We start from the raw sequence: 115,343 nt of genomic DNA on the forward strand, positions 1-115,343 counted from the left end.
GCAACAAACTCTCCTGATTCTAGGTTCACCATTTTCGGCGTCACACGCTCAGTAAATAATTCTCGGAAGTCACCAGCGCTAATATCAACATTAGCGGCGCGAAGTACAAACTGCTGTACCTCATCACGCTTTTTAACCAGTTTACGTTCTTTAAGAATTTCAACGGTACCGGTGATCATAAACGAACAAACTAAACTCAGGCTGATGATAAATATCATCGTGCCTGCGACAGTATCTTTCTTAAAGGCCATGACGTTTTAGTCTCCGTTTAATGTTGGCGCGAGCCACCAGATAATCGAATAGCGGAGCCCATAAATTGGCAAATAAAATCGCCAACATTATGCCCTCAGGTAATTTCACGTTCAGCACTCGAATTAACACCGTCATAAACCCAATCAATGCACCATAGGCATATTTCGCATTTCGAGTATAAGAAGCGGTAACAGGATCTGTCGCCATGAACATCATACCCAAGGCAAAACCACCAGTAACAAGGTGCCAAGTCCAAGGCATTGCAGCAATTGAGTTCTTGGCAGGGCCAAATAAGTTAAACAAGATAGCCGTAGCAATCATGCCCAACAAAACGCCAGCAACCACTCGCCAATCAGCAACTCGAGTTAATAACAATACGCCACCACCAATTAGGATAGCCAAGGTACTGGTTTCACCAATTGAACCTGGAGTGAAGCCTAAAAAGGCATCCATCCATTTAGGGTCAGATAATGCGCCAAGCCAACTCACATCTGCATAGAGATTTGCGCGACTGGCAGCTGCTTCAGTCAAGGTGGTCGCACCCGCAAAACCATCCACTGCAACAAACTGACTAATTGCCGCCACTTCAGTTGGATAAGCAAAATAAATAAAGGCGTAACCTGCAAGCGCAGGGTTTAAGAAGTTATAACCCATGCCGCCAAACATCTCTTTGGCGACTATGACACCAAAGCTCACGCCAACAGCAATAATCCATAACGGGGTTGAAACTGGCACTATGATTGAGAACAGTAATGCGGTGATAAAAAAGCCTTCATGCAACTCTTGCTTTCTCATCTTGGCAAAAATCACTTCCCAAAATAAACACACAATCAATGTGGCGAGATAAATCGGCACATAATAACTTGCGCCATAGGCAAATAAGCTGACTAAACCTGATTGGTCAGTTAACTGACCGAATAAGGCGCTAAAAATGGCTAACTGCCAACTTTCAGGCTGAGTTGCGCCAGCAGCTATAGCAACTTGCGCTTGTAAACCTAGGTTATACATCCCGAAAAACAATACTGGCAATAAACACATGCCAACAATGTGCATGGTACGCTTAACATCAATGGCATCACGAACATGCACTTTACCTTTAGTACTGCGACCACGTGCGATCCATAAAGAGCGCAAGTAGCTTTTCATCGAGTGACCGTGAGCGTAATAACGCTCTTGCTTACCCGGTTTGTTCTGTTGCTGACTCATTAACCTTCCCTCTCGATGATATCTAGGCAAGCACGTAATTCTTTACCAAAATCATATTTACCTGGGCAAACAAAGGTACATAAAGCTAAATCTTCTTCATCTAGCTCTAGTGCGCCCAGTAACTGCGCTTCATCGGTATCTCGAACCACTAAGTCTCTTACCAATAAGGTCGGTAAAATGTCTAATGGCATTACACGGGCTAATTGACCAAACGCCATCATTGCCCGCGGTGAACCACCTGCATGAGTAGTAAAATCGAATAACTTTTTAGTACGGCTAAAACCAGACATCATAATGCCGGTTAGCGAAAACTTTTCTTTGTTGCGTCGTACCCAAGGCAGAAGTTCATGACGTGCATTTTCAGTAAGCACACAAACTTGAGAATGGTAACGACCAAGGTAGTTATATACACCTATCGCTGTATGACCAGACAACACTGAACCAGAAACAACCCGTGATTGAATGTCTTTGAGTTCACTTTCAACCAATTCACTTAAGTCGCTCCCCATTTGCGTGCGAACCAAGCGTGGTTTAAGCACATTAGGGCCAGCTAAAGAAATCACTCTTTGATTAAATAATTCACCAGTTTGAAATAGCTTTCCAAACGCAATCACATCTTGATAGCCAATATGCCAAACCACTTTTTCGATATTAACTGGATGTAATAAATGAATATGCGTACCAACAAGACCCGCTGGGTGTACGCCGCCAAATTGATGCGATTCAACTTGTGGTAAATCATGACCGGGTAAACTGTCACCCTCATCATGGCACAACATCACTTTACCATCGGTTAAACGGGTTAACGCCTGCATGCCGACATTAAAGGCCTGTTGCTGCTCAGCAATGATAATTCGAGGATCGGCAGCAAGTGGATTGGTATCCATTGCCGTAACGAAAATCGCCGTAGGCACAGTTTCAATCGCAGGGATGCGAGAAAACGGTCGGGTACGAAGCGCAGTCCATAAACCACTTTTTACAAGATTAGCTTTCACCGCATCTCGCGATAATGACATCACATCTTCTGACGATTCAAAAGAGAGGGATTCATCACCTTCACAACGAATAACAACTGACAATAACACGCGTTTCTCACCACGGTTTATTGCTATTACCTCACCGCTTGCTGGTGCTGTAAATAGCACGCCAGGTGTTTTCTTGTCTTCAAAAAGAGCTTGACCCTTTTTGACCATCTCACCTTCTTCAACAAGCATTGTCGGTTTAAGCCCAACATATTCTTCGCCAAGAATAGCAACACGAGAGGTTTGTTTAGCAGATTCAATGCTTTGTTGCGGTTGCCCCGCAATAGGCACATCGAGGCCTCGTTTAATAGTTATAACCTGATTTGAGGATCCAGCCATTACTTGTAACCTTTAAAATTCAGATAGCACATAATAAATAATTCTGTGAGCTAAATCCGCTATTTAAGTCACACCTTTAAAACAAATGTGAAATAAATGTACGGCAAAAATTGCTTCACGCTTGTAATTTTGAACTACATCCGATATTAAATTTCATTTTAGAAAGTTTAACACGTCGTAAAAAGAGGGATAATTAAGCAAATAACGCTTACCTAGCACAAGATACTATCAAATAACATAGACTGAGATCACAGTAAACTCAACAGAATCTGAATGACAATTACATGAAAAAACAAATGAGGATGTTATTTACGGGTTAAGTTTACCAGTTGTTGTTAAAAATAATCCCTATTCGCAAAAAATAAGTAAAAAAAAGACTGAAATAGTCATTCAGCCTTTTAACCGCAATTGTAATCATCAATATGGATTTAGTCCCAGATAGATTACTTATCGCTAGAATCAATAGATCGATAAATGTTTTGATTATTCTCAATTCACTGATGATGACTCAACAGTTAAATTTTATTAAAAATATATAAATTACAGCCCTAAAGCGGTAATTTCAGAATGTATTTGCGATGGCGCTTTTTCAATTGGGTTAAACCAGTTTAATGAATCTGCAAGTTGAACCACTTCGCCAATGATCATCAAAGCTGGCATTTTTAACGCTGGATCTGCAGCGAGTTGAGACAACTCACTTAACTTGCCAATAAAACGCTGCTGTGATGATGTCGTTGCCTTTGACACTATCGCCACTGGCGTATCAGGGCAGCGCCCATGACTGATTAAACCTTCACTAATGATATTGGCATTTAAAATTCCCATATAAACCACTAACGTGTTATTCGAGTTAGCGTAACCTTGCCAGTCCATTGGGCGACTTTCAATTTGGCAATGCCCTGTAATAAAAGAAACCCCTTGAGCGTAATCTCGATGGGTTAATGGGATCCCTGCATAAGCTGAAGTGCCACTTGCTGCTGTGATACCGGGTACAACCTCGAATTTAACATCGCTTTCAACCAATGTTTGTAACTCTTCACCGCCACGGCCAAAAATAAATGGATCGCCACCTTTTAAGCGCACTACATTTTTACGGGTATAGGCTTTAGTCACGAGTAGTTGATTGATTTCATCTTGTGCTGCACTGTGCTTACCTGCACGCTTGCCAACAGCAATCTTCTCTGCATGTTGTGGAATGAGATCAAGAATGTCTTGGCTGACCAGTGCGTCATACAAGACTGCATCAGCGTTCTTAAGCACTCGATAGGCTTTTAAAGTCAGTAATTCAACATCGCCAGGGCCTGCGCCAACTAACCATACTTTTCCTTTAGCCTGCTGACCTGGTATTGAAACTAACGCCATTACCTTTAACCCCACTTTATTCAATTAAGGCTAAATATAACGGTTTACATATTCCATATATAATAGATAAAACTTAGCTTTTATTCTTTTTGGTTATATAGAGTCGCGTTATCACTTGCTTTATGTTTATCTCAACAACATAAACTCACCTTCATATAGACCTAGTATTACATCTGCATCTAAATACATTTTAATCGCAGATTTTGTTTCACCTTTGTTATCGCAATGATAACCTGTCAAAAAATATAGAGATTAAAGAGGGTTAAATGTCCAAGTCACTCTGTCTGCCATTCATCTTTTACTTATTTGCTTTCGCAAGTTTCAATGCAAGCGGTGAGGATTCTTTAGTTGATGAAAGAATCCAAAGTGAAGTAGAAACTTCAGATAAAAGTTTCGTCATTACGCCCCATAAGGTGAACTATATTCTGCCTTATACCTACAATGATAATCCGAATTCAGAGCCATACATCGATTTTAAAACGGGAAATGAAGGGAGTGATGAACAGGTAGATAATGCTGAAGCAAAATTTCAAATTAGCTTCAAGTTCCCCCTTTGGTACAATGTGTTTGGTGATAATGGCCACCTTTTCTTTGCCTATACCAATCAATCCTATTGGCAGGTATACAATAAAGACATCTCTTCTCCTTTCAGAGAAACTAACCACGAACCCGAAATATTTATGCTGTTTAATAATGATTGGGAAATAGCAGGGCTTCGAAACTCGTTCTGGGGCTTTGGTGCTGTTCATCAATCTAATGGTAAGTCTGGCAGTTTATCCCGCAGCTGGAATCGAATTTATGGTGAGATGGTATTCGATCGAGGACCGTTCGCTTTAGCTTTTAAAGCTTGGTATCGGATACCTGAAGATGAAAAAGAAACACCGACATCTCCTGATGGTGATGATAATCCAGACATTGAAGACTATATGGGCAACTTTGAACTGAAGGCTGTATACGGTTTAGGCGAGCACCGCTTTACAATGATGGGACGCAATAATCTCGAAAGTCCAAATAAAGGCTCAATAGAATTTACTTGGAGTTATCCAATATTAGGTAACTTGCGCTTATATACGCAATACTTTAATGGCTATGGCGAAAGCATGATTGATTATAACCATCACAACCAACGTATCGGTATTGGGGTTTCAATAAACGACATTTTATGATGTTTAGCTAGCGCTAGAAATTTTGGTAGGATTTGGATAGGTTGATCACGACAATTCTGTGATGAAAGCTCTGCAATGATTGCTCTGTGATAAATGATAGCTCTGTGATAACAGTTCAGCACTAGCATTAGTCTACAATAACTTAAGCAACTGCAATAACTTAAGCAACTGCAATAAAAAAGGTGAACCACTAGGCTCACCTTTTTTGATCTTCGAGATTAATAACCTATTTAGCTTTGCTGTTGGCTTTGGTCGAGATAGAAATACCTTTAGCTGTGACATCAAGACCAAATTGCATACGCATATCGTAATCTTTAAGCATTGCTAGCTCTTCAGGTATCGGCTCACCACTTTCTTCTATCAAAGAAAACACTGGCGTAAGTAGCTTTTGGTAGTCTAAAGCGACACTATTTAAGCCATTCGCCTCTAACTTCTCTGTAGCTAGTTTATCTGCTAATGCTTCACCTTTGTCACCACTAAAGATAACCAAGTGATTATCTTTCATCGCCATTTGAGCAGTCACGCCCATTTCTGGTGGTAACATTAAATAAGGGCTCACATCAATTGCATCGCCATTTTTCTCCAACTGAATATTAGCCAATTGCGGTACAAAAGGACGTACCATATTTAGCAGCATTTCAGGGTCGTCTGCAGATAAGCTAATAAGCGCATCTAAATGCTTAAAGCCTGGCTCACCGTTTTCGTCAGTTAATGAGAAATCAACAATCGTTGCGCTGATCCCTTTTACGCCGTTAGCCATGCCTGTCATCATTCCCAGCATAGCAGGGTTTTGTTCACTTACCCCGTATTGCATTTGGGCTAATGCTTCACATTGATAACTCGGTGTTTGTAAGTCTTTCCAAATTTCAGATAAAGCCGGTGCCAGTTGCATCACATCCATACCAAAGGCTAAAGAAGCAACATTGTCATTGATGTTTTGGCTAAAACTTGGAATAAAACCGCGCATTTTAGTCAATGCACCTAAAATAACTTGGTTATTTGATTCAATCACGATTTCAGCATCAAAATTAGTTTCTTTTCTGTCAACTGAAAACGATTTAAGCCCCATCACAGAACGTGGCCAATTAGCCGCGATAGAATTGAATTCAGCCTTACATTCTGACGTTTTGAATTCAGCGAAAGGATCCTCACCAGAGCCTTCCATTTGAACCAGTTTAGTCAGTTGTTTAGCGAGCATATTACCATCACTAGACGTTAGGCCATTGACCAATTCAACGTGATTGATAAAACTAATACTGTCTTTCAAGAAGCCATGAGTTAATGCTATCTCTTCAAGCATGCCTGAATCGCTAATTGAGTTTTCAACCTTGGTTAAGCCCAGTGCTGTTTCAAGCAGTTCAGGCTTATTAAATGAAGTATTTAAGGTGACGGTTAACCAGCCCTCTTTTTGCGAAAATACCATATCGATAGATTCATCTTCATCAATCAATGAATAAGCTCGGTAATCTTGGCCTTTTATCGACTCAGCTTTGTGTACTAAGCCACTTTCATCAGATGCTTTATCCAATAAGGACCAAATTGCATTTTCATCTTCAATTTGAACCTTGAACACAGGTAAAGCACCTAGAGTATAAGTGTATGATTCAATGTGTGATGGTAAGCCAAATGTCTTTAAAAATACGCCAGGGTTTTCAAAGCTCATTAAATAGCTTTTATATAAGCTAACAAAAAAGCGCTCTTGTTCTGAACCGAATGGGCCCGCTTGCTCAATTTGTTCTAAAGATAGTTTACTGTTCACGCCCATTGGCATGGAGTACAAGTAATCTTCTAGCGGAAATGGGGTTAATTGCCCTGAAAACAATAATGTATCAGCAGGTATATACTCAAGAAGTTCGTTGTTAGATGATGTACCGCCATCTTTACCAGACAGCACATACGCGCCAGCACCAACAGCGATAACCGCTGCTGCAATTGCGAGTTTTTTCATTATTTTTTGCTCCATAAATCACATGTAAATTAAAACAAGTCACTCTTCCTTGAGAGTTATTGGATTAAGTATTGATATTGTCATCGAACAGCCTACCGAGCAGGGTTCAATTTTTAATAAGTTTCGCAATAACTTAGCATTTTTTTATTTTTGGATCATATAAAAACGGCAAATAGGCTTGGTTTTTTACAGAGATGGTCAGCGGAAGTTAAGGTTAAGGGCAAGAAATGAATTAAGGGAGCGATTTCTCGGTTAGTCACCATAAAGTAACTAACCGAGAAACCTAAATAGATTGTACTTACGCTAGCAAGCCAATCTTAGGAAGCTCGTGTTAACGAGCAAGGCTTTTGGAGGTACAGGGTTTGCAATCACAAACCTAAAGTGTCGACAAAAACCATCTACGGGAACTTCTCAATTTAGACTATAAAATTAACTTGTGCATATTTTTGTGGATAAATTGTTGGTAAAAAATGTCTCAACATCAAAAATCAGTCATAGGTTGTAAAAGTACAGAGTAAACATTTGTTCGATTATGCACATCAACAAACCACTAAGCCGACTCACTATATCCAGTAGCACTATGATAACGTTAAAAAGTGACACAAATACGATAGCTCAATGACAGTTAAATAATAGTGAGTACAATATAAAAATATCAGCCTTAGCTGATATTTTAACTATTGATAAACCTAGATTTCGTAGTGCAGTCCACACTCACGCTTCATGCCATTAAAGCGAGTATCTTCTTCGCTCATTCCAAGCTCTAGGGGTTTACTAGAATGAGTATCACCGACAGAGACATACCCTTGTTCCCATAAAGGATGGTAAGGCAAATCATGCAGAGTGAGGTACTCATGCACATCTTTATTAGTCCACTCAATAATTGGCAATAACTTAAACCGATCACCGTGAATCGCTAAAATTGGCAAAGCTTCACGAGTACTTGCCTGACTCCGGCGAAGACCAGCAAACCAAGTCCCAACATTTAACTCATTCAAGGCTCGTTGCATCGGTTCAACTTTATTGATGCGGTTATATTGCTCTAAGCCCTCAAGATCTTTTTCCCATAACTTACCAAAACGTGCTTCTTGCCAAGCTGAAGATTGCTCCGCTTTGTACACTTTAAGGTTTAGATTTAATCGCTCAGTTAATTGATCGATAAACTGATATGTCTCAGGAAATAAATACCCTGTATCTGTCAAAACAACCGGAATATCTGCTTGTGCCTGACTCACTAAATGCAGCATAACAGCAGCTTGAATACCGAAACTCGATGATAGTGCATGCTCGCCGGGTAAATAAGCTAATCCCCATGTCACCCTTTCTTGTGCAGTTAAACCTGACAAGAATTGATTAACTTTCTCGAGCACAATCGCTTGCTCAGATTTAGGCGCTGTTAACAGCGCTAATAACTCATTTTGCTCAATCATATTCTTACCCTCACTGGTAAAGCGCAGGAAAATAACGCCTTAACCATGAAAATCTTTCGCAGCATCATTCACTGCTTTGACAATACCATGTCGCACTGTGAAGTTACCAAAGGTCTCACCAGCATCACGCTCTTGTACATACAAACCAAACAGGTTATCAAGCTCAGCGAGTATTTCCGCCTCTTGAATGTTTTCTTTGTACATTTTATTTAAACGCGTACCTTCAAAGCTTGCGCCTAAATACAAGTTATAACGCCCTGGCGCTTTACCCACTAAGCCAATTTCCGCGGCAAATGGTCTAGCACAACCATTTGGACAGCCAGTCATACGCACAACGATGGCTTGTTCGCTAATACCGTGCTTAGTTTGCAGCGCATCAATATGATCAATAAACTCAGGGAAATAACGCTCCGCTTCAGCCATCGCAAGTGGACATGTCGGCAAAGCAACACAAGCAATCGAATGGCCACGAGTCTGGCTAATTAACTTGCCAAAAAATCCATGTTGGCGAGCAAGATCTTCAATAGCAGCTTTATCTTCTTCAGCAACACCAGCAATAATCATGTTCTGATTTGATGTCATTCTGAAATCGCCTTTATGGATTTTGGCGATTTCACGAAGACCAGTTTGCAGTGTTTGACCTTGCTCATCTTTAATACGGCCACTTTCGATAAATAACGTCAGATGCCATTTATTATCGACACCTTTTACCCAACCATATCTATCACCGCGATCGCCAATAACCGCATCACGCTTCGGCTCAAAATTCACTCCTGCACGTTTTTCAACTTCCGCTTTAAATTCTGCGACGCCATGATCAACAATCGTGTACTTTAAACGTGAACGCTTACGGTTAACACGGTTGCCCCAATCACGCTGAACAGTCATTACAGCTTCTGCAAACTTAATCACATCTGCGGTTTTAATAAAGCCAAAGTCATCAGCTAAACGCGGGAAAGTCTCAACTTCACCGTGAGTTGACCCCATACCACCACCAGCAACCAAGTTAAAGCCGACTAATTCTCCAGCTTCTTCAATGGCGACAAAACCAAGGTCATTGGTATAGACATCAACATCATTATCTGGCGGTACTGCAACTGCCATTTTAAACTTACGAGGCAAGTAGGTTTTGCCATAAACAGGCTCATTGGTTTCGGTGTCTAATAGCTTTTCTTCATCCAACCAAATTTCAGCATAGGCGCGGGTATGTGGCAGTAAATGATCTGACAACTCTTTTGCTACTGCATAAGCCTGTTGGTGCAATGTAGACTCAATTGGGTTTGGGTTACACATCACGTTTCGGTTTACATCACCACAAGCAGCAATAGAATCTAGTGCCGCTCTATCTAACCCTTGGATCAAGGTTTTCAGGTTACGTTTTGGAATACCGTGATATTGAAACGTTTGACGAGTCGTTAAACGAATACTGTTAGAAGTCGTTAATGTTGATGAAATCTTATCGACATCAAGCCATTGCTCAGGCGAACAAATCCCACCAGGAACACGAGCACGAAGCATGAAGCTATACAATGGCTCTAGCTTTTGCTCTTTACGCTCGTTACGTAAATCACGATCGTCTTGCTGATAAAAACCATGAAACTTGATCAATTGCTGATCGCCATCACTAAACGATCCAGTGACTTGAGTGTCTAAGCCTTCTTTGATCGAACCGCGCAGATAATCACTGTCGGTTTTTAGATATTCATTTACTGCTAACTTTTGCTCACTCATCATGTGGCCTCTTTAATACTTGCTGCGCTGGCGACTCTATTCACCAACGCTGCTTTATTCTTATTGTCTTGTTGAAGACTGCGATAATCTGTATTTAGTAAACGTCTTTTTGGTAACGTTTAGCACTGCGTAAGTCTTCTAAATAGCTTTCAGCACCAGCTTCATCTAATCCGCCAAACTCAACAGCAACATTAATCAGTGCTTGATGGACATCTTTCGCCATCCGCTCTGCATCACCACAAATGTAAAAATGCGCGCCATTTTGTAGCCACTGCCAAATAGACTCGCCTTGCTCGGCGATACGATGCTGCACATAAACTTTATGTTCTTGATCCCGTGAGAAAGCGACATCTAAACGAGATAAATCGCCAGATTTTAGGTATTGCTGCCATTCGACTTGATATAGGAAGTCTTGTTCAAAATGAGGGTTACCGAAGAATAACCAGCTGTCACTATTAACCCCATCTACTGCACGTTGCTGCATGAATGCTCTAAATGGCGCAACGCCTGTACCAGGACCAACCATAATAACTGGCGTGTCATTATTTTCAGGTAAACGGAAATGCTTATTAGGCTCAACATACACCTTTACTAATTGACCTTCTTCTGCAGATGCTAAGAAATGTGAAGCACCGCCAAATCTTGCTTGGCCAGCTCGCTCATCTTCAACTAATGCAACGGTTAAGTGCACTTCATTCTCAACTTCAGCTTGGCTTGAAGCGATAGAATATAAACGTGGAGTCAGCGGTCTTAACAGCTCAACTAATTTAGCGGCATCAATAGTGACCGGATATAAACTAATTAAGTCAGCTAATTGATGACCCAGTACAAACTGACGAGTTTGCTCTTTATCTGCAGCGATTGCAGTTAACTCATCGTTAGCAGCAAGTTCAGCCCAAGCTGTGACTAAGCCCGGATAAAGCTGTGTCAGTTCTTTCTTTTCAAGCAAGGCCTGCTCAAGAGAGAATGTATGCTTGCCAACCTTAACCTCTGTGTTCGCATCCAAAGATAAAGCAGCAATCACCTCATTGACTAAGCCTGAGCTATTCGTAAACCAAATACCTAATGCATCACCTACTTCATAGCTAATGCCTGATTCGCCTAAATCAATCTCTACATGACGAACATCACGATCAGAATCACGACCAGTTAATTTTTGGCTAAGTAATATTTCAGCTTCGTAAGGTTGCTGTTTAGTGAACTCGCTTTCTGAAGTTGCTTTAGCAGTGTCGATTGACACTACGCTCGCGCCACTTGCTTGCACTAAAGGCTCAACAGCTTCTAGTACTTGCTCTTGCCAGCTTTCAGCCGCCTCTTCGTAGTCAACGTCACACTCAACGATAGGTAGTAATTGTTTTGCACCTAACGCCGTTAAACGTTCACTGAAATCTTTTCCGGTTTGACAGAAGAACTCATAGCTCGTATCGCCAAGCGCTAATACAGAGAAGTTAAGTGCGTCGAGCTTAGGCGCTCTTTTTGATGCTAGAAACTTATGCAACTCAATGGCATCATCAGGCGCTTCACCTTCACCATGGGTACTGACGACAGCGATTAGGATTGTTTCTTGCTTCAATTGGCGAACATTATAATCGGCCATTGAGGCTAAATTGACAGCGAATCCTTTTGCCGTTGCTTGCGCCGCAAGTGATTTAGCAATCGCTTTACCGTTACCTGTTTGGCTACCAAATAAAATCGTCACTGTTTGCGCTGCTGCAGTTTCTGGCGCTGAGGCAATTTGACCTTGATTTGAGGTTGCCGCCAAATAGCCACTAACCCAAGCTAATTGTGTTGCAGATAACTCTGAAGTGAGCTGTTTTAGCTTGTCGACTTGTCCTTGAGACAATGGCGAAGCGAATGAAGAAAGTTCTTTTAACAACATTAGATGGCCTTATAACAGTTTAATGTCAACAGACTACTCCTAATGCTTACAACCAAAAAATAATAAAAATTACTTTTTTATTCCATTAAGGAATATGCAAAGGCGGTTTTTTAAGCTACAAAAGTGTGGTGTAGCGCAAACTTTTAGGTCAGACCTCGGTAAAAATGAGATTTAGCTCATTCTTTACTTGTATCAAACTTAAGAGTTGCCAGAATGATGCACTTTATAAAAATGGTACTAAAGTTGTGTGAATAATCAAAAGTCGTAATGGCTGCTGTTCAGGCAACTCGAAATACTAAAACGACCCGACCCTTCCCTACATATAACTAAGAGGTTGTCCTTTTGAAATTAGGTCTACCGAAAGAGAGTCACCCAGGTGAGCAACGCGTTGCGCTAATCCCTGCTAATGTGACCATTTTAATGAAAAAACAGCTACAAGTGATCGTAGAATCAGGCGCTGGACTACAAGCAGGTTTCACCGATGACGATTACGTCAAAGTTGGGGCCACAATAGCTTCTTCACGAGAAGCTCTACTCACTGAAGCCGATATCATTACAGTGGTAAACTGTAAGGGTGATCAATTTGATGAAATTCAAGCTGTTTTGAAACCACATCAATTGGTTATAGGGATGATGGATCCGTTAGTTAATCCTCAAAATGCCCAGGCAATCGCCAACACTGGCGGCAGTGCAATTGCGCTTGAATTGATCCCGCGTATCACTCGTGCTCAAAGCATGGATGTCTTATCGTCAATGGCAACCATTTCTGGCTATAAAGCCGTATTACTTGCCGCGCACAAAGCCCCGCGCTTGTTCCCAATGATGATGACTGCTGCCGGTACATTAAAACCGACTCGTGCCTTTATCATGGGTGTCGGTGTTGCAGGCCTTCAAGCTTGTGCAACAGCAAAGCGGTTAGGCGCTGTTGTTGAAGCTTATGACATCCGCCCTGCTGCTCGCGAACAAATTATTTCAGTCGGCGCCAAACCTGTTGAGCTGGATATTGAAGCTGAAAATACTGAAACCAAAGGTGGCTACGCTGCTGAGCAAAGTGATGACTTTTTGAAACGTCAGCAACAAGCTATGGCGAATGTGTTAGCGCAACAAGACATTGTCATTACCACTGCGGCTATCCCTGGTCGTAAAGCACCAGTGCTTATCACTAAAGAAATGGTTGATGGCATGAAAAGCGGCACAATCATTGTTGATTTAGCCGCTGAAAGTGGCGGTAACTGTGAGTTAACTCAAGTAGATGAAGTCATTATGCATAATGGAGTGATGATTTTAGGCCCTTCAAATGTACCCAGCACTGCAGCGAATCATGCCAGCCAAATGTACGGTAAAAATGTTGAAAACCTACTTAACCTACTTATCACTAAAGAAGGTGAGCTAGTACTTGATTTTGAAGATGAAATCGTCAGCGATACTGTTGTAGCTCATGGTAATGATGTTAGTAGTGCCCGTCTTCGTGACTTACTGGGTTTAGCACCTTTGGCGACACCTGAAACCCCATCAGAGGAGACAGCCTAATGGATATGACCTTATTACTATTACTGACACTTTTTGTTGTTGCAGTATTTTTAGGCGTTGAACTGATTACTAAAGTTCCTCCTACGCTTCACACACCGCTAATGTCGGGTTCAAATGCGATTTCAGGTATTTCGCTAGTTGGCGCATTATTATCAGCTGGCTCTGGCGCAGGTATTATGGTTAACGTACTTGGCTTTATTGCTGTAGTGCTTGCCACCATCAACGTGGTGGGCGGTTACATGGTAACTAACCGCATGCTAGCCATGTTTAAAAGGAAATAGACTCAATGACAACATTTATTTATTTAGCTTACCTTGTTGCCGCAGTCTTATTTATTCTAGGTATTAAAGGGCTTACAAAACCGCGTACTGCGGTTCGTGGCAACCAACTATCTGCGATGGGCATGTTCATTGCTGTTGTCGTGACCTTGTTTGATCAAAGCATTCTTAGCTACGAGTGGATCATCGCAGGTGTGTTACTGGGTGGTACTATCGGTGCCGTGATGGCGACAAAAATCAAAGTCACCGACATGCCGCAAATGGTGGCATTACTGAATGGTTTTGGTGGCGGTGCTTCACTGGCAATTGCCGCTGCAAGCTTCCTTGATCCTGCAGCAGCAACCAATGCAGTAGCACTTATCTCTATCGGTGCCACTATCATTATCGGTTCTGTCACGTTATCAGGCTCATTTGTTGCTTTCGCTAAACTGCAGGAGCTTATCTCGGGTAACCCGATTAAAGTACCCGGCAACAAACCGTTAAATGCGATTCTATTAATCAGTGCAATTGCGCTTGCGATTGCGATGGTCATGGATCCAACCAACACCAACTTAATGTATGCCTTAGTGGCTGTAGCGGTGGTGTTAGGTGTACTACTTGTAGTGCCCATTGGCGGCGCAGACATGCCAGTTGTGATTGCATTACTTAACTCATATTCAGGTATCGCAGCCGCAACGACGGGTTTCATCACAGGCAATACTGTGCTGATTGTTTCAGGTTCTTTGGTAGGCGCTTCAGGTATTATCTTGACGCAAATCATGTGTAAAGCAATGAACCGCTCACTGTTTAATGTGTTATTCGGTGTGATGGCCGAAGGCGGCGAGAAGATTGATGCTGATGAAGTATATGCTGGTAAAGTGAAATCAACATCACCAGATGAAATCGCCATGATGCTCGAAACGGCTGAGCGCGTTGTGATTGTACCTGGTTATGGTTTAGCAATGGCTCAGGCTCAACATGCCGTACGTGAACTTGCCAACGTATTACAGAGCCGCGGTACTGACGTTAAGTATGCAATTCACCCTGTAGCAGGCCGTATGCCTGGCCACATGAACGTACTACTTGCAGAAGCTGAAGTGCCGTACGAGCAGTTAATTGAAATGGATGAAATTAATCCACAGTTCGAGCAAACTGACGTGGCGATTGTGATTGGCGCCAATGATGTTACTAACCCAATGGCACGTGAAGATAAAGGTAGCCCAATTTACGGCATGCCGATTCTGAACGTTGATAAAGCCAGAACCGTTGTAGTCATTAAACGTTCTTTAAGCCCAGGTTTTGCAGGCTTGCCTAACCCATTATTTGCCATGGATAACACATTAATGTTATTCGGCGATGGTAAAAAAGGTATTGTTGAACTGACACAAAGCTTGAAAGAAGCTGAATAATTGATGCACTCTTGATCCGCTCTTGATGCTCAATATTCATAGAAAAGGCCGCTAAGCGGCCTTTTTTCTTGTCGATAACTCGCTAAACAAGCTGATTAATTTTCATCATGTTCATTTATCGAACAAAAAATAGTTTAATTAAATGACAGCTTGTCGTCATTCCCTTATCTTTCACGCTTTCTAATGGATAATATTTAGACTATTGTCATGATAATTGACTATTAAGTCTAAAAATCGTACAAATGTTAGCTGGTTTATTTTTCAAAATGACTCGGATGATTGACGAATATGGATATCAACGCTTCTCAAATTGAAGCACTAACTGCACAAATTGCTCTGCTTAAAAGTGAAAATGAATCACTAAAGCAAAAAAATAAACAGATCCAGCAACAGCTATCTGCAACATTGGATGGCACTGGGTTGTGTTTGTGGGAACAAGATGTGCCCACAGGCGACTTGTGTATTTATAATCAAGAATGGGGCTCATTGTTAGGTTACACCCGCGAAGAATATTCAGCCAACATGCAAAGTTGGAAAAATAGCCTGCACCCTGAAGATAAAGATTGGGTCATTAAAGCATTTGAAGATCACGTTAATGGGCAAGAAGATGTTTATCAAGCAGTGCACAGAATGATCCATAAAGATGGCAGTACCCGCTGGGTCTCAGATCGCGGCAGGATAGTTGAATATGCAACAGATGGTACTCCGCTAAAAATTCTCGGAACCCACATCGATATCACCCAAGAAAAGCGCTACCAATTAGATTTAGCACGACTCGCACATCGAGATCCATTAACAGACTTATTAAATCGCACTGCAGCAGAGAAAGTTTACAAAGACTTTCAGCGCAGCTCAAAGTTTGACTCTGGTACATTACTCTTTATAGATGTCGATAATTTTAAATCTGTTAATGATCGTTTTGGTCATCGTTTTGGTGATTTGACACTGATTGAAATCAGCCAAGTATTGCAGCACTACTCAGAGACTTTACTTCCCAAAAGTAAAACTAAGATTGCGAGAATTGGTGGTGATGAATTTGTCATTATTACCACGATATCTGAGTATAAATTAATAAGTGTTTTAGCAGGTTCACTGGTCAGTCACTTTAAACAAACACAAACCATTGATGATAAAAATATCGCCCTTGGACTCAGCATTGGCATAAGCTGTTTTACTAGCAAAGATCTTTTTGTTGAAGTTTGCGAGCAAGCAGATAATGCCATGTATGGGATCAAACAAGCAGGGAAACATAATTACTCTTTTTGGCAACAACCAAAAAGCATTTCGCAAATCATCCGCTAAGCTGCAATTGTATTTGATTAAAGACGTTAACAACTTGCTATAAAAATCAGCGGTTATGTCATATTAAAAAAAATGCCATGCTATAATCCTTCCAAAGTTACTGTAAAACCTGACACTTAGTCGCTTTACACTTCCTACTCAATTGTTAATTATTTATTTCATTTATTACTGGTAGTTAAGTTTATGTCTAAATATTCGAAGCTTATTCCTTTCTTTTTATGCATTTGTCCACTATCTGTGACCGCCAGTGAAAATGTAGAAGTTGAACCATTAGCAAGCAACAAAACAAGCGAAAGCGCACACACTGATAAGACCGTAGAGTACTTTCCAAGTAAATGGGGCGTAGGGATTGGAATGCGCCGTGCTGATATTCCCTATGCCACCGAAGACGATGTCGTCACCGATATCATGCCACTAATTGAGTTTGAAAATGACTATTTCTTTTTAGACGGATTAGAAGGTGGTGTACATTTATGGAAGAATGATGAACACCAAGTAAATATCTACAGTCGCTTTCGTTTTGTGGATATTCCACAAGAATATCAAAACGAAACTCAATCTGATGCGTTTGATTTTGGTATCCAGTATCGGTTCCAAAAAGAGGGTTTAGAAGCTGACGCTGCTTTTATGAGTGACGGTAATAAACGCTATTATGGTTATACTCGCACCCAGTATCACTGGACTGCTGGCGACTGGCAATTAAACCCTTTTGCAGAGTTCCAGTGGAAAAGTAACTCCTTTAATGAGCATTATTATGGTTTTGACCAGATAGACCCAGGCGCAGGGCTTGCCTTTTCTGCTGGCTTAAATACTCGTTATCATTTGGCCAGCAATTTATACTTATTAGCTAATTTCGGGGTCACTCGCCTTGAAAATGATATCTATGATTTACCGACCATTGAAAACCAATATCAATTTGAATCCTTTTTTGGCTTCGGTTTTTATCCCGATGCTAAGCGCCCAAATACCAATCCCGTACCTAAAGAAAGCGGTGAATTTTTACGTGTTGCTCACGGCTGGGCTACGCCTTCAAATCTCAACGAAATCTTAACCGGCAATGCAAAAGGCGACAGATATAACAATCAGCTCACCTCTTTGTTTTATGGTATTCCATTATCCGACAGCTTATTTACGTTACCTATTGATCTGTACTTTACTGCGGGTGGCGTTTGGCATCACGACTCTGAAGTACAAGACAACCTCGCTGAAGGGGTTATTGGCGTAAAAGCGTTTTACACCCTTGATTTAGGTTGGCGTTTCCGCATCGGTGTCGCAGAAGGATTATCTTATGTTTCCGAAGTCACTTATATTGAAGGTAGTGAGCTTGATGAAAAAGATTATCGCCCATCTAAACTATTAAATTATTTAGACTTCTCGTTCGATGTAAACATTGGCGATGTCTTTAACTATGCACCTTTACAAAATGCGTGGTTGGGTTACAGCATCCATCACCGTTCAGGCATTTTTGAAACCAGCTCTGCTTTTGGACGCATTAAAGGTGGCAGTAATTACAACACCGTTTACGTGCAATGGCATTTTTAGTTCGTACTAAACATAACTACAATATATATATATACGAGGCCTGTCATCATTGATATGACAGGCTGTTTTATTCAGCATCAATATTTAGCATCAAAGTAGGTAGGTGCCTCAGCAAACTGCTCAATGAGCCATTGATTTGCATTCTCATCCCCCATTAATATCGACAATGTAGGCTGTAAAACTTCAATTAATCTAACCTGGCGCCAAAACATATAATTGGGTAAAACCGGCATAACTCCGCGATTAAATGTGCGCTGAATAAGGCTCGCTATTTCTTTCATTTCAGTGGTTTCAATAGACGGACTGAGTGGGTAGATTGCGCTAATGAAGTCACTATAATGTTCAAACTGTTTTATTTCTTCTAATGAATAATGAGTCAGCAACCATAACAACTGTGGGGAGCTCCAGTGGCTGATATTATCTCTGTCGTTAATCACAGCCATATTACGTCGATGAAGCTGTTGCCAAGCAAGGATTAAACTATCCGACTGCGCTAGACGCCAAACAAGGTATACATCAGCTAACCATTCATGTTCATAGGCTGTTAGTTCACTTGGTAACCCTTTGCCTTGCAAAGCGATATTCTGTAAGTGGCCTATTTCGTGCCACAAAGTTAACTGTGACTGCTGCGCTAAGTCTAATTGGTAAATCTGTCCATTAAGCGCCACATTTTGATATATCAAAGGAAGAACACGATTAATGACGATCAAACCTGCCACATTCTCATTATTAACAGGAAATACCACTGCGCTTTTAAAACCTAGACTATTAGCAATATCATTATGACTTGGTAACTGACGAGTTACAGCTACAGGAAACTGTGCAAGGCACTTTGCATAATCTGATATACGACAAATAAGTGCACTTTTTTCTGCAATGGGTTCACGAGGGTATAAACTTGATTGCACACTTTCTTCAGAAGAATTTATCGCAGGTGTAGAATTTAATGAAGACGTTAGAACTGAATTTTGTGTTGGCGTAAGTCTTAGTGTTGATGTTGATATTGGTGTTGAAGTTGAAGTTGAAGTTGAAGTTGAAGTTGAAGTTGAAGTTGAATCAGAATGATAATTAGCGTCAGCGTTAGCCAACAACAATGGGCTAACGCTAACGGCACTGATAAGAACTAGCAGTGCCGGTTTTAACACTATTTTTTAGCCATAATATTTTCAATTATTGCCGTGGTAGATACGCCATCTTCAAAGCCAAGAATTTCAACCTTACCACCAGCAGCCATCACTTCAGTACCACCAGCCACTTCTTCGACTTTGTAGTCACCGCCCTTCACCAACGAATCTGGTAATAAACGGCTAATAACGCGTTGCGGAGTATCTTCACTGAAAGGAATAACCCAATCGACAGACGCTAAACCAGCTAGCACAGCCATACGGCGATCTTCTTGGTTTACGGGTCTTCCTTCTCCTTTTAGGCGTTTCACTGAAGCATCATCATTTACTGCAACGATTAAGCGATCCCCTAAGGCTTTTGCTTGTTGTAAATAACTCACATGTCCTGCATGTAAAATATCAAAACAACCATTGGTCATTACGACTTTTTCACCGCGTAACCGTGCTTGCTCAAGGGCATAAGCTAGTTGATCTTCAGTGACGACTCCGAAACCTGACTCGCCTTGATTTAACGCAAGCGCTTCAATTAACTCAATGCGACTAACAGTGGCGGTGCCTAACTTAGCAACAACCACACCTGCTGCGATGTTTGCAATAGAACAGGCCTGCGCCATCGTACTTCCTGCAGCTAACGAGGTAGCTAGCGCTGAAATAACAGTATCGCCAGCACCTGTGACATCGTAAACTTCACGCGCCACAGTCGGAATGTGCAGCTCAGCTTCATCTTGGCTGATAAGCGTCATGCCTTTTTCTGAGCGAGTGACCAGCATGGCATCAAAATTATGTTCTTTAATCAGCTGTTTTGCTTTAGCGATTAAATCTGCTTCGTCTGTTACCGTACCAACAACAGCTTCAAACTCACTCATGTTTGGTGTCAATAAAGATGCACCGCGGTAACGAGCAAAGTCAGTGCCTTTAGGGTCAACTAACACCGTGACACCTTTAGCACGTGCTTTGGCAATAAACTCAACAGGAGTATCGATAGCACCTTTGGCGTAATCAGAAAGCACGAGAACATCGACATCATCTAAAATAGCTTCACTACTACTGAATAAGTTTTCACTGTCAGCTTTGGCATATTTTTCTTCAAAATCTAACCGGATTAACTGCTGGTTACGGGAAAACACACGTAACTTAGTAATCGTTGGCTTATCAGCCACAGTTAACCAGCGAGGCTCAACCCCTTGTGCTTGAACCCCTACAGTCAGTGCTTGAGCAGTCTCGTCTGCCCCAACAATACCCGCCAGCTGAATTTGGCCACCTAACGCTGCAATATTTAATGCTACGTTTGCTGCTCCACCTGGACGGTCTTCAATTTCATTAATGTTCACTACAGGTACAGGCGCTTCAGGAGAAATACGACCCGTAGGGCCAACCCAATATCGGTCAAGCATGACATCGCCGACAACTAAAACACGGGCTTTTTCGAATGCTGGTAGAGATACCTTCATAATAAACTTTTTCTTTTTGCTGACATTAAACGGTGATTGTACCTAATTTTGCTATAAAATTAAGTTAGAATAGCAACTAATTTTGAATTTGGGGTGAGTTACACGTGGTAGAAAAAGCGCAATTTGGTTCTCATTTATTACACCCGAAACATTGGCCGTTATGGTTAGGTGTTGGTTTTATGAGACTTACCCAATTATTACCTTTACGCTGGCAAATGAAAATGGGCGCTGGACTGGGTCGATTAGTACTCAAATTTGCAGCAAAGCGAAAGCACACAGCTGAACGTAACTTACAGCTTTGCTTTCCTGATATGCCACAACAAGAAAGAGATACTCTACTCAAACAGAATTTTGAAGAAACGGGTAAAGCCATTTTCGATACTATCAATGCATGGTGGTGGTCTAACGATAAAATACAGCGTCATATGACCATGAAAGGCGATCAACATGTCACTGACACGCTTGATAGTGGCCATGGCGTTATTCTCTTTGCCGTGCATTGCTTGCCACTAGAGATGGGCGCAAGAATGTTTGGTCAATTCCAACCTGGAATTGGTGTATACCGCCCCCACGATAATCCTGTGATGGAATACCTACAGGTGAATGGACGTCTGCGTTCAAATAAAGGATTAGTGCCTAAACGTGACCTGCGTAATATGGTAAGAAGCTTGAGAAATCCTGATGTTATTTGGTATACCGCAGACCAAGATTTTGGCCGCTCAAGTGCGGTATTTATTCCTTTATATGCTGTACCAGATGCTGCAACTATTACTGGCGCCACCACTCTTGCGAAACTTGGCCGCGCTAAAGTGCTGCCATTTTTTGTCGAACGCAATAGTAATGATGATGGTTACCATATGGAGATTATGCCGCCATTGGATAACTTCCCAGGTGAAGATGAACTCGCTGACGCCATTCGTGGTAATAAAATAATTGAAACGATTATTGATAAAAATCGTCCTCAATATATGTGGCTACATAGACGATTTAAAACTCGGCCAACCAAAGAGACACCATCGCTATACGAATAAATGCTGCATTAAAAGCAGTTTAATTGAATCAACAAACTGACTAAGTAGTACTTTAACCGTCAAAAATGAAAATAAAAGGTGGCTAAACTCGGTCACCTATTTCAACAAGCAATTGAGAAAACGCTAATAAAGTGTATCGGCAACTTGAAATCAATTAAGAAATGATCAAGGATGCCAAACTTAATCGCTTCAACAAATGACTCAGCATGATCTCTACGCTGAGTGATGATTTAGATACGGATTTCTAATCGCTTTGGCAAATACTTATATGGACGCCTTGTTACATTGTTAAGTTACTAAACCAATAATTAGGAACACATCGCCCTTATGTTAAAGTCGTTTTGCGCTTCATTGATTGCTGTTTCTACCCTCTTGGCTAGCTTAAACGCTGCCGCGGTAGAATATCGTTTGCCCGCTAAAGACAGCCGCTTAATTGGTGAAAACCAATATTATATTGTGCCTGAAGGTAAGCTCACTTTAGAAGCCATTGCTGCTGAATTCCAATTAGGCTTGAGCAACATGATGGAAGCTAATCCTGGTGTTGACCCTTACCTACCGAAACCCGGCAGTACCTTAGTCATTCCTCACCAGCTTATTTTGCCCGATACTCCTCGCAAAGGCATTGTAATCAACAGCGCTGAGATGCGTTTATATTATTATCCAAAGGGTAAAAACACTGTAGAAGTGTTACCCATTGGTATCGGACAAGTTGGCCGTGACACCCCAGAAAACTGGGTCACTCAAGTGTATCGAAAGCGCGCTAATCCGACTTGGACTCCGACGCAAAACACTCGGAAAATTTATGCCGATAAAGGTGTAGAGCTTCCTGATGTATGGCCTGCTGGCCCTGATAATCCAATGGGGTTGTTCGCACTTTACGTAGGTAACTATTTTGCCGTACATGGAACGAATGCCTCTTTTGGTATTGGCCTTAGAGTCAGTCAAGGTTGTGTGAGATTACGCGATGAAGATATTGAGCACCTATTTAATTCAGTGCCCGTTGGCACTCGAGTAGAGTTCGTAAATCAACCAATTAAGGCCACCATTGAGCCTGACGGTAATCGTTACTTAGAGGTTCACCAACCTTTATCAGAAACCATTGAGCAATTTGAGTCATCTGAGCAATTACCGTTAACGCTAGATAAGAAAATCACCTCTATTGTGGCTCATGCTGAAACCGACTCATTTACTTTAAAGCGTTTATTAGAGCAAAGAACCGGGATGCCTACTCGCATTAACAGCATTCAACATGCGCAATTAGATGAAGACGCTGCGCCAGCGGATTCAGAGTAACTCTTTCCATTAAAGCCTCAATCTAACCTCAATCAGATTTGATTGAGGTTAGGCATCTCCCCAACGCTAACCTGCATATTCCAACTTGAGTAACGCACCACAAATCAGTAATCTAAAAAGCCATTGTTAGTTTACTCATGGTGATAGATTGAAAACTGGTATCAAGCAGAATACATCTCAGCTGTTGATGGGAGTTAAAGATAAAACCCTCCCTTTAGCATTAATGCTTACCTGTTTGTTTTCACTAGCCATAGGGTTAATGCCACTCAATCTGGCCGCGTCTCAATGCAAGCTTTCCAGCCAATTTAATCAGCTTAGTCAAATTGAACATCAAATTAGCCTCACTGAGTTGGATAATGGCTTAATCGTCAGACAGCTAAATAGACCGCAGCAATCCACTGTCGCTATTGCAAGTCAATTTAACGTAGGTTCACGTAACGAAATAGCTGGGCAAACAGGATATGCGCATTTGTTTGAGCACCTGCTATTTAAAGGCAGCGAAAACGCCCCTAACGAAAGTTACCCTCAGCAAATGAGCGCCATTGGGGCCCGCTTTAATGCCAGCACACATTTTGACTATACCAATTACTATGTCACTGTCCCCGCGCAAGCATTAGAGTTGAGTTTATTTCTTGAAGCTGACAGGTTTATCCGTCCTGTACTATCTGAAACCACAGTTAAAAACCAACAAGGTGCAGTGCTAGAGGAAATGGCCACTAGCATAGATAATCAACCTTATCTTCGACCTGCAATGGAGTATTTACTTTCCCAAGTCGCTGGCAGCCCGTATGCTCATGCCATCATTGGCAGTAAAGCGGATGTGACAAGTGCAACCGCAGCCGAACTTGAACAATTTCACCAGCGTTATTATCGCCCCGATGCGATGCAGCTATCCTTAGTAGGTAAGATTGAAATTGATAGCACAAATACCATCAAACAATATTTTGCTGATTGGCAAGCACCTCAACACAACCTAGACGAGTTTTCTGCCGTATCAGTAACTCCAACGGCCACTAAAACTGAAATCATTGATAAGCGAGGCCCTTGGCCTGCATTATTAATGGCATGGCACACTGTCGGCAGACAGCACCCTGACTTTGAAGCTGTAAGCCTTTTACAAAGCCACTTGTTTCAAAATCTCAAAAGTGCGCTCGCAGCCAACACATTAGAAAACCCACCACAAATGCTCAGCTACTCGATCCCATTGACCATGGAAAATCACGGTGTCACTAACCTTGTCCTCGTTCCTAGAGCAAACACCTCTTTAGATGAACTACAAAATTTGGTTGAATCACTATTTAGTCAAGTCATAGAAAACGGCCTCAACGACCAAGCTTTATGCTCGTTAAAAACCGTTGCACTCAATGATATTAACCAGCAATTATCAAACAGTCAGACCTTAGCAAAATACCTGTCGAACACCTCTAAGCGTGATAAATTCTTTCCATTAACTCAGCCATGGCGCCGAACCGAAGCCGTTACTTCAGCTGATATTCAACGGGTCACTCAAGAATACTTTATTGATAAAGCAGTGCGAGTCGATTTATTGCCGCCTTGGTATATTCGCTGGGGGAAAGGGTTACTTGAAATCTTACCTCAAGGGTTTTCTGAGAAACTAGAAAGGTGGGCGCTATAATGAGAACTTATCACTTGAGCCTATTAATCATCTTAACTAGCTTTTTGTTATTAGGTTGCCAGCACTCCCCGATCATTTTTACTGAGTCACAACCGCCTAAAGTGCCTCAGTTTGCTGAATTAGACAACGCCCCTAAACTGCCATCATTATCGGCGCCTTTAATCAGAGATAATAACATCGGGGGAAATACCAGTACGCAAGTTTTTAATGAACCAAATAGTATTAATATCAATGACAAACTATCAATTCACCAATGGGCTGTTAATCAAGAAGACGCTGTAAGCCAACCAAAACTCAATCGAGTTTATTTTATTGGGATATCACCTAGTGCATCGCTTGAAAACCCTGATGTGCTTATCGAAGCATTTTCTCAACGCCGTAAAGAGCTAGCAAACCAACAGCAACATAAGCCAGATATTGCCGCCTGCTATGACAGCATCCATTTTAGAGCCAGCTTGCATAGTATCGCTATCACAATGCAATGCTCTGCGCCATTTAATGAAATGCAATCATTAGTTTGGGCGTTTTGGGATAAAAATGCGTTAACTAACCTCAATATTGAAACTGTACAAAGAAACTTAAAGCTCAATAAACACATAGGTGCATTCACAGGTTCAGAAATCGATAAAGTCTTTCGCAGTCAATTACTCGGCCCACAGCATCCTTATAATGTAAGTCTCGACAGCCAGGGATTAGTAGACGCTCTTGAAAACACCGAAGCAGGTTTTAAGCAATTGCAGCACTTACAACTTACTACCCGTGAGCGATTGCAATGGCATTTGTTTACTAATGATGTAGAAAATTCATTTAATCATGATTCGCAAAAGCCTTTGAATCAGCCTCTAATCGAACGTGAAACAGCTGAAAACCTGCATAGCAAAACGATTAATGACAGTTTACCTCTCTGGCTGCTACATGACTCCAGTACCAGTGATAGCATGTTGAATAACATAGCCAGTCACACTGTCCAGAATACAAAAATTTTAACCACTGAGGTTACTCCCAAAAATCAAATAACTCCCACAGCCACTATTTATCTCATTGATGCGCCAGATACAGTGCAAACACAGGTGAGAGTCGGTTTTGTTAGCGAAAATGCGAACAACTTATTGAATCACCACCAACAAACGGCAACGAATAATAGTGTAGGTTGTAAAACCATCGCACCATTATTAGGTAGAAGTTACAGCGGCAGATTATTCTACGATTTACGTGAAACCCGCGGATTAACCTATGGGATCTACGGCCGCTGTGTTGATGCACCACTTAGTCAGTATTTATATTTTTATGGCAGCACAGCACTAGAAAACTCAGGGGCCTTTATTAAAGGCATACTTGACCATACTCAGCTACTGACCGAAAGCACTGTTAGTCAAGCTGAGTTAAATGCAGTCTCGACCTATTTAATTGGACAGCAACAACTGGCATTGGACACGACTTTTGGTAAAGAAAATAATTACATACGTAATATTTTATCAGGCAAAACAACTCAGCAAGCGCAACAGGAAGTCAACGCAATAAGCCAGCTTACCCCAGAACAGTTTTTACAAATCTCGAATCATGTTTTATCCCATCCCCCCACAGTCGTCATCCGTGGCGACGCAGATAAAATCAGCGCAGATATTCGACAAAAACTACCAAGCTGGCAAGTACAATTGATTTCAGCGCGCGACTAACAAATAAGAAAACTGACGCCACAGGCTACGAAGTTCTTTCTTGCTGATAACGTTCGCAGTCATCAGTAATCGATAACCACTTCACTTGGTTTGATGTATAGATATGATAGTTAGGTTTAATTAAGCTCGGCTCATCTAAAGAACCAATGGTCAGTGTGAAATAATCAGGGTAGCGCGTATCCCGATAACTTAATGTGCAACCGCATTGCTTGCAAAAACCACGACGAACATTATCTGAAGATTCAAATTCGCTCACCTCGCCTTTAAGCCAGGTTATTTGCTCGTGTTTAAAATCCATCCATACTTGAAATACGGCACCAGACGATTTTTGGCACTGCTTGCAATGGCAATAATCGGCATCAAATGGCTTGGCAGATAGCTGATATCGCACTGCGCCACATAAACAGCCGCCTTCTAAAATAACAGGTTTATTTGTTTCAACTGTTTCAACCGCCTGCTGTTCCATACCCATAACTCATTCCTTAATGGTTAAATTGCCAATTGATTGAGTATTTATCATTACCTCAGCCACAAATGAAGTCAAAACTATCTGAATAACTCCCCCCTGAATCAATAAATAACCAATAAAAAAGCCCTCAAATGAGGGCTTTTAATAGAGATATTTTTAAAGGAGCAAACTTATTTAGTAAGTCGCTTCACGCTTTTCAGCTTCAGCATCCCACTTAGGAGCAAGTTCTTTTAAGAATCTTTGCTTATCAGCATTCATCTTATCCATGTCCATACCTAATGCTTCCTGCGCTTTCTCTTTAGTAGAGATATCAGGGATAGCGATTGGCATTTTCACGCCTTTAGCTGCAAGTAGTTGAGCCAGTTTGATACGTGCATTAGCTGCTTTATCAACTGCGCCACCTAAGATGCGTAACGCTTCTGCTGGAGCATGAGCTGCAACACCGTGAGATGCTGTAGCGTAATCCCAGCGCCACTGACTGTGACGAATATCCATTAGGATAGGCTTCATTTCAGCTTCAGTTGCACCTGCTTCCCAAGCTGCGCCAGCTTCGAAGTGAGCATGTACAAGTTGAGTTTCAGCTCTTAGCTTAATTTCAGTCACGTTCTTTTGATTCTCGTGAGTCACTTCCATCATGAATTCTTTCGTTTTACCTTCATGACAAGTTGCACAAGTTTCGTCGAAACGATCGAAAGGGTTACCCACTTTATGGTCAGTGAATTTGCCTTTACCATTCGCTTTAGCAACACGTGGCATATGACAGTCAGTACAACTTACGTTGTTTTTACCGTGCATACCTAGCATCCAGGTTTCATAACCAGGGTGTTGTGCTTTTAGCATAGGTGTTTTAGAAATCGCGTGAGTCCAATCAGCAAAGTTGATTGCATCATAGTAAACTTCCATTTCTTCAACAGTTGTGCCGTTGTCCCATGGGAATTTCACGTAACCTTTACGGTCTTCAGTTTTCTCGAAGTAGTATTCAACGTGACATTGACCACAAACCATAGACTGCTTGTCTTTACGAGACGCTTTATCAAATGGCTTATCGATAGCTTCTAAAGCGCGATCAACATATGGACGAGAAATACGTAATTTTGGTGAACCTTTTTCATGACAATCGCCACAACCTAAAGAGTTAACGATTTCAGCTCCGCCTTTAGACCATTTACCTTTAAAGTAACCGTCTTCGCCTTGCTCTTCGATCATACGAGGTACATCTGGGCTTTTACAGCTCCAACATGCCATAGGCATTGGGCCATCATCTGGTCCAGTTGGTGCGCCAGTACGTAATGTATTACGCAAGTCAGTCACGGTGTAGTGGTGACCACGTGCCTTATTATAATCCTTAGCAAAACCGTAACCTGCCCATAACACAACCAGGTTTGGATCTTCTGCTAACACATCTACGATTTCATCGCTTTCTGATGTCGCATGCCAAGTTTCATATTGCAATTTATACTTATCTTTATATACTTCATTTCTTGGTTCAGTTTTATCACTAGCCATCGCACTAGTCATCATAAAACTGGTTGCCATCAACGCACTAAGCGCAACAACTTTTGCTTTCATTTTCATCACCGTTCATCTCCGTGTTACATTTTATTTTAAATATTCACGACATCTCCATGAACAAACTTATCCATTTAAGGTTAAATTAAGAATACCCCTTTGTGAGTATTAGACGATAAGCTTGCGCTAGATCAATATGTTAATATGTTGTACATCACACTTTTGGATACTTGTTAATATATTACAGTAATCTCTAATGTAAAATATTGCTTAAAATTCACGTTAAAACAGACTTAAGTTGGATATCAAATGATTAAAAGAGGCAGTCTCACCTCCACCATTCTAAGACTAATGTTAGTCTTAATTTTCATTTCTTCCAGCTTAGCTGTGTATTCAATTATCAATCTAAGTTTCAGTATTGGTGACGCCAGAGCCATCAACGCTTCGGGCTCATTGCGTATGCAAAGTTATCGTTTAAAACTGTATTTAGAGCGTGATGAACAACTACTGCAAGAAAAGATAAATCAGTTTGAAACGACTCTGCATTCTGAGGCGTTAGAGCGTTCATTAACCTGGTACAGTCCTGATGCATTATCTCAGCAATATCTGTTGGTGGTGGATAAGTGGGAGCAAATGCGCTTTTTCATCGAGAATCAACAGCGTCAAGAGTACAGTGACTCTTTAAAAGACTTTGTTGATACCATAGATATATTAGTGTTGGAAATGGAGCGTTTTGCTGCACTAAAACTGAGGATATTGGTGATTGGTCAAATCATTGGTTTATTCTTAATGTTAATTGTCGCCATCGCCGCAACACGTTATACCCGCAAGAGAATGGTACAGCCTATACTCCAATTGATGGATGTCGCTAACTCTATTTCAAAAGGTAAATTCAAAGTTGATGTACCACAAACAGAATATATGGAACTGCATGCACTCGGAGAAGCCTTTAAGAAAACCGCATCAGAGCTCGATACCCTTTATCAAGATTTAGAAGGCCAGGTCAATGAAAAGACCATCGCACTGACACGAGCAAACAACGAGCTAAGTTTTTTATATGACAACCTCATCAGATTACACGCCGATAGCCTCGACTATAAAGCCTTAAGCTCAGCATTAACTCAAATTCAGCAGTTTGAAGACTTAGATTATGTTCGCTTGGTCATCGAGCACGACGATGGAACCATAGACAGCATTGAGGCAGATAATGGCTGGTTAGACTCTGCGGGTTTAAATTCAGAACAACACGCAGCAGTAACCCCTGTTAAGTTTAATTTGCAGCTCGAAGATAAAAATTTAGGATATCTTGAAGTTATTTCTCTCAGACCAGTTAACAATATGTTATTTGTTAACTTCGCCATGATGCTGACTCGTTCCATTGTTATCCACAATGCCACAGAAGAAAGACAGCAACTCGCGTTAATGGAAGAACGTGCCGTCATTGCCAGAGAGCTGCATGATTCTTTAGGTCAGCTACTTTCATATCTCAAAATCCAAGTCAGCTTATTGCGCAAAAAAATTGAGCCTAATTGCATGACTGAAGATGTGCAGACCCAGCTAGTGGACATTAATGATGGCGTCAGCACTGCTTATGGCCAGCTTAGGGAGTTACTGTCTACATTCAGGTTAACCATTAAAGATCCTAACTTAGGTCAAGCCATTGAAGTGATGTTAGCGCAACTTCGTAAACAGACAGGGATCATTATTGAGCTAAATTACCAGTTATCACCGCATTTACTCGCTGCCAAGCAACACATTCATGTATTGCAACTCACTCGCGAGGCAACAATCAATGCAATTAAACATGCAAAACCTTCACGCATAGAAATTGATTGTTTTTTGGCAAATTCTGATATGATACATATCAATATCAAGGACGATGGCATTGGCGTGTCGCATTTAAAAGAACGCGATCAGCATTTTGGTCTCGGAATAATGTACGAGCGTGCAACGAAACTGCATGGCACTGTCAAGTTTGATAATAATCCGCAGGGCGGCACAACTGTCTCCCTCGTATTTCCACCCCAGCAGGAGCCTTTAAATGGGTAAACCTTATTCAGTATTAGTAGTAGATGACCACCCGCTACTTCGACGTGGTATTTGTCAGTTAATAACTTCAGATAGTGACTTTAGACTGTTTGGTGAAGCAGGAACTGGGTTAGACGCACTGACTGCGATTGGTGAAGATGAGCCAGATATTATCTTGCTCGATTTGAACATGAAAGGCATGTCTGGCCTAGATACTTTGAATGCCATGCGCCAAGAAGGCGTCACCGCAAGGATTGTTATTCTAACCGTTTCTGATGCGAAGCAAGACGTGATTCGTTTACTTCGAGCCGGTGCAGATGGTTATCTTCTTAAAGACACTGAGCCAGATTTATTACTGGAGCAACTGAAAAAAGCCATGCTTGGCCATCGCGTTATTAGTGATGAAGTTGAAGAGTACATCTATGAGCTGAAAAATGCTGATAATGATGAAACTTGGATTGCATCATTAACCCCGCGTGAGTTGCAGATTTTAAAAGAGTTAGCTGAAGGTAAGAGTAATCGCGTCGTCGCTGAAGATTTGCATATCAGTGAAGGTACGGTGAAAGTTCATGTGAAAAATTTACTCCGTAAAGCAAACGCAAAATCGCGAACAGAAATGGCAGTGAGATATTTAAACCACTAGTTTATTTTTGACTGATTTAAAAAAGGCGACTCATAATAGAGGCGCCTTTTTAATTTCTGCAATCACGAGCATTTGTTTGTAAACACTAAGACTGAACTGCCAAGATTAACAGTTAACTTAACACTTAATTTTTAACATTTAGCTCTTAACGCTTAAGGATGAACTCCATCCAGCTTTTAAGTGCCGTCTCAAAATCCTCTAGACCACAATAAGCTTCAGACTCTGAATCGTACATGCTCATCGACTCTTCCAAATCAAAATCTTCATCAAAGTCGATAGCAATTGCGAACACTCTGACTTGTTCACTGTCGATCAACAAGGCTAAATCACGACTATGCATTAGCCAGTCATTTTGCTTATTAGCCCTAATAATTTCAATCTGCTTAATAATATTATTGCACTGCTCAATATCATTACCCAATCGCTCGGCAAAAAAGCGACCTAGAATGGCATGTTCCATACTAAATTCAGCAAATAAAGTGCCGTCTAAACTGTTACGGCGAAACTCGTATTCCATGATAAAACTCAACATTAGGCTTTGATCTTATTTTAACTGATGTTAGCTAAAACTGCGCAGTCACAACGCGTAAATAATGAAAATGTTGCAGATGAACAAAAAATCCGTCATTTTTATCTTCAGTGCTACTATTGCCTATACATTCACCACTTAATCTTACATTCAGCACGACAAATCACAGTACACGTTCATCATCGCGAGTCAGGACTTATATGGATACAGGTTTTATTTATTGCTTACTCTTATCAGGCCCTAATGCAGGTCAGAGCATCACCCCATCTGAACTTAATCAATGGCAACCTGAAGACGGATTATTGTGGGTGCATTTACGCTACAGCGATGAAGAAGCAAAACAATGGGTTATCGATGCCCAACTGCCGCAAACGGAAACTGATACCTTATTAGCGGAGCATACTCGTCCACGCTCATTAAGCTCTCAAGATGGGGTATTAATGGTTTTACGCGGCATTAACCTAAATCCTAATTCTTCACCTGAAGACATGGTATCGATGCGTATTTTTGCCCAGCAACATCGAATAGTTTCAACCTGTGAGCGTCAACTTCAGTCAGTAAAAGACATCGCGGAACAAATTATCAGTAAACCTAACAGTATTGATTCTAGTGCTGACTTTTTAGTATCACTTTGTGAACGATTAACGCACCGAAAAATGGAGCTAATACATAATCTCGAAGATCAATTAGATGATCTTGATGACCAAATTACTGCACCAATAAGTTCGTCGCTTCGCTCTGATATTGCTGAACTTAGAAAACAAACAGTCACGTTAAGGCGCTATTTTTCACCTCAACGGGATGCCTTATCTCGACTATTAAACGATGGACATGTGTTGTTCAATTCTGAACATAAACTGCGTATACGCGAAATAAACGAAACGTTAATCAGGGTCATAGAAGACTTAGATGCTGTTCGCGATCGCGCTAGCGTCACTCAAGAGCAACTTCAGTCTCAGCAGGCTGAGCAACTTAACAAGCGCTTGTATTTTCTATCACTGATATCGGCAATTTTTCTGCCGCTTGGGTTTTTAACCGGATTGCTTGGAGTGAATATTGGCGGTATTCCCGGAACCGAAAACACATGGGCTTTTGCTATGTTCTCTGGTGGGTTAATTCTACTCGTCGCTATTCAAATGTGGTTATTTTACCGCTGGAAATGGTTATAAAATCTGCATAAATAATTTTATTAAATTTTGTTTACAGTTAACCTTTGCCCACAAAAAAGGACGCATATAGCGTCCTTTTTAATCGATAGCTGCTACAAACGCAGCATCAACACATTACTGAGCAGCTGGTGCTGCTTCAACTTGTGCTTTTTCGATAGACAATAATTCAACTTCAAACACTAACGTTGAGTTAGCTGGAATAGTACCAGTATCACGTTCGCCATAAGCTAATTCTGATGGGATAACGAACTTGTATTTAGCACCAATAGGCATTAATTGAACACCTTCAGTCCAACCAGGAATAACGCGGTTTAGAGGGAACTTAGCAGGCTCGCCACGGCTGTATGAGCTATCAAACTCAGTACCGTCGATTAATGTACCTTTGTAGTGTACTTCAACAGTGTCTTCTGCCACAGGAGTCTCGCCTTCACCGGCTTCTAGTACTTCGTACTGTAAACCAGACTCAGTCGTAACAACGCCTTCTTTAGCTTTGTTGGTTTCAAGGAATTTCTTACCTTCTTCAACAGCTTGGCTTGCTAATAACTCTGCTTGTTCAGCACGTTTTTCATTTAATTTAACATCAAGACCTTGAAGTACAGTTTGCATTTCTTCTTCTGTAAGATCTAAAGTATCAGCTAAACCATCGCTAAACCCTTGAATAACTAACGTACGATCAACAGCGAAACCTAGGTCTTCTTGCTCGGTAATATGACCAGCCATGTAACGGCCAATTGAGCCACCAACACTGTAAGCTTCTTTTTGCGCGTCAGTTGTTAATTCAACTTTCTTTGCCACGACTTCTTGTTCTTGGTTACATGCAGTAAGACCAACAACAGCCAGTGCAACTAACGATAATTTGTAAATAGATTTCATTAAAGCTTCCTCAGCGTCCTATAGCGGTTACAATAACCTGTAGGTAAAAAATTTGTATATATTTGGCCACTTTATACTAAATAAAGTGTTTTTTGCAATGGCCTGAATAATAACACTGGCTTTGAGACAACTTTTACAGGAGCAAGTTCATGTTTCGACTTACTATGCTGATATTGTGTATCTGCTCCCTTTTGGGTTGCCAACCCGCGGCTGAAAAAGTGTTTAGTGTCACTAAAGATTCAAGCTATAGCGCAAGCTTATCTGAAGATGGTCAACTAGCTTTAGTGAGCACGGCTAGCAATGGTGTTCAGTTATGGGATCTCAATAAACAAGCCTTAAAATTTCGCTGGCAACATGGCAGTGATGCGCAGTCCACTGACAATAATGTTTTCGACACAGCCCTTTCTTCCAACGCGCAATATGCTGCCACCTTAACCGCAGACTCATTGGCGATTTGGGATGTAAACACTGGTGAATCTATTGGTTGGTGGTCACTTCCTGCCTCAGCGCAATCGGTGGCAATTGCTAATAATGCCCAAACTTTAGTCGGTTTAGTTGATGGCTCAGTGATGTCTTTTGCACCACAGAAAAGCCTGATCAAATTTTTAGGCCACCAAGAAAGAGTATCCAGTGTGTCTATTTCAGCAAATGGGCAATTGGCGCTGAGTGGCTCAAATGATGGCTCAGTGATCCTGTGGCAGGCGCAAACGGGTCAGCCAGTTCACCAATGGCAACTTGAATCTCGTATTGGCAAAGTCACCCTTAGCCAGAACGGCCAACTTAGTTTTGCCAGTGATATTACAGGCAACGGCGCGATTTATTACAGCGATACCGCCGAGGTATTATCAACACTTGCCATTAATCGTCGTCAAATGACTTTCAGCAGTGCACGCTTTATTCAACAAGATAAAATCCTAGTAACCGGCTCGCCATCGAAAGAAATTATTCTATGGCAAACCCAAACAGGTAAAAAACTGGCAAACAGGCAAATTCAGCTAACTAAAAACAGTCAAAATAGAGGTGCCGTTGTATACTCTATTGCAAGTGATGCCCAACAGCAGATTGTGAGTATCAGTAATCAAGGTTTAGTTGAGTCATGGGGGCCATTGCCATAATCGCAATGCGCAACTCTATGGCGATGAGAGGAAGTAATGCAAGACATGCAACAAAAGATTGATGATCTAGAAATGAAAGTCGCTTTTCAGGAGATAACACTTGAAGATCTTAACCAAGAAGTGATTAAATTAAATGACTTAGTGGCATTTCAACAACACCAAATGTCATTAATATTAAATAAGCTACAAGCCATTGAGCCCAGCAACATGGCTTCAGCATCAGAAGAAACCCCGCCACCGCATTATTAAGTGTTGGCTAAAGCATGTTTACTAAAGTGATGTTTGCTATATTCACTGACGAGTAAACCAACAAGCTATCTTATACAAATCACTATCAATGAAGCATTAAGGAACGCTATGCCTGCAAGTGACATCATGACAATAGCACAATCTGGCGAAGCCATTTTGAATCGTCAAGCACAAGCAGTCATATCATTTGATCCAGCTCTGGTTCAGCTTACTGAGAATATGATAGCCACGATGACAGCTGCAAATGGTGTCGGAATTGCAGCGCCGCAAGTATTTAGTGATTTAGCTGTATTTATCATGCATTCAAGATCTAATGACCGATATCCAAATGCACCAGAAACCTCGGCAACCGTTGTGATTAACCCACGTATTATTGCTTATTCAGATGAAATGGAGCTGGGGAGCGAGGGTTGTCTATCTATCGCTGAACGGCGTGTTGACGTATTAAGGCACAAAACAATTAATGTTCAGTATCAATCTCTAAGCGGAGAGGTTATCAAGCAGCAACTGAGTGATTTTGTTGCCCGCATTTTTCAGCATGAATTTGATCATTTACAGGGAATTACTTTGCTTGAACGGATAACTATGGCTGACCAAACTGCATCACAAGCTGGCAATCAAGAAATCAGTACTGAACAAAATCAGCACATGCAAGGTGCTGTCGAATGAATAAACTGCTTAGCATAGGTCTACTGTGTTTCAGTCTTACTGGCTGTGCATACAATAGCATATTGATAAACTATCCTTCGCAGATCGCACCGATTAAACAGCAACTTGCAAGCCCTACACCCAGTGCTAAATTGTCAGAGTTAGCGGGTGAAATAGATACCAATGATGGCTTGTTATATGCTCAAGAAGCGGGCCGCGTCGCCCAGGTTTCGGGCGATTTCGAAACCAGTAAAACCTACTATCAAGCAGCTATTCAGGCTTATAAAGCGTTTGATGACAGAGCAACCATTAGCGCATCTGACTTAACTGCCACCGCAAGTAGTTTAGTGTTAAACGACAACGCAATACCTTACCGTGGACCAGGTTATGAACGGATCATGGTTCATCAATATCAAGCATTTAACTATCTGTTTTCTGGTGATGCGCAAGGGGCATTAGTCGAAGTGCGTCGAAGTAATCAACTACAAGCCAGTGAACAGGCACGCTATCAAAAATCGCAAAAATCGGTACGGGCAATGGCTAACGGCACTATCGACAGTGAAATCAATAAGCTAGATCAAGCCACAGGCACCGTTACCAGTTCTTTTTTAAATGCATATAGCTATTACACAACAGGTCTGCTTCATGAACTGTTAGGCGAGCCCAATGATGCCTATATTGATTACCGTAAAGCGGCACAAATCACACCAAACAATAAATACCTGCAGCAAGATCTAGTCAGGTTAGCTAAACAATTGTCTATGCCTCAATACGATGAGTTTAAACGTCGTTGGGGAGATGCAATTTTACCTAAAAAAGGCCAAGGCCAAGTGGTGATGGTGGTCGAAAAAGGCTTCGTGCCTGAAAAACAAAGCTTAACCGTTCCGTTTACTATTGATGGTAATTGGCAAACAGTGTCACTGGCTACATATCAGCCACACCGCCAAGTGATTCAACCTTCGACTATCCAAGGTCTCGGAACCGTATTAAAAGCGGAACCAATTGCCAATATTGATGCCTTAGCTATTAACGCACTAAAAGAAGATTTACCTGCAGCCTTGGTACGCCAAGCTGCGCGGGTCTATACTAAGTCTGAAATGACTCGCAGTGTTGAAAGTGGCAGTAAGCGCCGTAATAACGAAGCCGATGCAGCAGCAATTTTAATGCAGATTTTTAATGTAGTGACCGAGCAAGCTGACAGACGTAGCTGGCTGACATTACCAAGACAGGCACAAATCGCCCGCCAATATATTGAACCAGGCGAGTACCAAATCCGTTTAGGCAACAGTCCTGCTGCCAAAATTGATGTACAACCTAATCGGGCAACATTAATTTGGGTGATAGAGACTGGTAATCAAACCCGTTTTTATTCAATAATTATTTAACTCAACTATTTATTTAACTCGACTACTTATAAGTCATATCCAACATGGAACTTACTATGAAACATTTTAAACTGATTTTTGTTTTAGCCGCTGTAATCGGGCTATCAGCTTGTCAATCTAAGGTTGAATATGGCGATGCAACCGAAGTAGAAACCGTTAATGAAAACTTCGGTTCAACTGATTTACAAGCCATTGCTGCAAAAATGGTTGATAGCATGCTGACGTTCCCGCCTGTCATCGTCATGACACAGAACGATCGCCCAATTATCTTTGTTGATAAAATCAAAAACAAAACCTCTGAGCATATCGATACAGAATCCGTCACTGATACCATCAGCAATAAATTATTACGTTCAGGTAAATTCCGCTTTATCGATATGACTAAAGTTGACTCAGTGCGTAAGCAACTAGACTACCAAAACAATGCTGGTATGGTTGACCCATCTACTGCGATTAAATTTGGTCGTCAAGTCGGTGCCCAGTACATGCTGTACGGCAACTTATCTAGCATCGTCAAGCAAGATGGCAGCACAAAAGACGTATACTACAAAATGACCATGCGTCTAATGGACTTAGAAACAGGCCTAATCGAATGGTCTGATGAAAAAGAAATCCGTAAAGTTAAATCTAAGTCTTTCTTAGGCTTATAAGCCTCTGATAAACTTTAATTAGCCGACTTCCAGTCGGCTTTTTTACAACTGTAAACAATAGTCATTGAATAAAACGCTAGTTCCAAAAAACAATAATAAATATTTAGGGAAGAAATTGTGAACCTGTTTAAGTCGTCTATCGTCGCGCTTGCTTGCGCAAGCTTATTTGCTTGTAATAGCACTCCTAAGATTATTGCAACAGAACGTGATGGCAGTGCCAATATCAGCGAAGCCCAAGCAATGGCACGCTCTAATGTCGTTTCAGAAGTGAATTATCAGCTGAGTTTTAATCTTACTGGCGAAAGTCATTTTAGTGCTATCACTAAAGTAGATTTCAACCTTAGCAGCAATAAAGAGCCGCTGACACTTGACTTGAATCAAGCCACAATTAGCAAACTCACCATTAATGGTAAAGGCATTTACCCGAATTATAACGATGCTTATATCAGTATCAATTCGCAGTTACTCAGCAATGGTAAAAATACCATTGAAGTCGAATACAGCCGCGAACACAGCACCAATGGCGAAGGCTTACATCGTTTTGTCGATCCTGTTGATGACAAGGTGTATTTGTACTCTCATTTCGAGCCAGCTGCCGCTCAGCAAATGTTTGCCGTATTTGATCAGCCCGACTTAAAAGCCACTTATCAAATCACAGTTAACGCCCCTAAAGATTGGAGCGTCATTAGCACCATGCGCGAGAGTAACATTGAAGAGCAAGCTGATAGCAATCTATGGACATTTCCAGTCACGCCTAAGCTTAGCCCTTACAACTTCTCGATGCATGCGGGGCCTTATCATGTTTGGGAAGACAACAGCGGCAAATACCCAATGCGCTTATTTGCCCGTCAATCGGTTGCTGAACAAGTCACCGCTGAAGACTGGTTCACCTATACCAAGCAAGGCCTAACATTCTTTGATGATTATTTTGGTATCGACTACCCATTTAAAAAATACGACCAACTGTTAGTCCCTGATTTTTTATATGGCGCGATGGAAAATGCAGGCGCCATTACTTTTGCTGAAAACCGTTTCATGTACAAAGACACGATGACGGCAGCCCAGCGACAGCGCTTAGCTGGTGTTATCATGCACGAGATGGCGCACCAATGGTTTGGTGACTTAGTCACAATGAAATGGTGGAATGGCTTATGGCTCAACGAAAGCTTTGCATCCTTCATGGGCACTTTAGCCACCAGCGAAGCAACGGAGTTTAGTCATGCTTGGCGAACGTTTTATGCGACTGGTAAACAAAGTGCTTATCGTCAGGATAGCTTAGTCACCACTCATCCTATCGAAGTGCCTGTACCTACCAGCATGAATGCGTTTGATAATATTGACGCCATCACCTACTCAAAAGGTGCATCCACCCTGAAACAACTCAGGCATTTATTAGGCGAAGACACCTTTCAACTAGGTGTGCAGCAATATCTAACCAAGTACAGTTATCAAAACGCCACACTCGATGATTTTATTGGTAGTTTATCTCAAGCCAGTGAGCGTGATTTATCCCAGTGGACTCAAGACTGGTTGTATCAAGCAGGTGTAAACACCTTAAAAGCTGAGTACAGCTGTGACAATGACAGAGTCAGCGAATTTGCGTTAATTCAAACTGCGCCAAGTGATGCATTACCGACATTACGCGAACAACGTGTACAAGTGGCATTATTTGATGCAACCCGTTACTCAATCCATCAAGGCCCCAAAGTTGCGGTCACATACAAAGGCGAGCGAACCGAAGTGCCTGAACTTATCGGTAGCCATTGCCCGAACTTGGTTTACCCAAACTTTGAAGATTGGGGATATGTGAAAGTCGAACTTGACGAACGCTCATTTGAAACCGCCAAACAACAGCTGAGTAAGGTCAGTGATCCACTGCTACGTTCAATGTTGTGGCAAAGCATGTGGGACAGTGTCAGTGACGGTAAAACCTCTCTTAAACAATACATCAATGTCGCACTAGTCAATGCACCGCTTGAACAAGACTACACTATCTTAGGTCAAGTCATAGGTAACTTAAAACAGGCTCAGTATTACCTCGACAGCATGGCGCCGAATCATAAAGCGTATGCAGTCAAAGTTGGTAAGGCTCTGACTCAAATGAGCTTACGCATGGCAATGGAACATCGTGACAATGCTGACTTCCAGCGCCGCTGGTTTGATGCCTATGTTAGCTTAGCGAGTAGTCAGCACGCATTGGATCACCTCGCCGATCTACTGGAAGGCAACGCGACGATTACAGGCTTAAATATCAGCCAAGATTTACGCTGGAAAATCATTATCAAACTCAATCAATATGATTATCCACAAAGTGGCCTTATTGCCATTGAAGAAAAACATCGCGACTTATCAGATTCAGGCCAGAAATCTGCAATAGCCGCTGAAGTTATTCGACCTCAAGCAAGATCAAAACGTCAGTGGCTCCATACCATTGAAAATGACACTGACATGCCATTTTCAAAACTGCGCGTAGCGATGAATTACTTATACCCAAGTGAGCAAAAGTTATTAAGTGCAGCGACAGCAGAGCAGCGTTTAGCCAATATTGCAGAAGTCGATAAAAAGGGACCTGTATTTATGCGAGCTTATAATCGTAGGTTAATTCCAACCGCATGTACCAATGCCAATATCGCCGCGATTAATCAGGTGTTAGATACCGAAACAGGCTTGTCGAAAATGACCCGTAGAGCATTATTAGAAACCCGTCAAAAAGAGCAACGCTGTGTCAAAATCAGCGAAATGTTAACTCACTAGTTCACACATATATGCAAGATAACTCTACATTTTAAAATGTAGAGTTCACCAATGCCGCTTCATGAAATGAAGCGGCATTTTTTTTAACACCAGGAATTAATAAAAGGAAGTAATGACAGTAAATAGCTTGGTTAACTTCTCAATGTAAATGTCATCATCACAGGAGCATGATCGGTACTATCACTGTCTCTTGCATAATCAGCCCTAACAAGATGTCGGTCATGGGTTTGATAATCACTGACTTCAGCTAGGTTTCTTGGGTGTGATGCATCAAATTCACATGAGGCTAATATGTAATCCAACACCGAGCCTGTATTACCAAAATAGTGAGTTGACTGGCGAGCATATTTTAAAGGGTCAACAGGCGGCAACACATCTTCGGCAATATCAGAGTCCTCTTCATGTAGACCTGATTCATACTCATCTTGAGCCAAGGTAGCATTGAGCTTTTGACCGGTTTTAAATAAATCATAACTGTCGAATAAGCTAAATTGCGCAAACGCATCCGCCAGAGTTTGGTCATTCATTTTTTTAAGTTCAGGATCAATAATATCGTTTCTAAAAACACGTTTCCCATTGGCACGAAAGGCCTCTAACGCAGTGCTTTGCAAGGTGTCATTAAAGTCGCCCATGAGTAACACAGGTAATTGTGTCTGACTCCGTTGCTTGGCGATTTCATTAAACAATAATGCAGCCTCGCTACCCCGCTGCATGTTTGAAGCCCAGCTTCCTAATGCTTGCCTCGCCATAATATCAGCGCCGCCTGTCATGCCAGAATCAGCTAATCGTTCGACGCCCATGCCACTTCGCTTTGACTTTAAATGCACCACATAACATTCGCATTCGCCAAAATCAGCTAATGCAATTTTTACCCGTAGCGGTTTGCGGCTAAAGCTAAAATCATTAGCAATTCCCATTAACGGAAACAAGGTTTCATCGGGAGTCACTAACGCAGATTCAGTAATGGGATATTTCGACGCAATAGCAACTACAGGGTCTTGATAGACATAATCGCTGATTAAACTCGGCTCATCCAAAGCGGCAAAATACTGATAACCCAAAGGCGCAATTAATGCCTTTAATGCATCAGGACTAAAGACTTCTTGAAAACCAATAATATCTGGTTGATGCTCGGTTAAATAATCACAAATCCAAGCACATTTTTTCTGCCATTGCTGGTGAGAATAGATATTTTCAAAGTCATAATAAGCCGCTGGCGGTTCGATAAAATTAAATAAATTAAACGAAACCACTTTAAAATTTTGTTGTTTATTTTGCTGTTTTTTACTGCTGGTCTGAATCACCGCAAACTGCCTAAAAGCCCTATTCTGACAACAGATTAAAGCCAAATCGATTAAGTGTCGATGTTAATTACACTCTATATCAAAATGATCTTGAACCAACTTTTTGTGAAAATTCATTAATCGAAAAATGATCTTAAATTAGCAACTGCCGTATTACCCCTCGAAATCAGCGCCTGAAATCAGTAATCAAGAAATCAATTTTATAATTCGTTTGCAGAAACAAATTCGAGGAAAGAACGATGAAAAGGATCTACTCTCTTGCCCTATGTTTTTCACTGATTGGATTAACTGCTTGTTCAGATGATGACGATGACACAGTCACTGATGCAGAGGTCGAAACGCCAGTTGTCACTTATGCTGAAGTACGCGTTATTCATGCTGGCAGCGACGCGCCAATGGTCAATGTTACTGCTGATGGTGCAGCTTTACTGTCTGATGTCGATTACGCTATGTCTAGTGGTTTACTCGAAGTACCGACGGCAACTTATGCCATCAATGTCGATGCGATACTTGCTGATGGCAGCACATTAACAGTACTTGAAGCTGAGCTAGCAACAGCAGAAGACATGGAGTATACCGCCGTCGCATTAGGTAATGTCAGTGATGAAACGTTAATGCTAAAGCTCATTGCTAATGAAGAAAGTGCCATTGATAGCGGCAATGCCCGCGTCCAAGTTTTACATGCCACTCCAGCAGTAGGACTGGTTGATATTTATGTCACAGCGCCAATGGCCGACATCTCAATGATGGAGCCGACATTATCAGCAAACTATATGGATAATAGTGACCAACTCACCGTACCAACTGCTGATTACCAGATTAGAATTACAGCATCCGGTGACAAGAATGTCGTATTCGATTCAGGCACAGTTAACCTAGCCGATGGAATGGATTATTTAATTTCAGCAATTCCAAATGAATGGTCTGGTAACTCTCCTGTTGCTTTATTAGTTGCGCTTCCTGAAGGTCAAGTACTACTGAACGATGTTAGCAGTGGCAGTGATATCCGTGTAGTACATGCCGTTGCCGATGCCCCAGCTGTCGATGTATTTTTAGATGGCAGCTCAACGCCGGCCATTGATATGCTTTCATTCGGTAACCTTGCAGGCTACGTCAATATCCCAGAAGGCATGCACACAGTAACCGTTGCGGCTGATGCCGACAATTCAGTAGAAGTTATTACCGACGCCGAACTCGATTTAATGCTAGGAAGCAGCTACTCAGTACTCGCCGTCGGCTCTCTCACTGACAACGACATTGCACCTTGGGCTTTTGCTGAACATACACGCCGCATTGCGACTGAAGCCCGCCTGAATGTCATTCATGCCTCTTACTCTGCAGGCAACGTCGACGTGTATTTTACCCCGACTGCTGATATCAGTGATGCAACACCTGCTCTCACTGATGTCCCATTCAAAGCGGCATCAGGCAGCTTGAGTATCGCACCGGGTGATTACACTGTCAGCGTGACTGTCACAGGCACTAAAACAGTAGCGATTGGCCCGCTAGCTGTATCACTTGCAGGCAACGGTTTATACAGTGTTGCAGCAGTAGATGCAGAAAATGACACTTCAATGTTCTCGGTTATCTTAATGGACGATTTTGTCGCCGAAGAATAATCAAGGCCATTCACTCGTAAACGATTATCTCCGTCCGACCCTTTTGCGGCTTATCCTCCACCCGAGATAAGTCGCTTTTTTATGAGGAAAATAAATGATGAAAAATTCACTCGCCAATATGCATCAGTTATTACAGCGGTATACTTCAGTAGTAATAGGCGTACTATTGAAAAACCTGTGTTTATGCAGTCTTTTTATAAGCTCCATCGTATTTTTTCAACCTTCAGTGAGTGCTATGGAAATACAATTTAACTCCCAACAGCAACTTCAAGCAGCCAAAATCAGTAATGACACGGTAATGGGTGGCATCTCATCAAGTGAAATTAACCGCGATAAACGCCAAGACAAGCCCGTTTTTAGCGGCAATGTTTCACTTGCCAACAATGGTGGTTTTGCATCAATGGAGTATCGTTTACTCGCGATAATTCCGCGAGCCAACGCCGTAAAATTAACTGTAATCGGTGACGGAAAACGCTACCAATTACGCTTTAAGACACCGAAACTTTCCTTTGGTGAAGCTTATGTGGCTCACTTTGATACCATTGCAGGTCAGCGCACTGAACACAGGTTTACACCTGATGATTTTAATTCGCAATTTCGTGGTAGAAACGTCAACGCACCTGAATTACTATTTGAAGATATCGACCGAGTCGGCCTACTGATTGCCGATAAACAACAGGGAGACTTTTCTCTGATGCTCGATACTATGACCTTTACTGATTAAATATCAGATAATCTTTACCCTATCACGGCAAGACAACTGGACCCCAAATGAAAACAATGACCCATATTAAAGGCGTAATATTCGACCTAGACGGCACTTTAGTTGAGTCAGAATTGGACTTTGGTAAAATTAAGCAACAGTTAAACTGTCCATTTGATACTGACGTTCTCGACTTTATCGAAGACATGCCATCATTAGATGCTCAGCAACAAGCCCATCAAATCATTATTGAGCACGAAGCACTTGATGCAATGAATGCCAAGGCGCTGCCTCATATGCATGCGTTATTGGCCAGTTTGCAACAGCTGTCACTGCCTACAGCCATCGTGACCCGAAATAGTAAAACCGCAACAGCAACTAAACTGTCGCAAAATAACATTGCCATGGAATTAGTGTTAACCCGTGAATGTTACCCTGCTAAACCCGCACCAGATGCGTTACTTGCCATTGCCAAAATGTGGGATATTGAACCCGCTTCTCTTATCTATGTGGGTGATTACTTATACGATATTCAAGCCGCTAAAAATGCCGGTATGGTATCAGTATTTATTAACCACAATAAGCAGCCAGATTATCAATCTCAGGCTGATTTTATTGTGAATGATTTACTGCAATTACAACACGCGATTTTGGCGTCGAATCGGTAACCAAGCGACAGGCGAGTGAGAGTGAGGTTGGGGTTGGGGTTGGGGTTGGGGTTGGGGTTGGGGTTGGGGCATGTTTAGCTAGCAACATTTCAGCGTCACTGCAAGAACCTACCTTCTTACTTATTATTTTTCAATTGCTTAAAATGTTCTTTAAAGTTGCGACTAAGACATTGTTAACTAGCAGCACTACTGCCTAAACTTACCTTTAAATTATTTATACTTCAACCACTTAATGCTTTCTTTAAAATTTCGGCTAAGGCATTGTTAACTAGCAACAGCGCTGCCTGAACTTGCCTTTTTACTTGGTTATATTTTATTTACTCAAAATTTTCTTTAAATCTTCTGGAATAGGCATTATTTTCAATGGATTAACATTGGCACCGCCTGTATTCCCTACAGGAACCCAAATTCTGGAAAACAATACCGAAGCGATTATTCTGGTTAACTGCCCAAAGACCTCCCTAAGACTGCGCTTCTTGACGCCTACTTTAAGCATCCACCAGTGGCATCTTGTATGAGGTATGATATAGCGCTGAGCAAGAATATGGGCCCGTTCTAAATGATGAAAAGCGCAATCAAGCTGACTTAATTCATAAAAACGAATGGCTTCATCCATTTCTAAGTGGTAAGCCTCTTTTAATTTTTTCTGCATGACTTCACTCATCCAATTCTGATTAAAATAATGAAATTATAAAATGTTTTTTATACTGCAGCTGTAAACATAACATAGTTTTTATTGGTCAATATTCACATACCATCCATTATATTCATTCACTAACCAACTGATATAAGTTGATAAATACTTAGCTCGTTTTAAAAAACCGAGGTTGCTTGATAAAATAATTAGTTGGAATGGGTGGCCATGCTTTTCATTGATACTTTTTCAATGAGACACTGCCAAATGTAGGAAGTGCTTTGGATAGTAGGATCAATGACAACTTTCAAACCTTCGACTTTGTATCTTGAAAGGCGATGGGTATTGTGTCGTTTGAAGTAGAGTAATACACGGATATCAGCATGAAAACCGATGAAATGACTTGTTCAATCGACGGTGTTAACTCAATTTTAATTTTTGCGCCAGCGTTAACATTAGCCCTTTGAGGTCGTAAGCCAATAACCCACCATCTTTGCCTAAGGTAATTTACCTGATATAGTTAATATAATATATTTTATACAATATTAGTTATGCAACATGATTTTTAAACAAAGGGTAATATGATGGAAACAAATAGTACAGATTGGCGATATACGGTTATGCCGGCCGTGTTTACATGGCTAAAAGAATCAGAATCCGGTGCCCTTGAACTTGACCTTGCTGCAACACAAAAATACGCTGCAGCTATTTTAAAAGTTCAAGGAAAGGGCGGAAGCAGAATGGGGGGACTTGTCGGCTCAGGTACTCTAGGTGAGAATAGCTACCTAAGCTCTGAACAGCGTCTTTCTTTACTTGAAGCCCTTTCTGATGTTGCTAAAGATTACAATGTCCCATTGATCAGTGGAGCGGCGGCAGAAACTAAAGAAGAGCTTGCCACAATCGTTAAAGAGCTAGCGGCGGTTGGAGTGGATACAGTAATGGTGATGCCACCAAAAACTCAGGAAGTCCCTTCTGATGAAGAAATGTATGCGTACTATGAGCTTTCTGCAATAGCTGCAAAAGAGGCAGGCATAACCATTATGCCTTATAACAACCCTGATGCAGCCGGGTATCATGCACTTTCAACCGATCTTCTTAGAAGACTTGCAGCGCTACCTGAAGTAACAGCTCTTAAAATATCGACAACTGATGTTTCAACTATTGAAACGCTGACGTTAGAAGACAAAGATCTAAAAATCTTGGCAGGTGTTGACACTGTAACAGTACATGCAGGGCTTGCTGGAGCATGCGGTGGCATTACAGGTGTAGGTTGTATCTTTCCAAAAGCTAGCGTTAGTATGCAGGAGTATGTTAATAAAGGCGAATGGGCTGAGGCAAACAAAATTTCTCAGGCTATGAATTCCATATCATATCTTGATGCGCAGCCGCTACTTATGGAATACCTTAAGTTTGCTTACGGTATTCACCATAATGATGCTGATGGTGGACTTCGTACTCTTGGTAAGAAATTAACTCAACAGCAAATTGACGATGTACGTGCAAGATATATTTTGGCAAAAGAAAGACTAGAACTTCTGGATTTAATAGACTGATCCTTTCAAATATTAAATAACACCAAACCCCGTTTTTACGGGGTTTTTGCGCCCTAACCCAGCGTAAAATCTCGCGTTGTTCTAATCTAATTCCACCGTACACTTAATTTTGAGACCGTATTGTTAATAAATTAAGAGGTTTACTATGAGTCTGAAAAAATCACACAAGTGTTATCCGCAAGTATTTAAAGATGAAGCCGTCTTGATGGTGCTTGAACAAGGCTACAGTGTCGCCGGTGCAGCACAGTCGCTTCAGGTTGGCACAAGCCTGCTTTACAAGTGCACGAGTCAGCCCACCAAGGTATCGCTCTAGAAGATCCTAGAGAGTCAAGGATAGGCAGATACTCATGAATATTAAAGATATAGAAGCTTTCGCTAAAGAAGCCGCTAAAGCATAAAAACACCAGATGACTTAAACCCATTTAATCAGATGCTCAAAAAGATTACCGTTGAGGCTGCGCTTAATGCCGAAATGGATGAGCATCTCGGCTACAATAAACATCAGCAAATCCACTTCAGCCAAAATCCACTTCGGCCAATAGTCGCAACGGCAAGACCAGTAAGCGTATACAAACCGAGGATGGTCAGTATGTGCTTGAAACACCTCGTGACCGAGAAGAAGGTAGCTTCGAGCCTCAACTCGTCAAGAAACACCAATCAAGATTCACCTCAATAGACGATAAAATATTATGATTCTACACCCAAGGTATGAGTACTCGCAATATCGTTCAAGCCTTTGATGAGTGGTGTGGCGTAGAGATTTCACCCACATTAGTTTCTCGGGTAAGGAATGCCGTCATAGAGCAAGTCGTTGAGTGGCAAAACCGTCCTCTGGATGCGATTTAGCCCATTGTTTACCTTGATTGTATTGTCATTAAAATTCGCCAGGATAAGCGTGTTATCACTAAATCTATTTTTCTGGCCCTAGGGATTAACCTGGAAGGCCATAAAGAACAAATGGGGCTTTGGATAGCTGAAAATGAAGGGGCTAAGTTTTGGTTGGGCGTGTTAACGCAGCTACAGCAACGCAGGGTGGAAGATATTCTTATTGCCTGTGTTGATGGTTTAAAAGGCTTTCCTGACGCGATAAATGCCGTTTACCCTAATCCCCATATTCAACTCTGTATCGTCCATATGGTCAGAAATTCATTGAAATATGTATCATGGAAAGACTATAACACTGTCAACCGTCTTCATTCGAAGACGGCCAGCCTTTGCTGAAAAGTCTTGACACTCGACATGAAATTCAACAAGACCTAGCCAAATCGATCAATCCTATAATCACTGATATCCATATCGGTCGGCAGCCCTGACATCGCTTGACTCACCAGCTTGGCTGTTATGCCTGACCAGGTTAATCCCAAATGCTGATGACCAAAAGAGAAGAATACATTGGCATGATTTGGACTGCCTCCCAATATCGGTAAGCTATCAGGTAGTGACGGTCTAAAGCCCATCCAGCGCTCACCATCAGCTACGTTAGCGCCAGCAAATAGCTCAGGCAGTAGCGCCTTACCATGTGGAAACAGGCAATCTGCTCGAGCGTTAACTAAAGGTGCTTGTAACCCACCGAATTCGACGGTACCCGCAAGCCTAGTTCCCTCAGACATTGGGGTAATAATAAACTTGCGATTATAGGACGCGACTGGGCGAGTTAAACTACTTATTTGTGGCATCATCAAGTGATATCCACGCTCAGATTCAAGGGGCACACTATAGCCTAACTGCTTCACTAGCGGTTTAGACCAAGCGCCTGACGCTATCAGCAATTTATCTGAAGTAAGCTTTTCCCCGGTTTGTAAGCGCATAGTGACTTTACTATCGCCGCTGATACTGCTGCCACTACAGTCGGAATACTCGTTTTCTATCGACGTCAGCTCTTCAGTGAGTATTTCCCCTCCGAGTGCGATGAATTTATTCGCAATGGCTTGGCAAAGTTGGTATGGGTCCTTGGTATGGCCTACGTGAGTAAAATATAATCCATGACTGATATTATCACTCAAACTTGGCTCTAATTGCCTAACTTCATTCCCCGTAAGCATCCTCACTTTAACGCCTGCACCCAAATAGTGTTCATACTCGTTAGTCACAACCTCAATGGGCGTGCCTTCAAAAACCAGTAAACTGCCGTTAAGCGTCACGAATTCAGAGCATCCACAAAACTCCGTGAGCGCGATTAACGCCTCAATAGATTGCTCATTGAGTCGTTTAATAGCTTGAGCGTTATGGGCTCTTTTACTTGGCAACATATTGACTAAAAATCGCATAAACCAAGGAGCTGCTTTGACAAAATAGCGAGGTTGAATACGAAATGGCCCTAAGGGGTCGATTAACATCCCTGGCAATTTGGGCAACATCGCAGGATCGGCTAAGGGAAACACCTGCTCGGTGGCAAAGTGGCCTGCATTACCTTTAGAAGCGCCTGCGCCAATCCCCTCTTTATCAATAATTTGAACCTTGTGCCCTGCTCTTTGTAACTCGATACCCGTTGCCAAGCCTACGATACCGGCGCCGACAATTGTCACCGTTCCTTTAGTGGCGCTCATTGTGCTCTGACTCATAATCTCTCTCTAGTAATATTCAGTGGTTAAATGCCAATGAAAACTGCCCGCTAACGAAGCATAAACCCGTGTTGGCATGGATCATCAGGGCCGACAATAAACTGATGACGACCGGTTATATATCAGTGACCTAACACTTTAAAGGACCACCGCTTTTTTACCACAACACTCACTTTCTGAAGTCACACTGACCATCATTCTCCATCGACAATATTTTCTATCATCAAGGTTTCATTGAGCATCACTGCGTCTTTAGCATGTATAGTGCAATACGGCCCGCAACGCCTGTGCCCGTTGGCGAACTATCCACCTCTCCATCAGCAAAAATACAAGACGAGAGTGCGCTAATTTATCTGTGACTTTATTAGACGTAAATATGGTGCCATAGAGAAAACTCAAATCTATTTCCCTTGGGTACACTAAGGAGTGGGATACCATGACCGCCAACGTGATACGCCTCCCCATATCAATCAGCTGGGCCACATTCTCTTGGTCACAGGAAATAGCCTAGGCATCAACATAGGCATAATAAGCGCCACCAAAACCGATGTCATACTCAACCTCACCAAAGCCTTCGACCATCACGCTGCAGCCTAACGAATCAACCCTGGAAGCAACGTTTAAGAAACTGGCATGAATTCTCCCTTGGCTGTCTCGACGAGCCGTTGCGGTGATGAGTCCAGCTGGCGCATCAATTCTTATCACTCTTGGCTCGGCCTCGAGTGCTATCGCCCCCGCTTCACCAGTGACTTTAACCAAAGCGAGAACGCCGAGACCACACATGCTGACACCCCCTTCGCTGCGCATAAATAACACTTTAAAATCAGCACCTTCTGTGAAAACAAATGTCAGTAAAGCCCCATGCATACCAGCATGTATACGGGGTTCATGCATCAACAAACTACGATAACTGTCTATGTGTCGAGTAACATATTGTCCTATCTCAAGTATAGTCCCCCCCCCCCTCTATTTAGGGATAACCAGAGGAAAAAATCCTTATGGCCCTCCCTTCTGTGTGCATCAATTCTCTAAGATCTCAGCAGGAAGATCGCTCAACCCCATGGCAGGCTCGTTTATTACTACCTGCATAAAATATATTATATTCTCATATAACGTAGACGATTAAATTTGAAAGAGGGGTTTTATTTCCCGAAACATTGTATACAATATACTGTAGATTTTCAAAACAAGCCAAATGCATACGCATTGTTCTGGTTAATGATATTTTTTTATAAATTATAACAAGCGCATTTAGGTCCTAGACATGAAAGTAAATTGCCAAGGTGTTTTCCCAGCTATCTCAACTCAGTTCAATGATGATGATTCAATTAACGATGAATCTAATGCGCGCATGAGCGAAGATCTTATTAAAAATGGTATTGATGGCATAATTGCCTTAGTCACAATGGGTGAGAACCCATCACTTAGCCCTCAAGAAAACCGTAAATTTATCAAGCACACTGTAGAAACAGTCAATGGTCGTATTCTTGTACTTAGTGGTTTTACTGAAAATACTGCAGAATTTGAATCTCAATATGCTAAAGATATTGAGCAGTTAGGTGTTGAAGATATCGCCCTAGAAAACCTGCTATTGAAAGCGACAGGTTGGATTTCTGGCCGAGAAAACGTCTTTCCACGTGAGTCAATTACCCTATTAAAACTGGCTCGTGCACGCCGTATTGAGCAAGCCCGTAAGATTTATCACTGGTTCATACCTCAGTTACTTTTAGATATAATTCAAACACTTGTACAGTGCGTTAAATTTGCAGAACAACTTTTCGGACGTGGTAGTGAAAATGTCCGTTTGCCACGCATGAGCTTAACTGGTAATGAGCGTGCTTATGTTTAAAAGCTCATTCAAGAAGCAATGAATACACGTATTAACCTAAACAAATACAACCTAGATTAAGCCGTCTCAGCGTTGCTCTTAACCGCGGTAGTTTTCATTGACGTTTGTTAATTTAAGCCTCCGCGATGGCATAATAATGATGGGTTTTCCCACGATAAAGGAAATGGAGTCAAGTAAAAATGTTAAAAGGAACTTACTTTTGCATCGATGCACATACCTGCGGTAACCCGGTTCGTCTGGTCACAAGTGGCCATCCGGAACTGAAGGGTCATACCATGAGTGAGAAACGCCAACACTTTCTCAATGACTATGATTGGATCCGCCAAGGATTAATGTTCGAACCTAGAGGCCACGATATGATGTCGGGGGCATTTTTGTATCCGCCATGTAGTGATAATGCCGATGCGTCTATCTTATTCATTGAGACAAGCGGCTGCCTACCTATGTGTGGCCACGGCACAATAGGTGCCATCACTGCAGCTATCGAATCTGGTCTGCTGATCGCCAAATCCCCAGGGAAACTCACAATTGATGTACCTGCGGGTCAGATCAATATCGAGTACCTACAAACAGGTGAAAAAGTTGATTGGGTGAAGATTTACAACGTCCCAGCTTATTTAGCACATCAGGATGTAATTTTGGATATACCTGAACTCGGTCCACTCAAAGTCGATGTCTCTTATGGCGGCAACTATTATGTCATCGTTGAACCACAAGCAAACTTTCCCGGCTTAAGGGAGTGGACAGCGGCTGACATTCTTCGCTGGAGCCCAATCATACGCAACATTGCTCATGAGCAATTAACCTGTATTCACCCCGACGATCCTACGGTATCTGGGGTGTCCCATGTCCTCTGGACTGGCGGTACCATCACTGAAGGCTCAAATGGTGCTAATGCAGTTTTTTATGGCGATAAAGCCATAGATAGGTCTCCTTGTGGAACCGGGACCAGCGCACGTTTAGCCCAACTTTATGCTAAAGGGAAATTAAATGTCGGTGACAAATATACCCACGAAAGCATTATAGGCAGCCAGTTTATCGGCTGTATTGAGTCATCCACCTTCGTTGGTAGTCATCGTGGCATCATGCCAAGTATTCAAGGATGGGCCAGGATTACCGGTCAAAATGCCATAACCATCGATGACAGTGACCCATACGCTTTCGGTTTCCAAGTGAGTTAATACACAACTAAAAATGTCTATTCCATACAGATGTCGGCATAGACTTAACAGGGATCAATATGACAAATTCAGTGACGAACGATGTGACTTCAACAATAACTGGGCAGCACTTTATCAACGGCTGTTGGACTGGTGATGCAAATGCATTTAACAGCTTTAATCCAGTCACCAATACCCCACTTGACTGGCAGTTTGCCAATGCCAATCAGCAAGAGATAGATAAAGCCGTCAAGGCTGCTCAGTCAGCTTTTTGCCAATACAGAGCGAAAAGCCCGGTTCAACGTGCAGATTTTCTAGATGCTATTGCCGATGAGTTGCAAATAGATATAGCGATCATAACCACAGCTGCGAACCTTGAATCAGGTCTGCCTATGGCACGCGTCCAAGGCGAAACAGGCAGAACTTGTAATCAATTACGATTATTTGCTGCGACATTGCGTGAGCCTCTCGATCCGAAATTTGTCGATGTTGCTAATCCTGAGCGTGCACCATTACCAAAAGCGGATACCCGTTTAAGCGTATTGCCTATCGGACCTGTTGCCGTGTTTGGTGCGTCCAATTTCCCATTAGCCTTTTCAACCGCAGGTGGCGACACCGCATCAGCCCTCGCCGCGGGCTGTCCTGTCATTGTTAAAGGGCATCCAGCGCACCCAGCGACCAGTGAACTCGTCTCTCGTGCTATAGAAAAAGCCATTATTCGTTGTGATATGCCCGCTGGCGTATTCAGTTTAGTCCAAGGTGCGACACCAAACGTGTCCACCATGTTAGTGAGTCACAGCGGTATTAAAGCCGTTGGTTTTACTGGTTCATTAAAAGTCGGTCGAATTCTAGCGGACTTATGTGCAGCTAGGCCGGTGCCAATCCCTTTTTATGGCGAGTTAGGCTCAACTAACCCTCAGTTCATACTCAGTGATATTCTAGCGAGTAACGCTGAAAAACTGGCTGAGACACAAGTTCAATCAATGATCATGGGTCATGGTCAATTCTGTACCAGTCCAGGCGTTGTTATTGCTATCAAAGGTGCAGCATTAAACCGCTATATTGCCACGATGGCTGAGACCATTGCCGCTTTGCCAGCATCGGCCATGCTGACACCAGGCATTGCTTCAAGCTATCAGTCACAAGTTGATGCTTTATTAAAAAGTGACAACGTTGAGCTTATTGCCCAAGGACAATCTGCAGAGGCCAGTCACCTCACCTGCCCAACAGCTGCGCGAGTGAGCGCACAAGCCTTTCTTTCATCAACGCAACTACAGCAAGAGATCTTTGGACCTTGCGCTGTCATTGTTGAATGTAGCGATGCAGCTGAAATGCTAACGATTGCCACAGAACTAGAAGGTCAACTCACCGCGACGATTCATGGCCACGAAGCAGAACTTGCACAAAGCCAACAACTCATTGAAGCCGTTGCCTTTAATGTTGGGCGTATTATTTTCAATCAGATGCCTACCGGAGTTGAGGTGTGTCACTCTATGAACCACGGTGGGCCTTACCCAGCCAGTACTGACAGCCGTACAACTTCAGTAGGCAGCCAAGCAATGAAGCGCTTTGAGCGTCCAATTTGTTATCAGAACATGCCTGAATCTTTACTCCCTAATGATTTAAAAAATGATTCCGTAAAAATCATCAACTTTTAATGACTAGCGTGAAGAAATTAAATAAAGGGAAACAGAGTTTCCCTTTATTTTAACCTGCTTTAACGGTAGCCTTGGATGGATAATAGAATAACAAAAAAATCCAAACTGAAACTATGAGCCGATTTACACCAATTATCCATAAAACGCGTACTCAAGTAGTTGTTGAGGTGCTTAGAGAAAAAATCCTTTCTGGTGATATCGCTGCCGGTGAGCCCCTTCGTCAAAGTGCATTAGCTGATGAATTAAACGTTAGCCGGATCCCAGTACGTGAGGCGTTATTGCAACTTGAAGCCGAAGGCCTAGTAAAATTTGAAGCTCATAAAGGTGCGACAGCCACTGAGCTATCAGTTAATCAAGTCACTGAAATATTTGAGCTTAGAGCCCTAATCGAAACTGATATGCTCGCTAAAGCTATTCCAAATTTGCAAGAAGAGCACTTTCTTCAAGCTGAAAAAGTACTCGACGAATTAGAGTCTGCATTCAAACACGAAGATGCGGTCAGCACATGGAGCGAGCTTAACACGCAGTTCCATACTTGTTTATACAGTGCTGCCGGACGCCCACATACGTTAGATGTAGTCCATGGCCTAAATACGAACTGCGATCGTTATATTCGTTTGCAGCTTCTTCTGGCTCGTGGTATTCCCCGCGCAGAACAGGATCATAGGGATCTTCTTACTTATTGTAGAAACAGAGAAACCGAAAAAGCTATTGAACTGTTACGCGCGCATATTTTGCATGCTGCAGATGCAATACGCAAGCTTGTCGCACAACAAGTGACATAAGTCACGAATAATGCATAGCCATATATGGACACTCCCGGCGAGTCTAGACAATAGGCTGCCTACCGAAGGCTTTTAACCTTGATTTTCTGCTAAACCATTCACACTTGCTGTTGTTATTGATTTCACTCATTTACAGCTTAAAGCGGTTGTACTGCCATATATACGGCTTAACAGTTTAACTGCGCCCCTAATGAATTCCGTACCACTGCACCGTTTAATTGTGAAACACCCATTTGGATTAATTTTATCCTTGGCCTTTCTGGCTTACATTGGTTGGATTGAGCCATTACTTCATCGTTTACAACAACCCTGATGAGTTATTAATGTACTATCTCGCCACTCATATCACCCACTCGGGCTAAATGCCCTTGGCCAGACCGAGCTGTGCAAGATAGCGACAACGGTTTTAACATGTACCATGATAGGCACCATACTGAGGCTGATACGGGGTTTGTTTTTGCAGCAATATCCACATCAACCTTGCTAAGCGATGGGCTGTAGCCACCACAGTACAACACATGGTTTTTCGATCCCTAAACTGGGTTATCCACATGTCCAAGTCATGACTCTTCTACACAAATGTTTACCACAATGAACTTTGTTACAAATCGATGATCAGATCAAGGGACTCAATCAACTTGCAGATTAATCATGTCTATTTTCAACCCAGAGCAATGGTCATACAGTCACTTTTAAAATGGTTCATTTGGTGACTCCCACCGCACTGATCTTGTCATCGAAGTCGCTGCTGATATGTCTCGTTGTAGCGGCAAGTCTATCGCTGAATCATGCAGAGGTAATGAAGCTAAAGTTGAAAGAGCATATCGATTGATCCATAACGACAAAATACCTCCAGAAGTGATTAGAGCGTCTGGTTTTCAACATACTGCCGAGCTTACTCAGCCCTATGAAGAGATATTAGCCCTCGATGATAGCACTGCGTTGAGTTACAAACATCAAGTAGCAGAAGACCTTGGCAAACTGGGGAGAACGACTGACAAATCACGTGGTTGGTGGGTTCATCCAACCCTACTATTAGACAGCTTAACCACTCGAACTATTGGACTTATTCATCAAGAATACTGGCTTGGTCCTAATAACCCTGAAGAAATTAACTGTGACACCCATAATTTATATTCCACACACTATCATTTAATCACTTAGCAAAACCTGTGGAGAATTAACTTAAGAGATTAAAAGGTACTGATTAAAATGACTAGCAATTGCACCAAGGGGGAGTGTTGGCTACAGAAAAGTAGCCCGATAACTGTCACTTCAAACCGGGTGGTTCACGCTCTGTTATTGACATAATAAAGAGTAACATCCCAAGTGTTCTGGCTCTTAATTTATGCCAATTAGCACACTTGGGTTAGAACGGGGTTTCGCGTGGTCTACCTATTTAGGATAAACTTTAACAATCATGAACAGACAAACTACCTTGAGGAGCGTCTTCTCGCTGTTCTGAACCATAATCTCTAATAACTCCAGCAACTCTCAATCTGTAATTTTCAAATACACTATTAATGCCTTTAGACTGTGCCAGTAGATGAGATTCTATATTACGCCAATCTTGTATTGACTCCTCATCTCGCCAAAATGATAGTGATAAAATCTTATCTTCATTAGTGAGACTTTGAAATCTTTCAATTGAAATGAAACCATCTATATCAACTAAAAGAGGCTTAAGCTCAGAGGCTATGCCTAAGTACTTAGCGCTCTGCCTTTTGCAATTTGTACCTCGAAAATAACAGCAATCATTCAGTGTCTCCAATTAGTTCAAGTACTCAATTATCATTCAGCTACATTTTTACTTACTCATAATCGTGGTCCAGTGGTCCGGACAACTAAATAATAGCTATGGCGCCCATAATGCTGTTTACACAACAAAAATTGTACTTTAGGAAAGTAACTGTCACAGCCATTTTACGTTAAATATACCGTGGGGGTCTTCGTTAACAGTTGAAGTAATTAACGATGAGTATTTAACGATGACACTCATAATTAATTTTTCGAGAGTCAACTTAAAAAATTACTAATTAGCTTCAAAGCATAATGTTCCCCCGTTGGAAATATGTCGCTTTTCAGACGTTTTGCTGAGAGCTGCTGGGGCTATAATTTATAGAGAGTCCAAGATGGGTCACCCATCTTGGACTGCTATTAGCAATGTTGTCTACGAAGCACCACAACTTTGATTTGTTCTAAATAGTTCACACCACAGAAGTGTACTTAGAACCCTGAATTGAACCTTTTATCGAACTTCACCGTAATCACTTAAGTAGGAAATAGACTCGTTATAGGTAACCAAAGTAGGATAAAATCAATGAACCCACTGCACCCTAAAAAGCTGTTACACAGTAAGTGGACTAAAGTGCATGTCACCAATAAATTGAAGCACTTTTCAGTGATAAAAGTGGCTTATGATGAAGATGAAAACGTACTAGAATGTATTATTCGTGCAGAAATGAATGCTGAAGAATTTACTATTAATTGGCGTAACCTAAAAGACACTCAGCTTTGGCGTCAAGGTTGGAAATAAGGCATTGCTAACGCCTGGGTATTTCCGGCAGAAATCTTGATATATCAGTCGAAAATGCTAGAGGTTTTAGGCCGTAATACTTGATGTTTTAGGCCACAAGGCTTGAGGTTTTAGGCAGCAAGGCTTGAGACTAGGAACAAACCAAACAAAATCAAACTCCCTTTTGCTGTCGCCTTTTTAGTGGAATGACGAAGCTGACGAGATTCACTTGCAAGCAAGCGTTCCATATGGCTTTGTGTCGTATCAAAATGGCTATTTTTATTCGCGCTCATCCCTAATTCTTGCTCATTTTTAGGATCGCTTTTTTCAGTTAACTGTGGCTGATTAGCCTCAAAAGGCGCAGATATTTTAGGTGTAATAATGGATAGCACTTGAGTTTGGGCTTGAGTTTGTTTTTTAGCTAAATGCTCGGCTGTAGATATTGGCTTAGTCATACCTTTAGATTTGGCCATTATTCTCGCTTTAAGCTTCTTTTTAGCTTTGGTTCTGGCTAGCTTTTTCAACTCAGCTTTTGATTGGGCTGACATTTGAGTTACAGGCTCAGATAAAAGAATAATTTCAGTTTCCGTATTCGCAACCGTTTGAAAATTAACTTCGATGCCTTGTGCATCAAACAACTCATCAGTAGTCACTGAATCCGATGGCGAAGTCGCTGCTAATAACCCTTCTGCTAACGGTTTAATATTTTGGTCTTCACCAAAAAATTTTTGTATGTATTGGGCACACATAATGTAGGCTAAACGTTCACTTTCTTCATAGCGCTGACTATCTAAAATGTACGCTTTGAAAGAATATGCCAGAACGGTCGATAGACAAGCTAAACTCTCGTATAACTCATTCAACTGAGGATATTTGTTTGCCACTTCCCTCCAGTGTTCCATCACCACTGAATCTACTTCAAACTCATAACTCATATCAGGAATATCGACTAAGGCCGCTAAAGATTTCTCAGCCAGATAAAGTTGCCACATGTCGTCATAGGATTTACGCTTTGTAGCACATTTTAAAATCTCATAAGAAACGGCAATATTGGCAAGTTTTATATCAATATCTGCGAATTTACTTTGATACTCAGCTGAGTGATAAAAAAGATACAAGCTTTCATACGCATCAGTTATCGCATCATGATCAGCATCTTGAGTAATCCCTAAGCTATGATATAAATTTTCCATTAATGCTTGGCCCTTCCTCATACAGCTAATGCTTTTTAAAATTGATTACAACAACGACCTTTTGAAGCAAGATAAGTCGCTCAGACAACATCATAATTCAAATAAACATTACATATGGAATAGCCGTTATTCCATATGTGGACTATAGCAACAAACAGCCATAAAAAGCCTTAACTAGACCTTAAATTAGGTTTTTAAAACAGTACATTAATGAAAGTTAATAATGAGGCAAATGATTATTGAGGGCATAAGATAGGTAAGAAAATACAGCCACTGATTAAAACGATAACCTTCTGCCTGCGTTTTATAAGATGAAGCTTTTATAAGAAGCTTTTTACAACAAGCTCTTGGCGCTCAATTGTTATTAATCAGTTTCATGTAAACCAATAACCGTCGAACTTGTCACAGAAGCATTAAAGTGGCGTTGTTTTACAGACAAATAGGACTCATCACTAAAAAACGCATTCATCACCTCTTCTGAAGGAAAATCAATGGTGAACACTCGATTAATCTGCGAATTGGTTTTAGACTTTAGTACTTCAGATACTGCAAAATCATAACCAAAGTCACTACCGTAAAAGTGCAAAATGGGCAGCATGGCATCGCGATAAGCTTGATATTCAAGTTCATCATGAACATGCAAAGCCATTATTCGTTGAAAGCCCATTGCTACCTCACTTGCTAATCTTCAGTGTGTTAACACTAACGCTGCCAGTTAAATAAAATCACTGATTTCTGCTAACGATTTCTTCTGTAATGCATGTTCAGGCACTGTGGCGGCCTCATCAGGGTAACCCGCAATAATCAGCATGTATGGGCGTTCGTTATCACTATCACGGCCACAAACCTTGCTTAAAAAAGACATAGGTTTAGGTGTATGGGTAAGTGTACCTAGGCCTGCGTTATGCAGCGCTTGCAGTAAAAAACCTGTCGCAATTCCCACTGACTCATGAACATAATAATTCTGCTTTTGCTCACCATTATCTTCGCTGCGCTTTTTAGTAAAAACAGCAATCAACCAAGGGGCTTTTTCAAGGTAAGGTTTTTCAGCATTGGTGCCCAATGGTTTTAAATTATCTAACCATTCTTCACCACCACGCCCCGCATAAAAAGCTTGTTCAATGGCTTCTGCTTGCTCACGGATTTGAGCTTTTACATCAGCATCGCTTATCGCCACAAAATGCCAAGGCTGATGATTCGCCCCATTGGGCGCAGTGCCAGCGGCCAAAATACATTGCTCGATAATTTCTTGCGGTACAGCACGCTCTGAAAACTTACGAATAGAATGACGTCTTTTGACATCCTGATAATTTTGCTTGGCACGTTCTAGCATCTCAGCTTGAGAATATTCGATAAAGTCAGTTAATGGCAGGTGAGCTTCGGTCATATCTAGTCCTTATTATTTTAGTTCGTGCTTGGAGCTTCACTACTCGCTCTGCTGCTTTCTTTTAAAGTCATTTAATGTGATTTGTAGCGCTTCGATCGCGGTTTGCGTATCAATATTATTCTCTTCAAGTAATTGAATTAAATCGACCGCAAGTTGCACCGATTTTGGTGCATCATTCAATGGTGATTGTGGCTGATTTTCTGTTGTCATCTATGGTGCTTTCCAATACAAGTAGCGGCTAAAACAGTCGATTTAACCAAACGACGGTTAATGAAAACAGCCGTTAGTTAAAGCAAGAATTACAGCATGAGTTACTGCATAAGTTAATGCATAAGTTAATGCATAAACTAATTCATAAGTTATAGTGAAAAGTTAGCAATCGCTTTTTGAATACCAATCACATCAGTGCCTTTCTTTAACTCTTTAACGATAGGTTGCTCTGTCCCTGAGATGAATATTTTAAGCTCAGCATCCATATCGAAGGTACCTGCAGTTTCAACAATAAAATGGGTCATCGATTTATAAGCAATTGAATGATAACTCACCTTTTTTCCTGTCATACCCTGCTTATCAATCAAGATTAAACGCTTATCAGTAAAGACAAACATATCGCGGATCAGTTTATAACCCATTTGTACTGATTCATTGTCGGCTAGAATTGGTGACAGCTCTTGCTGTAACTCACCTAAATCCATTTCAGAGGAATTACCTAAAATCGCATCAAAAAGTCCCATCACATTCTCCTTGGTTATGACCTTTATTCTTAAGATATTAAATGAATAAAAAAGTGGATAAAATAGTGCGGCATCTACACCCAATTAACAAGCAAAAAGCTGTTAAAGTATTCTAACGACACTGTAAACCAGATCACCAAGGCTAATTATGAATGCTGCTATCATTGGCGCAACCGGCTTAATCGGCCATTACTTATTGTTAAATTTATTGGCAGATGCTCGCTATCAAACCGTGTTGGCCATAGGGAGAAGAGCGCCTGAACTTGCGGCAGAAACAGCAGGAATTGAAAAGCTTATCTTTGTCGAAACTCAGTTACAGCAGCTTACCGAGTTAAACTTACCTGTCAGTATTGACCACTCTTTTTGCTGTCTTGGCACCACCATTAAACAAGCAGGTAGTCAGGAAAATTTTATCAAGGTTGACCACACCGCCGTCATCGACTTTGCCAAGCTTGCGATTGAGTATCAAAGCCAGACTGGGGTGAAATTATTTGTGGTCACTGCCCTAGATGCCAATGAGAATTCGACGGTGTTTTACAATCGAGTAAAAGGCCAAGTGCAGAAGGAGTTAAGCCTCCTCCCCTTATCCAAACTCTACATATTTCAGCCAAGCTTGTTATTAGGAGAGCGAGCCAGTCAGCGAACCTTAGAAGATATAGGCCAGAAGTTTTTTGCTATTGCCTCAGGGATATTTATCGGCCCTTTAGCCAAGTACAAACCCATTACCGGCAAGCTTGTGGCTGACAATATGCTGGCTGTTGCAATACAAGACTATGAGTTAGTAACTGATGCTGATTTAGATAACGACAGTAAGCTTGATAATGTAATGGTTAGGATTATTGATAATAAACAGATGCATCGATTGGTTAACTGAGGTTTGTTTCAAATTTTGTTTCAAATTTTTAAAAATATCTAAATCAAGGTCTAAATAAACGTCTAAATCAACGTCGTGGCGCTTCGCCCACACCAGACTAAAAGGGGGTGAACTGCGACTCCCTCTATACTCTTTATTAAAGAATTAGGCCCCGCAGCTCCGGCGAAATTTAAACAGCAAAATTTCCAACGGAGAATGATCCAGCTTTAAACTTCATTTTGAGCCCGCTTCGGCAAGCTACAAAAATCACTAACGCTTACGATGTGGCGTCCCTTCCCCTCGAAAGCTAGCCAGACATCCATGTCTGGACTCACGCGATTTTCTTACTTGCCTCAATTCAAATTGAACATTCAAAGAAGATCAAAAGCACCTAAAAACCTATGTATTCAATTTATCGCACAGACTAAATAAACGAACCTGCGGGCACAATGATCTCCGTTGGAAGTGTCCGAATGCGTTGAGCTAATTTACGTGATGGAGGCAGGACGCCGACATAGCCTCAGATTGAGCCAAGGATGGCGAATCTGAGGCGTTAGAAAATTCGCTCATTTAGCGTGAGGACAACACTTCGTCGGAGCGGCAAGGCTTTTTATATATGAATCAGCGAGAAGGGAAATGCTGTTGTTTCCCTTTCGTCTGGTGTGGGCGAAGCGCCACGACTTTGTTAGCTACCAAGCATTGCTAAAAATGAACGACAACCTTAGGTATACAAACTAAAGTTGTATGACAAAAACAAGGTAGCGAACTCTAATACTCTGATAATTATCAATTTAAAAAAAGCATTAATTTGTAGCCACCTTTATCGGGAAAGCCCGTTTAATTATAAGATGTAAAAATTAAATTAGTATTTATATCAATCATATAAAAATTGTAGGATGATATTAATCAATAACTTAAGCCGCCACCTTTATCAGACGAGCCGTTTAATAAGCTGTTATGTATTACAAGGAGGTTTTGTGTCAATAATCTTTGATTTGAGAAATGAGTCCAGTGAATGGGCTGACGAAATAAATAGCGATATCGAAAATAACTTTCCAGACTACTTCAAAACTAATCCTCTAATTGGTTCTACAGAGTGGTGGGATAGCTCAGAATTTGATTTATCAAATGGTAGAATTCAACATGTTGGCCCTATGGTCGAAGATGGTGAACTTATCGATATTATTTCTATAGAACCACTTGATGAAGACTTCAATAATTCTGGTGGCTCTCAAGGTGTTGGGCAACCCGAATATATGATTGATCAAGAAGATTTTTGGCTTAATGAATGCGTTGCTGTCGATAAGTTAATGGAATCAGAATCAATCACTATTTTACCAACAGGTGAACTTGATGAGCACTCTATTTACATAGAAACAAAAGTCAGAGTTTGGTAATACATAACAAGAAAATTAAGCGGGACTGCTAACAGTTGGCTCGGTTCCGCTTCGCTTCACATTTTAGCCAACTTGTTAATCAGCCCCCTCATTTGGGCTTTATATGCCATGGAGGCACCTATGCAATTTGAAGTTTGGCATTATATTCTTATTGCTGCATTAGTGATAAATATTGCGGTTTCTATTTATATATCCAAAGTTGAAGGTCTCAATAAATTCCAAAAAAAAGCGCAAATATTAATCGTGTGGCTAATTCCGTTTTTAGCGGCAATCGGATTATGGTTATTCAATCGTTCATTAGAACAAGAGGCTAAACAACATAAAGAGTTTGGTTCTGGTCCTCAAGATAGTGGCCCAGAAGCTGGTGAGTAAATGGAAAATAACAACCAAATAGGCGAATAGGCAAAGCTTTAGCTAAGGAGTGTAAATGTATAAAGGAAGTTGTTTGTGTGGCTCAATCCAGTTGTCATTGAATGGTGGAGTTACCGATATTATTCATTGCCACTGTTCTTTGTGCCGTAAGGCTAGCGGAAGTGCTTATGCCACCAATGGTTTCATTGACGCTGAAGACTTAAAGTTAATTGATAACGATAATACTCTTAATTTCTATGAGAGCAGTGAAGGCAAACGTAAGTATTTTTGTAAAACTTGCGGAAGTCCAATCTATAGTTCCAATTCTCAATCTCCGCAAAGGTTTCGCCTTCGTTTAGGTATCTTGGATACCGATATATCAGAACGACCTATTTCTCATAACTTTGTTACTTCAAAAGCTAACTGGGATGACTTGGATGCTGAGTTACCACGTAGTGAAAAGCATGAAGTTGGGCGAACGTAGAAATAATTAAGACACCTATAATTATTTTAAATCTCGCTGCCACCTAAATTTAAAGCTTAAACAAAAACGCTAACCGCTTGGTTTAATCCCAAGTCGATTAGCGTTTTTAGTTGCCATTATCGTTTCAAAAGTGTTTTCCAACCCTTTTCTAGCGATAGCCGTTCGATTAAGTTTCTTTACCTAAATGCTTATATAAGCTTTGTTAATCAACACTTTCAGCCATTAGCTGTAGATGGTTACTCACTTTTGTCACTGTCTTTAAGCGGGTTGATTTTAAACACCCCTCGACCATCAATGCCGATATACAAATAGCCATCTTGACCCTGATGTAAGCTGCGCACTCGACCAAGATTTTCCAATAGATCTTGTTGGCCGGTGACTTTATCACCATCAAGGCTAACACTAATGAGTTTGGCAAACTTTAATGAACCAATTAATAGCTGTTTAGCCAGTTCTGGGTAACGCTCACTTGTGACAAACACCATAGCTGAAGGTGCAATAGACGGCACCCAGTAGGTGATGGGTTGCTGCATACCGGCTTTTTCGGTCAAATCGGTAAAGCTGGTGCCACTGTAATTCACCCCATAGCTGATCACTGGCCAACCATAGTTGGCGCCTTTTTCAATAATATTAAGCTCGTCACCACCTTTAGGGCCGTGTTCGTGGGCCCATATTGCCGATGTATGTGGGTTTAACGCCATACCTTGTGGGTTACGGTGGCCGTAGCTATAGATGGCGGATTTTGCGCCTTCTTTATCAACAAAAGGGTTGTCTTTGGGCACGCTGCCGTCATCATTAAGGCGGTAAATTTTACCTGAATCGCGGCTGATATCTTGTGGATTAACATCGCGCATACCGCGATCGCCAATAGAAAAATACAGCAGCCCTTGTGTATCAAACGCAATGCGGCTACCAAAATGTACTGATTTACTGGCATAGGCATCTGCCATGTAGAGGATTTGCGTGTGGCTCAATGCCATGTTATCGCCTTGCTTATCCAGTTTAGTGCGCAATATAGCGGTATTAGAAGCATCTTCAGTGCCTGCACTATAGCTGATATAGATCCACGGTGTTTTTTCATATTGTGGGTGCAATACCACATCAAGCAAGCCACCTTGACGTTCGGCGACAATATTAGGTAAACCGCTTACCGAGGTCGACTTTCCGTTCGCGTCGATGTGATATAACTGACCTTGGCGATCGGTGACTAACAAGGCATTGTCTGGTAATTGAGTGATACCCCACGGAATGGTGATCTGCTCGTTAATCGGTTCAAGCTCATAGGGGGCGGCGAGTACCGGCAGGCTTAAGGCCAAATAGGCACAAGCACTAATAAGTACTTTAAACATGATTGTGTATCCTCAATTATAGTTATAGTGTGGCTGCAAGGGTAAACATAAATAGCCTTTCTGGGCCGGGCTCATAGTAGCGCCCACCAAAGGCATTAATTCTTATATTGTCGTCATAGTATTGATTAAATAGGTTATTGACCGTTAGTGATAACGACATTGCCAGCGGTTCAAAATCAAGTGCTTGGCTGACTCCCACATTGGTCAGCCAATAGCTATCAGCCGTCTCGGTATTACTATTGTTGGTGTATCTGTCTCCAACATAGAGTAGTTCCAGATTGATTGAAAGGTCGTTATCATTTTGATACAGCAACTGGCTGGCACCTTTGTGGCGTGGGGTACCTGGCTGAGTTTTACCACTATAGTCACCTTGTGGGGTGGTATAGTTATCGTAACTAAAGTCTGAATAGCTGTACTGATTTTTCCATGAAAAATGACTGCCGAATTGATGCTGACTGCTCACCTCAACCCCTTGACGTGTGGCTGCCCCCGCATTGCGATAGTAAGTGATTTCATCCAGGCTATCGTCTTTAAAGTAAGGGCTGATGGCATCGCTAATGTCGATATAAAACAGCGCCAAATCATAACGGTGTGCAGCCGTTAACTCGCCCCTTAAGCCGATTTCATAGTTTATTGCGCTCTCTACGTCTAAATCTGGGTTAAAGCCGCCACCAAATCCACCATTAGCTGTGATATCGCCAGTGTTCGGATTGGCTAGCTCCGTAGTGGTGGGGATTTGAAACGATTGGCTAATCGTTGCGTACAGTAGGTTATCGTCTGTGAGCTGATAACTGCTGCCAAGATTGGCACTGCTGTTGTCCCAGTTACGCTCACCTGACTGGTCGCCATCTACTAAGTATTGATCTTTTACCTCAACGCGGTTGTGCTCATAGCGTAAGCCTAAATCGATAAGCCATTTGTCACTGGGCTGGGCTGATAATTGGGCGTACAGTGCACTTGAGTCAATCAACTCCTGTTGCGATAGTGCCAAGTCACCGCGAATGCCGCCATCTAGGTTGTCATAGCGGCGGCGTTTATCATCTTGGTATTGCAGGTTGGCACCTAGCAGCACTTGAGTTTGATAGTGGGTTAACCAGTTGTGTGTGGCGTATTGCACATTGGTGCCGTAAAACTGCCTAGCCAGTTCAACTTGGCCGCCTGCACTAAACGGTAGGCGGTTATTAAAATCTTTATCAAAGTAATAAAACTGCGCGTTAAGCTGGCTGCTATCATCAAATTGATAGCGACTGGCCAAGGTATGTTTTTGCTGTTTTACTTCTTCACCAGCTTGAAAACTGACATTGCGATCCCGCGCTGCTGTCGGCTCACTATCAGCTTGCTCGCGAGTTAAACCGCCGGCATCCTCAGCGATTGGACTATCAATATATTGGCTGTTAACGCGCAATAACCATTGCGGTAATACTTGCCAATCTAGATGGCCATTAATGGCACTTTTTTCATATTCACTGTGATCACGATAACCCTGTTTCTGGGTATGGCTAAGGCTAACGCCAAAATTGACGGTGTCATAATGTTTATTGGCGTATAAATACGCTTGCTCGGTATCAAACGAGCCTTTAGTGAGTTTAAGTGCTAGTTTGTCGTCATCTGGGACTTGGGTATTTATCTTAATCACACCACCAGCGCTGTTACCATAAAGCGCAGACGCCGGGCCGCGTAACACTTCGATACTGGCTAGGTTCTGTAACTCGAGACCGTCTAACTGACTTTGACCGTCAGGTAGAGTGTGCGGTACATCGTCGACCAAAATCTGAATGCCACGAATACCAAAACTTGATTGCGCCCCAAAGCCACGAATTGAAATACGCTCATCTTGAGAGAAGTTTTGACTGGCTTGCAGGTAGACACTTGGCAGCGAGTTGAGATACTCGCTCAGTGTTAACGGTGCTGCAATCAGGTTGAGCTGGGTTTGTTCAAGGTAACTGTAAGCCCTTGGTTGTTTCGTGGCGTAATAGGGTAATGTTTTACCAAATACAGTAATTTTTTCATCTATTTGCTGAGTCTGTCCGTCGAAGTTTGCATCAGCGAAAACTATGGTTGGTGCAAAAAAAATGCTTAGTGCAAAAACGATGTAAAAACAGCAAAGGTGTCGCGCGTCTGATCTAACTGGCGATATCCACATTAACACTTAGGTAACTCATTGATAAAGTATATTTAACCATGCATTATGCAGAGGTTAAGGCTGAGTTCAATAGCTAATAATGTAACAGTGTATTTGGCTGTGATGCCTGGGTAAATAAAAGTGTTTAGCTTAATTTGGTTACTTTGACCTAATTTAGTAGATTTGTTTGACTGGTGAGGAGTGTGATAAAAGTGAACCTTAGAAGATATAGGACAAAAGCTTGATAGTGTAATGGTTAGGATTATTGATAACAAACAGATACAACGATTGGTTAATTGAGGTTTGTACCAAGGTTTGTTTCAAATCTAAATCAAATTTTAAATCAAGGTCTAAATCAAACGTCTAAATCAAGGTCGTGGCGCTTCGCCCACACCAGACTAAAAGGGAGTGAACTGCGACTCCCTCTTAGAACACCCCGCAGCTCCGGCGAAATTTAAACAGCAAAATTTCCAACGGAGAATCACCCAGCTTTAAACTTCATTTTGAGTCCGCTTCGGCAAGCTACAAAAATCACTAACGCTTACGATGGGGCGTCCCTTCCCCTCGAAAGCTAGCCAGACATCCATGTCTGGACTCACGCGATTTTCTTACTTGCCTCAATTCAAATTGAACATTCAAAGAAGATCAAAAGCACCTAAAAACCTATGTATTCAATTTATCGCACAGACTAAATAAACGAACCTGCGGGCACAATGATCTCCGTTGGAAGTGTCCGAATGCGTTGAGCTAATTTACGTGATGGAGGCAGGACGCCGACATAGCCTCAGTTTGAGCCAAGGATGGCGAATCTGAGGCGTTAGAAAATTCGCTCATTTAGCGTGAGGAACAACACTTCGTCGGAGCGGCAAGGGATGTCGAGAAGGGAAATGCTGTTGTTTCCCTTTCGTCGGGTGTGGGCGAAGCGCCACGACTTTGTTAACTACCAAGCATTGCTAGAGATGAACGAAAACCTTAGGTAAACAAACTAAAGTTGTATGACATAAACAAGGTAGCAAACTCTAATATCCTGATAATTATCAATTAAAAAAATCATCAATATTTTTCAGCCACCTTTGTCAGGTAAGCCCGTTTAATTATAAGGTGTAAAAATTAAATTAGTACTTATATCAATCATATAAAAAATGTAGGATGATATTAATCAATAACTTAAGTCGCCTACGTTATCAGACAAGCCGTTTAATAAGCTGTTATATTTGCACCAATGGAGTCACTTTGAAGCAACTATTTAAATACATGAACGAACCTAGAAGTCTCTTTACCGAGGGGTTTATTCGTTTGTCGCAACCCGTTGTTCTTAATGATCCATTTGAAGCTTCTTTTTGTAGTAAAAGTTTAGATGAATTGGCTTCAAATTTTGATCAGCCTATGGCACAAGATCCTCTCTATGGAAATATTAGCTTTTCTAAATATATAGAAATGCGAATGCATAATATCGGTGTAATAAGCTTATCTGAGAATAAAGAACACCTTTTAATGTGGGCTCATTATGCCAACGAACATAAAGGTATTGTTGCTGGGATTTCGTATTTCCCAAGAATGGATTCGATTTTTAAAAACCTGTTTAAAGAAACGTCTGCAATTAGTTTCTCCTTAGGTGAAGAGTTTTCACCTTTTGATGGTATTCCGAAGCCGGTCTCATATAGAAAAGGGCTACGTTATAGAAATGATAAGTTTGATTATGATTATTCAAACATATCAGCAGAAGGAGCTGATCGGATTTTATATGAAGTGTTCATGCAAAAAAGCGATGAATGGATTTATGAACAAGAACACAGGGTTGTACTTAGGCTCGAACAAGCAGATAGAGTAATAATAGAAAATATTGATCAAATAGAAAGTGAGCGTATTAGAGATCACATTCGTTCATCAGAGTATTTAGTTGAAGATCCTGCTTCTCAATCTTGTACTATTAATTTGTATCAAATAGACGAGGTTGCAGAGAGACTTAGTGTCGCAGTTGAGTTAGCAAAATTGAGTATAAATCCTAATATTATTTATTTAATGAGATTGAACCCTAGTTGCATAAACAATTGTTTACTGGGACTTGTTTCGAGGTTTTCCAAGTCAGATGTTCAAGGGGCGTTTGCTTGCTCTGTTGGATATTTAGATATTTGGGAGGCAAACAAAAATTTAGACTATTACAGTCTCGAGTTTAAGCAAATATAACAAGGTATTTAAACGGACAAAAAACAGTTGGTTTTGCTCGTGAATCACAAAATATAACCAACTGTTTTTAGCCGCTTAATGCGGCGTTATCGTTTCAAAAGTGTTTTCCAATTCCTTTCAAACGATAACAGCCCTCTCTAGCAATAACCGTTCGATTAAACTTCTTTACCTAAATGCTTGTACAGACTTTGGTAATCAGCACTGTCAGCCATTAGCTGTTGATGGTTACCACTGTCAGTGATTTGTCCATTTTGAATCATATGAATACAATCCATTTCGGCCATGGCAGTTAAACGATGGCTTATCATTAACATGGTTTTACCTTTTGCTAAGGTAAATAATAAACGTAAGATTTCACGTTCTGTGCGCTTATCTAATCCTTCGGTTGGCTCATCTAATAACAAGATTGGCGCATCACGTAATAAGGCTCTAGCCACACCGATTCGGCGCTGCTCGCCACCTGATAGCTGACGTCCGCCTTCACCAATCCAGCTGTCTAGGCCAACTTCTTCACCGCGATCTGTGGTGGTTTTTGAACTAAGAAGCACCTCTAACCCGACTTGCTTTAACACTGCTGTTAATTGCTCGTCATTGGCGCGTCTTTTTTGCCCTTCAACATATGGCAAAGCAATGGCTAAGTTATCTCGTACTGTGCCTGCAAATAAATGAATACGTTGGCTAACAACGGTCATTGAGCGACGTAATGTCGCTTCATCAAACTCACTGATATCACGGCCACCTAGGGTTATTTGACCTTGCTGAGGTTGCCATTCTCGGGTGATTAAGCTTAATAAGCTCGATTTACCACAGCCTGTTGCACCTAATAGCGCGACTTTACTGCCCTGAGGTAAATCTAAATTCAACCCCGTTAATACCTGCGAGTCAGCCTGATAACCGAAGTGAATATTGCTGAGATTAATGTCGGTACCCTCAAGCTGATTTTCTTGACCAAATACGACATCAGGCGTTTGCTCGGTGACTTCTGAAATACGTTTTGCCGCTAACACACAACCTGATAAATGCTGAAATGCACCAGAGATTGGCATCATCATTTCAATGGTTGCCATGGTGGCAAATACCATCATTGCCATTAGCGGGCCTGGTGGCACACTGTCACCCACGCCATGACCTGCAAAATACATCATCATCACAACTGCGGCGCCATTGACCATGATCAATAATGCTTGGCTTAAACCGGTCACATGCGCCATCGCGGTTTGACTGGTAAAGAGTGATAACTCAGCTTCACGTAGCTTTTGGCGGTAGCGATCATTTGCTGAAAATAATGTCAGCTCTGCCTGACCTTGGATCACATCTAAGATCAACACTCGAAAACGGCGTTTACTGTCTACCACCGCTTCACCCGGTTTTCTACCTAAGCGATAAAATACGAGCGGTAAAATCAGCCATGCAGCAATTAACAAAGCACACAGGCTTAATGCCAGTGATGCGTCAAACCAAGACAAGAATGCATAAAGGGCAACAACGGTCAGTAATGAGGCTGCCATTGGCACTAATAAACGCAAATAAAGATGATCCAGCGTATCAATATCGGCCACTAACCGATTGAGCATGTCGCCTTGTCTAAGGCCTTGCAGGTTACTGGCACTTAACGGCAATAACTTTTTCCACGACCAAACACGAAGTTCTGTAAGCAGTTTAAAAGTGGCTTCATGGGTCGCTAAACGTTCACCATAACGACTGGCGGTTCGTGCGATTGATAAAAAGCGTACGCCACCTGCTGGGGTAAAAAAGTTAAACGCTAAGGCGGTTGCTGCTGTTAAACCAGCAATGGCTGTGGCTGATAAAAACCAACCCGAAAGAGATAATAAACCAATGCCAGCAATGATCGTTGTGCAGGTTAGCAATAACCCAACTGACATCATTAACCACTGACGTTTAAATAACTTAATGAAAGGCAGTAATAGCTGCATTACACATCCTCCCTTTGAGTTTGTTCATCGGTCTTTGTTGGCTCTTGCTCATCAATATACAGTGATAAACCGTCATCATCTTGTTGCTGCATGTTTTTAAACAAACCCGTTTGAGTGCTCAGTAAAGCATAATCACCTTGCTGCACAATACGCCCTGCTTCAATCACCAGAATGTTATCCATACTTTGTAATTGATCGAGACGATGCGTCACCATCACACAGGTTTGCGCTGTCATCGCTTGTTTAAGTGATGCTGACACGAGTTTTTCACTGTGACTATCAAGGCTTGCTGTAGGCTCATCGAGTAAGAATAAGCTCGCAGGTTGAGCGATTGCACGGGCAAGCGCGATACGTTGAGCTTGTCCTACAGAGACGCCTGCTGCTTGATCGCTAATGACAGTATCTAAGCCTTGGGGGTGTTGATTAACAAATTCGGCAATGTTGGCTTGTTCAAGTAAGGCCATCACTTGTGCATCAGTTAATTCAGGATTAGCTAAGCAGACGTTTTCACGAATACTGCCATGGAATAATTGAGGGTCTTGCCCAAGCCAAGCTAAGTGTTCACGCCACTGTTTTTTATCCAGCACACTTAACTCAACACCATTGATTTTGAGCGAGCCTTTGTAGGGTAGAAAACCTAATAATGCATTGAGTAAACTGGTTTTACCCGCGCCGCTTGGGCCAACCACCGCGACTTTTTGCCCCGCTTGCACCTCAAAAGAAATCGGCCCAAGTAAAGCGGTTCCTTCCAATGTCAGCACTTCGAGCTCTGTCGCTGAAATGGCAATGTTATCTAACGAAACCTCATGCTGTTGCGCGGTTTGTTCACTGAACTTACCGTCGACCTGCTTTAAAGGGTTTGGATGCTCTAGTAATTCAACTAACGCCTCTGCTGCGCCAATGGCTTGCGCTTTGGCGTGGTAATGAGTGCCTAAGTCTCGAAGTGGTTGAAAGAATTCAGGGGCTAAAATCAGAATAAATAGACCGGTAAACAAAGTGATACCAGCGCCATAATGGCCAAAATTTAGGTGGTCTAAATAGCTAAAACCAAAGTACACCGCCAGCACAGCAATGGATAATGCAGCAAAAAACTCTAATACCGCCGAGCTTAAAAATGCCATTCTCAGCACCGACATGGTTCTTTGTCTAAAGTCTTCTGAGGCCGTCTCAATTTTGTTCACTTCAGTTTCACCACGGTGAAATAATTTAAGTGTACTTAAGCCTTTTAAGCGGTCCATAAAGTGGCCACTTAATCTTGATAATGCACTGAAGTTTTTACGGTTGGCATCAGCCGCGCCCATACCAACTAAAATCATAAACATTGGGATCAGCGGCGCAGTGGCAAATAGAATCAGTCCAGCTGCCCAGTTAAGCGGAAATACTGACACCAAAATAATCAACGGAATAAAACCCGCTAGCATCATTTGTGGTAAGTACTTAGCATAAAAATCATGTAAGTCTTCAACCTGCTCAAGCACGATGCTCGCCCATGCTCCCGCTGGCTTTCCTTTGATAAACGCAGGGCCTAAATCGGTGAGTTTGTTCAACACAGCCTCACGAATGTCACTTCGTAGTCGTTTACCCGCTTCAAAGCTTAATCGCTCACGTGCATAAGCTAGCCCTGCTCGCACAATAATCAGTGCAATTAACCCGATAAATTGACTCCTAAAGCTCGCCATGGGTAATTCGAGCATAATCACGCCGTGTAAGATATGTGCCAACAAATACGCTTGCACGACAATCGCCACACCGTTAAGTGCACCGGTAAAAATGGTGAGTTTCAAGAATATGCCGCAAGATGACTTCTGTTGTTTAAGCCACTGGCCAAGAGATTTTTCTAAGGTTTTATCCATTACATTCCTGAAAATGATCGCACTAAATGAGGAAAATTGCCGCAGTATCGCAAGCTAACAGCTTCGATAACAGCCGCTTATAGAGAAGTGTTAACTGATTCACACATTGCTAATAAACACTGTGTTAATGATGAACTATAATTCTACGCGATAGTCATCAGCAGGACAGTAAAAGAAAGGTAAATATTTGTTCATCAAATTGAATCAATATTTCTATTTGATAGTGAGTATTAACGTTCTTAAAAGCACAGAACTTTATGTTTTTTTTGATTATAGTTTTAATCAATAAAGTTTCTCACTCAATGCTTACATGCAAGAAAGCGGTTAACTAAGCAATAGCCATATCAGCTTACTTAGCGTAAATGACAATCACGATAAATTATACGATTGCACTTTCTAATAGGATGAAGAAGGTAATTAAAAAATGGACGTTAATCTTTCAGCCCACAGAGCACAAGCATTCAACTACTTATTTGACTCGGTTGTGGTCACTGATACCACAGGTATTATCATTGACTGGAACTGCGGTTCACAACAACTTTATGGCTACAGTAAAGAAGAAATACTCGGCCAATCAGTGAGTATTTTACATGTCCCCGAAGACAGTGCCTCTATCACTGAGTTGGTCATTTCCTCGGTTGAACAACATGGCAAATGGACGGGCGAAATACGCTTTTTACATAAAGACGGCACTATCGGTTGGGTAGAGTCGATGTGTGTGCCATTGTTTGATGACGAGCAGCAATTTATTGGTGCTTTAGGGATTAACCGAGACATCACTAAACGTGTTGAAGATGCCCAACGAGTATTAAATCTCGCCTGCTATGACCAGCTGACGCAAATACCCAATCGCTATTTGTTAATGGACAGAGTTAAACAAACCATCGAACGCTGCAAACGCATGAACACTAAGTTCAGCTTGTTCTATATGGATTTAGATGATTTCAAGAACATCAATGATACCTATGGGCATTGCCAAGGGGATTCTGTTCTAATTGAAGCGGTAACCAGACTGCATAAAGTCATCAGAGAGTCGGATACTTTAGCCAGAATTGGCGGGGATGAGTTTGTATTATTACTGGAGGACATTACTGACAATAATGACATCTCGCGCATGGCTGATATCTTAATCAGTGCATTAGACAAGCCGTTTACAATAAACGCTCAACCCGTTTTGCTTAATTGCAGTATTGGGATTGCGACCTTTCCTGATTCCGGTGACGACTTTGATACCTTAATCAAAACAGCAGATTTTGCGATGTATAAATCAAAGCGCCAGGGCGGAGCTACTTATCGATTTGGCTAAGCTTGATAGTTTATTCGGTGTAAAAAACAGCTGAAAAGTTAGGTGAAAAGTTAGTTGAAAAAGTGAGGTAAATAGTCATGAATGGGCTTTATTTAGCTAACGATTTGAATTTGCCATTAAACGCCAAATTTAACTAATACATGCCACATCAGTTTAAGCTGTTGTACTTGCTGAGCCTGCTTAGTTCTTTGACTCCAAGGCACTGGTTTTTCAGTAAGCACCTGTGCAGCTCTGCCAATGATATCTGCATTTATTTGCTTGTCTCTAGCAATCACCTTGGCAAGCTCTGGCATTGTCGCCCCTCGAAAGTCATCAGGCACCTGCTCCACATCAAGCTGATAGCCTTGATGCCACAACAGTTCAATATCATACTCGTGGCACATTGACTGCATCAGCTCACCTATATCTGTATCTTTATAGCTTGGATCAGCAACAAGATAGCCAATATCATGCTCTAACGAAACTTCACCATGAATTTGCGCTTCTATATAATGATCAAGATTAGATAAAGCAGGCATGTCGAAACGTGCTCTCACACCTTGAGGTAATTGCTGCCACAGATGATTAACCATATCCGCAGGCTTAATCTCTTTCATTCCTAAAGCATATTGGCGCTCAAAACACTCGCTGAGTAACGCGGCCAAGATCACCTCAAAGCAACTTAACGTGCCTTTTTCTTTAGGTAAGCGATAGGAATCCATATAACTGAATGTACAACGAGATAAGACTTCTACTTGGGTAAGAAAGTAACAACTGCCAAATCGAGGTGCGGGCCCCGTTGGGCATAGACCAAGATCTAATGCACCATACTTAGGGCGTAGTTTAACTCCTGAGTAACTATGACCAAAAAGTTGGTTTTCCCAGTGGTCTCTTGGGCCACCTAATTCCGGTGACAATTGCCCATTTGAGATATGAGTTTCAAACTGGCTTTTATAAAAACCGTCCTTAAGTAACCCAGCTGCGACTGATAATCCACGGCTATCAATACGATCGGGGTGAAAATGCAAGGCCACTCGGCCATGTTGATGCAAGGCTTGCATAGCCTTATGAACCGCAGCAGTATCAATATTAGACATTAACAGGACATTTTTAATTACCGCACTTGAGTGCTCGCGCAAACAGGCAACGCTATGCTCGATATGGGTTTGCGCTGCTGACTTTCGATTCATAACCTGCCCTCCTTTGCATCTGTGATTAACACTATCCAATATCTAACGACTTGCAGAATAAAAACAGCTAAGTGCTTGTATTTCATTGTATGTAAAATACACGGTTTTAGCACAAAAGATTAAAACTAATTCATCTATCTATGCGGTTAACCCTCATCAAGATGTTGAAACACCGTACTCACCATTCTTTGCAGAACAAAACCTCAAATAATTAAACCCTAGATACTGATGAAATAAGCCCATTGCATATGGCTTATATTCCACTAGTAACGGCCATTAAAGAAGAATATTTAAGCGATTAGATGGCGCTCTAGCAGTGTTTCAGGTAAGCTTCACGCCCGCCATTTCGTGGCCCCCTATTCAGTCATAGCAACGTATACGTTGCCCAAAGAGATCATTCTATGAGTTTTGCCTCACTAGGCTTAAGCGCAGCAATTTTAAAAGCTGTTGAAAAACAAGGGTATGACACCCCTTCAGCAATCCAAGAACAAGCTATTCCTGCCGTCCTAGAAGGCAAAGACGTAATGGCCGCTGCCCAAACGGGTACAGGCAAAACAGCAGGTTTTACCCTGCCATTATTAGAACTACTCTCAAAAGGTCAGCGCGCTAAGCGTGGCCAAGTTCGTGCTTTAGTATTAACACCAACACGTGAGCTAGCAGCACAAGTTGCTGAAAGCGTGTCGACTTACGGCGCAAACTTACCGCTTAAATCTGCGGTTGTATTTGGTGGCGTATCAATTAATCCACAAATTACCACCCTAAGAAATGGCGTTGATATTCTAGTGGCGACCCCAGGACGCTTATTAGATTTATGCCAACAAAAAGCATTAAGCTTCAGCCAACTTGAAGTCTTAATCTTAGATGAAGCCGACCGCATGTTAGACATGGGCTTTATTCGCGATATTAAGAAAGTCTTGGCTATGTTGCCAAAACAACGCCAAAACCTAATGTTCTCAGCAACGTTTTCAGATGAAATCCGTGAACTTGCAAAAGGCTTAGTGAATAATCCAGTTGAGATTTCAGTTACGCCACGTAATGCGACTGCTAACACGGTTGAACAAAGTGTTTATGCCGTAGATAAGAGCCGTAAAGCGCGTATCTTAACTAAGCTAATTAAAGAAAATAACTGGCATCAAGTGTTGGTATTTTCTCGCACCAAACATGGCGCTAACCGCTTAGCGAAAAACTTAGATGCTGACGGCATCAATGCAGTGGCTATTCACGGTAATAAAAGCCAAGGTGCGCGTACCAAAGCCTTAGCTGATTTCAAAGCGGGTAAAGCACAAGTCATGGTTGCTACCGATATCGCTGCCCGTGGTATTGATATCGACCAATTGCCTTTTGTCGTTAACTTTGATTTACCTAATGTCCCTGAAGATTATGTGCATCGTATCGGCCGTACTGGCCGCGCTGGCGCAACAGGTTTAGCAGTATCTTTAGTTAGCGATGAAGAAGTGAAGTTATTACATGACATCGAAAGACTGATTAAGCGCACTGTCGAGCGTAAAGTCATCGAAGGCTATGAAGCATGTCATGACTTACCAGAAGCAAGCTTAAAAGGCGGTCATCGCGCGGCTAATCATAAAAAGCCAAACCCGAATCGTCGTAAGCACGCCAATCAAGCTGATGGACAAAAACAAGGCCAAAGCACTAAACAGGGCCAGCGTCCAGCGCCGAAAGGTAATTCAGACAAGCCAAGCCAACGTCAACGCGCCCGCGCTCGTGCAGAAGCTGAAAATGCTCAATCAGATGGTAATAAAAAGCCACAAAATCGTCGCCAAGGCCGCACAGACAAATCAAGTTCACAAGGCAAGGTTGATCCTTACGCGAATGCGAGACGTTAATAGCGACTCACTGATTTAGCGTTAACTTAGCTCGATTTTCAGCAAATAGTTAATGATTTAAAGGCATGAAAGCCAAGCTTTCATGCCTTTTTTGTTATTCAAAAATACCAGCATAAAAACCTACACCTTGCTTACTCATTAACGATAAACACTTGAAAGTTGCCAGATCCACTCTCATCGTTCATGATAATTACACGGAATAAAGACAATTTTTCATGGAAGAGTTATGAAGTATTTAGGTGTATTGATTCTAATATTATTACTGGCTATTGCCAGCCTGTTTGTTGGTTTACAAATGGGAAAAGGTCAGCTTAATCAAGCAGAAGAGTCTCAAAGTAATCAACTGAGTAAAACACCAAGAAGTGAAGGTGTTACCTCCCTGCCATCAGAGTTAGCCATAGAATCCAGTCATCTCGTCAGCGAACTGAAACAAGAAGTGCTGCAACTTAAACAACAGCTTGCTGAAAAAAACAGTTTAATCGACGCTATGAACTCATCAATGGGATTACTCGAGCAGCAAGTTGAACTGGCTTACAGCGAGATAGATCAAGTCACAGAACAAACCCATGACTCGCCATTTCATCCAGAGCCAGACAGCATCAGCACTGATCAAGCAAACCAATGGGTTCCTGAAAATTTTGCCAATGCGATAGCTTCACAACAAGGAGACATGGTCGCACTATTTAAGCGCCATCACCAAGCTGACACCAATCAAGAATGGGCCACGGAGCGTGAGCAAGCATTAAAAGATTCTTTTGCTTTGAGTGAATATGCTGACATGGTCAATATCACCTCAGTCAATTGTAAAACCAGCACTTGTGAGGTTCGCGGTGAAGAGCTAGAACCCAATGGTTGGATGTTAGTAAGCCAGCGACTGCAAGAGACTTCATTAAGTAAAAATGCCAGTACATGGACCTATCTGATAGGAAACGAAGAAGGTGAAACCCTGATCCATATGTTGTCAGAAGTTGATGATTCAACGGTTGAAAATCAGTAATGACCTCAACGTGATGGATAGATAACACCATTCCGACTAAAGACTAATACTGCCAGCGTGATAAAACCAATATCATCAGCGTGCTTAAACTCGTAAGTCATTAGTTTAAATATCACTTTATATTGATCTACGCCTAGCATCAGCTCGTAAGTTACACACGATGCTGTTAACCCAGGATGCTGTTAGCCAAGGCGCTCCTGTGTAGGTAGCGACTTTTGAATTAGCGAAAAATCAATGTAAAGGAATACTGTTCACCATGACGATATCTTCAATTAATTCAGCAAGTAATGATACAAAAAAAACAGCAGCCCACTCAGCAAGTTCAATCAATCCCAACTTGCACATCCAAGTAATGCAGTTGCCTAACTCTGAACATCTCATCTGGGTCATAGATGATTTCATTACTGACTTTGCGTCTCTTGTCGATTACAGCAAAACAAAAGCTTATTTCAATAATGTCGGCGCCGATGGAACCTTGTTCCCAGGCATGCGAGATGAAATGCCACGCCCCTATTACCAATCTTTATCATCGTTAATTACCTTACTGGCAAAGCAGCCTAAAGGTGAATACTTCAAGCAGCATCAAATTGCAAAGTGTTGGTTATCTAAAGTCACTTTAAGTCCATTACAGCTCAATGCGAGTCAAACCATGCCACACTTTGACTCCCTTGCTGAACACGATATGGCAGCAGTGCATTATCTCAATGATGTCCAATTGGGCGGCACCAGCTTTTATCGTTATAAAGGCGCTGACAAACTGCACTTATCCCACGACGATAAAGACATTATTTTTAAAATGGTTGATGAGGTTAAGCAAGTTGCAGCAAGCCGAAAAGGCTACATCACAGATTCAGATGACTTATTCGAAAAAGTATTCAGTATTGACGCTAAGCCAAATCGCATCGTTATCTATTCAGGTAATATTCTTCACAGCGCCAATATTACTGATGAAGTAGAGTTTGATAAGCGTTCTGAACATAATCGCACATCAATTAACTCTTTCTTTAGTATCGCCTAAATTGTCAAAATCAACATTGTGGTTACTGTTAATAAAGTCATTGTTGTGTTTTTTGAAAAACAGGTGATTAAGCTTCATTCATAAACGCTAGATTCACATTACTGGCAAGACTAAGATATGCGTTAAATATTTCTGGATGATATGGATGCCACCCTAATGAAATTTAAGCGCTTTGAAGAACACTCCCATCAACTTGAAAATACTCGAATTAAAGCAAACTACGACCGCCTTCTATGTCGCTTTCGCTTATTAACGCTGCCTGATAATACTCAGTCAGAGACTGAGGTTATTACAGATAAATACTTACTATTAAGTCCTTTTCACAATGGTAGGTTTACCCTAAACGACGTGGAATACCAACTCAAAATACGTTGGTTTCTTATTTGGCACTCATCCATTATAAAGCCCAATAGCCGCAGTCAAGATAAAGCAAAGCGAGACTCAAAAAATGTAATCATTCCTGAACTACTGCCCTATAAACGTAAAACATCCATCATGCTATGCATATACGTGTTTTTAATTACGTCATTAAAAATCGGCCTAAGCCTTTACGCAGTTTAATCAGCTCAGCTATCTAATAAACACAAAAAAGCGAATTCAGTAACCACTGAATTCGCTTTGTTTTAAAGCCTATTTATAAAAACTGGCTTACTAAAACTATTTTCTTACAAGCTAGGCTTATAAAAACCAGGCTCGGTAAGTCTTACCTTTAAGGCGGCCTTTGGTAATTTTGTTCAACGCTTTTTTAGAAGCATCACGTTTAACGGCTACAAACGAACGGATATCAGTGACCTTAATTTTACCAATATCAGCACCATCAATACCGTTTTCACCGGTTAAGCCACCCACAATGTCACCAGGACGGATTTTGTGCTTTTTACCCGCATCAATTTGGATGGTGATCATTTCCGCTTCTTGCGGTTGCTTGTTGAGCACATTCATTGACGGTAAGGTTTCACCATCGATTTCTTTGCCAATCAGCTCTTCAATTTCAACCATTCTGTGGCCATCTGCATGACTAAAGAAAGTGTACGCAGCGCCTTTACTACCTGCACGGCCTGTACGACCAATACGGTGAATATGCACTTCTGTATCGTAAGCAATGTGATAGTTAAATACCGCTTCTAAATCTTCGATATCTAAACCACGAGAAGCCACATCGGTAGCCACTAATACGCGGGCGCTCTTGTTAGCAAAACGCAGTAACATTTGATCGCGATCGCGCTGCTCTAAGTCGCCATGTAAAGCCAATACACTAAAACCTTGCTCAGCTAAAGTGTCAGCCACTTTTTGGGTTTCACGTTTGGTGTTACAAAAAACCACTGCGCTTTCAGGTTGCTTTTCAAGGAGCAATAATTGCAATGCCTCTAAGCGAGCCTGATTGTCTTCTGTATGGTAAAAATGCTGCTCAATTGTGTGGTTGTCGTGAGTCGCCTCAACTTTAACCATCAAAGGCTTATACATAATCTGTTCAACAACTTGTTGAATTTGCTCAGGGAAAGTCGCACTGAACAATAATGTCTGACGCTCATGAGGGGTTTCAGCAATGATTTGATCAATATGATCTTGGAAGCCCATTTCTAACATGCGATCGGCTTCATCTAACACCAACATATTGACATTACTCAGATCTAAACGATTACGATCAAGATGATCAACAATACGTCCAGGTGTACCGACAATAATGTGCGCACCATGTTCAAGCGAACCGATTTGCGGCCCCATTGGAACGCCGCCACATAAGGTCAGCACCTTAATGTTATGAATACCACGGGCTAAAGTACGAATATCTTTAGCCACTTGATCGGCTAATTCGCGTGTTGGACACAGCACCATGGTTTGAATGCGAAAACGTTTCACATCAAGTTTGTTTAATAGACCTAAACCAAATGCAGCTGTTTTACCTGAGCCGGTTTTTCCTTGGCCAATCACGTCATCACCCGCAAGAATAGCTGGTAAGCTTTCAGCTTGGATTTGAGTCATAGACTCGTATCCCATGGTTTTAAGATTATCAAACAAACCTGGTTTAAGATTAAGTGATGCGAAAGCCGTATTAGCGGCCTGTTCAGTAGACTGACTCAAGGTGAATATCCTCTGATATCAAAGCAAAATGGGATAATAGAAACAACTCGGCCAAGGATAAAATACCTTGGCCAAATGTTTGAATGTCTATTGTAGCAATTTTATCCGTTAGTCGCTGACATTTATTCGCATAAAACGGATTGTGATAACCCTATACAATTTCCCCAAAACGTCCTTGCTGATAATCATCAATGGCCTGATTTATCTCTGCTTGGCTATTCATCACAAATGGCCCCATATGTACGATTCTCTCATTAATAGGGCAGCCTGCTAGTAATAAAATGCCAGTGTCTTGATTCCCGGCTTTGATATGGGTATTGAGTTCTGGTTCAATAACTAATAGCTGGCCTTCTGTCGCTTTTGCCTGCATTCCACTGATATCGACGTACTCAAGCTCGCCTTGATAAATGAAAACACTAACACTTTGATGTGCCGACAAATCAAGTTGTGCTTGGCCATTTTCATTTAGCATTAAATCCGCAATCGCACCATTACCCGCCAAACCTTGAATGCTGGCCGCTATGATTTGAGGGCTATCGGCAAACTGCCAGTCGCCTGCCAGTGCTTTAAGGTTAGCGCCGCTATCATTGCTTACGACTGGATTAGGCGTGCCTGTTGTGTCTTGATAAATCGCGGGGCGCATTTTATCTTTGGCTGGCATGTTAAGCCAAATCTGAAACCCATGAAGGCCTTCGTTAGCATCAGCAAGGGGCATTTCAGAATGCACTACGCCACTTCCTGTGCTCATCCATTGCACATCACCTGCACGAATAGCTTTAACATTACCGAGTTGATCTCGATGCTCAAAACCGCCTTTACGGATATACGTAAAGGTTTCAATACCTCGGTGCGGATGTGGTGGAAAGCCACCAATAAAGTCTTGCTGATCGTTTGATTTGATCTCATCAATCATTAAATAAGGATCAAAACGGGTATTCATAAAATCCGCTACCCGTTTAATGTTCACTCCATCGCCATCCATCGCTGGACGAGCGGTAAATTTGCTTAATACTTTCATGATAAAGCGCTCAGTTAACCTTTAATGAGATCACTTTATCAAGCATATAGTCGAATGAATATTGCATTAAAGCGTAGTTATCTTTCGATTTTATACTTGTATTAGATTATATAAAAATAGCTATTTCAGTAAAAAATAATTAAAATCAAAGGCGTGGCGGTTTTGTTGCTTATAGCGAGTAACGATATAACAGTGTCGATTTTAATCTCACCACATGAAATTAATCTTCACGGAAAATATTCTTCACATAAGAATATTCATCACGGAAGTCTTACAGCTTATTAAACTCTTCTAACCATTCAATAAAAGCGTTTGAGACTTTCTCAACCGTCCCCAAAGCCTGGTTATAAAACCACACAGGTGCATCTTTTTGACTCGCGGCGCAGTCAGTTTGCTTAAAACAAAACATGTTGCCCTTACAGTCAGAAGCAAACAGAATATGGCCTTTCGGCATACCGCTCATTTCATATAAGTTTGATAATAAACTCACATCATCAAGACTTAAAAAGTCCTGAACTTCAGATATATCAACACCTAAATCACAAATCTTAGTTAACACATTGGGTGTATGCACTAAACCATAAGTGGCAATTAAATACTTATATGAGTCAGGTAAAACAGCATTTAGTCTTGATTCTAGTGCGTCGATATCATCACTTTTAATCGGTACCATGGCATGTTTACTGCCCCAGTTTTTGACAAAGAGATCAATGCTATTCATTTTAGAGATTCCAATATAATTTAAGGCGTAAACGAGAAAGGATTATACACTGGCTCTGATGATTAAAGCGCTTCATACTGAAGGGTTATGGGAAAAGCGATTTGAGTGTTAGAGGAATATTGAAACAAGCTCATGCCATTGAATCATAGCATGAGCTAAAAATGCTGATTATTCAGAGCACTCTTTATTACGGCACTCTTGCTTAAGGTACTATTTTTTACAACACACTTGTTTGCGGCATAGTTTAACATTACGCCAATGCGCGTAAGCAACAATAAATGCGCCAGCTAACGTCAGTAGTTTCTCACCAACTTCACCAACAATGTCATGTCCGTAAACCGATGATGCAACCAAAGTCAGCAGGCCAACAATAGCAAACATCAATACTTTAGCATCACGGTGGCGTTGGCAGCCCATTAACACCGCTATCGTACTGGTAGGCAGTACCAACCACACCATCACCTCATGATATAAATGATCGTTTAATGGCAATGCTGATAACGAAGGTAACAAGGCAAGTAATATTGGGGTTGCAATACAATGTAAGGCGCAAAGACTTGATAACCCGATAGCCAGCTTATCCAGTAGCGATTGCATATTATTTGTCATGTGAAATCCTTTTATCTCTTAGTCGTGAGCGCCAATTATTGATTTAGCATAAGCTAAATTGGAGTAGTATTTAACACTAATTTAACTGAATAAGAAACAGTAACAAGACTTAATTTACTCAGTAAGCTCGTTAATTGATTTCACGATTTAATCGAGTTGAAACTATCCATTGAATAGGCATAAAAAAGAGCGCCGAAGCGCCCTTAAAAAATCGATTAAACATTATTTTTATCGTTTAACTACGAAGCCCGATACCACGGGAAATTAAGTAGTAAGCGACAAACCATAACGAGGCACAAAAGCCGACCATGATTGCAATCGATAACGGTACGCTGATATCAGCAAAGCCTAAAAAGCCGTAACGGAATACATTAATCATATACACCACAGGATTTAGCGCCGATACACCTTGCCAAAAATCAGGCAGTAACGATAACGAGTAAAACACCCCACCTAAATAAGTTAACGGCGTTAAAATGAAGGTCGGAATAATGCTAATGTCATCAAAGCTTTTAGCAAATACCGCATTAATTAACCCGCCTAATGCAAACAGCACTGAGGTTAAAAACACCGTCATAATCACTAAGCCAACATGGTGTAGTGATAAGTTCACAAAAAACATCGCCACCAGCGTGACAATCAAGCCAACAGCCAATCCACGGGCAACACCACCACCGACGTAACCAGCAATCATCACATAGTGTGGTACAGGCGCGACCATCAATTCTTCAATGCTGCCATGCATTTTTGCACTGAAAAATGATGAGGCTACATTTGAATAGGAGTTAGTGATCACCGACATCATAATAAGACCCGGGGCAATAAACTCCATATAAGACACGCCGCCCATTTCACCGATTCGATTACCAATTAAATTACCGAAAATCAAAAAATACAAGGTCATGGTAATGGCTGGCGGAACTAGAGTTTGCACCCAGATACGGGTAAAACGATTAATTTCTTTAGTCAGAATACTTTTAAAGGCAACCCAATAAAGTTGATTCATTATTTTGCCTCCTTGGCTTTTTCAACTAACTCAACAAACAACTCTTCAAGACGGTTAGCTTTGTTACGCATTGATAATACTTCAATATCTTGTTTACTTAGCTGAGCAAATAACTCATTTAAGTTTTGTGCTTTGGCCACATCCACTTCTAATGTATGACCATCGACCAAGCGGCTATTCATGTTTTCCAACACAGGTGCAGCTTTAATATCTTGGCGTAAATCAAGAATAAAAGTTTCTACATCAAGCTTACTGAGTAACGCTTTCATGCTGGTGCATTCCACCAACAAGCCTTTATCAATAATACCGATATTACGGCACAGCATTTCCGCTTCTTCAAGGTAATGGGTGGTGAGAATAATGGTCACGCCTTGGTTATTAATATCTTTTAAAAATTGCCACATTGAGCGGCGAAGTTCGATATCTACCCCTGCTGTAGGCTCATCTAAAATTAATAGCTTTGGTTCATGCATCAGTGCACGAGCAATCATTAAACGGCGTTTCATGCCGCCAGATAATGCTCTAGCTTGGCTGTCGCGTTTTTCCCACAAATCTAATTGGCTCAGATATTTTTTGGCGCGCTCTAGGGCAAGGTTTCTAATCACCCCATAATAACCCGCTTGGTTAACTACAATTTGCAGCACGGTTTCAAACTGGTTGAAATTAAACTCTTGCGGCACTAAACCGATGCACATTTTGGCTCGTTCTAGGTTGTTATCGATGTCATATTCAAACACCTTCACGCTACCAGAAGACTTTTGCACTAATGAACTAATCACCCCGATGGTCGTCGACTTACCGGCACCATTGGGCCCTAACAAAGCAAAAAAATCACCTTGTTCAACGGTTAAGCTAACTCCTTTAACAGCGTGAACGCCGCCTTTATAAGTTTTTTGCAGGTTTTCGATCACCAAAGCATTGGTGTTGTTGCTCATTGTCATTCCTCTGATCCATAAATTGCGAATTACACGTTTACATGACTTGCTATCAATAGCCTATTGTAAACAAGGTATTGTAAATGACGCAGCGTATACGTAAAAGACGCAAAACTTTATGACGCCCAAAACAAAACTCCCGCCTATAGCGGGAGTTTACATTCAAAAGGTGACATTAATCTAATGGCACAACTTTCGCGATGTAAGGCAAGTTACGATACTGCTCAGCGTAGTCGATACCATAACCTACGATAAATTCGTCAGGAATGGTAAAACCGATAAAGTCGACAGGTACGTCTACTTCACGGCGCTCAGGCTTATCCAGTAAAGTACACAGCGCTAAGCTTTTTGGCTCACGCAGTAATAGCATTTCACGTACTTTATTTAAGGTATTGCCTGAATCAATTAAATCTTCAACAATCAATACGTCACGATCGATGATCTCAGATGATACATCTTTTAAGATCTTCACATCGCGTGTGCTTGTCATTGCATTGCCATAGCTTGAAACTGACATAAAGTCGATTTCAACATGGCCCTTAATACGGCGACATAGGTCAGCCATAAAAACCACAGACCCTTTCAATAAGCCGACCATTAACAAACGCTCGCTGTCTGCGTAATGGGCATTAATCCTTTCAGCTAATATATCCAGTTTTTCGTTGATTTCTTCTGCAGAAATCATCACTTCGGTTGTGTGTTTCATATTACTCTCAATTGTCGTGATTTTCGGGCTTAACTTAAGTTAAATTGCGGTGTCGTCGCGAGACTTTTGTGCAGCATAACCCCAGCGATTTGTCAGCCCATGTTCAATACCCAAATGATCTAGAATTCGGGAAACCATGAAGTTTACCAGATCTTCTATCGATTGGGGATGGTGATAAAAGCCTGGCGCTGCAGGCATGATGGTCGCGCCGTTACGTGTCAGGCTTAACATATGTTCTAAGTGTATGGCGCTAAAGGGAGTTTCTCTTGGTACTAAGATTAATTGACCCCGCTCTTTTATTACCACATCTGCCGCTCTTTCTAACAAATTATTGCTCATTCCTGTTGCAACGGCTGCTAAAGTGCCTGTTGAGCAGGGACAAATCACCATTTGCTTTGGCGCAGCGCTGCCTGATGCGGGCGGCGAAAACCACTCATCTTTACCCAATACCACCAACTCACCAACTTCTGAACCAGTCATATTAAAATGGCTCAGCAATTGTTCGCGGGCTTTTTCAGCATTGGCACTGAGCTGCAAACCTTCTTCAGTGGCAAGTACCACGCGCGCGGCGCTTGATATCATCAAAAACACTTGATATTCGGCCATTAGTAAACTGTGTAGCAGCTTTAACCCATAAGGCGCGCCAGAAGCGCCAGTCCATGCAAGGCTGATCGCTTTATCTGTTTTTTTGTACTGTGTTGTATTACTCATAAACTCTCTAACAGCTAACGTTGTCGTTAGCCCTGTATACGTTTCATCACTGAAATAAATGCAATAAAAGCTTCAATCGATGACAATTATTTTAAAGCAGCAATCAGTTTCTGGTGAATACCATTAAAACCGCCATTACTCATGATAACGATCGTATCACCTTCACAAGCTGTTGCCGTCACTAAAGCAATTATGTCATTAATATCTGTCGATACTGTCACAGGAATACTGGCATTAGCCATATTGGTTTCAATATCCCAACCGATATTGTCAGCTTGGTACAAAAACGCGCAATCCGCCAATGACATAGATTCAGCAAGAGTATCTTTGTGAACGCCGCTTTTCATGGTATTTGAGCGCGGCTCAAGCACCACAATCAATTTACCTGAAGCCTTTTCGCCTGCACCTACTTTGGCACGTAAACCTTGTAGTGTCGTTTCAATAGCCGTTGGGTGATGGGCAAAATCATCATAAACAGCAATGCCATTAACCGTATCAAGTAACTCTAAACGGCGCTTAGGCGGGGAAAATTTGGTTAATGCTTCAATGGCATGATGAGGGGCTACGCCCACATGACGAGCCGCAGCTATAGCCATCACTGCATTTTCGATATTATGCTGACCGATAAGTCCCCAGTTTAAAATGCCTTGAGACTCACCATCAAACATCACTTCAAATTCATGTCCATCTGCAGCGATCGTATTGGCATACCAACCTTGAGCCACTTGCAGGCCTTTGGTTGGCGAGGCATAAAACTGCTCTTGCTCGCTCCAGCAACCAAGTTCGATGACTTCTTTAACCGCATCGACCTCAGCAGGCCAAATCACTTTTCCCTCGCCAGGAACAGTACGAATAACATGATTAAATTGACGTTGTATCGCGGCGAGATCGCTGAAGATATCGGCATGATCAAATTCGAGATTATTAATCACTAACGTGCGCGGACGGTAATGGACAAACTTAGAACGTTTATCGAAAAAAGCACTGTCGTATTCATCGGCTTCAACCACAAAAAACGGCGAGTTGCCTAATCTTGCTGATACACCAAAGTTTTGTGGCACACCGCCAATTAAAAAGCCGGGCTCGTAACCACAATACTCCAGTACCCACGCCAACATACTTGAGGTTGATGTTTTACCATGGGTGCCAGATACCGCTAATACCCAACGTTCAGGCAAAATATACTCAGATAAGAATTGCGGTCCAGAAGTGTATTTAATACCACGATTAAGCACGGCCTCAACACAAGGATTACCACGGCTCATAGCATTGCCAATCACAACCAAGTCAGGTTGGTTTTCACCCTCTTTACCTAACTGCACAGGATCAAAACCTTGAATAAGCTCAATGCCTTGCTCTTCTAGCTGAGTGCTCATTGGTGGGTAAACATTGGCATCACTACCAGTCACTTTGTGTCCCATCGCACGGGCTAATAATGCGAGGCCGCCCATAAAAGTGCCACAGATCCCAAGAATATGTACGTGCATGCAATTGCTCTGTCTGAATAAAGAATGGCTTATTCTAAAGCATTGCGACTGAGATTGTCAGCTCACAATAACAAGCTTTAATGTTTAGCCATCACTAACGCACAACTTAGTTAGAACTATGTAATCGTTGCCAACAACGCCCTACGCTATTGTCCTTAATACCTGAACATCAAGATTGTTAGTTATCCTGCATAATCAATTCTAGCTGGTCATGTTTCTTTATTGATAAAAAAGCCGTAATAATGGCTTAGCCGATTTTCAACAAGGACTTAACATGAATAACCTCATCAGCAATAAGACCAAGCAGTGGATATCACCTTTTAAACGCTCAGCAAGCCTGTTGGCATGTATGAGTATCACTGTACTGGTCAGTCACTGTAGTGTTGCCGATGAACAGGATATTCGTTTTAATCAACTTGGTTTTGGAGTGAATGCAGCAAAAACTGCCGTGGTCAGTAATACAGCGTCTGAGAATTTTAGTCTCATTGAACAAACGTCAGGTAAAACAGTTTATCAAGGCAAACTCAGCGCCGCTAAAGCGTGGACACCCTCAGCAGAAACCGTAAAACTCGCTCAATTTGATGATTTTACTCAAGCGGGGGAATACCAGCTAAAAGTTGACTCCCTTGCAACCTCCCACCCTTTTTCAATCTCTGAATCTCGCTATAATCAGCCATTAAAAACAGCCATGCGTGCTTACTTTTATAATCGCAGTGGCGCTGTAATCCAACAAGAGTATGCAGGTATATATGCCCGCCCTGCGGCGCACCCAGATACCATTGTTTATGTTCATAAATCTGCAGCGTCAAAAACTAGGCCCGAAGGCACAGTGATTTCATCGCCAAAAGGCTGGTACGATGCTGGCGATTACAACAAGTATATCGTCAACTCCAACATTACCGTGTATACCTTACTCAGTGCACTTGCTGAACAAACTGACGTCCTATCGAACCTCTCGCTTAATATTCCAGAATCAAGTAATAACTTGCCCGACACCCTTGATGAAATCCTGTGGAATATGGATTGGATGCTCACAATGCAAGATCCCGCTGATGGCGGTTTGTACCACAAGCTCACCACCAAACGCTTTACCGGCGAAGATGAAATGCCGCACATGATGGACCAGCCCCGTTATATCATCGCTAAATCTACCGCTGCCACTTTAGGTTTTGCAGCGACGATGGCTAAAGCGAGCCAAATATTGGCTCAGTATGATGCAAACTTGCCAGTCACCTCCTTTGATAACACTAACTACAGCCAGCAATTACTTCGCGCGGCCAAATATGCATGGCAATGGGCGATTAAAAATCCCGACATTCATTATCAACAACCCGATGATATTCACACAGGTGCTTACGCGACAGCAGGAGACAACCTGAAAGATGAATGGTTATGGGCTGCTGCTGAGTTATTTGCAGCCACTGGCGAAGATGAATACCTCAATACAATTGAGTTACCCAAACAACTACGAATTCCTGAATGGGATAAAGTCGAAACCTTAGCCTTAATCACCATAGCAACGACTGACAAGTCACCCCAAAAATTAAAGCAGCAAGCCCAGTCACAATTATTGAAGTTGACCGATAGCTGGACAAAGGTGGGCGAAGATTCAGCTTACGGCCTTGCGATTAGTGAGCAAGATTTTGTCTGGGGCAGTAACTCCAACATGCTTAATAAAGCAGTGACTTTACATCGTGTTAGTCAGTTATTATCCACCACAGAACAACAAAACAGCTTTTATACCAAACATGCAGAGGCCATTGTCGATTACATTTTTGGCCGTAACCCTTTAGGAATGTCTTTCATGACAGGTGTAGGGCTAATGTCACCGATGAATGTTCATCACCGAGCCTCTATGGCTGATGGCATTAAAGCGCCAATCCCAGGGTTCTTAGCTGGCGGGCCTCAACCGGGTCAACAAGATGCCGGCGACTGTAAAAAACAAGGCGGAATTTACCCGTCGAAACATCCTGCTAAGTCATATATTGACCATGGTTGCAGCTATGCCAGTAATGAGGTGGCGATTAACTGGAATGCGCCACTGGTATACATGCTTGCTGCGCTTTCTCAGTAAAATGAACTTAAGCAACTTAAACAACTGAAGCAACTGAAGCAACTGAAGCAACTGAAGCAACTGAAGCTAAGAACCATATTGTTAACGTGCCCGTTAGCTTCGTTTGCTAGGTGTGAAAGGCGCTAGAAAAGGATAAAGAATAATCCAATACTGAGTACGGTGGTCAATAAAGTATTACCAGTGAAATACGCAAGTAACGTGGCCACCACACCACAAACTAAGTAGGTATTATCAAACGTTAAGTTCAACTGGCCTTCGGGCACAAATACAATCGGCGCTAAAATGGCGGTTAATACTGCTGGCGCCGAATAACTCAAAAAGGTCAGCGTTTTATCGCTGAGTTTTAAAGGCAATTTAGGCTCTAACAGTAAATAGCGGCTAATAAAGACCACCGCAGCCATAGATAAAATAATCAACCAAGTCATGACTGCTCTCCAGTTGAGTTAACTTTAGCTTTTTCATCTGTAGTCATTCTTTTATGCTCATTACTCAGTTTGGCATAAGCAAAGCCTGCCCCCATCCCAGATAGTGAAGCAATTAATAACCCTGCTTGAATCTCAAATACTGCACATATCACAGCCAAGGTTAATGACACCAAGACACAAATCAGAATCGAAGGCTTTTTAACGGTAGGAACCACTAAAGCAATGAACGTTGCCGCTATTGCAAAATCTAACCCTAGTTCACCTAAGTTATCAATGGATTGACCAGCAATAATGCCCAGTAAGGTGGCAATATTCCAACCAATATAAAACGTCAAACCACCACCTAGTGCGTACCAACGGTCAAACTTGTGCCGCTGGCTTTCAGGCGATTGCTTTTCGGTTTTTAAGCCCTCTTGTTTCTCTTTTTGGGGATTAAGGCTGTCGGGTTTTGATCGCGCAGGGGCCTGACTATGATTTGAAATCGCGAATAGCTCATCGGTAAGTAGAAAGCCAAGTCCCAAACGCCATTTAAGCGGTAATGGGCTAATCTGAGTGCGCAATGCCATGGCATAGAGTAAATGCCGTGAAGTAATTAATAGAGTGGTAATTAAAATACTGCCTAAGCCCACACCCGCTTTAATCATTCCAAGTGCAACTAACTGCGCACTACCGGCAAAAATAATCGCCGACATTGCTTGGCTTTGAGTTGCTGTTAAGCCGATTTCTAATGCTAAAGAACCCGCTAAAATCCCCCATGGGATCACTGCAATGGTTAAAGGCAACACCGCCAATAGTCCCTTGATAAAGGATTGGCGTTTTTGTTTAGCCTCCCGATTATCGAGCATATCATTCGCGGCATTAGTATCATCAACATTAGTATCAGGCATAGTTTCGGTACTTCCTTGTTAAGAACACTTTTCATATTTTGACTGCGACACATATACGGGACAATAAAGTAAGGTCGCTAACAAACGTCGAAAACCATTGAAAATTAGCATACCTGAATAAACAGTTTGAGGAGAAGTAAAGCGTGAAAAATAGAATAATCTGCGTTGACCATTAAGCTATTAGCAGTAAAGAATTAGCGACTATTATCCTGTTATACAATATTCAGCCATAAAAAAGACTTCCAAATAGAAGCCTTTTTATTTAATGATTCATTTAACAAGTCGATTGGCTAGCTCAATTAAGCGAGCTAAATCCCGCTGTATTAAGCTTTCTTGGCCAGCATCTCAGTCAACTTATCTATCTTATCATTGAGTAATTTTATATCTTCAGCCGTTGCGGTTTGCTCATCTGGCGAGTCATTTTCATCCGCTTGCTCTTCACGCATGATTTTAGTTTCTTCGCCCATCACATCTAATACGGCGCCAACCATCATGTTCAGGAAAACAAAAGTGGTTAAAAAGATAAAGGTTAGATAGTAAATCCAGCTTAATGGATACACTTCCATGGTTTCATACATGATGGATGTCCAAGACTCAAACGTAGAAATACGAAACAAGGTCAGCATCGCAATGGAGACATCACCCCATAAAAAGTCATTTACATGAGCAAAGAACATGCTGCCAACAGCGCCGTAAATATAGAAAATCACGAACATTAATAGCGCTATATAACCCATGCGCGGAATGGCTTTGAGTAGCGCATTAATCAGCATTCGTAGCTCTGGCACCATAGAGACCAACCGCAGTACTCTGAATATACGCAGTAAACGCGCCAGTAATATCGTTGAGCCGCCTAACGGCACTAAACTACCAATCACAATGATGGTATCGAAGATATTCCAGCCTTTCGAAAAGAAGGATTTGATGCCATCACTGGCCATAAAACGGATAATCAGCTCAAATAAAAAGAAGGCCGTTATGGCAATATCAAGTACCCATAAGCTTTGATCAAGCCAAGGCGGTAAATGATAGGTATGCGCACCAATCGACAAAGCCGACACGATAATGACAAAAATAACAAAGCCCTGGAAGGTTTTACTTTGATCAACTTTTTTAAGTGTATTAAGAACGGCTGAGGCTTGCATACTGGCTTTTGGGCTCCTAAAAAATCCCCCTCAATTTTGAGGATGGATGAGACTACTTAACCAAGATTAAAATAGTCTTAAAATACGTTTATCTAAGCTTTGGCCTAGATCGCAGTTAATTTGAGAGGCGGTAATATACAAGCTCGCAGGCTTTTACGCTAATTAACTAAAATTAAAGCTATAATTTCAACAATCATTTGTAGTGGGACAATACGTTAAACTGTGCAACTTCATTACATAAACCCCTTTAACAAATCCAAGTAAAGACTCATTAGTAAACTTGAACTAACGACTTGAAAGTCCATCAATAGTCAAAAAAATTGAAGACTTAAAAACTCTATGTATCGCCAATTACCTTTGCTCCCCATCTGATGCAAGTTGGTGAATCCAGATCTAACCCAGCGATTTCCTTTTGCTCCTCTTTGCGGGATTTCTCTACTAAAAAGTCCTGTAAGCAAAATAACTCTGAAGTATCAAAACGGGCATTATTTGCATTGGAATCAATTCTATTTACCTTTGTGTTATTCCTGCTCTTATCTATGATATTAGTGCTTGAATCAGAGTGTATGATTACTGTTTTAGTTACATCTTCAGCGCTTGAGCTACCTTGTTTAGTAGGCGTTTTGCTTTCTTCAATAGCATCGGAGTCGATCCCAGTAGCAATAATCATCAATTCAAGTTCGCACGATAAGTCAGGTATTATCGTTAAGCCGATAATCACCATAGCGCTTGGGTCCAATTGTTGCTGTAATAACTCACCTATCGCATTGTATTGGCTTAACTCGATATCTTCTGTAGCCATGACACTGACAATCGCGCCTTTAGCGCGACTAAAGTCCACTTCTTCAAGCAAAGGATTATTAAGTGCATTATTGATGGTATGGGTTAAGTCTTGACCTTCACTTTTCCTTGCAACGCCCATCGCTGCTCGTCCTTGGTGGTTCACCACAGTAATAAAATCGTTGAGATCGATATTAATTAAACCTGATTGGCTTATTGTTGCCGTTAACCCTTGCAGTACGTCTTGTAAAATACGGTTACTTTCAAAGAATGCATTTACAAGAGTGATTTTCTTATCCAGTGTTTTAGCCAACTTATCATTAGGCAGCACAATGACAGAGCTTGCTTGCTGCATTAAATTCTCGACGCCTGCGTGGGCTAGTTGATTTCTTTGATGGCCTTCAAACTCGAACGGAGTGGTCACTACTGCGACGAACGGCTTGTTTAATTGCACTGCAATCGAAGCAATAAATGGAATGGCTCCTGTACCCGTGCCGCCGCCCATACCACCCGTTATAAAAATCACATCCGCTAATTCAACAATTTCTTTAATTGTTTGCTCTGACTCTTGGGCTGCCTCAAATCCTTTTTCAGGGTCAGCACCTGCGCCTAATCCCTTGGTGGTTTCAGTGCCTATTTGAAGTTGGGTGTCGCACTGTGAAATGGCCAGCGACTGGGCATCTGTATTCACTGCAATCAGTTTAATATTGTCATTTAATGTTGACTGGCTGAGTTGGTTAATCGTATTACAGCCGCAACCTCCGACACCAAATACGGTAATACACGGAGCTTTACTGGCGGTTGGAATTAAATCGTACATGGGTCATTCTCCTTAAGTAGACCCTTGTAACTTATCCTGCGATAGCGACAATCTCTGACGTAGCGTTTGCATCAATGTCATTTGAATCAATGCCGTTTGAATTAATGTCGTTTGAATCAATGCCGTTTGAATTAATGCCGTTTGAATCAATAGTACGACTTTGATATTGGATACTCACTTTTGAAATCAGGCGAGTAAAATGTGCCCTTAACTTTTCAGGAGCGACCACTTCGATGTTATCTGCCATCTCCCACAAAAATGCTCTCAGCCTTTTATTGTCATTCACCGTAGCCTTAACTTGATAGCGCCCATCTTTAAGCAATTGAATAGTTTGATTTTCGCTTAACTTAGCTTTACGTAAAATAAAGCTAGCTGACGCCGATACTAATAGCTCGATATTAATAATATTTGATTGAGTTTCAGTCCCGCTTAAATTGATATCAAAATCATCTCTGGTGACAGCAGGAGTATCAAGCACTCTTATATCATTGAGTAAATCAATGGATTGCACATAACGTTTTGTATGCACGCTACCAACAGTAAACGCTAAAAGCGCCACCCCTTCTGAAATGGTAATTCCCTCTGGATTAATAGGACTGTAATCCACCCAATAGCATTGGCCTTTAATCACTTTTTGAATTTGACAGGCAATCTGACGCTTATGCAGCAAAGCATATTGTACTAGTTTAAATGCAGCTGAATCTTGCTCTGAGTAGATTAATGGTGAAGGTTCTGGTAGCTGTGCCACCCGGCAAGCCCAATACAACCATGGGTTATCTGGATCACTTGCAAGCACTTGATCAGCGCGTTCAAAATAAGGCGTTAGTTGCTTAACGCTCTGTGGAGGCAGTAACTGCGCCGCGCTATGTTTAAGAGTATGAAAGGCTAACGCCATGTGATGATCCATCAAGGTTAAATTAAGACCACGCCAGCATGCAGAAATAGACCAACCAAAGGGTTTACACCTGTCATCAAGCTCTAGACCAAAAAGCCCCATATCACACATTGATTTCAGCTCACGCTGCACAGTACGTAAGCCGACATCAAAATCCCTGTCTTGTAATCGCTCAGTCAACACATTTGCTGTGATCTTTCGTGGATGTCTGGGAATTTGTTCAAGCATCGCTAACTGACGCTGAATATTTGTTTGCATTAACCATCTCCATTTCTTTAATCACTAGCATACACTCAAGCTGCGTCAGTTTCTGTCGCACAAGCGAACTTATTAAATAATAGGGAATTTATCAAATTTTAAACGATAAACACAAAGTACTTGAACTTTTAAATAGGTTGATCAATACTTGATAGCTCAAGCATTATACAAATAATAAATATGAGAGTCTTATGTCAGAATCACTATCAGCGTTAATGGCACTTTCAAGCGCCTTTGGCCGCTTTAATAAAAAAATTGACCGAGCATTGAGTGTGCATGGAATAAGCTTTACTGAATTTCAAGTACTCGAACACTTAGCTCAATCTCCAAATCTAATGATGAGCCGTATCGAATTAGCTGAAGCCACTAACCTTACAGCCTCAGGAATAACTCGCCTGTTAATGCCGATGGAAAAGATTCATTTAATCGAAAAAGAAAAAAATAGCCGAGATGCGAGAGTCAGCTTAGTAAAATTAACTGCGGCTGGAAGTGAGATTTATCAAGATGCAGCTGTAACAAGTCAGAATTGCTGTAACAGCCTTACTCAAGATTTAACCGCTAAGCAAGTAGACCAATTACATCTGCTAGTCAGTAAGTTAGGTTAAGATTCTAATATCAACTATGCCCATAATTACAGGTATTTCTCTACCAATTTAAGTTGCACGCCATACTGAAAAGCCCCAGAGTTATAAACTTAGGGGCTTTTATTAGCAGTTGATAATCATAACTGAGCAAATTGCCGTATCAAGTTGTGATAAACGTGATGCAACTTATCTAGCTCGGTGCGATCGGTATTACCTGCTGCAATTAATGCTTGGATAGACTGATCGAGCTGATATAAGTTTTGCCTTAAGCCTGAATCTGCCACCATACTTTGCATCCAGGTGATCGCAGCTACACGTTCGCCGCGGGTCACGGCAGTCACTTTATGCAAACTACTTGATGGATACACCACAGCATATCCAGCAGGTAGCTTAATAGATTGCTCGCCAAATTCAGTGGCAATAATGAGCTCACCACCGTCATACTCTTCCGGCTCAGACAAAAATACCGTCATCGACACATCACTACGAAGCACAACTTGAGTATTAGGTACTCGCATCACTGCAGCATCAACATGAAAACCGTACTCTTCTGATTCAGAGTAACGATTAAAGCAAGGCGGGAAAATCTGATGTGGCAGTGCAGCAGAAACCACTTTTGGCGTAGCGCCAATTTTAGTGAGTAACTGATTAGCTAGCTGTTGCACATCAGGATCGCTAGCCAGTGCTTGGCGGTTGCTTTTCACATCAGCCGCCATGCCCATGGCTGTATAGCGGCCATCATCCCAATTTACTGTTTGCAGTTGCTTTCGATATAAAGCCACTTCTTGTTTCGACAGTATTTGCTCAATCACAATCATAACGACATTAAACTCTGTTATTAAAATTCATAAGTAGCTGATAGCTTAGCATTTCTTGCATCACCTAAATACATAAATGAGCCAGAACGGTATGCCGCTGTAAAGTACTCTTCATCAAGTACGTTACCCACATTTAAACGGAAAGTCAGCGCCTCCGTTGCATTGTAATTAGCAAATAAGTCAACCACTTGATAGTCAGGCACTACGATACTGTAACGGCCATTTTCGGCATCATAACCTGCTGCTGTATCGGGTTGTCCGCCGTACATTTCGCTTTGGTAGGTGTAACCTGCACCAATCACGAATGCATCATTAATTTGATAACGTAATTGTAAATAGGCACTTTCATCAGCAAAGTTACTTAATGCAAGGCCCACGTTTTCTTCGGTAAATGACTCCAGCACTTCTGAGTCCATAATTGCGGCAGAGAACTGAACACTAAATGCTTCAGTGATGTTACCAACCATACCGAATTCAACACCTTGCACGCGGTTTTTACCGGTATTTAATGTACCTAGCGTCGAGTAACTATCACCTACACTTTCCATTACATCACTTTTAGTGATTTGGAATACCGATGCTGAAAACATAACTTTGTCTTCAAATAGCATCCACTTAGTGCCTAGTTCAATGTTTTCTACTAATTCAGGGTCTGCTGCACGGGCTTGTTCAACATCACCACACACGCCACCATAGCCACAACTTGCGCCTAAATCAGACTCGCCACCATTAATATTGGTTGCCGTGCTGTAATTGGCGTAAATATTACCTTCATCTGTAATGCTGTACACTAAGCCGATATGACCGTTATACATAGTGTCATCGTACTCATAGAGTATGTCGCCATTACGTGTACTTGATGTATCGTTTTGATAATCAAAACTATCCTGTCTTACACCAAAGAAGAGTTCTACATCCTCAGTTAGCGCAACAGTATCCATAAAGTAGGCAGAAACGGTTTCGATTTGGTACTCAGCATCGTTAATGCCTTTACTATATGTACGCCCCATTAACTTATCGATGTTATCTACAGTATTGCCGTCGCCATCAAGAATACAGTATGCGCCAGCATCACCTCGGCGGCCTGCCGTTATACAGTTAGTTTCATTGGCGTATGCGATGTCGTAAATGCCGTTATCAACTTGCTGATCGGTATACTCAAGTCCAAATACAAATTTGTTTTCCATACCCAAGATTTGAGTATTCCAAAACAGATTGAACTGAGTGCTAATGTAGTCAACTTCTTGATTGCCCTGGTGCGTACTTAACGTCAACGTATCTGCACCTGGTGCTTCAAGGTCAGTTTCGCTTCTTGTTGTACCGCGCACACCCGTGGTGATATAACCATTTTCGGTTTTACCAACTCGAGTCGCGTTATAAAATGTCAGGTTATCATTGATGTCATATTCAGTACGTAGAGTAAATGTCATTACCTCTGAATCTAAAAAGTCAGATTCTTGGGCATAAACAGGAATATCTGCAATAGGTTCACGTGTTGTTTGATCAAAATAGCTGCCTAAGTCAGCCACATCTTTGGCATCTAAATAGTAACCATCAGCGGTAAAAGATAAGTCATTACTTGGTTCAAAAACTGCCGATAATTGCACACCATTACGCTCGCGGCTAATGCCCTCACGCCCAGGCTTATCTTCATCAGACAATAAGCCATTAAATCTCACGCCAACTGTATCTGAAATAGCATGGTTATAATCTACCGTTAAGCGGCGGTGTTCATCAGTGCCTAAACCTAAATCAACGCGGCCTAAGTTATACGATGTTGACGCTTTTTTAGTGACGCTGTTAATCGCACCACCAGAAGAACCACGACCAGCAAATGTTGAGCTAGGGCCTTTGGTGATTTCAACAACTTCTGTGGCAAAGCTTTCACGTGTCGTCATACCTGGGTCACGCAGGCCATCAACAAACACATCACTGCGCGCTTCATGACCACGAATAATATAACGATCGCCAAAGGCATTACCGTTTTCACCCGTGCCTAATGTAATACCAGCCTGGGCAGATAAAATATCTTTTAAATCGGTCTTACCTGACTCTTGGATCTGATCTTGTGTCAGTACGGTAATCACCTGCGGAGTATCAACTAAATCTGCCACTCGGCGTAAATCACCAGATGATTCAGAAAGATAAATCGAGCTCTTAACGCCATGAACCTTAATCCGTTCAATCGCCTCAGCTGATTGATTTTTATCACACTCAACACCACTGACTTCTGGGTTACAGCTTTGCTGATTCACTTCTTCAGCTGATGCGACTGGGCTACCAAACACTAGTGCGGCAGCAACGGCTTGTGCGCCTAATGATAAGTTTTTACTCTGTACAGGTTTCATCTTATGAACTGTCCTTTGTTAACAACGTCCTAAAAATTAGGCGCATCCTAACAAAGAATTAACATTAATGTAAATCGTTATCATTTAGATTTACATTAATAATTAAGCTCATTTTAAATTAGCTAACCATTAAGTGAAGATTCAAAATAATAAACAGGGACATAAAGAGCCTAAATAATTATAAATACTAGGCTTTTATTTCATAGTAATGACTGGGTTTAACAATAAGAGAGGGAGGAATAAAAATACGAATTACACTTGGTAAATCTCTAACGGCAAATCATCAGGATCACTAAAAAAAGTAAACTTTTTACCTGTGTACTCGTCCACTCTAACAGGCTCAACATCAATACTGTGACTGACTAAATACTTAACTACCGCATCAATATCATTAACCTTAAACGCCAAATGGCGTAAGCCTTGCGCTTCAGGATAGCTAGGTCTTTGCGGTGAATTAGGGAGTGAAAACAACTCTATTTGACTGCCATCAGGTAAGGCTAAATCGAGCTTATAGGAGTCTCTTGCTTCACGGTAATTTTCGGCGATGACGTTGAAACCTAAAATCTCAGTGTAAAAATGCTTGGACTTAACATAGTCATTGCAAATAATCGCCACATGATGAATTCCGTTAAACATATCGCTCCTGTTTAAATACTTGATAAAAACAAACCCTGATAGATCACTCTATCAGGGTTTGCGGTAGACCTCACTATTGAGGAGTCACTGCTGAGAACTCACAGCTGAATGAGATTCAAACAGTTTTAACCCAACTAATGACTAAACGCCCACTTCAGCGCCATCGTCTTTACGAATAATCACAGTGGCCGCGCGCGGACGTACTGTGGTGCCATCTGGCGTTTCTTCAGTTGCAACAGCGCTATAAGGCCAGTTACGTGGATGCTGAATGTTCGCAAATACTGTGGTGTAATCAGGCGTAATAGCAAAACCTGTTACTTCACAACCATTTGGACCAACAAAGAAGCGCTTTAATTCCGCTTGGTTATCAGCACTGACGACCTGTTGTTGACCATTGTCGTCTGTCATCGGTGAAGGCACGATCGCTAGCATTTGATCGTTAGTGTATTCTTCAACTTCATCAGCGCCATTATCGGTTTGCACCCATAAAATACCGCGCTTATCAAATGCTAAACCGTCAGGACTCGCAAACTGATTCATATCAGTTAGGCCTGAGCGGTTAGTCTCTTCATCGCCATCAGCAGGTGAACCAAATACAAAGATATCCCATGTAAATTCAGTAGCATTGCTGCCTTCATCCCAACGGATAATATGACCAAAGCTGTTATTTAAACGTGGGTTAGCAGGGTTAGTGCTATCAACACGCTTAGTGTTATTGGTTAGGGTTAAGTAAACAGTCCCTGTGAATGGATCAACACTTGCCCATTCAGGGCGATCCATTGGCGTTGCGCCCACTAAATCAGCTGCACCTGCTGTATTGAGAATGATTGAAGCTACTGAATCAAAGCTGTCTGCTAGCGTGTTTCCATCGGTAGTCACACTGTCTAGGGTTAATGGTAACCATTCTCCCACGCCATCTTCACTAAACTTGGCAACATATAATGTGCCGTCATTCATGTACTTATCACCTGTTATGATGCGATTAGCTGAGTTAGCATCAGCTTCTGTCCACAGCGCGGTAGACTCGTATTTATAAAGGTATTCAAAGCGAGAATCATGACCTGAATAAAATACTACTGGCTTACCTTCTTCAAGCTTACCAAAGGTACAACCTTCATGGCGGAAACGACCAAGTGCTGTACGTTTTACAGCACGTGAATTTGGGTTGTAAGGGTCAATTTCAACAATGTAACCATGGCCATTGGCTTCGTTACGATAATCATTAGCCGCACTTGTACCTGAGGGCGTGACATCAAAACGAGCAAATTCATCTAAGCGTTCATCATCGTTACCAGCTAGGTGATCCCAGCCATAACGCGTACCTGAAGTTGATAGACCGATACGCTCTTGCTCTTGCGTTAACTCACCTCGGTTAACAAAGTAACCAGGCCAGTTTTCTTCACATGTTAAGTAAGTGCCCCAAGGCGTGTAACCATTACCACAATTGTTCAGTGTGCCACGCGCTTGGCTACCATCTGGCGAGTAACGCGTTTCAAGATAGGAGCTATAGGCTAAAGGACCGGCGATATCCATGACTGTTGCGCCTGTAAAGCGACGATTATAATCGTCATTTTTAACCGTTTCCCACATACCATTGTTAAGTTTGATACGAACAACAGAAATACCATGGGCATTGATTTCTTTGCGGATTTCATCAAGTACAGTGCGGTTACCATCAGCATCAACCGTTGGTCCCATTGGATGCAAAGCTGCTTGGTCAATATATTCGTGGTTCACACATAATAAGCCGTCATCACCCGCTTCGTTTAATGGGAAAAAATGCATTCCATCATGGTGCATGCCCATAGAATTAGCCTGATCTTCAGCAGTATTAGAACCGTCCTCTTTAAACGCATTAGCTTTATCGTTTAACGGCTCCCCCCAAGGCGCAAGTACATAAGCCGAGTAACCAGCAGCAACAGTTACCGCATCAGTTTTAGAACCAGCAATAGATTCAAAGCCTAGAGTAGCCTGACTCACATTCGGTGTATCTGGCGTTGAAGGTGTGCCATCGACAGGGTTTGAGTCATTATCAGAACTAGAACTACAACCTGCGATACCGAAACCACTGAAAGCCGTCATAGCACTTAATCCAAGACCACTTTTTACAAAGTTACGTCTTGAAAGGTGTTTATCTAATACTTCGTTAAACGGTGTATTGTTGCTTTTATTAAAACGAGTTGGATCAAATGTAGCCTTGCTCATAAATTATCCTTGGGATCAAAAGTTGCCAAACATTGTTGTAATTTTTCGATAAAGATAAGAATTAAATATGACAAGCCGATGTGATGGAGATGACAAATAAATGTGACAAAAATGACAACAGGAAACAGATGAACAACAACTGAATCCTACAAGATACACTTAAAGCAATGATTTTTTTATAAAAATAACGGCAATAAATGAGTTAATTGCCGAGATAATGAAACTAAGTTGCGTTGAAAAATATCTTTTTTAGCACTGCTTTTTGGCAGATTTTGCCAGTGCTTTTTGGCGCGCTTGCTGCTTCAGTGAGCCTTTTTTAGTTTTACGCGTCACAGGCGCGACTTGGCTTAAATCAGGCTCAAAACCGCTATACCATTGCTGTGGTAATCGCCTGTCTAAAAAGGCTTCAAGCTTTATTAACTGTGGCTCATCATCAACACTTAGCAAGGTAATCGCTTGGCCTTCTTTGCCTGCCCTGCCCGTGCGGCCAATACGATGAATATAGTCTTCATTTTGAAATGGCAGCTCAACATTAACCACATAATGCAATTCATTAATATCTAAGCCTCTGGCCGCGACATCGGTAGCCACCAGCGCTTTAACTTCACCCGATTTAAATTGCTCAAGTACGGTTTCACGCACTGCTTGCGATAAGTCAGCATGAAATGCCGCCGCATTAACGCCCGCTTGCACCATTTGTTTTGCAAGCTTATCTGCACCTTGTTTAGTACGGCTGAACACTAATGCCTGTTGCCAATCTTCTTTTTTAATAAGGTGGCATAACAAAGGCAGCTTTTTACTAGCATCGACGTTATAGACTCGCTCCACAATTTTGGCTGCCGTTGTATTGCGCTCACTCGCTTCAATCACATGGGGTGATTGCAGTAATCGCTTACTAAATTTAAAAATGCGATCATCCAATGTGGCTGAAAAAAGACATGTTTGGCGAGTTTTCGGTAAGCGTTTCAAGATGTCGATGATTTCATCTCTAAAGCCCATGTCTAGCATGCGGTCGGCTTCATCAAGCACTAGATAGTTAATGTCTGATAAAGACAAAACCTGCTGACGAACTAAATCCAGCAGGCGCCCAGGCGTTGCAACAATAATATCAGCGCCACGTTTTATCGCTTCGATTTGCGCTTTAATAGCAACGCCGCCATAAACAGACACTGTCTTAATAGGCGTTAACTTAGCGTAGCTTTCGACACTTTGGCTTACTTGTTGCGAAAGTTCTCGGGTTGGAACCAATATTAATGCTTGAGTTGAACCAGATTGCGGAGCTGCTGGGTGTGGAGCCGCTGGTTCAACCTGATTAAGTAATTGCTGCAAGATAGGTAATGCAAACGCCGCCGTTTTACCTGTGCCAGTTTGCGCGCCAGCTAATACATCTTTACCAGCAAGAATGACAGGTATTGCTTGTTGCTGTATTGAAGAAGGCTGTAGGTATTTCAACTCGGTTAAACGTTGTAAAAGTTGAGTCTGAAGCTCAAGTTCGGCAAAAGGCATTAATCTATCTCCAAAAATATTGACCGTTATTTTACCATGTCAGTCACATTTTCACGATGCAGCTGTGATCATTTCCGCCACTAAATTCTCATCATAAACGTCATTCTCATGCAAAAAATTTAAATATTATTCAAAAATATCACTGATTCAATGGGAACAAAAACTGCCACAAATACAGTATGTTATAACATATCAAAAAATTAATCCTTTATAATTCAGACATTAATAAACAGATTATATCAGTACAATTTATTCAGTTTTAAGTGGTCACATTTCGGTCATCAAAACATCAAATAACTGCAAGCTAACATTCACAACATCCGATTAACCTTTGTGCGTTTTCATTGGGCAGCTAACTCTGCTTTCAACCACCACTCGTCAATAGGATAGACAACATAATGAATAAGACCTGGAAAGCATCATATGGTGTGCTTGCTTTAGTCATTTCAAGTGCCTTAAATGCTGAAGTGCTACCGTCATATCAAACTGAGAATGCTTGGTTTACTGATGCGCAAAGCGCAATCGACACAAAACTGGATACTAATAATCAATTTAAAGCCAAAAACGTAATCATTTTTGTCGGTGATGGGATGGGCGTTTCAACCCTAACTGCATCGCGCATTCTTCAGGGACAAATGGCAGGACAACCTGGTGAAGAAGGTTACTTAAGCTTCGAAACATTCCCTCACACTGCGTTAGTGAAAACCTATAACGTTGATGCTCAAACGCCGGATTCTGCGGGCACGATGACAGCCATGATGTCAGGCCTTAAAAGTGATGCAGGTGTTCTAGGTGTTGATGAAGATATCGTTCGCGGTGACTGTTCAACGGTTACTGGAAATGAAGTGGTTACTGCACTTGAACTAGCTGAAATCAAAGGCTTATCAACGGGTGTTGTTTCAACGGCGCGTATTACTCATGCAACACCAGCTGCAACCTATGCAAAATCAGCCGATCGTAACTGGGAAGATATCTCAGACATGCCAGAAGATGCGGTAACTGGCGGCTGTAAAGACATTGCCGAACAACTGGTGAATTTTGAAGCCAATCTCGAAGCACGTTTTCAAGGTGTGGATATCGATGGTATCGAAGTTGTCATGGGTGGCGGTCGTCGTCATTTTTTACCAAAAGACGCCACATTTAACAGCGCAGATGCCGTCAGTGAGATTGAAGGCGATCGCACAGATTCACGTGATTTAACCGCAGAATGGCAAGCCAAATACAGCGAAGGTGTTTACGTCATGGATCAAGCAGGATTTGATGCCATCGACACTGAAAATACCAAGCAAGTCATGGGACTATTTAATGAGTCTCATATGCAATATGAAGCAGACCGTGACAATGATGTGGCAGGTGAACCTTCAATTGCTGAAATGACAGGTAAAGCGATTGATATTCTTGATAACAATGACAATGGTTTCTTCTTAATGGTGGAATCAGGTCGTATTGACCATGGTCATCATGCTGGTAGCGCTTATAACGCATTAACTGACGCTATTGCCCTATCTGATGCTGTTAAAGAAGCTGTCGCAAAAACCGACCCAAGCGAGACCCTTATTTTGGTTACCGCTGACCACGGCCACGTATTCACTATTGCTGGTTACCCAAAACGCGGCAACCCAATTTTAGGTAAAGTCGTCGCTATTGGCGAAACCGAACCAACAGTGGCATCTGATGGCTTACCGTACACAACACTCGGCTACACCAATGGTAATGGTTTCCATGATTTAGGCGACGAAACCAATGCCGATGCTGGTTATGGCGAAGACGTAAATGCTGGTCGTCAGGACTTAACAAACGTTGATACCACTACATCAGGATTTCACCAAGAAGCCTTGATTCCAATGAGTTCAGAGACCCACTCAGGTGAAGACATTACTTTGCATGCACAAGGCCCTGGCGCACAACTTGTGCAAGGTGTTGTTGAGCAAAGCGTAGTATTTCACCTTATTGAACAATCTCTCGACTTAATTCAGGAATAAGCAGGAAATGAATATGAAAAACTTAAATCTATCTCTTGTCGCCCTTGCTGTAATCGGTCTATCTGCTTGTTCAGACGGTGATGATGGCGCTAACGGAACCAATGGTACTGACGGAACAAATGGTGCTGATGGTTCAAATGGTTCAAATGGTTCAACGAGTCTTATCGTACAAACAGCATTAACCATTGGCGACGCTAACTGCCCTAACAGCGGTGTACAAATTGATTCAGGTATTGATGCTGACAGTGACGGTGCATTACAAACCGCTGAAATCACTGCTACAGAATACGTATGTGCACCAGGTAATACTGAAGTTAGTACCAGCGAAATCTTAACCAGTGTTAATAACGACTGGTTTGTAGCGGGCCAGCAAGAAATCACCACCGCACGCCAAAATTGGCTGAATGCAACCATGCCAAATCTAGCGGCAAGTAACAGCGCTAAAAAATCAGCGCAATCAGTCGCAGCAGTCAATGCAAGCGCGTTAAATGAATTACGTGGTAGTGCTAAAAACGTGATTTTGTTTGTTGGTGACGGTATGGGTATTTCAACTGTCACAGCAGCGCGTATTTTAGAAGGACAAATGCAAGGTAAAAACGGTGAAGAGCATAACCTTTCATTCGATACCTTCCCATTTGCAGGCCTTGCTAAAACCTACAATGTTGATGCACAAACGCCAGATTCAGCAGGCACCATGACTGCGATGATGAGTGGTGTGAAAACGGACGCGGGCATTTTAGGGGTTGATGAAAATGTTGAGCGTGGCGATTGCAGCACTGTGGCAGGCACTGAGTTAATTACCGCATTGGAACTGGCAGAAATAGCGGGTAAATCAACGGGCGTTATCTCAACTGCACGTATTACCCATGCAACACCCGCTGCTACTTATGCTAAATCTGCCGATCGTAACTGGGAAGATATCTCAGATATGCCTGAAGAGGCCGTTACCGCTGGTTGTAAAGATATTGCTGACCAACTGGTTAACTTTGAAGTCAATCTTGAAGCGCGCATTAACGGGATTGATGTTGACGGTATCGACGTCGTTATGGGTGGCGGTCGCCGTCATTTCTTACCTAAAGATGCAGCTTACAACTCGGCAGATGCAGTCAGTTCAGTTGAAGGCGACCGCACCGATGGCCGTGATTTAACAGCTGAGTGGCAAGCGACCTACACAGATGGTGTGTATGTGATGGATCAAGCAGGCTTTGATGCCATTGATGCAGCTAATACGACTCGTGTGATGGGCTTATTTAACGAGTCTCATATGCAATACGAAGCTGATCGCGCCAACGATGTTGCAGGTGAACCTTCTGTCGCTGAAATGACTGCTAAAGCCATTGATATCCTAGATAACAACGATGAAGGTTTCTTCTTAACAGTTGAATCTGGTCGTATCGACCATGGTCATCACGCAGGCAGTGCGTATAACGCATTAACTGACACTTTGGCATTCTCAGATGCGATTGCCAAAGCAGTTGAAATGACGGATATGTCTGACACATTAATCATCGTTACTGCCGATCACGGCCACGTGTTTACCATTGCAGGTTACCCAAAACGCGGTAACCCAATCTTAGGAACAGTCGTTGGCATTGGTAGCGAAGAACCGTCAACAGCTTCAGATGGTATGCCATACACCACACTGGGTTACACCAATGGTCGCGGCTTTAAAAACCTAGGTACAGAAACCGATGCAGATGCTGGTTACGGCGAAGACATTACCGCAGGTCGATTTGACCTCACTGATGTCGACACAGCCTCTTCTGGTTTCCACCAAGAGTCATTAGTGCCTACCAGCTCTGAAACTCATGCGGGTGAAGATGTTGGGATCTATGCTTACGGCCCAGGAGCAATGTTAGTCAATGGCACCAATGAACAGAGTGTGATTTACCACATCATGGACTTTGCTGCTGATTTAACTAACAAAGCTAACGCTGCGCAAACCAACTAGTCATTACTGTAATTGTACTAAGAGCTGTAATACTAGCTTTAATAAGATCAGTTCTTTGAACAGTAATACGAGCAGTTGTAATAAACCCTTTGGCTGTAACCCAGTTGCAGCCATAGGGTTTAATTAATTATTTAGTCTTAACCTATTTACACCGACATTGAGCAAAATAACCAATGTCATAGGAGTTTTTGTGAAGTTATCACTGCCTTTATCATTCATGCTATCAAGCTTACTCATCACGTTATCGAGCGCTGCTGAAGCTCAATGTGAGTTATCACCATCAAACTTGCAGGCAAGTTATCAACTCACCTCCTCTGATAATTCGCCAAACTTATCGAGTAAAAATTCGAGCCACACAAGCCAGCTAAACCTATGGCGTCAGGGAAACACTGTCGCACATCAATATCCGCAAACAGACATTACCGAATCGTGGTTTTTGCTCAATAATAAGCAAATCAAACCCACCCGCTTTTTTGATCATTATCAACGCGGTATAGAATACCAACCCGGAGAAGTCGTACACGGGAAATCTGAACACGACTGGTCATATCGTTATCAATTTATCTCTGACAAGCTTATTTCACAGTTAACCCTTAGCGCCGAAACAGGCAAAGGCTGTGAGCGTCAGCAAGTATTAACTCAGACCTCTACCAACAGTAAAATTGAGTTAGTTTGGTTACCAGAACTTCAACTTATCAGTCGTTTTAGCTGGACAAAAAACCAAGGAAAACATCAAACACATGAGCAATGGCAACTGACTGAACTCAGCCATGATGCAAATAAAATCACTGCTTTTTTCAAACAGCTTAATCATTACAACATGACCGATTACGCCGATATTGGCGACGACCATAGCGATGAGTTTTTAACTAAAATGGTGACATTAGGATTTGTTGAACACGGCGCATCTGGGTTTTATGACACAGAAGGAAAAGCAATCAGTGATGGGCATTCACACTAACATTAACTTAGACATGGACATGCTGATTAAACATTCAGTTTATATAGTGTTTCCAAACCAGTTTTGAGTTAAAGGCGCTCTTTATACCACGCTTTAAAAGGGAGTTGCTCGTAACTCCCTGCTAATCTTGCTTATAAGCAATCAACAAACTTGAGTGATCATTTTCATTCCGGTCGACATTCCCTATCTTCTACAACCCGCCCTACCTTCTAGTCTGCAGTCGTCTATGAGGCTTGATATAAAACAAGTGCATTATTGAGTTCAAATAGCTACCTTTATACATATAAGGATAAAGATGATATTTAGGGCCTGTTGATCTTTCGAGGTTATTTTTGCAGCGAATTGTTGATCATTTGTACAAGGCAGAGACTTTGTGGTGTAGTTATTCTACATAAAAAGTCGATAACGCAGTAAAAATGACCAACAAACGCTGCCCGAAGGGTTCGACTAAAAGCGTTTTACTCTTTGTTGAATGCATCTTTGTAAATAAAAGGTGCTTAGAAGACTAGGCATCAATTCATTCGCCTCGATTAAAACGCTTTTATTTCGAACAAAACTTAACCAGCAAAGATCAACAGGCCCTAATCATTCGCGAATAAATGGAACAGAAAATGGGAGAGGCAAATGGATAAAGCACTGCAAACCATGATTGATAACATGCCAGAAAAAACCGGCAAGTCATTACCAGAGTGGCTCGACATACTTGCACAGCAGAATATTGAAAAGCATGGAATGGCAGTTAAATATTTAAAAACCGAACATGGAGTAACCCATGGCTTTGCCAATACGATTGTGACCTTATCAAAACAAAAAGATGAGTCTACTGATGAGTTAGTTACCCAACAATATCAAGGCAAAGAAGCACTGACGCCAATTTACGATTTACTGATTTCTATTGTAAGCAACTTTGGCCAAGACGTAGTAATAACCCCTAAAAAAGCGACAGTGAGCATCATTAGGAAAAAACAATTTGCCCTGATTAAACCAGCCACCAAAAACCGTATCGATCTTGGCTTAAAAATTAAAGACACCGAGCCCCAAGGTTGCCTAGAAGACTCAGGGCCTTTTGGCGCAATGTGTAGCCACCGCATACAGCTCAAAGATATTAGTGATGTGAATGATGAAGTAAAACAATGGCTACAACTTGCTTATCAGCAATCGGTTTAATGCTCATTATTTAAGTAACAGTTTGGGCGCATGAGGTTAGAAGGCTAATTAAGCGATATATTTAAGTAGGTTGTTTGGGTAACCTAAGAGTGAATCATGTCCCTTGCTTTGAAGGGACATGATTAATCGTTAGCTTAAAGCCTATTAATCATAAAACTTAGAAATTAAATGCTAACCCGAACTCATAAATATTTTCACTATCTGCAAAATAACTGTAACTAAAATATGGCGCTAATTTCCAGATTTTACTCGTGATAGATAGTTTATGATAATTCATACTCCCCTTCCCATATAAATAATGATGCTTATGGCTAACATCATATTCAGGTAAGGTAATATCAGTATTTAGGCTGGCACTTTTAGTCTCATAGATTTGATTAAAGCTATAACTAATACCTAAATACTCATGGGCTTTCCATAACAGTCCAAGTTGGATATCCACTGAATCTGCGGGTGTATAAACACTACTAACTCTGTCCGCTTCAATCGATAAATCGTTGGTATTCCAGTTGTAATTAGCATCAGCAAATACTACATAATCTTCTTGTAAGGGCATAGCCCAAAACGTCCCTGCGGAAAAGCCATAATCACTCGCTTTTGCAGACAGCTCGATTGCAAAAGCTTGAGTATAAAAACTTTTACCCACGCCTACTTCCCAGTAATGCTCATTGTTATATTCGCCAAACACTCGCCAAGTTTCACTAATATCGACACTAGCATTCGCAGTATAAATAGCTTCACCATCGTGCATAGAGACATCAAATCCGACAGATTTATACAAGGGTTCAGATTGTTGATTTATCTCCATTTCAGGAAACATCACCGCAATATCATTGCTAATCGAGGCGCCATGAGCTGCACTTGTTATACATAACAACGCAATAGATAAAGTTGAAATAGATTTCATAAGCTTGAAGACTTCCAATTCAGATATACCATGGTGCTCTCTTTAACAAACTAAGAGTCACGTTATGAATGCAAGTCTATCAAGTTGAGTGATATTGATAATTAGAGCGAAGGTAGGTTGATACATTCACAGTGTAAATGCATAAGTCAGAAGCTTGAGATTGTTTATTCACGTTATGTCAATTATAAAATTGACGTAATAGTATCCCGCAACCATTTATTAGCTTGATTTTGCGTCAGTTTATTTTTCCAAAACATACACACTTCTAAGGGTGGAGCTTTAAATGGTATAGGAAATATTTGCAATCCGAATACTGTTTTGTATTCATCTGCATAGCTTTTTGGAATGAGCCCAATAGCTTCACATTTTGATACCGATGCCATTATCCCTAGAAATGAAGATTGCTCTCCATGCAGTTCACGTTTACTCATAATCGGTATATTTAAGGCTTGAGCCATTGGTAAATTATTCGTTCGGCCACTGAATAATATATGTTTTTCTGCTAAAAATTGTTCAACAGTTAGCCCATCTTGTAACCGCGGGTGATTTAATGCAGCGACACAAACCACCTCTTCATCAATAAGCTTTTTACGGGCAAACATTTTTAACTCAGAAAAATCCAAGTGCAATACTAAATCCACTTGCTCAAACATTAATGAAGATTCAATTTCAGCTTCATTATGAGGCGTTTCTTTAAAAATAATTTCAATGCCAGTATTAACGAGGAGCCTATCTAGTGCTCCTTGCAATCTTCTAATAACGACATCGTTGGCTAATACTGTAAACCTGCGTTGAGCTTTCCGGTAATCAAACTCTTCTAAGCCCATCAATACTTGTTCAATGTCTTCAAGGGGCTGGTGCAACTGTTGATATAACTCTTTTGCAAAAACTGTTGGCTGAATTCCTCTGCCTACCCGCACAAATAACTCTTCACCAACTATGGCTTTTAAACGACCTATTGCATTACTGACTGACGATTGCGTTAATTCCAACTCCTCTGCCGCCAGAGTAAATGAACCGCGATGACAAACGACGTTAAATACTCGTAATAGATTCATATCAAACTGTTTTGCATTAGCCATCATCACTCACTTATTCACAGTGTAAATACATCAACTAAAGCTAACCCTAATTATCAATGAGTTCAAGTTGTTTAATATGTATCCAACTTCACGAGGCAACAGGCTTCTGAAACTTAAAACCATATTGCAATTCATCATGCTGTGCTCTTAATGCGAAACCGCAAATGGAGTTGAGGTCAGCAAATGAATCTCTTAACAAATTGAGGAAGACTATGTCTATCAACAAACTTGCTGTTTCAACTCTTGTGTTATCAAGCCTTTTCATTAGCGGCTGTTCATCAACAAGCTCTACAGAATCTGCTACGCCAACACCAGAGACACCAAATTACACATTAAGCGATCAAGCTAAAGATGCTTATGCAGCAAGAGTTGACGGTGGTTGGGGACTAGACAGTGGTCTTGATAACCCAATTGAGAAAGAAACACCGCCTAACCAGCCTAAATACACGATTGCAGATCAGCTAAAGGATGCATATGCAGCACGAATTGATTCTGGTTGGGGGCTAGGCGGAACACCAGTAAACCCGATTGAGCATGAAAAAGAGTTACCTATTTATCTTGAACCAACAAATCCAATTGAAATAGAAAAAGAGTTACCTATTTACCATGAGCCAACCAATCCAATTGAGAAACCTGACTATGGTGATACACCAGAGTTTGGCTTATATAAAGTGGTTTATGATGCAGATAGTGGCCAATTGAAAATTTATGATCGAAGTAATCAAGATGCAACTGTTGCCATTATAACTGTTGAACAGGGGAATGATGACAACCCAACGGTTGTAATTAGACATGGCGCAATGGAAGACGATAATACTTATGCCATTATCAAAACTGAAGATGGTATTGCTATCGATTGGGATAGCCCATATACCAAAATCGACAACGGTTTTGATGGACCATTAGCTACAGACACTGTGGTGGCATTATTAAACCGCCCAGCATTAACAGACCAACAAGTGGCTAATGTTAAAGCTCGTTTTAATAACCCTGCTAACAAAGCTCAGTTAAACAAACAGAACATTAACCAACTGAAAAAAATAAAATCACAGCTTAATATGCCAAGCCAAATGCGCTAATCATAGGTTTAAGCTGTAGAGAAAGGGCGAGCAGACAAAACTGCCCGCCCTTTTTCAAGTTAAATAACCTGAATTAGATTATCCACCTGTTAATTCGATAACTTCATTTCAAGCAAAGGGTTTTGCGAGTTTTGACTAAAGTGCTCACTCTCTTCGACTGCGCCGCAATGCTCAAAATCTAGTTTTTCTAAGATACGAATAGAGCCTTTATTTTCACTGGCAACCTCAGCAATAATCGGCCTTTTAGAATGGCTTTTAACAAATATGCTTACTGCTTGACTGGCTATACCCTTGCCCCAAAACTCACGTCCGAGCCAATAACCTAAAAACCAATCAGGGTGGGCGCTAGCCGCATTCATCGACCATAACAGCACACTGCCCACCAGCACGTCATCTGCGATTATTCCCTGGGCAAAAACATCCTCTCGGCCTAATACATTGGTGCGCCAATGTTCAAAAAAACTGTCTCGATCTCTTGCTGGAAAGTCCGCCATTTGATTAGCGACTGGATCATCTTGAAATTGATAAAGTGCCTCTAAATCTGCTTCGGTTAAATCTCTAAGTTGGATCAACATGAATTATCCTTATTCATTTTAGCAAAGCCCGTTTCATCACCCTACTTAAGAAAGTTCAGTAAAAATGATAAACTGCTCTGCTTTTTTAGACTGCTGTTTTACAATACACGCAATTGCCTAATGCTAAATAAAATTGAATTGAAAGCAAGTCTGTTTTCAATCTGTTCTTAGCTGCTTTTTAAATTTTTAATAGGACGACCCAAGTGACCGACTCATCAATGCGCCTTAATAAATACATCAGTGAAAGTGGCATATGTTCACGCCGTGATGCCGACCGTTTTATTGAGCAAGGCAATGTGTTTATCAATGGTAAACGTGCACAAGTGGGCGACCAAGTTTCTTTTGGCGATAAAGTTAAAGTAAACGGCCAAGATATTGAGCCAAGAGATGCTGAAGATTTGGTGTTTATCGCACTGAATAAACCTGTCGGTATTGTCAGTACCACAGAAGGCACCGAGCGCGACAACATTGTTGATTTCGTCAATCACTCCACCCGTATTTTTCCTATTGGCCGCTTAGATAAAGACTCTCAAGGTTTGATCTTTTTGACCAATAACGGCGACTTAGTGAATAAAATCCTCCGTGCTGGGAATAATCACGATAAAGAATATATTGTCACGGTGAATAAACCGATTACTGATGACTTCATTAAAGGCATGGGCGCTGGCGTACCTATTCTTGGCGTCGTGACTAAAAAATGTAAGGTTGAACAAGTCTCGCCTTACGCATTCAAAATTGTGCTTGTACAAGGTCTTAACCGTCAAATTCGCCGCATGTGTGAATATTTCAATTTTGAAGTCACTAAGCTTGAACGTCAGCAAATCATGAATGTCAGCCTAAAAGGGCTACCGATTGGCGAATGGCGTGACTTAGACAAACAAGAATTAGATGTGTTATTTGAGATGATCAAAGACTCATCATCTGAAGACAAAAAAGCAGCACCAAAGAAAAAGCCTAAACCTAAGCCAAAAACAGCGTCAGAGCGTGGAAAGATTGAAGGCCCAGAGCACTTTATGCAGCATAACCGCAGCACCAAACATAAAGGCCAAGCCAAAGGTGGCGGCAAAGGCCAAACCAAAGGTCAGCAAGCGAAAGGACAAGGTAAAGCTAGCGGTAAAGGTAAGCCAAGTGGCGGCCGTAAACCGAATCGTACACGTTAATCCTGCATTAAAACAAAACGGGCGTCAGT

The 115,343-nt window shown here is 41.6% G+C and carries 99 protein-coding genes and 3 pseudogenes (1 of these 102 cut by a window edge); 50 read left to right on the plus strand and 52 right to left on the minus strand.

The window, feature by feature from the left end; genetic code table 11:
- The 4 genes from L2737_RS09155 to cobA form a co-directional block, all read right to left on the minus strand.
- On the minus strand, positions 1-251 hold the 5' portion of the coding sequence (locus L2737_RS09155) for a Na(+)-translocating NADH-quinone reductase subunit C (RefSeq protein ID WP_229371408.1). 520 nt of this gene lie to the left of the window's left edge; 251 of the gene's 771 nt are visible here — the first part of the coding sequence; it begins with the start codon at positions 249-251; its stop codon lies off the left edge, out of view.
- Positions 241-1,458, minus strand: a complete 1,218-nt coding sequence (locus L2737_RS09160) for an NADH:ubiquinone reductase (Na(+)-transporting) subunit B (protein WP_102528220.1) — start codon at positions 1,456-1,458, stop codon at positions 241-243. The genes L2737_RS09155 and L2737_RS09160 overlap by 11 nt, the downstream gene beginning before the upstream one ends.
- Positions 1,458-2,819 (minus strand): Na(+)-translocating NADH-quinone reductase subunit A, encoded by a 1,362-nt coding sequence (locus tag L2737_RS09165; RefSeq protein ID WP_102528219.1) that lies wholly within the window; start codon positions 2,817-2,819, stop codon positions 1,458-1,460. The genes L2737_RS09160 and L2737_RS09165 overlap by 1 nt, the downstream gene beginning before the upstream one ends.
- A 540-nt stretch (positions 2,820-3,359) precedes the next feature.
- Positions 3,360-4,181 carry a uroporphyrinogen-III C-methyltransferase gene (cobA, locus tag L2737_RS09170; RefSeq protein WP_248955528.1) on the minus strand — a complete coding sequence of 274 codons (822 nt, stop codon included), beginning with the start codon at positions 4,179-4,181 and terminating at the stop codon, positions 3,360-3,362.
- Between the two features lie 266 nt (positions 4,182-4,447).
- On the opposite strand from cobA, the gene L2737_RS09175 reads away from it, so the two are divergent.
- Positions 4,448-5,347 carry a phospholipase A gene (locus L2737_RS09175; RefSeq protein ID WP_102528217.1) on the plus strand — a complete coding sequence of 300 codons (900 nt, stop codon included), beginning with the start codon at positions 4,448-4,450 and terminating at the stop codon, positions 5,345-5,347.
- A gap of 226 nt (positions 5,348-5,573) precedes the next feature.
- Here L2737_RS09175 and L2737_RS09180 read toward each other — a convergent pair whose 3' ends face one another.
- The 4 genes from L2737_RS09180 to L2737_RS09195 form a co-directional block, all read right to left on the minus strand.
- Positions 5,574-7,295, minus strand: a complete 1,722-nt coding sequence (locus L2737_RS09180; protein ID WP_248955529.1) for a hypothetical protein — start codon at positions 7,293-7,295, stop codon at positions 5,574-5,576.
- A 689-nt stretch (positions 7,296-7,984) separates the two neighbouring features.
- Complete coding sequence (locus L2737_RS09185) at positions 7,985-8,725, minus strand: phosphoadenylyl-sulfate reductase (protein WP_248955530.1); 741 nt, start codon at positions 8,723-8,725, stop codon at positions 7,985-7,987.
- A gap of 39 nt (positions 8,726-8,764) precedes the next feature.
- Positions 8,765-10,456: an assimilatory sulfite reductase (NADPH) hemoprotein subunit gene (gene cysI / locus L2737_RS09190; protein WP_229371479.1), complete on the minus strand. Its 1,692-nt coding sequence runs from the start codon at positions 10,454-10,456 to the stop codon at positions 8,765-8,767.
- 94 nt (positions 10,457-10,550) lie between these two features.
- Positions 10,551-12,335, minus strand: a complete 1,785-nt coding sequence (locus L2737_RS09195; protein WP_248955531.1) for an assimilatory sulfite reductase (NADPH) flavoprotein subunit — start codon at positions 12,333-12,335, stop codon at positions 10,551-10,553.
- Positions 12,336-12,677: 342 nt separating this feature from the next.
- On the opposite strand from L2737_RS09195, the gene L2737_RS09200 reads away from it, so the two are divergent.
- The 5 genes from L2737_RS09200 to L2737_RS09220 all read left to right on the plus strand — a co-directional run bounded on the left by L2737_RS09200 (position 12,678) and on the right by L2737_RS09220 (position 18,375).
- Entirely contained in the window at positions 12,678-13,865 is a 1,188-nt protein-coding gene (locus tag L2737_RS09200; protein WP_102528214.1) for an NAD(P) transhydrogenase subunit alpha, read from the plus strand.
- A gap of 5 nt (positions 13,866-13,870) precedes the next feature.
- Positions 13,871-14,146, plus strand: a complete 276-nt coding sequence (locus L2737_RS09205; RefSeq protein ID WP_055025191.1) for an NAD(P) transhydrogenase subunit alpha part 2 — start codon at positions 13,871-13,873, stop codon at positions 14,144-14,146.
- 5 nt (positions 14,147-14,151) lie between these two features.
- Positions 14,152-15,531, plus strand: a complete 1,380-nt coding sequence (locus tag L2737_RS09210) for an NAD(P)(+) transhydrogenase (Re/Si-specific) subunit beta (RefSeq protein WP_102528213.1) — start codon at positions 14,152-14,154, stop codon at positions 15,529-15,531.
- Between the two features lie 288 nt (positions 15,532-15,819).
- A complete protein-coding gene (locus L2737_RS09215) occupies positions 15,820-16,833 on the plus strand; it encodes a sensor domain-containing diguanylate cyclase (RefSeq protein ID WP_248955532.1) in 1,014 nt (337 codons plus the stop codon).
- Positions 16,834-17,016: 183 nt separating this feature from the next.
- A complete protein-coding gene (locus L2737_RS09220; RefSeq protein ID WP_248955533.1) occupies positions 17,017-18,375 on the plus strand; it encodes a MipA/OmpV family protein in 1,359 nt (452 codons plus the stop codon).
- Positions 18,376-18,452: 77 nt separating this feature from the next.
- On the opposite strand, the gene L2737_RS09225 is transcribed toward L2737_RS09220, so the two are convergent.
- Positions 18,453-19,283, minus strand: coding sequence for a hypothetical protein (locus L2737_RS09225; protein WP_248955534.1), 831 nt, complete (start codon positions 19,281-19,283; stop codon positions 18,453-18,455).
- On the opposite strand from L2737_RS09225, the gene L2737_RS09230 reads away from it, so the two are divergent.
- A complete protein-coding gene (locus L2737_RS09230; protein ID WP_248955535.1) occupies positions 19,252-19,440 on the plus strand; it encodes a hypothetical protein in 189 nt (62 codons plus the stop codon). The genes L2737_RS09225 and L2737_RS09230 overlap by 32 nt on opposite strands.
- Positions 19,441-19,519: 79 nt before the next feature.
- Here L2737_RS09230 and hldE read toward each other — a convergent pair whose 3' ends face one another.
- Positions 19,520-20,950 (minus strand): bifunctional D-glycero-beta-D-manno-heptose-7-phosphate kinase/D-glycero-beta-D-manno-heptose 1-phosphate adenylyltransferase HldE, encoded by a 1,431-nt coding sequence (gene hldE / locus L2737_RS09235; RefSeq protein ID WP_229371432.1) that lies wholly within the window; start codon positions 20,948-20,950, stop codon positions 19,520-19,522.
- Between the two features lie 104 nt (positions 20,951-21,054).
- Between hldE and lpxL the strand changes: the two genes are divergently transcribed.
- The 4 genes from lpxL to L2737_RS09255 all read left to right on the plus strand — a co-directional run bounded on the left by lpxL (position 21,055) and on the right by L2737_RS09255 (position 26,586).
- Positions 21,055-21,981, plus strand: coding sequence for an LpxL/LpxP family Kdo(2)-lipid IV(A) lauroyl/palmitoleoyl acyltransferase (lpxL, locus tag L2737_RS09240; protein ID WP_248955536.1), 927 nt, complete (start codon positions 21,055-21,057; stop codon positions 21,979-21,981).
- 327 nt (positions 21,982-22,308) lie between these two features.
- Complete coding sequence (locus L2737_RS09245) at positions 22,309-23,274, plus strand: L,D-transpeptidase family protein (RefSeq protein ID WP_229371436.1); 966 nt, start codon at positions 22,309-22,311, stop codon at positions 23,272-23,274.
- A gap of 223 nt (positions 23,275-23,497) precedes the next feature.
- The gene (locus L2737_RS09250; RefSeq protein WP_428848383.1) at positions 23,498-24,910 is read left to right on the plus strand and encodes a M16 family metallopeptidase; all 1,413 of its coding nucleotides are present in this window, start codon (positions 23,498-23,500) and stop codon (positions 24,908-24,910) included.
- On the plus strand, positions 24,910-26,586 hold the full coding sequence (locus L2737_RS09255; protein WP_248955538.1) for a M16 family metallopeptidase: 1,677 nt from the start codon (positions 24,910-24,912) through the stop codon (positions 26,584-26,586). Before L2737_RS09250 ends, L2737_RS09255 begins: the two co-directional genes overlap by 1 nt.
- Positions 26,587-26,611: 25 nt before the next feature.
- Here the strand turns inward: L2737_RS09255 and L2737_RS09260 are convergent, their stop codons facing one another.
- Both L2737_RS09260 and nrfA read right to left on the minus strand, forming a co-directional pair.
- Positions 26,612-27,058: a GFA family protein gene (locus L2737_RS09260; protein WP_248955539.1), complete on the minus strand. Its 447-nt coding sequence runs from the start codon at positions 27,056-27,058 to the stop codon at positions 26,612-26,614.
- A 171-nt stretch (positions 27,059-27,229) separates the two neighbouring features.
- Positions 27,230-28,630, minus strand: coding sequence for an ammonia-forming nitrite reductase cytochrome c552 subunit (gene nrfA, locus L2737_RS09265; RefSeq protein ID WP_102528204.1), 1,401 nt, complete (start codon positions 28,628-28,630; stop codon positions 27,230-27,232).
- Positions 28,631-28,873: 243 nt separating this feature from the next.
- On the opposite strand from nrfA, the gene narQ reads away from it, so the two are divergent.
- Both narQ and L2737_RS09275 read left to right on the plus strand, forming a co-directional pair.
- A complete protein-coding gene (narQ, locus tag L2737_RS09270) occupies positions 28,874-30,613 on the plus strand; it encodes a nitrate/nitrite two-component system sensor histidine kinase NarQ (protein WP_248955540.1) in 1,740 nt (579 codons plus the stop codon).
- Complete coding sequence (locus tag L2737_RS09275) at positions 30,606-31,235, plus strand: response regulator (RefSeq protein WP_102528203.1); 630 nt, start codon at positions 30,606-30,608, stop codon at positions 31,233-31,235. Before narQ ends, L2737_RS09275 begins: the two co-directional genes overlap by 8 nt.
- A gap of 145 nt (positions 31,236-31,380) precedes the next feature.
- Here the strand turns inward: L2737_RS09275 and L2737_RS09280 are convergent, their stop codons facing one another.
- Positions 31,381-31,752, minus strand: a complete 372-nt coding sequence (locus L2737_RS09280; RefSeq protein WP_102528304.1) for a YacL family protein — start codon at positions 31,750-31,752, stop codon at positions 31,381-31,383.
- Between the two features lie 212 nt (positions 31,753-31,964).
- Between L2737_RS09280 and L2737_RS09285 the strand changes: the two genes are divergently transcribed.
- The gene (locus L2737_RS09285) at positions 31,965-32,933 is read left to right on the plus strand and encodes a zinc transporter ZntB (protein WP_102528202.1); all 969 of its coding nucleotides are present in this window, start codon (positions 31,965-31,967) and stop codon (positions 32,931-32,933) included.
- A gap of 114 nt (positions 32,934-33,047) precedes the next feature.
- Here L2737_RS09285 and fkpA read toward each other — a convergent pair whose 3' ends face one another.
- Positions 33,048-33,806, minus strand: coding sequence for an FKBP-type peptidyl-prolyl cis-trans isomerase (fkpA, locus tag L2737_RS09290; protein WP_102528201.1), 759 nt, complete (start codon positions 33,804-33,806; stop codon positions 33,048-33,050).
- Between the two features lie 149 nt (positions 33,807-33,955).
- On the opposite strand from fkpA, the gene L2737_RS09295 reads away from it, so the two are divergent.
- From L2737_RS09295 to pepN, 6 genes are all read left to right on the plus strand, one after another.
- Positions 33,956-34,921 carry a WD40 repeat domain-containing protein gene (locus L2737_RS09295; RefSeq protein ID WP_248955541.1) on the plus strand — a complete coding sequence of 322 codons (966 nt, stop codon included), beginning with the start codon at positions 33,956-33,958 and terminating at the stop codon, positions 34,919-34,921.
- A gap of 36 nt (positions 34,922-34,957) precedes the next feature.
- On the plus strand, positions 34,958-35,170 hold the full coding sequence (locus L2737_RS09300; protein WP_102528199.1) for a SlyX family protein: 213 nt from the start codon (positions 34,958-34,960) through the stop codon (positions 35,168-35,170).
- 108 nt (positions 35,171-35,278) lie between these two features.
- A complete protein-coding gene (gene def, locus L2737_RS09305; protein WP_248955542.1) occupies positions 35,279-35,839 on the plus strand; it encodes a peptide deformylase in 561 nt (186 codons plus the stop codon).
- Positions 35,836-37,203, plus strand: a complete 1,368-nt coding sequence (locus L2737_RS09310; protein WP_102528197.1) for a COG3014 family protein — start codon at positions 35,836-35,838, stop codon at positions 37,201-37,203. Before def ends, L2737_RS09310 begins: the two co-directional genes overlap by 4 nt.
- Before the next feature lie 56 nt (positions 37,204-37,259).
- Entirely contained in the window at positions 37,260-37,853 is a 594-nt protein-coding gene (lpoB, locus tag L2737_RS09315; protein WP_198589569.1) for a penicillin-binding protein activator LpoB, read from the plus strand.
- A gap of 117 nt (positions 37,854-37,970) precedes the next feature.
- Positions 37,971-40,607, plus strand: a complete 2,637-nt coding sequence (gene pepN / locus L2737_RS09320) for an aminopeptidase N (protein WP_248955543.1) — start codon at positions 37,971-37,973, stop codon at positions 40,605-40,607.
- 131 nt (positions 40,608-40,738) lie between these two features.
- Here the strand turns inward: pepN and L2737_RS09325 are convergent, their stop codons facing one another.
- A complete protein-coding gene (locus L2737_RS09325) occupies positions 40,739-41,911 on the minus strand; it encodes an endonuclease/exonuclease/phosphatase family protein (protein WP_102528194.1) in 1,173 nt (390 codons plus the stop codon).
- Positions 41,912-42,150: 239 nt separating this feature from the next.
- Here L2737_RS09325 and L2737_RS09330 point away from each other — a divergent pair, with 239 nt between their 5' ends.
- The 3 genes from L2737_RS09330 to L2737_RS09340 all read left to right on the plus strand — a co-directional run bounded on the left by L2737_RS09330 (position 42,151) and on the right by L2737_RS09340 (position 44,901).
- Positions 42,151-43,530, plus strand: coding sequence for a DUF4397 domain-containing protein (locus L2737_RS09330; protein ID WP_248955544.1), 1,380 nt, complete (start codon positions 42,151-42,153; stop codon positions 43,528-43,530).
- A 94-nt stretch (positions 43,531-43,624) separates the two neighbouring features.
- Positions 43,625-44,254 (plus strand): CIA30 family protein, encoded by a 630-nt coding sequence (locus L2737_RS09335; RefSeq protein ID WP_248955545.1) that lies wholly within the window; start codon positions 43,625-43,627, stop codon positions 44,252-44,254.
- Between the two features lie 47 nt (positions 44,255-44,301).
- Positions 44,302-44,901 carry an HAD family hydrolase gene (locus tag L2737_RS09340; RefSeq protein ID WP_248955546.1) on the plus strand — a complete coding sequence of 200 codons (600 nt, stop codon included), beginning with the start codon at positions 44,302-44,304 and terminating at the stop codon, positions 44,899-44,901.
- Positions 44,902-45,214: 313 nt separating this feature from the next.
- On the opposite strand, the gene L2737_RS09345 is transcribed toward L2737_RS09340, so the two are convergent.
- Positions 45,215-45,553 (minus strand): DUF3703 domain-containing protein, encoded by a 339-nt coding sequence (locus tag L2737_RS09345; RefSeq protein ID WP_248955547.1) that lies wholly within the window; start codon positions 45,551-45,553, stop codon positions 45,215-45,217.
- Between the two features lie 566 nt (positions 45,554-46,119).
- Here L2737_RS09345 and L2737_RS09350 point away from each other — a divergent pair.
- The 3 genes and pseudogenes from L2737_RS09350 to L2737_RS09360 form a co-directional block, all read left to right on the plus strand.
- Positions 46,120-47,088, plus strand: a complete 969-nt coding sequence (locus L2737_RS09350; protein ID WP_248955548.1) for a dihydrodipicolinate synthase family protein — start codon at positions 46,120-46,122, stop codon at positions 47,086-47,088.
- Positions 47,089-47,233: 145 nt separating this feature from the next.
- Positions 47,234-47,430: pseudogene (locus L2737_RS09355) on the plus strand (transposase); the annotation flags it as partial.
- Positions 47,431-47,435: 5 nt separating this feature from the next.
- Positions 47,436-48,279: pseudogene (locus L2737_RS09360) on the plus strand (IS256 family transposase); the annotation flags it as partial.
- Between the two features lie 65 nt (positions 48,280-48,344).
- Here L2737_RS09360 and L2737_RS09365 read toward each other — a convergent pair.
- Complete coding sequence (locus L2737_RS09365) at positions 48,345-49,649, minus strand: NAD(P)/FAD-dependent oxidoreductase (RefSeq protein ID WP_248955549.1); 1,305 nt, start codon at positions 49,647-49,649, stop codon at positions 48,345-48,347.
- Positions 49,650-50,156: 507 nt separating this feature from the next.
- Positions 50,157-50,549 carry a proline racemase family protein gene (locus tag L2737_RS09370; RefSeq protein WP_248955550.1) on the minus strand — a complete coding sequence of 131 codons (393 nt, stop codon included), beginning with the start codon at positions 50,547-50,549 and terminating at the stop codon, positions 50,157-50,159.
- A gap of 364 nt (positions 50,550-50,913) precedes the next feature.
- Between L2737_RS09370 and L2737_RS09375 the strand changes: the two genes are divergently transcribed.
- The 4 genes from L2737_RS09375 (at position 50,914) to L2737_RS09390 (ending at position 55,101) form a co-directional block, all read left to right on the plus strand.
- Positions 50,914-51,498 (plus strand): dihydrodipicolinate synthase family protein, encoded by a 585-nt coding sequence (locus L2737_RS09375; protein WP_248955551.1) that lies wholly within the window; start codon positions 50,914-50,916, stop codon positions 51,496-51,498.
- Between the two features lie 179 nt (positions 51,499-51,677).
- Positions 51,678-52,679: a 4-hydroxyproline epimerase gene (locus L2737_RS09380; protein WP_248955552.1), complete on the plus strand. Its 1,002-nt coding sequence runs from the start codon at positions 51,678-51,680 to the stop codon at positions 52,677-52,679.
- 59 nt (positions 52,680-52,738) lie between these two features.
- Positions 52,739-54,316, plus strand: a complete 1,578-nt coding sequence (locus L2737_RS09385) for an aldehyde dehydrogenase (NADP(+)) (RefSeq protein ID WP_248955553.1) — start codon at positions 52,739-52,741, stop codon at positions 54,314-54,316.
- A gap of 113 nt (positions 54,317-54,429) precedes the next feature.
- Positions 54,430-55,101 carry a GntR family transcriptional regulator gene (locus L2737_RS09390; protein ID WP_248955554.1) on the plus strand — a complete coding sequence of 224 codons (672 nt, stop codon included), beginning with the start codon at positions 54,430-54,432 and terminating at the stop codon, positions 55,099-55,101.
- Between the two features lie 406 nt (positions 55,102-55,507).
- On the opposite strand, the pseudogene L2737_RS09395 reads toward L2737_RS09390, so the two are convergent.
- Positions 55,508-55,672, minus strand: a pseudogene (locus L2737_RS09395) (IS110 family transposase); the annotation flags it as partial.
- Between the two features lie 182 nt (positions 55,673-55,854).
- On the opposite strand from L2737_RS09395, the gene L2737_RS09400 reads away from it, so the two are divergent.
- A complete protein-coding gene (locus L2737_RS09400; RefSeq protein WP_248955555.1) occupies positions 55,855-56,265 on the plus strand; it encodes a hypothetical protein in 411 nt (136 codons plus the stop codon).
- 247 nt (positions 56,266-56,512) lie between these two features.
- On the opposite strand, the gene L2737_RS09405 is transcribed toward L2737_RS09400, so the two are convergent.
- Positions 56,513-56,872, minus strand: a complete 360-nt coding sequence (locus L2737_RS09405; RefSeq protein ID WP_248955556.1) for an antibiotic biosynthesis monooxygenase family protein — start codon at positions 56,870-56,872, stop codon at positions 56,513-56,515.
- Positions 56,873-57,421: 549 nt separating this feature from the next.
- Here L2737_RS09405 and L2737_RS09410 point away from each other — a divergent pair.
- Positions 57,422-57,637, plus strand: coding sequence for a TIGR02450 family Trp-rich protein (locus tag L2737_RS09410; RefSeq protein WP_102528190.1), 216 nt, complete (start codon positions 57,422-57,424; stop codon positions 57,635-57,637).
- Positions 57,638-57,747: 110 nt separating this feature from the next.
- On the opposite strand, the gene L2737_RS09415 is transcribed toward L2737_RS09410, so the two are convergent.
- The 5 genes from L2737_RS09415 to L2737_RS09435 all read right to left on the minus strand — a co-directional run bounded on the left by L2737_RS09415 (position 57,748) and on the right by L2737_RS09435 (position 60,930).
- On the minus strand, positions 57,748-58,809 hold the full coding sequence (locus L2737_RS09415; protein WP_248955557.1) for a DnaJ domain-containing protein: 1,062 nt from the start codon (positions 58,807-58,809) through the stop codon (positions 57,748-57,750).
- A gap of 364 nt (positions 58,810-59,173) precedes the next feature.
- Positions 59,174-59,476, minus strand: a complete 303-nt coding sequence (locus tag L2737_RS09420) for a DUF1330 domain-containing protein (RefSeq protein WP_248955558.1) — start codon at positions 59,474-59,476, stop codon at positions 59,174-59,176.
- 48 nt (positions 59,477-59,524) lie between these two features.
- Entirely contained in the window at positions 59,525-60,196 is a 672-nt protein-coding gene (locus L2737_RS09425) for a nitroreductase family protein (RefSeq protein ID WP_102528188.1), read from the minus strand.
- A gap of 39 nt (positions 60,197-60,235) precedes the next feature.
- A complete protein-coding gene (locus L2737_RS09430) occupies positions 60,236-60,406 on the minus strand; it encodes a YbaM family protein (RefSeq protein ID WP_102528187.1) in 171 nt (56 codons plus the stop codon).
- A 149-nt stretch (positions 60,407-60,555) separates the two neighbouring features.
- Entirely contained in the window at positions 60,556-60,930 is a 375-nt protein-coding gene (locus tag L2737_RS09435; RefSeq protein WP_229371473.1) for a PH domain-containing protein, read from the minus strand.
- 148 nt (positions 60,931-61,078) lie between these two features.
- Between L2737_RS09435 and L2737_RS09440 the strand changes: the two genes are divergently transcribed.
- The 4 genes from L2737_RS09440 to L2737_RS09455 all read left to right on the plus strand — a co-directional run bounded on the left by L2737_RS09440 (position 61,079) and on the right by L2737_RS09455 (position 64,015).
- Positions 61,079-61,804, plus strand: a complete 726-nt coding sequence (locus L2737_RS09440; RefSeq protein WP_248955559.1) for a Rossmann-fold NAD(P)-binding domain-containing protein — start codon at positions 61,079-61,081, stop codon at positions 61,802-61,804.
- Positions 61,805-62,760: 956 nt separating this feature from the next.
- On the plus strand, positions 62,761-63,180 hold the full coding sequence (locus L2737_RS09445) for a hypothetical protein (protein WP_248955560.1): 420 nt from the start codon (positions 62,761-62,763) through the stop codon (positions 63,178-63,180).
- Between the two features lie 120 nt (positions 63,181-63,300).
- Positions 63,301-63,552 carry a hypothetical protein gene (locus L2737_RS09450; RefSeq protein WP_248955561.1) on the plus strand — a complete coding sequence of 84 codons (252 nt, stop codon included), beginning with the start codon at positions 63,301-63,303 and terminating at the stop codon, positions 63,550-63,552.
- A 55-nt stretch (positions 63,553-63,607) separates the two neighbouring features.
- Positions 63,608-64,015 (plus strand): GFA family protein, encoded by a 408-nt coding sequence (locus tag L2737_RS09455; protein ID WP_248955562.1) that lies wholly within the window; start codon positions 63,608-63,610, stop codon positions 64,013-64,015.
- A gap of 236 nt (positions 64,016-64,251) precedes the next feature.
- Here the strand turns inward: L2737_RS09455 and L2737_RS09460 are convergent, their stop codons facing one another.
- Together L2737_RS09460 and L2737_RS09465 are read right to left on the minus strand one after the other, a co-directional pair.
- Positions 64,252-65,364 carry a PQQ-dependent sugar dehydrogenase gene (locus L2737_RS09460; protein ID WP_248955563.1) on the minus strand — a complete coding sequence of 371 codons (1,113 nt, stop codon included), beginning with the start codon at positions 65,362-65,364 and terminating at the stop codon, positions 64,252-64,254.
- A 22-nt stretch (positions 65,365-65,386) separates the two neighbouring features.
- On the minus strand, positions 65,387-67,507 hold the full coding sequence (locus L2737_RS09465) for a TonB-dependent receptor family protein (protein ID WP_248955664.1): 2,121 nt from the start codon (positions 67,505-67,507) through the stop codon (positions 65,387-65,389).
- A 1,212-nt stretch (positions 67,508-68,719) separates the two neighbouring features.
- On the opposite strand from L2737_RS09465, the gene L2737_RS09470 reads away from it, so the two are divergent.
- On the plus strand, positions 68,720-69,673 hold the full coding sequence (locus tag L2737_RS09470) for a DUF2971 domain-containing protein (RefSeq protein WP_248955564.1): 954 nt from the start codon (positions 68,720-68,722) through the stop codon (positions 69,671-69,673).
- A gap of 155 nt (positions 69,674-69,828) precedes the next feature.
- On the opposite strand, the gene cydC is transcribed toward L2737_RS09470, so the two are convergent.
- Positions 69,829-71,607, minus strand: coding sequence for a heme ABC transporter ATP-binding protein/permease CydC (cydC, locus tag L2737_RS09475; protein WP_248955565.1), 1,779 nt, complete (start codon positions 71,605-71,607; stop codon positions 69,829-69,831).
- On the minus strand, positions 71,607-73,460 hold the full coding sequence (gene cydD / locus L2737_RS09480; protein WP_248955566.1) for a heme ABC transporter permease/ATP-binding protein CydD: 1,854 nt from the start codon (positions 73,458-73,460) through the stop codon (positions 71,607-71,609). The genes cydC and cydD overlap by 1 nt, the downstream gene beginning before the upstream one ends.
- A 424-nt stretch (positions 73,461-73,884) precedes the next feature.
- Here cydD and L2737_RS09485 point away from each other — a divergent pair, with 424 nt between their 5' ends.
- The gene (locus L2737_RS09485; RefSeq protein WP_248955567.1) at positions 73,885-74,766 is read left to right on the plus strand and encodes a sensor domain-containing diguanylate cyclase; all 882 of its coding nucleotides are present in this window, start codon (positions 73,885-73,887) and stop codon (positions 74,764-74,766) included.
- 116 nt (positions 74,767-74,882) lie between these two features.
- Here the strand turns inward: L2737_RS09485 and L2737_RS09490 are convergent, their stop codons facing one another.
- A complete protein-coding gene (locus L2737_RS09490) occupies positions 74,883-75,935 on the minus strand; it encodes a DUF3626 domain-containing protein (protein WP_248955568.1) in 1,053 nt (350 codons plus the stop codon).
- A gap of 401 nt (positions 75,936-76,336) precedes the next feature.
- Here L2737_RS09490 and L2737_RS09495 point away from each other — a divergent pair, with 401 nt between their 5' ends.
- The 4 genes from L2737_RS09495 to L2737_RS09510 all read left to right on the plus strand — a co-directional run bounded on the left by L2737_RS09495 (position 76,337) and on the right by L2737_RS09510 (position 80,355).
- On the plus strand, positions 76,337-77,779 hold the full coding sequence (locus L2737_RS09495; protein WP_248955569.1) for a DEAD/DEAH box helicase: 1,443 nt from the start codon (positions 76,337-76,339) through the stop codon (positions 77,777-77,779).
- 226 nt (positions 77,780-78,005) lie between these two features.
- Positions 78,006-78,776: a hypothetical protein gene (locus tag L2737_RS09500; RefSeq protein ID WP_248955570.1), complete on the plus strand. Its 771-nt coding sequence runs from the start codon at positions 78,006-78,008 to the stop codon at positions 78,774-78,776.
- Between the two features lie 256 nt (positions 78,777-79,032).
- Positions 79,033-79,794 carry a DUF6445 family protein gene (locus tag L2737_RS09505; protein ID WP_248955571.1) on the plus strand — a complete coding sequence of 254 codons (762 nt, stop codon included), beginning with the start codon at positions 79,033-79,035 and terminating at the stop codon, positions 79,792-79,794.
- A 156-nt stretch (positions 79,795-79,950) separates the two neighbouring features.
- Complete coding sequence (locus tag L2737_RS09510; protein WP_248955572.1) at positions 79,951-80,355, plus strand: hypothetical protein; 405 nt, start codon at positions 79,951-79,953, stop codon at positions 80,353-80,355.
- 117 nt (positions 80,356-80,472) lie between these two features.
- Here L2737_RS09510 and dbpA read toward each other — a convergent pair whose 3' ends face one another.
- The 9 genes from dbpA to mpl form a co-directional block, all read right to left on the minus strand.
- Positions 80,473-81,876: an ATP-dependent RNA helicase DbpA gene (gene dbpA, locus L2737_RS09515; RefSeq protein ID WP_102526473.1), complete on the minus strand. Its 1,404-nt coding sequence runs from the start codon at positions 81,874-81,876 to the stop codon at positions 80,473-80,475.
- A 151-nt stretch (positions 81,877-82,027) separates the two neighbouring features.
- Complete coding sequence (locus L2737_RS09520; protein WP_248955573.1) at positions 82,028-82,894, minus strand: pirin family protein; 867 nt, start codon at positions 82,892-82,894, stop codon at positions 82,028-82,030.
- Positions 82,895-83,165: 271 nt separating this feature from the next.
- Positions 83,166-83,615, minus strand: a complete 450-nt coding sequence (locus tag L2737_RS09525; RefSeq protein WP_102526471.1) for an SMI1/KNR4 family protein — start codon at positions 83,613-83,615, stop codon at positions 83,166-83,168.
- A gap of 210 nt (positions 83,616-83,825) precedes the next feature.
- On the minus strand, positions 83,826-84,224 hold the full coding sequence (locus L2737_RS09530) for a MerC domain-containing protein (protein ID WP_248955574.1): 399 nt from the start codon (positions 84,222-84,224) through the stop codon (positions 83,826-83,828).
- Positions 84,225-84,459: 235 nt separating this feature from the next.
- Positions 84,460-85,230: an ABC transporter permease gene (locus L2737_RS09535; RefSeq protein ID WP_102526469.1), complete on the minus strand. Its 771-nt coding sequence runs from the start codon at positions 85,228-85,230 to the stop codon at positions 84,460-84,462.
- Entirely contained in the window at positions 85,230-86,165 is a 936-nt protein-coding gene (locus L2737_RS09540) for an ABC transporter ATP-binding protein (RefSeq protein WP_248955575.1), read from the minus strand. Before L2737_RS09540 ends, L2737_RS09535 begins: the two co-directional genes overlap by 1 nt.
- 175 nt (positions 86,166-86,340) lie before the next feature.
- Positions 86,341-86,871, minus strand: a complete 531-nt coding sequence (gene hpt, locus L2737_RS09545; RefSeq protein WP_102526467.1) for a hypoxanthine phosphoribosyltransferase — start codon at positions 86,869-86,871, stop codon at positions 86,341-86,343.
- Between the two features lie 39 nt (positions 86,872-86,910).
- Positions 86,911-87,582 carry a flavin prenyltransferase UbiX gene (locus tag L2737_RS09550; RefSeq protein WP_248955576.1) on the minus strand — a complete coding sequence of 224 codons (672 nt, stop codon included), beginning with the start codon at positions 87,580-87,582 and terminating at the stop codon, positions 86,911-86,913.
- 86 nt (positions 87,583-87,668) lie between these two features.
- Positions 87,669-89,069: a UDP-N-acetylmuramate:L-alanyl-gamma-D-glutamyl-meso-diaminopimelate ligase gene (mpl, locus tag L2737_RS09555; protein ID WP_248955577.1), complete on the minus strand. Its 1,401-nt coding sequence runs from the start codon at positions 89,067-89,069 to the stop codon at positions 87,669-87,671.
- 274 nt (positions 89,070-89,343) lie between these two features.
- On the opposite strand from mpl, the gene L2737_RS09560 reads away from it, so the two are divergent.
- The gene (locus tag L2737_RS09560) at positions 89,344-91,143 is read left to right on the plus strand and encodes a glycoside hydrolase family 9 protein (RefSeq protein WP_248955578.1); all 1,800 of its coding nucleotides are present in this window, start codon (positions 89,344-89,346) and stop codon (positions 91,141-91,143) included.
- 122 nt (positions 91,144-91,265) lie between these two features.
- On the opposite strand, the gene L2737_RS09565 is transcribed toward L2737_RS09560, so the two are convergent.
- The 5 genes from L2737_RS09565 to L2737_RS09585 form a co-directional block, all read right to left on the minus strand.
- A complete protein-coding gene (locus L2737_RS09565) occupies positions 91,266-91,568 on the minus strand; it encodes an AzlD domain-containing protein (RefSeq protein ID WP_102526463.1) in 303 nt (100 codons plus the stop codon).
- On the minus strand, positions 91,565-92,413 hold the full coding sequence (locus tag L2737_RS09570) for an AzlC family ABC transporter permease (RefSeq protein WP_248955665.1): 849 nt from the start codon (positions 92,411-92,413) through the stop codon (positions 91,565-91,567). The genes L2737_RS09565 and L2737_RS09570 overlap by 4 nt, the downstream gene beginning before the upstream one ends.
- Before the next feature lie 365 nt (positions 92,414-92,778).
- Entirely contained in the window at positions 92,779-93,600 is an 822-nt protein-coding gene (locus tag L2737_RS09575; protein WP_248955579.1) for an ion transporter, read from the minus strand.
- A 337-nt stretch (positions 93,601-93,937) separates the two neighbouring features.
- On the minus strand, positions 93,938-95,200 hold the full coding sequence (ftsZ, locus tag L2737_RS09580; protein WP_248955580.1) for a cell division protein FtsZ: 1,263 nt from the start codon (positions 95,198-95,200) through the stop codon (positions 93,938-93,940).
- Between the two features lie 31 nt (positions 95,201-95,231).
- Entirely contained in the window at positions 95,232-96,353 is a 1,122-nt protein-coding gene (locus L2737_RS09585; protein WP_248955581.1) for a helix-turn-helix transcriptional regulator, read from the minus strand.
- A gap of 191 nt (positions 96,354-96,544) precedes the next feature.
- Between L2737_RS09585 and L2737_RS09590 the strand changes: the two genes are divergently transcribed.
- Complete coding sequence (locus tag L2737_RS09590; protein WP_248955582.1) at positions 96,545-96,958, plus strand: MarR family winged helix-turn-helix transcriptional regulator; 414 nt, start codon at positions 96,545-96,547, stop codon at positions 96,956-96,958.
- A gap of 116 nt (positions 96,959-97,074) precedes the next feature.
- Here the strand turns inward: L2737_RS09590 and L2737_RS09595 are convergent, their stop codons facing one another.
- The 5 genes from L2737_RS09595 to L2737_RS09615 all read right to left on the minus strand — a co-directional run bounded on the left by L2737_RS09595 (position 97,075) and on the right by L2737_RS09615 (position 104,450).
- Positions 97,075-97,755 carry a Fe2+-dependent dioxygenase gene (locus tag L2737_RS09595; RefSeq protein WP_248955583.1) on the minus strand — a complete coding sequence of 227 codons (681 nt, stop codon included), beginning with the start codon at positions 97,753-97,755 and terminating at the stop codon, positions 97,075-97,077.
- Positions 97,756-97,775: 20 nt separating this feature from the next.
- Positions 97,776-100,103 (minus strand): TonB-dependent receptor, encoded by a 2,328-nt coding sequence (locus tag L2737_RS09600; protein WP_248955584.1) that lies wholly within the window; start codon positions 100,101-100,103, stop codon positions 97,776-97,778.
- Between the two features lie 252 nt (positions 100,104-100,355).
- Positions 100,356-100,739, minus strand: coding sequence for an SMU1112c/YaeR family gloxylase I-like metalloprotein (gloA2, locus tag L2737_RS09605; RefSeq protein ID WP_248955585.1), 384 nt, complete (start codon positions 100,737-100,739; stop codon positions 100,356-100,358).
- Positions 100,740-100,880: 141 nt separating this feature from the next.
- Positions 100,881-102,944 (minus strand): PhoX family protein, encoded by a 2,064-nt coding sequence (locus tag L2737_RS09610; protein ID WP_248955586.1) that lies wholly within the window; start codon positions 102,942-102,944, stop codon positions 100,881-100,883.
- A 249-nt stretch (positions 102,945-103,193) separates the two neighbouring features.
- Positions 103,194-104,450 carry a DEAD/DEAH box helicase gene (locus L2737_RS09615; protein WP_248955587.1) on the minus strand — a complete coding sequence of 419 codons (1,257 nt, stop codon included), beginning with the start codon at positions 104,448-104,450 and terminating at the stop codon, positions 103,194-103,196.
- Between the two features lie 398 nt (positions 104,451-104,848).
- On the opposite strand from L2737_RS09615, the gene L2737_RS09620 reads away from it, so the two are divergent.
- From L2737_RS09620 to L2737_RS09635, 4 genes are all read left to right on the plus strand, one after another.
- Positions 104,849-106,432, plus strand: a complete 1,584-nt coding sequence (locus tag L2737_RS09620; protein ID WP_248955588.1) for an alkaline phosphatase — start codon at positions 104,849-104,851, stop codon at positions 106,430-106,432.
- 13 nt (positions 106,433-106,445) lie between these two features.
- Entirely contained in the window at positions 106,446-108,383 is a 1,938-nt protein-coding gene (locus L2737_RS09625; protein ID WP_248955589.1) for an alkaline phosphatase, read from the plus strand.
- 190 nt (positions 108,384-108,573) lie between these two features.
- Positions 108,574-109,344 (plus strand): hypothetical protein, encoded by a 771-nt coding sequence (locus L2737_RS09630; protein ID WP_248955590.1) that lies wholly within the window; start codon positions 108,574-108,576, stop codon positions 109,342-109,344.
- A gap of 624 nt (positions 109,345-109,968) precedes the next feature.
- Complete coding sequence (locus L2737_RS09635) at positions 109,969-110,511, plus strand: DUF4287 domain-containing protein (protein ID WP_248955591.1); 543 nt, start codon at positions 109,969-109,971, stop codon at positions 110,509-110,511.
- A gap of 157 nt (positions 110,512-110,668) precedes the next feature.
- On the opposite strand, the gene L2737_RS09640 is transcribed toward L2737_RS09635, so the two are convergent.
- Positions 110,669-111,418, minus strand: coding sequence for a hypothetical protein (locus tag L2737_RS09640; protein ID WP_248955592.1), 750 nt, complete (start codon positions 111,416-111,418; stop codon positions 110,669-110,671).
- Positions 111,419-111,600: 182 nt separating this feature from the next.
- Positions 111,601-112,500, minus strand: coding sequence for a LysR family transcriptional regulator (locus tag L2737_RS09645; protein ID WP_198589619.1), 900 nt, complete (start codon positions 112,498-112,500; stop codon positions 111,601-111,603).
- 212 nt (positions 112,501-112,712) lie between these two features.
- Here L2737_RS09645 and L2737_RS09650 point away from each other — a divergent pair, with 212 nt between their 5' ends.
- Positions 112,713-113,579 (plus strand): hypothetical protein, encoded by an 867-nt coding sequence (locus L2737_RS09650; protein ID WP_102529641.1) that lies wholly within the window; start codon positions 112,713-112,715, stop codon positions 113,577-113,579.
- Positions 113,580-113,668: 89 nt separating this feature from the next.
- On the opposite strand, the gene L2737_RS09655 is transcribed toward L2737_RS09650, so the two are convergent.
- A complete protein-coding gene (locus tag L2737_RS09655; RefSeq protein ID WP_248955593.1) occupies positions 113,669-114,154 on the minus strand; it encodes a GNAT family N-acetyltransferase in 486 nt (161 codons plus the stop codon).
- A gap of 203 nt (positions 114,155-114,357) precedes the next feature.
- On the opposite strand from L2737_RS09655, the gene rluF reads away from it, so the two are divergent.
- The gene (rluF, locus tag L2737_RS09660) at positions 114,358-115,314 is read left to right on the plus strand and encodes a 23S rRNA pseudouridine(2604) synthase RluF (protein WP_248955594.1); all 957 of its coding nucleotides are present in this window, start codon (positions 114,358-114,360) and stop codon (positions 115,312-115,314) included.
- Positions 115,315-115,343 lie beyond the last annotated feature (29 nt).

Origin of the sequence: Shewanella electrodiphila (assembly GCF_023283985.1) — a bacterium.
GTDB classification, from domain to species: domain Bacteria; phylum Pseudomonadota; class Gammaproteobacteria; order Enterobacterales; family Shewanellaceae; genus Shewanella; species Shewanella electrodiphila.

What these genes read in the sequence shown, in the direction of transcription:
- L2737_RS09500 (WP_248955570.1), top strand. Translation starts at nt 78,006, where the DNA reads ATGAAGTATTTAGGTGTATTGATTCTAATATTATTACTGGCTATTGCC.
- L2737_RS09530 (WP_248955574.1), bottom strand. Translation starts at nt 84,224, where the DNA reads ATGACAAATAATATGCAATCGCTACTGGATAAGCTGGCTATCGGGTTA.
- L2737_RS09420 (WP_248955558.1), bottom strand. Translation starts at nt 59,476, where the DNA reads ATGGGCTTTCAACGAATAATGGCTTTGCATGTTCATGATGAACTTGAA.
- L2737_RS09160 (WP_102528220.1), bottom strand. Translation starts at nt 1,458, where the DNA reads ATGAGTCAGCAACAGAACAAACCGGGTAAGCAAGAGCGTTATTACGCT.
- L2737_RS09385 (WP_248955553.1), top strand. Translation starts at nt 52,739, where the DNA reads ATGACAAATTCAGTGACGAACGATGTGACTTCAACAATAACTGGGCAG.
- L2737_RS09610 (WP_248955586.1), bottom strand. Translation starts at nt 102,944, where the DNA reads ATGAGCAAGGCTACATTTGATCCAACTCGTTTTAATAAAAGCAACAAT.
- L2737_RS09380 (WP_248955552.1), top strand. Translation starts at nt 51,678, where the DNA reads ATGTTAAAAGGAACTTACTTTTGCATCGATGCACATACCTGCGGTAAC.
- L2737_RS09585 (WP_248955581.1), bottom strand. Translation starts at nt 96,353, where the DNA reads ATGCAAACAAATATTCAGCGTCAGTTAGCGATGCTTGAACAAATTCCC.
- L2737_RS09210 (WP_102528213.1), top strand. Translation starts at nt 14,152, where the DNA reads ATGACAACATTTATTTATTTAGCTTACCTTGTTGCCGCAGTCTTATTT.
- L2737_RS09310 (WP_102528197.1), top strand. Translation starts at nt 35,836, where the DNA reads ATGAATAAACTGCTTAGCATAGGTCTACTGTGTTTCAGTCTTACTGGC.
- L2737_RS09430 (WP_102528187.1), bottom strand. Translation starts at nt 60,406, where the DNA reads ATGACAACAGAAAATCAGCCACAATCACCATTGAATGATGCACCAAAA.
- lpoB (WP_198589569.1), top strand. Translation starts at nt 37,260, where the DNA reads ATGAAACATTTTAAACTGATTTTTGTTTTAGCCGCTGTAATCGGGCTA.
- L2737_RS09490 (WP_248955568.1), bottom strand. Translation starts at nt 75,935, where the DNA reads ATGAATCGAAAGTCAGCAGCGCAAACCCATATCGAGCATAGCGTTGCC.
- L2737_RS09645 (WP_198589619.1), bottom strand. Translation starts at nt 112,500, where the DNA reads ATGGCTAATGCAAAACAGTTTGATATGAATCTATTACGAGTATTTAAC.
- L2737_RS09415 (WP_248955557.1), bottom strand. Translation starts at nt 58,809, where the DNA reads ATGGAAAATTTATATCATAGCTTAGGGATTACTCAAGATGCTGATCAT.
- L2737_RS09245 (WP_229371436.1), top strand. Translation starts at nt 22,309, where the DNA reads ATGTTAAAGTCGTTTTGCGCTTCATTGATTGCTGTTTCTACCCTCTTG.
- L2737_RS09600 (WP_248955584.1), bottom strand. Translation starts at nt 100,103, where the DNA reads ATGAAACCTGTACAGAGTAAAAACTTATCATTAGGCGCACAAGCCGTT.
- L2737_RS09300 (WP_102528199.1), top strand. Translation starts at nt 34,958, where the DNA reads ATGCAAGACATGCAACAAAAGATTGATGATCTAGAAATGAAAGTCGCT.
- L2737_RS09440 (WP_248955559.1), top strand. Translation starts at nt 61,079, where the DNA reads ATGAATGCTGCTATCATTGGCGCAACCGGCTTAATCGGCCATTACTTA.
- cydC (WP_248955565.1), bottom strand. Translation starts at nt 71,607, where the DNA reads ATGCAGCTATTACTGCCTTTCATTAAGTTATTTAAACGTCAGTGGTTA.
- L2737_RS09220 (WP_248955533.1), top strand. Translation starts at nt 17,017, where the DNA reads ATGTCTAAATATTCGAAGCTTATTCCTTTCTTTTTATGCATTTGTCCA.
- L2737_RS09435 (WP_229371473.1), bottom strand. Translation starts at nt 60,930, where the DNA reads ATGGGACTTTTTGATGCGATTTTAGGTAATTCCTCTGAAATGGATTTA.
- L2737_RS09570 (WP_248955665.1), bottom strand. Translation starts at nt 92,413, where the DNA reads ATGCTCGATAATCGGGAGGCTAAACAAAAACGCCAATCCTTTATCAAG.
- hldE (WP_229371432.1), bottom strand. Translation starts at nt 20,950, where the DNA reads ATGAAGGTATCTCTACCAGCATTCGAAAAAGCCCGTGTTTTAGTTGTC.
- ftsZ (WP_248955580.1), bottom strand. Translation starts at nt 95,200, where the DNA reads ATGTACGATTTAATTCCAACCGCCAGTAAAGCTCCGTGTATTACCGTA.
- L2737_RS09615 (WP_248955587.1), bottom strand. Translation starts at nt 104,450, where the DNA reads ATGCCTTTTGCCGAACTTGAGCTTCAGACTCAACTTTTACAACGTTTA.
- L2737_RS09510 (WP_248955572.1), top strand. Translation starts at nt 79,951, where the DNA reads ATGAAATTTAAGCGCTTTGAAGAACACTCCCATCAACTTGAAAATACT.
- L2737_RS09535 (WP_102526469.1), bottom strand. Translation starts at nt 85,230, where the DNA reads ATGAATCAACTTTATTGGGTTGCCTTTAAAAGTATTCTGACTAAAGAA.
- L2737_RS09520 (WP_248955573.1), bottom strand. Translation starts at nt 82,894, where the DNA reads ATGAAAGTATTAAGCAAATTTACCGCTCGTCCAGCGATGGATGGCGAT.
- L2737_RS09400 (WP_248955555.1), top strand. Translation starts at nt 55,855, where the DNA reads ATGTCTCGTTGTAGCGGCAAGTCTATCGCTGAATCATGCAGAGGTAAT.
- L2737_RS09465 (WP_248955664.1), bottom strand. Translation starts at nt 67,507, where the DNA reads ATGTGGATATCGCCAGTTAGATCAGACGCGCGACACCTTTGCTGTTTT.
- L2737_RS09640 (WP_248955592.1), bottom strand. Translation starts at nt 111,418, where the DNA reads ATGAAATCTATTTCAACTTTATCTATTGCGTTGTTATGTATAACAAGT.
- L2737_RS09195 (WP_248955531.1), bottom strand. Translation starts at nt 12,335, where the DNA reads ATGTTGTTAAAAGAACTTTCTTCATTCGCTTCGCCATTGTCTCAAGGA.
- L2737_RS09280 (WP_102528304.1), bottom strand. Translation starts at nt 31,752, where the DNA reads ATGGAATACGAGTTTCGCCGTAACAGTTTAGACGGCACTTTATTTGCT.
- L2737_RS09260 (WP_248955539.1), bottom strand. Translation starts at nt 27,058, where the DNA reads ATGGGTATGGAACAGCAGGCGGTTGAAACAGTTGAAACAAATAAACCT.
- cydD (WP_248955566.1), bottom strand. Translation starts at nt 73,460, where the DNA reads ATGGATAAAACCTTAGAAAAATCTCTTGGCCAGTGGCTTAAACAACAG.
- L2737_RS09335 (WP_248955545.1), top strand. Translation starts at nt 43,625, where the DNA reads ATGATGAAAAATTCACTCGCCAATATGCATCAGTTATTACAGCGGTAT.
- L2737_RS09590 (WP_248955582.1), top strand. Translation starts at nt 96,545, where the DNA reads ATGTCAGAATCACTATCAGCGTTAATGGCACTTTCAAGCGCCTTTGGC.
- L2737_RS09450 (WP_248955561.1), top strand. Translation starts at nt 63,301, where the DNA reads ATGCAATTTGAAGTTTGGCATTATATTCTTATTGCTGCATTAGTGATA.
- L2737_RS09180 (WP_248955529.1), bottom strand. Translation starts at nt 7,295, where the DNA reads ATGAAAAAACTCGCAATTGCAGCAGCGGTTATCGCTGTTGGTGCTGGC.
- L2737_RS09550 (WP_248955576.1), bottom strand. Translation starts at nt 87,582, where the DNA reads ATGAGTAATACAACACAGTACAAAAAAACAGATAAAGCGATCAGCCTT.
- L2737_RS09410 (WP_102528190.1), top strand. Translation starts at nt 57,422, where the DNA reads ATGAACCCACTGCACCCTAAAAAGCTGTTACACAGTAAGTGGACTAAA.
- def (WP_248955542.1), top strand. Translation starts at nt 35,279, where the DNA reads ATGCCTGCAAGTGACATCATGACAATAGCACAATCTGGCGAAGCCATT.
- L2737_RS09250 (WP_428848383.1), top strand. Translation starts at nt 23,498, where the DNA reads ATGCTTACCTGTTTGTTTTCACTAGCCATAGGGTTAATGCCACTCAAT.
- L2737_RS09625 (WP_248955589.1), top strand. Translation starts at nt 106,446, where the DNA reads ATGAAAAACTTAAATCTATCTCTTGTCGCCCTTGCTGTAATCGGTCTA.
- L2737_RS09275 (WP_102528203.1), top strand. Translation starts at nt 30,606, where the DNA reads ATGGGTAAACCTTATTCAGTATTAGTAGTAGATGACCACCCGCTACTT.
- cobA (WP_248955528.1), bottom strand. Translation starts at nt 4,181, where the DNA reads ATGGCGTTAGTTTCAATACCAGGTCAGCAGGCTAAAGGAAAAGTATGG.
- nrfA (WP_102528204.1), bottom strand. Translation starts at nt 28,630, where the DNA reads ATGAAAATGAAAGCAAAAGTTGTTGCGCTTAGTGCGTTGATGGCAACC.
- L2737_RS09165 (WP_102528219.1), bottom strand. Translation starts at nt 2,819, where the DNA reads ATGGCTGGATCCTCAAATCAGGTTATAACTATTAAACGAGGCCTCGAT.
- L2737_RS09295 (WP_248955541.1), top strand. Translation starts at nt 33,956, where the DNA reads ATGTTTCGACTTACTATGCTGATATTGTGTATCTGCTCCCTTTTGGGT.
- fkpA (WP_102528201.1), bottom strand. Translation starts at nt 33,806, where the DNA reads ATGAAATCTATTTACAAATTATCGTTAGTTGCACTGGCTGTTGTTGGT.
- L2737_RS09595 (WP_248955583.1), bottom strand. Translation starts at nt 97,755, where the DNA reads ATGATTGTGATTGAGCAAATACTGTCGAAACAAGAAGTGGCTTTATAT.
- L2737_RS09425 (WP_102528188.1), bottom strand. Translation starts at nt 60,196, where the DNA reads ATGACCGAAGCTCACCTGCCATTAACTGACTTTATCGAATATTCTCAA.
- L2737_RS09285 (WP_102528202.1), top strand. Translation starts at nt 31,965, where the DNA reads ATGGATACAGGTTTTATTTATTGCTTACTCTTATCAGGCCCTAATGCA.
- L2737_RS09460 (WP_248955563.1), bottom strand. Translation starts at nt 65,364, where the DNA reads ATGTTTAAAGTACTTATTAGTGCTTGTGCCTATTTGGCCTTAAGCCTG.
- L2737_RS09655 (WP_248955593.1), bottom strand. Translation starts at nt 114,154, where the DNA reads ATGTTGATCCAACTTAGAGATTTAACCGAAGCAGATTTAGAGGCACTT.
- L2737_RS09565 (WP_102526463.1), bottom strand. Translation starts at nt 91,568, where the DNA reads ATGACTTGGTTGATTATTTTATCTATGGCTGCGGTGGTCTTTATTAGC.
- L2737_RS09255 (WP_248955538.1), top strand. Translation starts at nt 24,910, where the DNA reads ATGAGAACTTATCACTTGAGCCTATTAATCATCTTAACTAGCTTTTTG.
- L2737_RS09575 (WP_248955579.1), bottom strand. Translation starts at nt 93,600, where the DNA reads ATGCAAGCCTCAGCCGTTCTTAATACACTTAAAAAAGTTGATCAAAGT.
- L2737_RS09495 (WP_248955569.1), top strand. Translation starts at nt 76,337, where the DNA reads ATGAGTTTTGCCTCACTAGGCTTAAGCGCAGCAATTTTAAAAGCTGTT.
- L2737_RS09650 (WP_102529641.1), top strand. Translation starts at nt 112,713, where the DNA reads ATGTCTATCAACAAACTTGCTGTTTCAACTCTTGTGTTATCAAGCCTT.
- cysI (WP_229371479.1), bottom strand. Translation starts at nt 10,456, where the DNA reads ATGAGTGAGCAAAAGTTAGCAGTAAATGAATATCTAAAAACCGACAGT.
- L2737_RS09340 (WP_248955546.1), top strand. Translation starts at nt 44,302, where the DNA reads ATGAAAACAATGACCCATATTAAAGGCGTAATATTCGACCTAGACGGC.
- L2737_RS09345 (WP_248955547.1), bottom strand. Translation starts at nt 45,553, where the DNA reads ATGCAGAAAAAATTAAAAGAGGCTTACCACTTAGAAATGGATGAAGCC.
- narQ (WP_248955540.1), top strand. Translation starts at nt 28,874, where the DNA reads ATGATTAAAAGAGGCAGTCTCACCTCCACCATTCTAAGACTAATGTTA.
- L2737_RS09485 (WP_248955567.1), top strand. Translation starts at nt 73,885, where the DNA reads ATGGACGTTAATCTTTCAGCCCACAGAGCACAAGCATTCAACTACTTA.
- L2737_RS09375 (WP_248955551.1), top strand. Translation starts at nt 50,914, where the DNA reads ATGAAAGTAAATTGCCAAGGTGTTTTCCCAGCTATCTCAACTCAGTTC.
- gloA2 (WP_248955585.1), bottom strand. Translation starts at nt 100,739, where the DNA reads ATGTTTAACGGAATTCATCATGTGGCGATTATTTGCAATGACTATGTT.
- L2737_RS09365 (WP_248955549.1), bottom strand. Translation starts at nt 49,649, where the DNA reads ATGAGTCAGAGCACAATGAGCGCCACTAAAGGAACGGTGACAATTGTC.
- L2737_RS09350 (WP_248955548.1), top strand. Translation starts at nt 46,120, where the DNA reads ATGGAAACAAATAGTACAGATTGGCGATATACGGTTATGCCGGCCGTG.
- L2737_RS09505 (WP_248955571.1), top strand. Translation starts at nt 79,033, where the DNA reads ATGACGATATCTTCAATTAATTCAGCAAGTAATGATACAAAAAAAACA.
- L2737_RS09175 (WP_102528217.1), top strand. Translation starts at nt 4,448, where the DNA reads ATGTCCAAGTCACTCTGTCTGCCATTCATCTTTTACTTATTTGCTTTC.
- mpl (WP_248955577.1), bottom strand. Translation starts at nt 89,069, where the DNA reads ATGCACGTACATATTCTTGGGATCTGTGGCACTTTTATGGGCGGCCTC.
- L2737_RS09205 (WP_055025191.1), top strand. Translation starts at nt 13,871, where the DNA reads ATGACCTTATTACTATTACTGACACTTTTTGTTGTTGCAGTATTTTTA.
- L2737_RS09525 (WP_102526471.1), bottom strand. Translation starts at nt 83,615, where the DNA reads ATGAATAGCATTGATCTCTTTGTCAAAAACTGGGGCAGTAAACATGCC.
- L2737_RS09620 (WP_248955588.1), top strand. Translation starts at nt 104,849, where the DNA reads ATGAATAAGACCTGGAAAGCATCATATGGTGTGCTTGCTTTAGTCATT.
- L2737_RS09635 (WP_248955591.1), top strand. Translation starts at nt 109,969, where the DNA reads ATGGATAAAGCACTGCAAACCATGATTGATAACATGCCAGAAAAAACC.
- L2737_RS09540 (WP_248955575.1), bottom strand. Translation starts at nt 86,165, where the DNA reads ATGAGCAACAACACCAATGCTTTGGTGATCGAAAACCTGCAAAAAACT.
- L2737_RS09185 (WP_248955530.1), bottom strand. Translation starts at nt 8,725, where the DNA reads ATGATTGAGCAAAATGAGTTATTAGCGCTGTTAACAGCGCCTAAATCT.
- L2737_RS09215 (WP_248955532.1), top strand. Translation starts at nt 15,820, where the DNA reads ATGGATATCAACGCTTCTCAAATTGAAGCACTAACTGCACAAATTGCT.
- L2737_RS09230 (WP_248955535.1), top strand. Translation starts at nt 19,252, where the DNA reads ATGGGTTCACGAGGGTATAAACTTGATTGCACACTTTCTTCAGAAGAA.
- L2737_RS09455 (WP_248955562.1), top strand. Translation starts at nt 63,608, where the DNA reads ATGTATAAAGGAAGTTGTTTGTGTGGCTCAATCCAGTTGTCATTGAAT.
- L2737_RS09390 (WP_248955554.1), top strand. Translation starts at nt 54,430, where the DNA reads ATGAGCCGATTTACACCAATTATCCATAAAACGCGTACTCAAGTAGTT.
- L2737_RS09560 (WP_248955578.1), top strand. Translation starts at nt 89,344, where the DNA reads ATGAATAACCTCATCAGCAATAAGACCAAGCAGTGGATATCACCTTTT.
- hpt (WP_102526467.1), bottom strand. Translation starts at nt 86,871, where the DNA reads ATGAAACACACAACCGAAGTGATGATTTCTGCAGAAGAAATCAACGAA.
- L2737_RS09330 (WP_248955544.1), top strand. Translation starts at nt 42,151, where the DNA reads ATGAAAAGGATCTACTCTCTTGCCCTATGTTTTTCACTGATTGGATTA.